We start from the raw sequence: 115,343 nt of genomic DNA, 5'->3' as shown, positions 1-115,343 counted from the left end.
CGAGGGTGAAGCTGTCCGCGGCGGCCACGGAGGCGCCGTCCGCGAGCGAGAGCAGTTTCTTGTGCTCGAGGTAGACGCTGGAGGCGGCCATCACGACGGTCGCGACCAGCAGGGCAATCAGAATGAAGCCGATGCTCAGCACAAGCACTTGGCCCTCTTGCCGGCGGCCTCGGGGCTGGTGTCGGCGCGCGGGCTTCGGGTGGCGGGTGCTTGGGCGCCGGGGTCCTGGGTGGCTGGATGCGCCGGCAAGGATTGTCACCGGAACCTGCCCACCAGCTGGGTTGCCGACGCGCTGAGCTGGCTCGCGTTCAGATGAAGCGCATCGCTGAAGGGCACAAACGGCAAGGGCACGGTGAGGTGGACGGTGACCGTCACCGCGGAGCCGGGAGCCAGGCAGTCCGCCGGCTCGCAGCGGGTGTCGAAACTGGCGTTTTCCGCCGGCTGGCCGTAGTCGGCGAGCGCCAGCAATACCGCTTGCTCAGCCGCGGCCCGGCCGCTTGCCGCGTCCGGTTGGGCTACGTAGACCTTGGCGGCCTGGTCGGCGGCGCCGACCACCGCGAACGAGCCGCCCTGGATCTGGCCCACGGTGATGATGAAATAGACCAGCGGCACCATCAGCAGCGCGGACAGGAAGACGAACTCGACCACGGCACTCCCCTGTTCCGGCGAACTTCCGGCGCCGTCGGCAACGGCGAGAGCAGGGTCGGGCCAGAACCGTGCCCCTGACCGTGACCGTTCAGCGCTGGATGGCAGCATGGCCCTTGACTTCCAAGAGCGCCCGGGGACCGATGAAGCCGATGACCGGCAAGGGTGCCCGGACTGTCACCTCCAGCGTGCGGATGCCCTGGTACGTCGATTCACTGGTGGCCACGTCCCGCGCGAACTCGGAGTTAAGCGCCGCCGTGATCAGCTGGACCGTCCGGGCCCTGGCATCCCCGCCGTTGCGGTCGGCCAACGTGCCGTATCGGGCGCCCGAGGCAGCGGCGTCGATCAGGGTGTTCCGGATGTGAAGGACCAGGGTGAGCTGGACGATCGCGAGGAAGAGCAAGGTGAGCAACGCGCCGATCAACACGAAGTCCACGACGGCGGCGCCGCGCTCCGCGACGTGGCCGTCCTGCGGGTTCTTGCCGTTGCGCCCGTTTCCCTCGCCCTGGGCTGCCACCGGCTACTGTCCGACCTTATCCATGGCCTGGTTGAAGAGTCCCTCAAGTGCAGGCCCGGCGATGGCCAGCAGGGCGGCCACGAGAACTGCCGACATGAGGGTGATCATCACCCAGCCGGGGACGTCCCCTCGCTGGGGATGGTGGGCTCCCACGTCAGGGTGGTCCCCCAACCGCGGTCGCGGCGCAGCAGACCACGGCGCAGCAGGCCCCCAAGTCAACATGCTGAGCGCGCAGGCCACCAACGCCACCCGTGTTCTGAAGTTCTTCACGTGTCCTCTTTCCTGATTTTCCTGGTTTTTTGGTTCATGGTTTCTGTTTCCGGGTCCGGATTGTTCGGCTCTGATAGTTCGCAACGCTTCACTGGCGGTTCTTAGAGCCCGAGACTGACTGCGGCCAGGCCGGGGAAGACCGCGAAGATGACCGTAAGCGGGAGGACCCCGAAGACGAGCGGCACCATCATGCCGATTTCCTTCTTGCCCGCGGACTCCATGAGCTCCCTCTTGGCCGTGTCCCTCACATCCTGAGCCTGCGCCCGGAGGACGTCGGCAAGCGGCGTTCCGCGCTCGACAGCCACGATCATTCCGTCAACGAAACGGACCAGCGGCCCCTGATCGGTCCTCGCCGAGAACTCGTGGAGGGCTTCCACGAGGGGTTTGCCGGACCTGGTTTCGGCGAGAACACGGGCAAATTCCTGTGACAGCTCACCCTGGGCGCTGCGGCAGACCCTGTCCAGGGCACCGGTGGCGCTCTCTCCGGCGCTGACCGCCAGGGCCATGAGTTCGGCGATGCTGGGAAACTCTGCCATCATTCGCGCCTCCCGTTTCTTGATGTGCACGCCCAACAGGTAGTCCCGGAGCAAGAAACCGCCGACGGCGCTTCCCACGACGGCCACGACTGCGACGAACGGGTTGAAGCGGCCGATCGAGCCGGCGAGCGCCACAACGCCCACGGCGAGGACGAAGCCGCCGGCCGCCCAGAGGAGCTGCTCAGCCCGGAAGTCCACCGCTGTCTTGGCGCTGCCGGCACGCGCCAGCCTGCGATTCAACGCCGTGGTGCCCAGGTTGATCCGACCCAGGGACCTGACACCGTCCTGGATCGCGGGGCGGAGGATTCGTTCCAGCGGCCCAAACGGCGTGAGATTCCTCGGGGCCGCGCGCAGGAGCCGGGATTCCAGGTTGTGTGTCCTCAGCTGCGGGCCGATACGCTCGACGAACGTCGTCGGGCGCATGAAGGGAAGCCGGACGAGGAACAGCCAGAGACCCGCCCCGAGCACGGCCCCGCACAGCGTGGCGCCCGCCATCAGCCCTGTCATCGGAGGACCCGCTGCTCTTCCGGCAGAGCACCGATTCGCAGCATGACGGCGTAGGACACCAGGGAGATGGCGAGGCCGCCCAGGAGAACCGCGGCGCCAACCGGGGTGTTGTACGCCATCACAGCCTCAGGACGGCTGGCCAGCAACACCAGGACAATCCAGGGCGCAGCGACGGCCAAGCGGGCGGCGTTGACGGTCCAGGATTGCCTGGCCTCCAGTTCGCTCCGGGTCCGGGCACTCTCCCGCAGGAACTCCGCGAGGGTGCCCAACAGCCGCCCGAGGTCCGAGCCGCCCACCTCGCGGGTGAGCCGGAGGGCCTCGACAATCCGATCCGCTACGGGATCCGCCAACCGGTCTTTGAGCCGGGTGAGCGAGGGATCGAATTGGCCTCCCGACCGATAGTCAGAGCCGAAGTCCACAAAAACGTGGCGAAGCTCCACCGGGCCCTTGTCGCCAAGCTGGATGAGAGCCTTCGGCAGTGACAGGCCGGCCCTCATGGCTGAGCGCAGATGATCAACGACGTCGGGCCAGAGCTGGCGGAGGACGGCCGTGCGCTTTCTGGCACGCCACCGGACCATCGCCATCGGCAGCCAGCCGCCAAACAGGCCAAAACATCCCGCGATCGGCCACGAGCCGGTCACTGCGAAGAATGCCAGGGTTGTGAATGTCCCGACTCCGAGGCACGAGGCCAGCAGCCCCGCTGCGCTGACCTTTTCGATGCCCGCCGACCGCAGGAGATCCTCAAGCCGACTGGTCCGGGACTTGCGCCGCACGCCCGGTGGCTTCTCCCACGCGGACCACCAGATCAGCAGGAGGCCGACTCCACCCAGCATCCCCAGGAGCGGCGCCATCAGCGCTGCTCCAGCAGCGCCGCGACGTCATACCCGGAGCGGGCAAACTTTTCCGCGGCGGGCATGGAGTTGGCCTTGGGCAGAAGCTGCCCGTCCGACATCGTGAACACCATGGAGGATTCGATGATCCCGTTTTCCACCCGGCGGCCCAGTGACAGGATCTCGGTGACCTGCCGGCGCCCGTTAGCGTGCCTGCTGCAATGGACCACCAGATCGATGCAGGAGGCGACGGTGGGAACGACGAACGCACTGGAGATGTTGTCGCCGGCGAGCAATGGCAGCGTGCAGATCTTTGTCACTGCATCGTGTGCGGAGTTGGCATGCACAGTGCACATTCCGGGAAGGCCGGAGTTCAATGCGATGAGCATGTCCAGGCTCTCGGCCTCCCGAACCTCCCCGACCACCAGCCGGTCCGGGCGCATCCGCAAGGCCTCCTTGACCAGCCGGCGCAGCGGAATCTGTCCCTGCCCCTCCAGGTTCGGCTGCCGGCACTGTAGACCGACGACGTCGCGGAGCGGCAACTGCAGCTCGAAGATTTCCTCCACGGTGATGACCCGCTCCCGGGTGCCGATGCTCGCGGCGAGGCAGTTGAGCATGGTGGTTTTGCCGGCCTGCGTGGCACCAGAGACCAGGATGTTGAGCCCGCTCGCTACGGCCGCACCGAGGAACCGGGCCGCCTGGGGAGTCAGCGTTCCCAGCTCCACCAGGTGTTCCAACCGGCTGGCCTTCACCACGAACTTGCGGATATTGATGGCCCAGTGACGCCGGGTGACATCCGGGATCACCACATGGAGGCGGGAGCCGTCCGGGAGCGCCGCGTCCACGAACGGGGAGGACATGTCCAGCCGCCTGCCGGAGCTCTTGAGCATCCGCTCCACGAGGTCACGGACCTGCCGATCCGTCAGCGACACGGACGTCAGTTCCGATTCACCATTGCGCGCTACGTAGATCTCATTCGGTGCGTTGAGCCAGATTTCCTCTATGCCCGGATCATCCAGAAGCGGCTGGAGTGCGCCAAACCCCGCCACAGCGTCGAAGACGAATCTCCGGGCCTGCTCTAGCGGGCCGATGGGCGGAAGCGGTCCGAGCAGCGCCCGCTCGTCATAGTCGCTGATCGCCTCCTCCACGAGGCGGCGCACTTCGCCGCTCTGCCGCAGCGGATCCAGGCCGCGGCGACGGATCAACTCACGGACTTCGTCCTCGACGATGCGCACAGCTTCCACGGTGCCCCCACATGACCGCTACCCCTCCCCCTGGGGCAGTGCAACTGGGGTTAAAGCTAGAGGAGCCGGGCCGTTCCGACAAGGGCGTCAGACGCCCTTGTGGATAAGTTGGCGGCAGCAGGCCCGCAGAACCCGCCTCAGCCCGCTCGACTAGACTCGGACATTAGCTAACAGAAAGGTCGCAAGTGCCACAGCTGAGCGTGCTGATCCCCGTCAAGGACGGGATGCCCTACCTGAAGTCAACCGTTGCCAGCACCCTGCGCGCGATGCCGCGGGACTCCGAACTGCTTGTTCTGGACGACGGCAGCACCGACGGCACCGAGGCGTTCCTCGCCAGCTTGAGTGACAAGCGGCTCAAGGTCTTCCGAAATGAGCAGTCAGCCGGTGTGGCTGCTGCTTCGACCGCCCTGCTCTCGCACGCAAGCGGCGAACACGTCGCCCGCATCGACGGCGACGATATCTGCCTGCCATGGAGGTTCGCCGTCCAGCGCCGAGCCCTCGAAGGCGTGGACATGGTCTTCTCGCAGGCTCTCATGATTAACGCCAAGAATGTCCCGTTCCGGCCTCGCTTCGAGCCGGGCATCTCCGCTGAGGCCATGCCGCTGCATCTGCTGCTGACGAACGTGCTGATGAACCCGACAATGTACGCCTCCCGTGCCGCCCTGGAATCGCTCGGCGGATACCAGGCAACCCCGGCCGAGGACTACGACCTGTGGCTTCGTGCCGCGACGGCGGGGCTGCGCATGCGTCGCATCCCGCGGCTGCCAACCATTGCCTACCGCCGTCACCAGACCCAGCTGAGCCAGACCCGGGCCTGGTCCGACGAGAACGGCGACAAGATCCTCGCCGAATCGTTCAGCAAGCTGGCCGCGGACCGGCTCGGGTTCCAGGGATCGGCCGCCACCGTCCTGTACAACCGGCCGGCGGCGGGAAAGCCGTACCCGGAGGACCCCGACATTGCCGAATTCGTCCGTTGCATGATGCAGGCGGCCGGCCGCCTTGGCGAGAGCGACCGGCGCGGCGTCGAGGCGCGGCTGACGGCCAGCTACCGCGTCTGACCAGGTCGGCGGGAGGCTAACGCCTCTGACCAAGTTGGAGGGAGCTAGTCGCCCTTGACTCCGGCGGTCTCGGCAACCGCGGCGTAGCCCTGGGGGTTCCTGCTTTGCCAGCGCCAGTGGTCCTCGCACATTTGTGCCAGGCTGCGGTGCGCGGACCAGCCCAGATCCGCCAAGGCAGCCGAAGGGTCGGCGTAGCTGACGGCGGCGTCGCCGGGGCGGCGGGGCGCGAACTCGTAAGGCACCGGGTGCCCGGCCGCCGTGCCGAACGCCTCGATGACCTCGAGCACGGAGGAGCCCCGGCCGGTGCCAAGGTTCCAGCGGAACACCCCTGCTTTGTTGCTGAGGTAGCCCAAGGCGGCCAGGTGGCCGGCCGCAAGGTCCATCACGTGGATGTAGTCCCGCACTCCGGTGCCATCCGGCGTCGGGTAGTCGTTGCCGAACACCATCACTTTTTCGCGGCGTCCCACGGCCACCTGTGCCACAAACGGGAGCAGATTGTTGGGGATGCCGGTGGGGTCCTCGCCGATCAGGCCGGACTCGTGGGCGCCCACCGGGTTGAAGTAACGCAGCAGTGCGATGCTCCAGCGGGGATCGGCGGCCGCCAGGTCGGAGAGAATGTCCTCGATCTGTTCCTTGGTGCGGCCGTAGGGGTTGGTGGCATCCAGCGGGGCCTTCTCGATGAGAGGGACTTCATCCGAGGCGCCGTAGACGGTGGCGGACGAGCTGAAGACGAGGCGGCGTACGCCGGCGGCGTCCATGCTGTGCAACAGGTTGAGGGTGCCCACGACATTGTTCTGGTAGTACATCAGGGGCTTCTCGACGGACTCCCCCACTGCCTTGAGCCCGGCGAAGTGAATCACTGCCTCGAAGCCGCCCTCGGCAAAAACGGCGTCCACCCCGGGACCGTCGAGAAGGTCGACCTTCCGGAAGTCCACGATCTTGCCCGTGAGCTGCTCCACGCGGCGCAGGGACTCCGGGTTTGAATTCATCAGGTTGTCGAGGACCACAACCTCGTGCCCCGCTTCAAGGAGGGAGAGCGTTGTGTGGGACCCGATGTAGCCGGCGCCGCCGGTGACCAATACCTTCATGCATGACAGCTTAGAAGGATCGGGCGGCCACTGCGAACTCGACCCGGGCTTGCCGAGTCAGAGTCCCGATAGCCGAACGGCTCCCGGAGAGCCTACTAATTTCAGGCCACGAGTGGTACCTTCGATCCCACTCGCCACATGGGCAACATCAGGACGGTGCTAGGGTGAGCGCGATAAGTCAGACATTCTCATCGTTCGGTGGTTCCCTCTCGGATCCGAACATACCCGAGACAAATATGCAGCGCTCGCGAAGCGCACCATCGTTCCGGAGCAGACCATGAAGCGAATCCACCTTCCCCACAGCATTGATTTCGGCAGACGCGCCGGGAGCGCATTGTTGCTCGTTTCGCTGTTGGCTGGTCCCGGACTGGCAGCGCCCTCCACAGCCGCCGAGCCACCGAGCCCAACTGTTGCGACGCCGACGTCGGCCGCTACTTCAACGCCAACGCCGACACCCGCGGCAACAGCCGCAGCGACGCCAACGCCGAAGGTAACGGCGAAGGCGACAGCGAAGACGACGCCGACGCCGGCCGCCCCGGCAACGACGCAGACGGCTCCCGCACCGACCACCGCTGCCCCGACTCCGGATTCGTCACCACGCACAGGTACACCCGATAACGCCGCGATGGCCGCGGCCATCGGCCCAGGCGGCGCCGAGATGGGGCAACGATCGGCCCGCGTGACGGGGACGGCTGCCGCAGGTCCCGGCACTGCCAGCAAGTCCCTGACCACCGAGGCTGCGGCAACGGAAGGCACCTGGAAGCCGACGTTCGGCATCCAGGGCCTTGATGTCAGCGGCCATCAGGCCTCGGTCGACTGGCAGCAGCAGTGGGACATGGGGGCCCGTTTCGCCTATGTCAAGGCAACAGAGGGCAACTACTACTCAAGCGAGACCTTCGCCTCCCAGTATCAAGGTTCCCGCAGCGTTGGGATGGTCCGCGGCGCCTACCACTTCGCGATTCCCAATTGGTCCTCAGGGGCAGACCAAGCACGCTACTTCGTCAACAATGGTGGCGGATGGAGTGCCGACGGTGACACACTGCCGCCGGTACTCGATTTTGAATTCAACCCCTATGCCGGCCGCACCATCAACGGCTTCTTCTTTGGAAACAGTTGCTATGACATGGCTCCTTCCCAGCTAACGTCCTGGGTGCGGGACTTTGGGAACACCATGCGTGCGCTAACGGGCCGCCTGCCGGTGATCTACACCAACACATCGTGGTGGAAGCAGTGCACGGCGGATGCACCGGGGTTCGGGGACTACCCGCTATGGGTGGCCGCCTACCCGTTAGCCGCCTCGAACAACGTCGGACCCATACCCTCAAGCTGGAGCAACTTCAGCATCTGGCAGTACAGCAGCACGGGTCCCTTCACAGGTGACTCGAATGTTTGGAACGGAGACTATGCCGGCCTGAAACGTTACGCGGCTGGATACGACGTCACCGGAGGAATCGGGTCCACGTGGGCTGCACTTGGGGGTGGTGGCGGAAAACTTGGGTACCCAACGAGCAACGAGATCTGCGGCCTGACCGGCGGCGGTTGCTACCAGCGCTTCCAGGGCGGCACCGTCCACTGGTCGCCGGCCACCGGCGCGGTTGCCACTTGGGGCGCCATCGGCGCGACCTGGGGCTCCCTGGGCTACGAAAACGGCAAACTCGGCTACCCCGTCACCAACGAGATCTGCGGCCTGACCGGCGGCGGCTGCTACCAGCGCTTCCAGGGCGGCACCATCCACTACTCCCCCGGCACCGGCGCACGCGCCACCGGTGGCGCCATCCGCGCGAGCTGGGGCATTCTGGGCTACGAAAACGGCAAACTCGGCTACCCCGTCACCAACGAGATCTGCGGCCTGAGCGGCGGCGGCTGCTACCAGCGCTTCCAGGGCGGCACCATCCACTGGTCGCCTGCCACCGGCGCCTCGGCCACCTGGGGCGCCATCCGTGCCACCTGGGCAGGCCTGGGCTCCGAGAAAAGCAAACTCGGCTACCCGACGGGCAAGGAAACGTGCGGCCTGATCAACGGCGGCTGCTACCAGCGCTTCCAAGGCGGCACCATCCACTGGTCGCCCGCGTCCGGCGCCTTCGCTGCTTGGGGCGGCATCCGTGCCACCTGGGCAGGCCTGGGCTCCGAGAAAAGCAAACTCGGCTACCCGACGGGTAGGGAAATCTGCGGCCTGACCGGCGGCGGGTGCTACCAGACGTTCCAGGGCGGCACCATCCACTGGTCGCCCGCCACCCGCGCCTTCGCCACCTGGGGCGGCATCCGTGCCACCTGGGGTGCCCTGGGCTACGAAAACGGCAAGCTAGGCTACCCCGTCACCAACGAAATCTGCGGCCTGACCGGCGGCGGCTGCTACCAAGGCTTCCAGGGCGGCACCATCCACTGGTCGCCCGCCACCGGCGCCCGCGCCACCTGGGGCGGCATCCGTGCCACCTGGGGTGCCCTGGGCTACGAAAAAAGCAAGCTAGGCTACCCCGTCACCAACGAGATCTGCGGCCTGACCGGCGGCGGCTGCTACCAAGGCTTCCAGGGCGGTACCATCCACTGGTCGCCCACCACCGGCGCCCACGCCACCTGGGGCGCCATCCGTGCCGCTTGGGGCGCCTTGGGCTACGAAAAAAGCAAACTCGGCTACCCCGTCACCAACGAGATCTGCGGACTCGCTAACGGCGGCTGCGTGCAAAATTTCCATGGCGGCACCATTAGCCGTACAGATGCGGCGGGCATCAAAGTTTCCTACAAGTGAATCTGTTCCAGGAGCCAGGTGCGCCGCTCCCGGCGAACCTGCGGGGCGGCCACCGTTGGCGGATTCCCACACGTCACTTTCAGATCAGAGACACCACCGGTCACTCTGGTATCAGAGCCGATCCGGTGCTATCGTTTCGGCGTCAGGACCCAGCGAATTGACTTATCGGCTTCCGACTCGCGGATGTCCGGTCATGGTGAACTAGGCAGCGTGTTTTCCGGAGCACGTTAGCGCTCCGGAGAGACACATGAAGCCGAACACGACCCTGTCAATACGACGCACCTCGCGGCTCAAGACCGTGGCAGTCGTGGTGGTCACCGCGGTTGCGGCGCTCGGCCTTCCGGCGCAGGCCTGGGCCCTCGAGCCGACGCCGTCGGCTTCACCGACTGCGACGGCCTCCGTGTCCGCCAGTCAGAAACCCGCCGCCAGCAGTGTCGCGACGGCTGAATCCACGCCGGCACCCAGCCCGGTCCCGACGCCGACAGCGGCGCAGGCGCCGGCAGTAACGGGTACTGCGCCGGGAACCATTGACATGAAGGCGCTCAACGCCGCCATCGGAGCAAACGGCGCCTACATGGGCCAGGGTTTGAAAACCCAGCTGGCCGGGTCGCCCCGGTCCGCCGCTCCTTCAGCTGTCGCGGAGTCCCTGCAGATCGAAAGCACCTGGCAGGCCCCCGGCATTCAAGGCCTGGACGTGAGCGGCTACCAGCCAACGGTGAATTGGCCGGCCCAGTACTCCATGGGCGCCCGTTTCGCGTACGTGAAGGCCTCCGAAGGCCTCACCTACCGCAGCCCCGCGTTCGCTTCCCAGTACGCCGGTGCCCTGAACGCCGGCCTCATCCGCGGCGCCTACCACTTCGCGCTTCCCAGCATCTCCACCGGCGCGGCGCAGGCAGACTACTTCGTCAACAGCGGCGGCGGCTGGAGCCCCGACGGGAAAACCCTGCCGCCGCTGCTGGATATCGAATACAACCCGTACAGCACTCTCGGCAACACCTGCTACAACATGAGCGCCGCCGCCATGGTCGGCTGGCTCAAGGACTTCTCCAACCGCGTACTGTTACGAACCGGCCGCCTGCCCATGATCTACACCACCGCGGGCTGGTGGTCCCAGTGCACCGGCAACTCCGGCGCCTTCGGGAGCCAACCGCTTCACCTGGCGCGCTACTCGACGTACATCGGCAATGTGCCGAACGGGTGGGGAACCTACAGCGTCTGGCAGTACAGCAGCACGGGCCCTTTCGCCGGCGACTCCAACGCCTGGAACGGCACCTACGCCAACTTGCAAAAATTCGCCTCCACCGCTGACGGGGCCGTCCTGAAGCCCTCGGTCATGTCAACCGGCGACGTCGTAGCCGCTGACGCCAGCGGCGCCCTGTGGGACTACCCGGCCACCGGCACAGGCAGTTTTGGTGCCCGGAAGAAGATCGGCCAAGGGTGGACGGGACTACGGTCGATCAACGTGATCGACTGGAACGCCGACGGGGTCCTCGACGTGGTCGCTCAATGGACATCTGGCCGGGTCAACGTCTACCTCGGCGTCGCTGCCGGCGGCTTCTCGGCAGGGCCCGTGCTGGCGGCCTCCGGCTGGGGCGGCTACCAGCTGACCATCGGCTACTGGCTGAGCAGCAGTTACTTCCCTCAGGTCCTCACCCGGGACAACGCCGGCAACCTCGCCATCTGGCGCAACAGCTCGGGTGGAGGCGTCGGCGCGGGCAGCAAGATCAGCGGCGGCTGGACCAACCTGAATCTGACCATGGTCGACTTTGACGGCGACGGCAACCAGGACATCCTCGCCCAAGACTCCGCCGGGACCATGCGCCAGTATCGTTCCAATGGAGCGGGTTCCTTTATCGCGGAAGCGCGCCGGACCGTCGGGACGTCTTGGAACCAGATGACCAGCGTGACGGTTACTTTCTCCTTCAAGGGCTACGCGGCCACCGGCATCATGGCCCGCACCCGTGACGGCTATCTTCGGTACTACCCCGTCCCGGGGAACTCCAGCTGGGGCGCCCCAACAGTCATTGGATCATCGTGGGGCAGTTACCTGATCGCCGGGGGCGAAAACATCAACAGCCAAGTCCCGGCCACCCCGCCAAGCCAGACACCGGCGGGTACGCCTTCCATTAAATCCGCGTCCGACATCGTCCGGGTGGACGCTGCGGGCAAGCTGTGGGCGCACCCGGCCAACGGAACCGGCGGCTTGAGCGCGCCGTACCAGATCGGCACCGGCTGGTCCACGGCTAAGGCCCTCCACGTCCTCGACTGGAACAAGGATGGTGTTCCCGACGTGCTGGCACAGTGGTCCTCGGGTGCCTTGAGCGTGTACTTCGGCGCCAAAACCGGCGGATTCACCGGTCCGGTCATCCTCGCCAGCACTGGGTTCGCCCAGACAACTCTCGTCACCGGCCGATGGGTGAAAGCGAGCAGCTATCCGGGACTCGTCGGCTACGGATCGGACGGCGCACTGTACTACTGGGCCAATGTTTCCGGCCGAGCCCTCAGCGCGCCAGAGAAAATCGGGGTGAGCTGGGGTGGCCTGAAGATCGCCATGACCGACTTCGACGCCGACGGTAACCAGGATCTGCTTGCCGTCAATTCTCTCGGCGCCATGCGGCTCTACCGCTCCAATGGCCAGAGCGGCTTCATCTCCGAGACACGAAAGACCGTTGGCTCGTCATGGCAGTACTTCAGGCAGTTTTCCAGTACGGCGAACTTTGCGGGCGCCGGATCCAAGGGTGTCATGGCTCTCCTGACGAACGGCCAGCTGGCCTACTACCCCATCGCCGCGGCAAGCACGTGGGGCACCCGCACCACAGCCGGCACGCTGCCGACGTCGACCGCGGTCTCTATGGCGACATCCGCCTACTAGGGAAGCCGTAGCCGCCGGCTGCTTGCTTGGTTTTGTATAGCGGGGGAAACAGGAAGCGGTCCACGTTGTATCCCAACGTGGACCGCTTCCTCTTTTGGAGCAACGACTCAGGACACCGCGGAATCGGAAGCTGGCAGCAAGGCGCGGATCGCTGCTTCCCATATCCCCAGCTGGGATTCCGCTGCGAGCGGCTTGGCGGCGCTGTCTGCCGCCCGCTTCCACTCCATGATCTGCTCCGGGTTCAGCGACCGGATCGTTGCGGCCAGCGCCGTCGGCGAGAAGTCCGGGGTGACCGTGCCAAAGCCGTACTGGTTGACGATTTCCACCATCGACGGTGAGGGTCCCACAATCACTCCCAGGCGGGCCTGAACGGCTTCGAAGAACTTGTTGGGCAAGGCGTTCTCCATATTGAAATTCGTCGGGGGAAGGAATACCAGCGAGACGTCATATTCGCTCAACGTCTGAACCAGTTCGGCGTAAGGCACTGGGTCGCGGAACTTCACTGCGGGCACGTCAGCCGCTGCTTGCTTCAGCTCGGCGACGTAATCCGGTTCGTTGGGCATCACGATCATGTCCAGCTCGACCCCGGGCGGCGCGCTGCGCATCGCCTCCACGAGGTTCTCCAGCTTCCGGTAGCGCTGTCCCGCAGCACTGTGGATCAGCCGTATTGTCTCGCCGACAGGCCGGGGCGCCCCCTCCGCGAAGGGCGCCGCGTTGGTGACCACGTCCGCAGCAACCCCAAAGTCCCGGGTGTACTGCGCCGCGATGCCGGGTGCCACCGTGGTGAGAGACCTTGCCCTGGGCAGGTACGTCCGGCAGAGCCACCGCATGTAGGGTGCGACGAACAGGCGCCATTTGAGGTCGTCATCCTTTTCCTTCGGCGCGAACTCATGGAGATCGGAGTGGACCCCGTACTTCGGTTCCAGTTCCAGCGCCAACGGCAGCGTGTTCAGATCATTGGCAAGAATGACATCAACGCTAACGCCTGCCAGCAGCTTCCGCGCTTCTTGGACCGCCGACATCTGGTCGTAGGCGCGCTGGTAGCGACGGCCCAGCAGTCCGATCCTGTCCGAGGGCCAGCCGATCGCATCTGACGACAAAGCAAAATGCTCATCCACGCCCTCCGGCGCGGCCCCGTAACCGCACGTGATGAGGTGGTATTTGCCGCTGAAGAGACCCACCTGCTTGAGCACGCGCGGGTCAGACCGGATCGGCGAGAAGGAAACGATGAGAAGTCGGGGCAAGGCAGTCATGCCTCCATCATTCCAGACCGGGAGGCCACGCCTTCACGGCTGGCCGGGCCCAGCCAGCGTAGCGGGCGTGAATGTCTGCCGCTAAAAAATGTTCCGCAGAAGGGGAATCCGCGCCGCAAGGACGGAGACGGCAAAGCTTATGGCGAGGGTAGCCGCGAAGCTTGCGAAGGCCGCCGCGATCGACCTGCCGTCGAAGACCGCCGGAACGTTGAGCCTGATGACCTCGAAGACCAGCAGGTGCACGAGGAACACGCCGAACGAAGCTCCGGAAAGGGTAACCAGCATCCGCCCGGTCCGGGGTGAAGGCGTGATGCGGCTGAAAATGGACTTGGCCGAGAGGAATACCGCCACGGCCAACATCATGACGGGCAGCGAGAGGTAGCTGACCGGAGCCACCACATTCAGCAACCCTGACTGCCCCTGGTGTCCGTACTGCCACAGACAGAGCCCTGCCAAACCAAGTGCCACCACGACGGCGGCGAAAAGGGACCGGCCGCTGAGCTTGGCGTCCCTCAGCGCACGGCCGGCCACGAAATAGCCAACGTATGGCAGCCAGTGGGTGAAGATGTTCAGGTTGATCGGCCGGGCGAAGCCCAGCGACGCTGCGATTCCGGGAGCCATGAAAGCCAGCGCGGTGGCGGCCAAGAGGACGGCCGCAAGGACCTGCGCCCGCCGCAGGCCCCCGCCCTGCAGGAACGCTGTGATCAGCGGAGCAACCAAGTAAAGGCCGAGAATCAGCCAAAGGAAATACAGCTGGGTAAAGACGGAGCCGTCAAAGAGCAGCTGGACCACCCTGGCCGGCGGCAGGTCTTCCCCGCGCATCAGCCAGCGGACTCCAACCAGATAGATCAGGTGCCACACGATAAGTGCAGGCAAGAGCCGCACCGCCCGCTTGCGGTAAAACGACCGTGGCGCCAGGACCCGGTTTTCGGGCGCCAGCAGGAGTGCGCCGGAGATCATCACGAAAACCGGCACGACCCAGATGAAGGGGATGTCCAGGGCCGCCCCCAGCCACCAGTTGCGGGACCCCCGTTCGGAGTGCCCCACAACGTACCCGAAGAGGTGGATCGCTACGACGCCACAAATACTGAGAATCCTCAGGATGTCCAGAGAGTAGTCGCGGGTCGAAGCGACCGCCGCGCTATCTTCCGGGCGTGACCTGAGAACCGTCATTCGGTCTCCCGCATCCGTTCCGAGAACAAGGTGGACGTGGACTGCGGCACATCTTTGAGCCATGGGCGGGGGGTTTCGTCAATGGCGATCCGCCGGGAAAGTTGGGTGAGCGTTGTCTCCATATGCCGGAAGCGCTGGTAGGTCGTGGCCATGAAAACCATGAAGCTGACGATCAGCCCGTAGAGGACCAGATCTGTGCCCCGGCCAATACCCAGGGAACGGGCGAGCATGGTCAGCAGTTCCGGGAAGAAAATCGACAACGCGGCCACAACCGCGAAAATCACCAGCATGATACGGCGGATGGCCAGGTGCCGGGCATTTGATCCACCCCGCATGAGCGCGAGGGAGACGACAATGACGGCCAGTACGAGAACTATTTGGACTATGATCTGCAATTTCTCACCTAAACAGAAGGTCAGCGATGATGTTGACGGAGTTCAGCAAGGACTGGCCTTTTGCTTTTGAGTAATCGGTGTAGATGATTTCGACAGGGTGCTCCACCCAGCGCGGTTTGATCTCGGACACCTGGTGGATTAACTCCGAGGCGTGCGCCATCCTGTTCTGGGTGAGGTGGATCTTGCGGGCGACGTCCGGCCCAATGGCGCGCAGCCCGTTGTGCGCGTCGGTCAGGGCCATTCCGGTCGCCAGCCGGGACTGGACCGCGGCGGTCCGCAACACCAGGCGCTTTGCCGGGGAAAGTTTCGTCCGGCCATCCAGGAACCGTGAGCCGAGGACCAGGTCGGCTTCGCCTGTCCGCACGCGGTCAACCATTGCTTTGGCGTCCTCAACCCGGTGCTGGCCGTCGGCGTCGAACGTTACGATGCAGTCAAGTTCAGGATCCTGCAGCGCATATTCGAAGCCTGTCTGCAGTGCGGCACCCTGGCCCAAGTTGACCGGGTGCTGGACCACCACCGCGCCGGCCTGCCTGGCCACATCCTGCGAGCCATCGCTGCTTCCGTCATCGACGCATACGACATTCGGAAATTCTTGGCGGATTCCGTCGATAACCCCGCCAACGACGGAGGCCTCGTTGTACATAGGTATGACTATCCAAGTGCGACTCACGCATCAAGTATTCCACAGTCGCCACCGCCGAATTGGGCCTCTCGGCGTTCCGGCTACCGGCGCCGGTAAAAGGAGCCGAGGCAGCACCCCGCGTAGTATGGAAAGGATTCTTCCCCGCCGCTTTGGAGTACTCCTTGAAACAACTGCGCCGCACGATGCGCGAGCTGCTGCCGCTTCTGCCCGATAACGCCAGGCGGTTCCTTACCCTCTTTGGCGTGCTCTCGGCGGTGCTTTCGCTCCTCGATTCGGCGGCGTTGGGCGTCTTTGCTTTGGTCCTGAACCAAATCCTCAAGGGCGGGACGATGACCCTGCCGGTTATTGGAACCGTCACCCAGGAGTTCAGTCTCTTGATCCTCGTCTCCTCGGCGTTGGTCATGATCCTGAAGTCCGTTCTCAGCATCTGGCTTCAGTGGGTGTCCACCCGCAGGTTTGCCGACTATGAACTTGAGATTGGCTCTATTCTCTTCCAGAGCTACATCCGTGCTCCGTGGACGGAGCGGATGAAGCGGTCCACCACCGAGCTCGTCCGGATGATCGACGTCGGAATCGCCAACACCGTATCGGGTGTGCTGTTCCCGGCCGTCACGCTGCCGGCCCAGGCGCTGACGTTCGCATCGGTCCTCGTGGTGCTGGTGGCTGCATCTTGGCAGACCGCTTTGTCCACTGTCCTCTACCTCGGGATCATCGCGGCGTTCCTTTACTTGTGGCTCTCAAAGAAGTCGTATGAGGCAGGAAAGGTGAACCGCGACGCCGCACAGCGCATGTCCACGCTGGTGTCTGAAATGCTCGGGGCGCTCAAGGAAATCACCCTCCGCGACAAGGCGGAAGAAGTGGGCGGCATCGTCCTGCACAGCCGGGAACGTGCCGCCCGTTCACGGTCAAATATTAGGTTCATCAGTTCGGTCCCCAAGTTTGTGATCGACATGGCCCTGATCGGCGGCTTCCTGCTGATTGGTGCGGTGGGCTACATGATCGGCGGCATGGAAACTGCGATGTCATCGGTCGCGATCTTCGGCCTGGCTGGCTTCAAGCTGGTGCCGGCACTGACCACGGTCCAAGGCCAGATAACCCTGATCCAGTCGACTCTTCCCTACACCGAGATCGTGATGCGGGACATCAAGGAAGCGGCCGTCTTCCGGGAAAACGCCGAGAAGCTGGGCAAGACCCCCATCACCAGCGAGCCGAAAATGCTCGAACTGAAGAACGTTGAATTCACCTATCCGGGGGCAGAGGGTCCGGCGGTCACCAATATCAGCCTCAGGCTGCCCATCGGCTCGTCTGTGGGAATCGTGGGTCAATCAGGGGCCGGCAAGTCCACCCTCATCGATATCTTCTTGGGGTTGTTGACCCCGTCGAAAGGCACCATGACCCTCGACGGCGTACCGCTCGAGGATGTGCTGGCCGATTGGCGCAAGCGTGTGGGCTACGTGCCCCAGGACGTGGCGATCTTCGACGGCACAGTCGCCCAGAATGTGGCCCTGAGCTGGGGCGGCGACATTGACGAGGACAAGGTCCGAAGCGCGCTGGAACGCGCCCAACTCCTCGACACCGTCAATACCCGCGCTGGCGGAATCAATGGCCGGGTCGGCGAGCGGGGTCTGGCCCTGTCGGGCGGACAACGCCAGCGGCTGGGCATCGCACGTGCCCTGTACATGGACCCCCTGATCCTGGTGCTCGACGAGGCCACCAGTGCGCTGGACACGTCCACGGAGGCTGCAGTCGCGAATGCGATCAGCGAACTGCACGGCGAGATCACCGTAATCTCCGTGGCTCACCGTCTCTCCACGATCCGGCACAATGACCAGATCTGCTTCATGAAGGAGGGCACCATCGTGTCGCAGGGCATTTTCGACGAGGTCATCCGTATCAATCCGGATTTCGCCCAGCAGGCTGCTCTCGCGGGTCTTCACACTCTGGATGGCGGCGCCCCCGCCCCAGGTGAGGCGGCGCGCCCGGAGGCACGCGCGCTGTAGGCAACCCGGGTCCGCATTCCCGGCCGCCCGCATTCCCCGGCGGTTCGTCCGCCACCGGATTGCGGGCGGTTTCCTACCCGGCAGTTCCCTACCCGGCAGTTCCCTACCCGGCAGTTCCCTACCGGGCATTTCCCTACCGGGTGGCGATCCCCCGGTACAGATCCTCCAGACGGTCCACGTACGCCGCCGCGTCGTAGCGGGGCAGCGCCCACGTTGACCCGCCCAGCGTGCGCGCGGCAGCCTCCGGGTCCTTGAGCGCTTCGAGGACCTGCGCCACCACTTCGTCCTCTGTTCCCTCCAGAACCGGGGGCGTCGAGCCGTCGTCCGGCCGCGCCAGGCGCGTCCCGAGGGCGGCCAGCGGCACGCCCATGCACAGGGCTTCGAACTCGCTGGTGGCGAAATTGTTGGTGGCCTGACCGACGCCGACATGGGCGCCGGACATGATGCGATGGTATTCCTCTTGCGACATGCGCTCCAGCAACGTCACGCCGGCCTCAGCCGCCCGTCCGGCCCCGGGCCCCCAGTTCAGTCCGAGAATCCGCACTTCCTGACCGGCTGCGCTCCGGAGCCGGCGAGCCAGGCTCAACTGCCGCTCCACCCCCTTGTCCTCGTCCCAGCGCGAGACAAAGAGAATGGTGGGCCGGGCGTCCGGCCGCCAGGCGGGGAGGCTGGCAGCGTCAACCAGGGCCGGAAGGAATTCGGCGTCGGGCCGTGCCGCCAGGGCGTTTTCGGCGGTGTCATTGTTTGCGTAGAAGACGTGCGCGGCACCGTCGATGGCACGCTGGATCTCATCGTGGAAGGCAGGATCGGTCCATTGTTTGCGAATGTCTGTACCGTGCAGGGTCAGGGCGTAGGGGCGCCGCGGCATGCCGCGTTCCCGGAGCAACCGCGCGCTGGTGGCGTAGTGGACATGGACGACGTCGGCCTTCCATAATCTTGCGGCCCTTCGGGTGACATACGGAACAAAGCGCGCCCGGGCCAGGACCGGGTTTGCCGGCGCAGGTGTCAGGGGGCGGACGAGTTCGGGCGGCAAATAGTCCCACGTCTTGCCTGCCCGGCCGGCGGCCCGGACCATGGTCCGGGCCACGAAAGCGCAGTCGTTGAATTGAAGGACATGGGGATCGGCGCTCATCCCTGCCGCCTTGGTGCTGCGGCTGCGGGGGACGTCCCGTGGAGAAATGAGCCACCGCGGGGGGAATCCCGAGTTTCGTTTTGCACCCAGTAAGGTTATCGCGGGACTCCCCAAATAACCTCGTTCAGGAGTGCTTAGTCCATGCGCCAAAGCATCGAAGTCGTCATCCCGGTCCATGATCCCGCGCGGCCGGTAGCGCGCGGGATCGCGTCCGTCACCGAGCAGCGCTCCGCGCTGGGCACCCGCGGCGTCGACCTGCACGTGACAGTGGTGCTGCACAACCTTCCAGCGGACAGCCTGACCCAGCCAGGGTTCCCTTCCGGCCTCGCCGGTGTCACCTATCTCGCACACACCGACGGCGTGGCGTCACCGGCCGGCCCCCGCAACTACGCTCTGGGCCGCAGCAGTGCGACCTACCTGAGCTTTCTTGACTCGGACGATTATCTGGAACCCGGCTCGCTGCTGTCGTGGTGGCAAGTGGCCGAGAAGCATGCGGCCGCGGCGGTGATCGCACCGCTTCGGACGCCGTCGGGCAGCATTCTTCCGTCCCCACGAATTCGACCGTTAAAGCCCCGGGTCCTCCACCCCCTCCGGGACGGGCTGGCGTACCGCAGTGTGCCCTACGGACTGTTGCGACGGGAGAGCCTGCTCGCCCTTGGGTTTGGCTACACCGAGGGCATCCTGACCGGCGAAGACATCGAGCCGACGCTGCGGCTGTGGTTCCGTTCCGGTGCCATCTGCTATCCGTATGGCGCGCCTGCGTACCGTCAAACGGATGACTCCGGGCCGGCCCGCGTGACGAGCTCCGTCCGGCCGCTACGGCAGGAGTTCGCGTGGCTGGAACACCTGCTTGACACGGACTGGCTGCGGCAGGCGTCGACGCCGGAAAGGCGCGCCATCGCGCACAAGGTTTTGAGAGTGCACGGCATCGGAGCCCTGCTCAGACGCGCTGACGCCCCCGACTCCCCCGGCCAGGCCCCGCTGTGGGATCCCGAGGAGAGCCTGTACTGGCGCGGAGTGGCCGGCAGGGTCCTGGCTCTTGCCGGCGGTTCCATTCCAAGTATCAGCCGCCGTGACGCCGAACTCATCGGGGCCGCGGGAACGGCCGGGGAGCTTCGGCAGCTGCGCGCCCTGGCGGCAAAGTACCGGGGGTCCGGACGCCGGGGGGCATTGCTCACTCCACGGCTGCAGAATTCACTGTCCCGCGACTCGACGCTCCGCCACTACCTCGGCGAGAGACTGCGGGCGGCGGCCGGCGTTTTCACGGCACCGCCCGGAGGACCTTGATAACGGAGCCCGCGCCACCATCGGGGCCGCTGCCGGAGGCCCCCCGGCGCAAGATCATCAGCCTGGCTTGCTAGACTCGAGTCGATAATTCGGACGAGCAGGAGCATTAATGAACTGGTGGCAGGCGTTTCCCGCTATCGCCGTGGCCGCACTCTTGATGTTTCTCCCCGGGTTTGTGCTCGCGAGGGCACTGGGCGCCAAGGGCTTCGCCTCCGCGGCAATGTCCCCCTTAGCTTCCTGCGGACTCATCGGGCTCGCCGGCGTAGTGGGAGGACTGTTCCGGCTGGGCTGGGGACTCTTCAGCTATCTGCTCGTGACAGCCATCTGCACCGGCTTGGCGTTCCTGCTACGGCGGTTCCTTAGCGAACGGGTTTCCCCTGTCGCGCCAGCCTCGGCGGCGCCCGCCGTCCAATGGGCGGCAATCCTGGGCGGTATGGTGGCGGGCTCCGCCCTCATATTCAACCGCCTGCTGCCGGCCATCGGCCAGCCCGGAAACTTCGCCCAGGTGTACGACAACATTTTTCACCTCAATGCAATCCGGTACATCCTCGAAACCGGCAACGCCTCGTCCCTGACGCTGGGCCGGATGCTCAGCCCGGAATCCGGGATTGCCATCTACCCGTCCGTATGGCATTCGCTGGCGGCCCTCGTTGCCCAGCTGACCAACAACGACGTCTTTGTCAGCGAAAATGCGGTGGTGGTAGCCGTCAGCGCGCTCCTGTGGCCCTTCGCCTGCATCATGCTGGTCCGGGGCATCGTCGGACCCCGCATCCTGCCGCTGGTGGTTGCCGGTGCCCTGAGCGGCGGTTTCTGGATGTTCCCCTTCCAGCTGCTGCAGTGGGGCCCGCTCTACCCCAACACCCTTGCCTACAGCTTGCTGCCCCTGGCGCTGCTCGTCCTGGTGGGGCTGTTCAGGGCCGGCCGCGAAAGATTCCTGGACGACGTCAGCCTCTGGTCCTTCCTGCTCATCGCGGTTGCGGCGCTCTTCCTTTCGCAGCCCAACGGTGTCACGGCGCTCTTGGCGTTCTCCGTTCCGCTTATTGCCGCCGCGTGGTTCTCCCAGATGCGCGCCCGCATCCGCGCCAAAGCCGGCAAGAGGTCCATCGCGCTCACAGTTCTTTGGGGTGTGGCCTCGGCGGCTGCCTTCCTTGTCGTCTGGCAGGCGTTGCTCCTGAACTTTGACAGCTGGCAACCGAGCCGGACCCTGGAGCAGGCTGTGGGCGACGTCGCCACGGGCACACTCCTGGGCGGCGGCGACACCATGGTCGCCTCGGTGGCGGCCCTGGTCGGCATCATCACCATCATCTGGCGGCGGAGGGGTGGCTGGATTATTGCCTGCGCACTCATTGCGGCTGCCCTCTACACCGTCGCCGTCGTCATGTACCAGGGCCGCTTCCGGCACTTCACGATCGGCAGCTGGTACCAGGACCCCTACCGGCTCGCGGCCTTGGTGCCGCTGTTCATGATTGTCCTTGCCAGCGTGGGCGCGGACGGCCTCGTGTCCGCGGTCAGGGGATGGCTTCACCGCATCGCCGCGAAACGCTCCGCCCGACGGCAGCCCGGCCTTCCTGAGTTCAGGGGATCTGGGGCCCTGTACGCCGTCGCAGCAGCCGCGATTCTTGCGCTCGCGCTCTCCACCCTGGTGGATCGCGTCCACAGCCCCGGGCTTGACGCAATATCCACCAAGATCAAGAACTCGTATTCCTTTGTCCCGGGCTGGGCGGTCTCCAGTGATGAATTCGCCCTGATGTCCCGGCTCGATTCGACCGTTCCCAAGGACGCCGTTATCGGCGTCAACCCGTTCAACGGCGGACCGCTGGCCTACGCCATTTCCGGCCGTCACGTCACCCAGTACCATATTTCACCGGGGCCCGACGCCGATCTCAGCAAGATTGCGATGGACCTCACGACGTCGCAGCCTGGAGCTGAAACCTGCCGGCTCGCAGAGAAAGAGCATGTCCGCTACATTCTCGACTTCGGCCGCTTCTACATCCTCAACTTCGTGGAGGCCCAGGCCTACCCTGCGTTCGACAACGTGCTGGCAACCCCGGGAGCAAAGGTCGAACTCGTGGACCATCAGGGCGCGGCCAAACTGTACAAGGTCAACGCCTGCTGACCATACTGCGCCCGGTCTTGACCGGTGCGCTCGATCACAGCCCGCCGTGGCCAGGCACCGCCATCGCCTAAGCTGGGAACATGCGTATTCTCAGCGTCGTCGGCGCAAGACCACAGTTTGTAAAGCTCGCACCGATCGCTTCAGCCATCTCCGGCCGGGCCGAGCACCTGATTGCCCACACCGGCCAGCACTATGACGAACTCATGAGCGATGTCTTCTTCCGCGACCTGGGTATCCCCGCGCCCGATTTCAACCTCGGCGTAGGATCCGGCAAGCACGGCGCACAGACCGGGGCCATGCTCGGAGGCCTCGAGGAGATCATGGAAGAGGCCAAACCAGACTGCGTACTGGTGTACGGCGACACGAACTCCACCTTGGCCGCTGCGATAGCCGCGGTCAAGATGCACATACCCCTGGCTCACCTTGAGGCGGGGCTGCGTTCCTTCAACCGGCGCATGCCCGAAGAACATAACCGCGTCCTGACCGACCACGCCGCGGACCTGTTGCTGGCCCCCACCCACGTGGCCGTTGACCACTTGGCCAACGAGGGCCTCGCGGCCAAGACGGTCCTCGTCGGCGACGTCATGACCGACGTCCTGTACCAGGTCCGTACCCTGCTGGAGAGCCGGAAAGAGCCGCTCCCCCTCGACGTGGCCCCGCAGGGATACTACGTCAGCACGATCCACCGGCCGGACAACACTGACTCGCCGTCGCGCCTCGGGTCCATCCTTGCGTCCCTGGCCTCCCTGGACCGTCCTGTCCTGCTGCTCGCCCACCCGCGCCTGGTCAGTTTCGCAGACCGTCACGGACTGACGCTGGAACAGGGAAGCATTCGGGTCTGCCCGCCGCTGGCCTATCCGCAGCTGGTCAACGCCGTCCTCAACAGTGCGGGCGTCATCACCGACTCGGGAGGCCTGCAGAAGGAGGCCTTCCTGCTGCGGGTGCCGTGTACCACGATCCGTCCCGAGACGGAGTGGGTTGAGACCCTCGAATCGCGGTGGAACGTCCTGGTGAGCGAGGACCTCTCCATCCTGGCCGACACAGTGAAGCGGCCAGCACCAGAACCCACGGACGCGGCACCGTACGGCGACGGGCACGCTGCCGAGAAGATCGTGGACGCGCTGCTGAACTTCAACGCGGAGTCCGGCCGACAGTAAGAGGCGCAGGCGCCTATGCGGGGCGGGAATGGGCGACAAATAGCCTGTTGCCGCCCCCTGCTGCTTTAAGACGTTGCCGCCCCTGCTGCTTTCTGGCATCGCTAGAGCAGCAGGGGCTAGAGCAGCGCGGACGCCGTCATGAACCGCAGCGGCGCTTCTGGATGCAGCTGTGCCGCCAGGGTCGACGCGATCAGGGTTTGCGGCCGCCCGAACTTGCGGCGCGCTGCGGCTGCCGCCAGCATCTCAGCCAACGGGCCAGGGGTAAGAATGCTGCGGAGCAGCCGGGCGTCCGCCAGGGACAAGGGCCCATCCGCCCCCGGTGCCGCGGCCAGAAGTGTGCGGGCCACGCCCGCGAGGTCTTCGCGCTCCGCATCCGTCCAGCCGCCCTGGTCCATGCGAGGGAGGACCACGCCAAAGACGTGGACCCGCAAAAGCTTGGTGACCAGGGCCTGACGCTGGGCCAGGGGAAGCGCCACGAACCAGGGGTCCGCGACGAGTTCCAAGGCAAAGGCGAACAGCTCGCCCATCTCGCGCCGCTGACCCGTGACCCGGTCCTCGGCGTCGGCGCCGACGACGTATTTGCCGGCCCCCCGGGCGTAATCGATCCGCCCGCCACCGAACCACAGTTTGGCGGAGAATATCTGGTCCTCCCCCGTCCGCAGATCAGCGCTGAATTGGAGGCCGAGCCGTTGAATTTCGCTGCGTCGCAGCAGGCCCAGGGGCGCCGTGCGATAGCTCAGGCGGTCCTTGACCGGATCCAGGCTGAACCGCCTGCCCACCCGGACCGGCGGAGTCCGGACCGGCGCCCCGCCGGCATGGCGCTGCGGGGCGATGACCATCGCGGAAGAGTGGCTGCGGGCGAGCTCCAGCCACTGGCGGAGGGCGCCGGGCTCAAGATGATCATCGCTGCCAAGGACGCAGACGAACTCGGCCGTAGCCTGCTGCAGCGCATAGTTGAAGGGCCCGGCCGGGCTGGGAATCCCGTCGCGGAGTTCCAGGAACCTGGTGGCTGCAGCCAGCCCGGGTGGAACGTTCCTCGAAATCTCGTCCCTGGAAATGTTGTGGCACACCACCGTGACCCGGACGCCGTCGGGGGCGTTCAGCTCCAGGCCGGCCGACGCAATCGAGGAGAGCGCCCTTGCCACCGGCCGGGTGCTGCTGTGCACTGCGATGACGACGTCAACGGCCGGGACCGCCTCCGTTGCCCTGCTATCCACGTCGGCCCTGCCCTGTTGGTCCAGTGCCGGCGAGCACCGGGCCGTAGACGTCTTCGAAGAGCCGGCCGACAGTGGTTCGGCTGAACCTGGCCCGGATGGGTTCAGCAATGGTGGAGGGGTCGACGCCCGCGAAGGTCCGGCGGGCCGCCACGATCGCCTCGGCCAGGGACTCCGGCGAAGCGTCGTCCACGAGGACGCCGTTCGCTTCGGTCACGTAGTCGGTGAATCCCCCGACCCGCGGAACCACCACGGGCCGTCCGGCGGAGAGCGCCTCGGCCGCGGACGTGAAGAAGTTCTCGTGCGCCGTCGGGAGGAAGAACAGATGGGCCTGTTCGAAAAACGCGAAGACTTCGGCTGGTGGGACGGCGCCGACCAGTGTGACGTTCCCGCCGAGCTTCAACTCGGCGATCAGTTCCTCGGCCTCGCGGCGAAGGGGTCCGTCCCCCACCCAGCTGAGGTGCACGTCGTGGCCTGATTCCCTGAGCGCTGCGATGGTCCGGATGGCCAGCAGCGGCCTCTTTCCTGGCACCAAGCCACCAACAGCGGCCAGCCGCAGCCGTTCACGCGCGGGCAGCGGCTGCAGGGGACGGTCGTTGGCGACGACGCAGGGAACCAGCATCGCAGCCTGTGGCCGTGCGAACGCCTGCAGCTTCTCCACGAGTTCTGTCGTCACTCCCGTCACGGCATGCGGAAGCCGCAGAACCCATCGCAACCAGGCGAAACGCGGCCACAGCCCCGCGACATTCCGCGGGTTAGTGACACCGCTCCAGTGCTCAGAGTGCACCCAGGGGGTCCGACGCAGAACAGCTGGCAGGGCCGCTACGAGAGCCGAGGAAAACGCCATCGTGTGCAGCACATCCGCCGTCGAGCATTCCCGCAGCAGCAGGCGGAGCACCGACAGTGCCGTCCACGGCCGGCAGGGGTTCAGGGAGACCCGGCGCACGGGCAGACCGGCATATGACTCCGTGGCCGCGGGCAGCCCGCTGCCCAGCCTCACATGCAGCACCCGGACGTCGTGCCGGAGCTGGATTGCCTTCGCGTGCTCCAGGTTGAAGGGCGCCTGGGCGGGCGAGCCCTGACTGGGGAACCACGTGGTGACCACCAGAATCTTCATCGGGAGATCCTCGCCACCGTGGCAATGACGGCCGCCGCTGCCTGGCCTGCTGCCGCGAGAGAAGCGTGGTCCGCCACCCACTGGGAGCGGAGTCCGCGGCCGGTGTCGTCGGTTTCGAGCGCGGCGATCATTGCCGCCGCCACGGCCTGGGGGTCGTGGTCCACGGCATCGCCGAGTCCGTTGGCAGCTACGACTGTCGCGCCCTCGCCGGTCCCGGCAAATATCACCGGGGTCCCGCATCCTGCGGCGGCATAGATTTTGGTCGGTTTGGCGAAGTCATAGCCTTGACCTGGTTTGATGCTGACGAGTGCGGCCGCGGCTCCCCGCAGCCAGGCAGCAGCCTGCCGGGGTGGAACCACTCCGCCGAAAACCACGCTCCCGGGGGCGACCTCGGCCGCCAGCGCTCGGAGGGCCGGCTCATCCGTGCCCTGCCCGAAAAAGCGGATCTCCGCGTCCGGATATTTCAGCTGCACGATCGGCAGCGCGCGGACAAAAACATCGGCTCCCTGCCATTCCGAAATGGTTCCGGTGTAGGCGAAATACGGCCGCTCACTGGCCGCAGCCTCGCCCTGGGGGTTGAAGACTGAGGTGTCGACCCCGTTGGCGACCACCCGGAGCCGCTCCGCCGGCACGCCAAACTTCGCGACTTGCTCGGCGACGGCATCAGAAATGGCGATGACGCAGGCGGCACGTCGCAGCACGAAGCCTTCGACGCGCCGCATCATGCTGACGACGACGGCGGGCACGTCGGTTGCGGACAGCGCCTCACTCCACACGTCGGCGGCGTAGTACACGAACGGCCGGCGACGCAGCCAGCTGCTGAGGGCCACCATCAGCCCGGTGGTGGGCGGTGGTTCGGAGACGACGATGTCGGCGCCCTGAACCAGCAGGCGGAAGAAGGCCGGTATGTCGAAGCTCAGGTACTGGATATAGCCGCGGACGTTGCCGCCCGGGTCCCGCAATACGGGCCAGCGGCTGATTCCGAACGGGACGCTGCCGGCGGAGGCTCCACCGGGGGCGCGGGTGGTTACCACCTGCACGTCAGCCCCCGCGGCCACCAGCCCGTCTACGAGGGCCTGGAGACGAAAGGCAGCGGCTCCCACTTCGGGCGTGAAAAGCCGGGTAGCGACAGCGACCCTCAGGCGGGGAGGTGCCGTCACGAGGCCGCGACTTTGACCATCTGCCCGGTACGCGCGGACTCCAGCACGGCCTCGGCGACGGCGAGCGTGTCCAGGCCTTCGCGCATGGTCACGACGTCGTTGCGGAGCCCCAAGACGGCGTCGCGGAAGGCCTCGTGCTCGGTGCGCAGCGGTTCTGGTTTGGCGATTGCAAGCCGGGTCATGTTGCCCTCGGAGACGCCCCGGAAAGCCGCCATGGACTCCCACTCCGTGGCCACGGTGCCGTTTTCGAAGAACGTCAGGTCCGCCGTGACCGTGTCGGCCACGAAGGCGCCCTTTTCACCGGTGACGATTGTCAGGCGCTCTTTCATGGGCGAGAGCCAGTTCACCAGGTGGTTGGTGATGACGCCGTTTTCCAGCTGCCCGGTGGCCGCCACCATGTCTTCATGCGGACGGCCGCTGCGGGTGGTGACGTGGGCAAAGATCGATTCGAAGCGGCTCTGGGCGAGCCAGGCGGTGAGGTCGATATCGTGCGTGCCGAGGTCCTTCACGACCCCGACGTCGGCGATGCGCGACGGGAAGGGACCCTGCCGGCGGGTGGCGATCTGGTAAACCTCGCCGAGTTCGCCCGCCTCAATCCGCTTCCGCAGCGACTGCAGCGCAGGATTGAAGCGCTCGATGTGGCCCACGGCCCCTACGAGGTTCCTGGACTCGAAAGCGTCCACCAGGCGTTGGCCTGCCGCGGCGCTTTCGGCAATCGGCTTCTCCACGAGGGTGTGGACGCCGGCTTCGGCCAGGGCCAGGCCGACTTCCTCATGCATCCCCGTGGGGACGGCGACGACCGCCATGTCCAGGCCCTGGGCAATGAGTTCCTCCACCGAGGACAGCACCGTCAGGCCACCGGCCACGCCGTGCGGATCGCCGTAGGCGTCCGCCACAGCCACCAGATCGACGCCGGGCAGCTCGCGAAGAACCCGGGCATGGTGCCGGCCCATCATGCCCAGCCCGATCAGGCCTACGCGCAGATTCGCCATCTCAGGCACCGGCCTTGGCCACGGCGTTGACAGCAGCGACGATCCGCTCGAGGTCGTCCTGGCTCAGGGACGGGTGCACCGGCAGGGAGAGCACTTCCTTGGCGGCCGTCTCCGTGTTGGGCAGGTCTTCGGTCCGGTTGAAGGACGGAAGCCGGTGGTTCGGGACCGGGTAGTACACGCCGGTTCCGATGTTGTATTCATCGCGCAGCGCCTTGGCCAGCCCGTCGCGGTCCTCGGTCACCCGGATTGTGTACTGGTGGTAGACGTGGCCAGCCCCCGCCTTGACCGCCGGGGTCCCGACGTTCTCGAGGTTGGCGTCGAGGAATGCGGCGTTCTGCTGCCGCTGCGCGGTCCAGCCGAGCACCTTGGTGAGCTGGACGCGGCCGATGGCGGCGTGCAGGTCAGTCATGCGGGCGTTGAAACCGACGATCTCGTTCTCGTACTGCTTCTGCATTCCCTGGTTGCGCAGCAGCCGAAGCTTGTGCTCGACGTCGGCGTCCGACGTCGTGACCATGCCGCCCTCACCGGAGGTCATGTTCTTCGTCGGGTACAGGCTGAACATGGCGAAGGTGCCGAAGCTGCCCACCTTTTTCCCGTTGAAGCTTGCTCCGTGCGCCTGGGCTGCGTCCTCGTAAATGTCGAGGCCCCTCTCCGCGGCGAGCCTGCCGAGGCCCTCGACGTCGAAGGGGTGGCCGTACAGGTGGACCGGCATGATGCCCTTGGTCTTCTCCGTGATCAGCGAAGCGACGTGGTCTGTGTCCAGGGTGTAGTGGTCCAGCTCGATGTCAGCGAAGACCGGCGTGGCGCCGGTCAGTGCCACCGCGTTGCCGGTGGCGGCAAAGGTGAAGGACGGCACGATAACTTCGTCGCCAGGGCCGACGCCGGCGGCGAGGAGACCCAGGTGGAGGCCGGAGGTGCCGGAGTTCACGGCGACGGCCGCGCGGCCGTCGACGAGCACCGAAGAGAACTCGGTTTCGAACTCGGCTACCTGCTTGCCTTGGGCCAACATTCCGGAGGCGAGTACGGCATCTACGGCCGCCCGCTCTTCATCGCCGATGATCGGCTTTGCTGCGGGGATAAAGTCCAGGCTCATGCGTTGTCCTCTGCCTCTTTCAGGAAATTTTCTTCTTCAACATATTTGGCGCCGGTCTCGGGGCACACCCAGAACCCGTCCGCCTCACGCAGCGGGAAGCCGGCTTTTCCGACCCAGCCCAGCCGTTTGGCCGGCACCCCGGCCATCAAGGCGAAGGCGGGTACGTCTTTCGTGACGACAGCGCCTGCGGCGATGGTCGCCCAGCGGCCGATCGTCACCGGCGCCACGCAGACGGCTCGGGCGCCGATGGACGCCCCATCCTCGATGGTGACGCCCACGGGGGTCCAGTCGTGCGCGCTCTTCAACGATCCGTCGGGACTGACGGAGCGGGGGTAGGTGTCGTTCGTGAGGACCACTGCGGGTCCGATGAAGACGCCCTTTCCGAGCTTGGCGGGCTCATAGACCAGAGCGTAGTTCTGGATCTTGGTGTTGTCGCCGATCTGGACACCGGTGCCTACGTAGGCACCACGGCCGACGATGCAGTTTTCTCCCAGGATGGCGTCCTCGCGCACCTGGGCCAGGTGCCAGATCTTGGTGCCGGCTCCCAGCACGGCGCGGTCCGAAACATCAGCGCTCGGGGCAATGTTGTTCATCGTGGATCTCCTGTCAAAGGGAAGAAGCGATCGGCGAATCTACCGGGGTCATGCCTTGCCGATGACACGGTACTGGACGCCGTCCCACGCCTCGGGGCTGCTTACCCTCCGGCCGTCGATGAACACCCGGACGCCCGGGAGGTCCCGCGGCCCCAGCGTGCGGTACTCGGCGTGGTCTGCCTGGACCACGGCCGCGTCCGCCGGCTCACCCAGGTGGTAGGGCTGGAAGCCCAGCTTCTGGAGTTCCTCGTCGGTGTACAGCGGGTCGTGGACCAGCGCGTTGGCGCCGCGCAGTTCGAGTGCCTTGACGGCGTCGAACACACCGGAAAACGCAGTCTCCTTGACGCCGCCGCGGTACGCAGCGCCGAGTACCACCACGCGGGCGTCGGTCAGGTCGCCATAGGCTCCCTCGAGCAGCCCGATGGTGTAGGCCGGCATGTCGGCGTTGGCCGCGCGGGCTGCCCGCACCACGGTGGCCTCCGGATCGTTCCAGAGGTACAGCCGCGGGTACACGGGGATGCAGTGTCCGCCGACGGCGATTCCCGGTGTGTGGATGTGGCTGTAGGGCTGGGAGTTGGCGGCCTCAATGACCTGGTAGATGTCGATCCCGGCCGTGGCGGCATAGCGGGCAAACTGGTTGGCGAGGCCAATGTTGACGTCGCGGTAGGTGGTTTCCGCCAGTTTCGCCATCTCCGATGCCTCGGCGGACCCCAGGTCCCAGACGCCATTCGGACGCACCAGATCCGTGCGCTCATCGAAATCGAGCACGGCCTGATAGAACTCGACGGCTTTGGCTGCCCCTTCTTCGGACAGGCCGCCCACCAGCTTGGGGTACTTGCGCAGGTCCTCAAACACGCGGCCGGTGAGCACGCGCTCCGGGGAGAACACCAGGTGGAAGTCCTGCCCCTCGACCAGGCCCGAGGCCGATTCCAGGGCCGGCTTCCACCGGGTCCGGGTGGTGCCGACCGGCAGGGTGGTTTCGTAGGACACCAAGGTGCCGGGCGTCAGGTGCTTGGCCAGTTCGGCGGTCGCCGCGTCCATCCAGCCGAAGTCGGGATTCGCGTCCGCGTCGACAAAGAGCGGCACGACGAGGACTACAACGTCCGCTTCGGGGACCGCATCCGCGTATTCGGTGGTCGCCCGCAGCTTGCCTGCCGGCACCAGCTCAGACAGTTGTTCCTGCAGCCGGGCTTCGCCAGGGAATGGCTCCGTACCGGCGTTGATGAGGTCGACAACCTGTCGGTTGACGTCGACGCCGACGACCTCATGACCCTTGGATGCAAACTGGACGGCCAAGGGCAGGCCGATCTTACCCAACGCAATTACAGCAATCTTCACGATTCTCGTGCCTTTTCTCTCATGCCTGATGGCAGGGCCGAAGGACCTGCCTCCACACTAGCGGCTGCCGCGCCGCGACGGCGGCAGCGAGGTCTGCCGACTAGCTGCGGAGCCTGCTCACCGCATCGCTGATCGGCCCATCGAACAATACATTTCCGTGCTCCAGCAGGACCCCGCGGGCACAGATCCGGGAGACCAGGTCCAGGTCGTGGCTGACGACGACGAGCGTCTTGCCCTTTTCCGCCAGTTCCTGGATCTTGGCGATGCACTTGCGCTGGAACGGTTCATCTCCGACGGCGAGGATTTCGTCGATCAGGAAGACCTCGGGGTCGGTGTGAACCGCTACGGAGAAAGCCAGGCGCAGGTACATGCCGGATGAATAGAACTTGACCTCCGTGTCGATGAATTCGCCAATCTCGGAGAATTCCACGATCGCGTCGAACCGCTCGTTGATCTGCTTCTCGGTCATCCCCAGGATGGCCCCATTGAGGTACACGTTGTCGCGGCCGGACAGGTCAGGATGAAAGCCCGCTCCGACCTCGATCAGGCCAGCCACCCGGCCGCGCGTGTACACACTGCCGGAATCCGGGAGCATGACGCCGGAGATGTGCTTCAACAGGGTGGATTTGCCGGACCCGTTGAGGCCCAGGAGGGCCACGGTCTCCCCCGTCTCCACCATCAGGGAGACGTCTTTCAGGGCGTGGAACTTCTTGGAAAGGTCGCCTTTGCGGCCCTTGACCAGCCACACCACGGCCTCCTTGATGGAACGGGTGTGGCGGAGCACGAACTCCTTGCTGATATTGGAAACTTCGATCGCGTTTGCCATTTACAGCTCCTGAGCGAAGCGGCCCTCAAGCCGCCGGAAAGTTAGCTGGCCCAGTGCCAGGACCACGAGCGAAATGGCGAGGCCGATTGGCAGCCACAGGCTGAACAGGTTCGGCGGCATCGCGGCAGAGCCGTCCGTTGTGGGGTACCAGAATGCGTAGTGGAACAACTCGACGCCCACCGTGATCGGGTTGGCCTGGTAGAGGGCGAAGAGTCCCGGACCCAGCTTGGATTGCACCATCGTCCACGAGTACATGACCGGCGATGCCCAGGTGGCCACCATCAACAACATGTCAACGAGGTTTTCCGAATCACGGAAATATACGTTGGCGGCGCCGAAAAGGAGCCCGAGCCCGGTGGCGAGGAAGCCCACAATGGCGAATCCGCCGATCGCGGCCAGCAGTTGGAACATGTCCGGATGCCACCCTGCAAAGATGCAACCGATCACGAGGACAACGAGCTGGGGGAAGAAATGGACCGCCGACACCCAGACCGACGCCACCGGAAACAGCTCCCGGGGAAGATAGATCTTCTTGATCAGGTTGCCGTTATTTACGATCGACCGTGCGGCGTTCCCGAGGGCTTCGGAGAAGAAGTTGATCAGCACGATTCCGGAGAAGAGATATACGGCGTAGTTCGAGAGGCCGTCCGGGTTTCGTGCGCTGCGTTCCAGGCCGAGAAAGACGCCCAAGGCCACATAGAACACGATGAACTGCACACCGGGCTTCACATAGGACCAGAGGAGGCCCAGGACGGAGCCGCGGTAGCGGACCTTCAGTTCCTTGCGAACCAAAAGCTTAAGCAAAAAACTGGACTGGCGAAGATCCCGAAATCCACCGCCGAGACCCGGGCGGGTCAATTCCCCGGAAATCGTGGTTGTCACGCTATTTCACTTCACTCTGGGTGTGCTCTTCGAAGATTTTCTTCCAGGAATCCAGGGATGTGAGCTCCGGCATCGCTGCCTTGTATTGCCTGCTGAGCGAGTGCCAGTCCTTGAGCAGGGCGGCGTGCAGGCGAGTGCTCTCGGTGAGCATTTCCCGCACGCGCTTGGGGTCCCGCTTGTACCAGGAGGCGCCGGTTCCCTCGGCGTTGGAGACGATGGCGCTGTCGAACTGCGCGATCCGCCACCAACGGTTGTCCTGGTGCGCAATGCTGGTTTGCGGACGTTCCGCGCTCGTGTGGCCCACGGGGCGGAAAAGCTGCCGTGCGACTGTCTTAGCCGCCCAAGGCAGGAGGGTGATCCTGGACGGCTGGGACACACCGTGTCCACGGCGCGGCGGCTTGTCCATCTTGGGTGTCGGGAACTCGTCCGGATTCGTGCGGAAAATCGAGTCGGAGTAGCCGGCCATCATCTTCCGGATTTCGGGCAGCTTCGACGGCAGCAGCTCCGGCAGGCCTGACGGCCCCTTGAGAACGTCTTCGAGCGCCCAGCCGCGGCCGTGGGCGGTCGCGTACTGCATTGACACGAGGTGCTTGATGTCCGCGTACTGTGATTCGCGCACAACGCGGCCGCCGTATTCGTAGGGGCTGTGGAGCAGTGCCGCCACGATCCGGTTGCGTGCGTGGAAGTAAGCCTGCCAGCCGACGAGGTCATCCTTGTCGATCCAGGACACGTGCCACACTGCCGAACCAGGCAGGGAGACTGTCGGGATGCCGTGCGCCTTAGCGCGCAGTCCGTATTCCGAATCGTCCCACTTGATGAAGAGGGGCAGCGAGAGGCCGATTTCCCGAATCGCCGAAGTGGGGATCAGGCACATCCACCAGCCGTTGTAGTCCACGTCGCAGCGGCGGTGCAGCCAGGAGGTCTGGCGCAGGTTCGAGGACAGGAAATCGTGTCCGAGGACCATTTCGTCACTCGGCAAGGATGGCTGGAAGCGGTAAGGGTTGACTACCTCGCCGAACGTGTGGAGGACCGTCCGGTTGTAGAGGTCGAACATGTGGCCGCCGACGATCGTCGGCGTCTTGCAGCGGTCAGCAAAGGTGAGCAGGCGGATGATGCTTTCAGGCTCAACTACGATGTCGTCGTCCATTAGCAGGACGTAGTCACTGCCGTTTTCGACGGCTTCGAACATGCCGCGGGCAAAGCCGCCGGATCCGCCGAGGTTCGACTGGTTGATGATCCGTAGCTTGCCGCCAAGGGAAGCCTTGACGTCGGCGAAGCCCTCTGCGTCCTCGACCTTTTGTGTGCCCTGGTCGACCAGCAGGATCTCCTGGACATGCTTTAGGGCATCCGGGTTCTCCGCCAGAAGCCGGAGATTGTTGAGGCAGAAGTCGGTCTTGTTCAGTGTCGTGATCTGCAAGGTGACCGAACCGGGCGTCTTGTCAGTCGCGACGCCCTGCCACTCGGCGTCGACCATCACCAGCGGTTCGGAGCCTGCCACGAGATCGAACCAGTACCAGCCGCCGTCGCCGAAGGGCGCCAGGGACAGCTCGAAGGTGTTCTCCGCCGAACCCTCGACACGCCGGGTGTCGACGCGCTGCAGGGACCCGCGGGCGTTCGACTTGTAGACGATGACGGATCCTGCGCCCTCGGTGCGCACCTGAAGCCGGACAGACTCTACAGTCGTCCAGCGGCGCCAGTAGCTGGCCGGGAAGGCGTTGAAATAGCTGCCGAAGGAAACGCGTTCCCCGGACCTGACCTTGGTGGAGCTTCGCGACAGGAAGTCCTCAACGTGGGCTTCCTTGGCGGCGCTGCTGATCGTCTGCGGCTTGGTCTTTTTGCCTCCGCGGTCACCGACCGTGGGGAGCTGAATGCCGGTCGCCGTGCCCATGTCCATGTACAGGGGGACCGTGTCCATCTGGCTGGCGTTGGGCAGGATGACCCGCTGCAGGGTGTCCCACTGCTGGGCGGACTCTACCCGGGTATCGGTTGCGGCGCTCATGCGTCCACTCCCCCGCTTTCAATCTTGGCGCCGCCTTCGAAGTGCGGGCGGATCTTGTTCTCGAACATGGTCAGGGCCGAGCCGATCGCCATGTGCATGTCCAGGTACTTGTACGTACCGAGGCGGCCGCCGAAGAGGACATCCTGCTCGGCTGCGGCCAGGTCGCGGTATTTGAGGAGCCGATCGCGGTCCGTGGGCGTGTTGATCGGGTAGTAGGGCTCGTCGCCCTTCTCCGCGGCGCGGGAGAACTCGCGCATGATGACGGTTTTCTCCGTCTGGTAGTCGCGTTCCGGGTGGAAGTGGCGCGGCTCGATAATGCGGGTGTACGCGACGTCTTCGTCGTTGTAGTTCACCACTGACGTGCCCTGGAAGTCCCCGACGTCGAGCACCTCTTCTTCGAAGTCGATGGTGCGCCAGGACAGATCTCCTTCGGCGTAGTCGAAGTAGCGGTCGACGGGTCCGGTGTACACCACCGGGATGTTGCTGACGACCTTGTCCTTGCTGTACTCATGCGACTCGTCGAAGAAGTCCGTGTTGAGCCGGACCTCGATGTTGGGGTGCTCGGCCATCTTTTCGATCCACGCGGTGTAGCCGTTGGTCGGAAGGCCCTCGTACTTGTCGTTGAAGTACCGGTTGTCGTAGTTGTAGCGCACCGGAAGGCGGGAGATGATGCTCGCGGGCAGGTCCTTCGGATCCGTCTGCCACTGCTTGCCGGTGTAGTGCTTGATGAACGCCTCGTAGAGCGGGCGGCCGATCAGCTGGATGCCCTTGTCGTTCAGGTTCTGCGGATCGGTGCCGGCCAGTTCGCCGGCCTGGTCCTTGATCAGCTCCTGTGCCTGCCCGGGGGTGAGGTTGGCCCGGAAGAACTGGTTGATTGTGGCCAGGTTGATGGGCAGGGAGTAGACCTCGCCCTTGTGGACGCCGTAGACCTTGTGGACGTAGTTCGTGAACGTCGTGAAGCGGTTCACGTACTCCCACACCCGGTCGTTTGACGTGTGGAAGAGGTGGGCACCGTAGCGGTGCACCTCAATGCCGGTCTGCTCTTCCTTTTCGCTGTAGGCGTTGCCGCCAATGTGGTGCCGGCGGTCGATGACGACTACCTTCAAGCCCAGCTCAGTGGCGGCCTGTTCTGCGATTGTCAGGCCGAAAAAGCCCGACCCTACGATGACGAGGTCAGCGGTCACAAACTCTCCTGGTTCGAATGCGGGCAGCGCAATGTTGTGCATTGTCTGCTGGTCTAGCCTACCTGAGACGCGGCTGGTATCGGCGAATCGCGGCCAGTCCCACCGTCCGAAGCCGCCCCCGGCACCGGCCCGGAAGCCTTACGTGGCGGGGGTTTCCACGCCGCTCCGAAGCGTTTTCCACATGGCCCGGTTTCCCGGGGGCAGCCGGGCAGATGCGCCCCTAACGTGGAACCGGGCCGCCACGCAGGAAAGGATGCCCCGGATGATTTTCCACTGCACTTTGGTACCCGGCACTCTCGCAACCAGCACGCTGGTGCAGGGTGCCCCCAGATCAGGACCGACGCCGGCGGGGCAGCTCATTGAGCTCGCCGTCGAGGTCCCCGAACCCTGCCCGGGCGCGGACTTGGAGGCCGCCGTCGCCCGGCGCTACGGGACCGGTGGGCTGTCCGTCCGGGGAGTACCGCTCGCCGCCATGACCGTGGGCGAGCCTCCCCTGGTGCAGGGTGCCGTATTGGTTGAGGGTGCCGTATTGGTTGAGGGTGCCGTATTGGTTGAGAGTGCCGTGACCGGCGGCCCGGAAACTGCCACGCTGCTGCTCGCAGTGGACAGCGGTCCTGGCGCGGGCACGCTTGTCGCGCTGCGGAGGGGGCAGTTCCGGATCGGACGCAGCGGTACCGAGATCGTGATCCCGGATGCCGCACTTTCCCGGGAGCACGCGCGCCTGGACGTTTCGGACTCGGACGTCACCATCGTGGACCTCGGCAGTGCGAACGGAACCAGCGTCGACGGCCGGAATGTGCGAATGCTCCCGGTGACCACGGCGTCCTCGATCCGCTGCGGCGACTCCACCATCTCGCTCCGGCTTGGGCTGCCGGTGGCCAACGGTGCCGCGGACTCGGTGACGGCGCTTGCAGGCTCCAGCGTCGCCGCGCCGCTGGTCGTCCGCGGCACGGCCGCCCCCAGCCACCGGGCCGCCGTGGCACTGGCCGCGGTGCTGCCGCTGCTGGCCGGCGTCGGCCTGGCGCTTCTCACCGGAATGTGGATGTTCCTGGCCTTCACGGCAGTCTCTGGAGTGTCCGTTATCGTCCCGTACTTAACAGGCCGTCGGCAGCGCCGCGAGCTTAAAGCCGCTGTGGCGGAGGCCGCCCGGCAGGACAGGGAACGACGCCGGCGGGCCGCTCCTTCCGCGGCGGACCTGGCCATCGGTTGCGCGGCCAGGGCATGCCCGGCCGCCGGTGCACCCCACGCGGAGCCAACGGAGATCTGCCTGCGGCTCGGGCTGGCGGATCAGAGGGCGAATATCCGGCTGGAACCACCCGACTCCGGCTTCCGGCCACCGCCGCTCGGCCAGGTCCCGCTGACCTTGGACCCGGCGCCGGCGGTGGTGACTATCCACGGCCCGGCGCCGGCCGTGGCCGGACTGGTGCGCTCGTTCATCCTTCAGCTGGCGTCCTATCCCCTTGGCGGCAGCACCCGCCTGCTGCTGCATGGCCCGGCGGACACAGTCCCGTTCTCAGCGCGCTTCCTGCCCGGGGTCACACTGTCCGCCAATAGCGCCACCACCGAGGCCCTGTTGGCTGCCGGTCCCGGCAGCTCCGCTGGTCCGGGTGATTCCAGCGAGCCGGGCGCTCCGGGCGGGTCGACGGGCAGTTCCGGCGGCCCGAGCGGTCAGGGGGAGCGATTCGACCGCGGAGTCCTTATCCTTTGGAGCACTCCCGGGCAGCCAGGGGCCGCGCCCGCGCCGGACACCGCCGGTGCAGGGCCGGCGATCAGGTCCCTGGCCACGGCATGCGGGTGGAGGGTGATCGAGTGCACGCAGGCACAGGGTCCCGCAGACCATCCCCGCATTGTCCTCGGCCGGTGCAGCACCCTCATCACACCCGGGGTCCCGCCGATGGACTTCGTCCCGGATCTGGTCCCGGCGGTGGTCTTTGACCGTTTTTGCCGGGGCTTCAATGCCGCACGGCCCATGGCGGCGAATCCCCCGCCGGCGATCCCCCAGCACTGCAGCCTGGCCGACGTCCTTTCCCTTGCGGCGGCTGACATCTCCCGGCGCTGGTCACGGACCGGCGCGGAGGCCGGACTGGGTACGCCAGTCGGGACGGGGCGCACGGGGACCCTGAGGATCGATTTGAAGGCTGACGGCCCGCACTTCCTGGTCGCAGGGACCACCGGCTCCGGGAAGTCGGAGTTTTTGCGGACTCTTGCCGCCGGCCTCGCGGCCAGCCATCCGCCGGACCGGGTCACCCTGCTGTTCATAGACTTCAAGGGCGGCTCGGGCCTGGGCCCACTGACCGGACTCCCGCACTGCGTCGGCATGCTCACGGATCTTGGCGCCGCCCAGGTGGAGCGCACGCTTGTTTCGTTGCGGGCCGAGGTCCGGCGGAGGGAGGAACTGCTCGCCCGGGTCGATGCGCCTGACCTCGCGGCCTACGAGTCGTCGGCGACGGCCAGACCGCCTGTCCCCTATCTGGTCATCGTCGTTGACGAGTTCAGGATCCTGGTGGACGAAGTGCCCGGCGCACTCTCCGAACTCATGAGGATTGCCGCCATCGGCCGGTCACTGGGGATTCATCTCATCATGGCCACGCAGCGCCCGCAGGGAGCCCTGAACGCCGATATCAGGGCCAACGTCACCACCTGCATCGCCCTCCGCGTCCAGTCCGGTCCGGAATCGTTCGACATCATGGGCTCCGGGCTCGCGGCCGCCATCCCCATCGAACGTCCGGGGCGGGCGTTCCTGATCCGCGGGGCCCAGGCCCCGGAAGAGTTCCAGACGGCCGCCCTAATGCCCCGGACCCCTGCGCAGACAGGTGTTGGAGCGGTCACAGTGCGCACCTTCACGGACTTTCTGACGCGGGGTCCTGCAGTACCCGGTGTCCGGGCTGATGGTTCCCCCAACCGTGGGGCTCACGACGGCGGCGCCGCCCTGACTCCGGCACAGGGGGCAGCCCAGCTCATCGGGGCCACCGTGGGCCTGTGGCAGGACCGCGGCGGCCGGCCGCCACGCCGGCCGGTGGCAGATCCCCTGCCGGCGCTGCTGCCCTATCCGGATTCCGGGCATGCGGACCGGGACACGGTCCGGCTGGGCAGGGTGGATCTGCCCGAACTCCAACGCGTCTCGGAGCTGGGCTGGAGTCCTGCCGGACACGGGCATCTGGGCCTCGTCGGCGCCGAGGCCGGCGCCCGCGAGGCCGCCTTGGTACTGGCTGTCGATCAGCTCCTGACGCTCACGGAGGAGTCGCACCTGTACATACTCGACGCCGCCGGCGTGTTCAGTGCCGCCGCGGCGGCGCCCCGCGTCGGCACGGTGGCGGGCCTGGATGAAGTGCGCCGGGCCGTCAGGGTGCTGCGCCGGATCGCCGAAGAAGCCACATCGCGGCTGAGCGGGCCCGCGGCCGGGCCGAAGCCCCGGCTGGTCCTGGTGCTCAGCGGCTGGGGCGCCTGGGTTTCTGCATTCCGTTCCGGGCCGCTGGCCTGGGCTGAAGACCTGGTCCAGGACATTGTGCGGGACGGTTCCCGGGCAGGGATTACGGTCATCGTCTCTGGCGAACGCGAGCTCGTGACCGCGAGGTTTTTCGCCGCCCTGCCCAACCGGATCTTCTTTCCAGCAGGGTCCACCGACGAGGGCCGGCTGGCGTGGCCGCGGCTTCCGGCGTTGGAGCCGGTGGCCGGGCGCGTGGCCGTGTTCGGCGCCTTTGTCCCCGCTCCGTTGGTGGCCACCGGGCACGCGGCCCAGCTGTTCGAGCCGCCGGCCGCGGGCGGGCGGGATCCCGCAGGCGAAGCCGTCTCGGTGAGGCCCTTCCGGGTGGAAGCGCTGCCTGCGTTCGTGACCGTGGACCAGGTGCTGGCCCAATGCGGCAACCCCGGGACGGGGCAAAGGATTCCGCCGCCCGCTCCCCTGCCCGCGCCCGTGCCCGCAGCCATGCCGACCGCCGAGTACCTCCCGGTCCCGGCGGCCGCCCTGCTTCTCGGCGTCGGCGGAGACGAACTCCGGCCGCACGGGATCCGGCTTCCGGCCGGCGGCGTCCTCGCGGTCCTCGGCGGCACCGGTTCCGGTAAGAGCACGCTTTTGGCTGCGCTCCCGGAACTGAACCCAACCGTTGCCTGGCTCTCGCCGCGGCCGGGAACCGATCCCGGCGAGTACTGGTCCGGGCTGCACGCCAGCGCGCTCGCGGGCACGCTGGACCGGACAGCGATAGCGCTCGCAGACGACGCTGACCTGCTCGCCCCCGAAGCCAACAGCGCCCTGGCGGCCCTGCACAGTCGTGGCTGGAGGGTGATCCTCACCGCGGGATTTGGCCCGGCCTTTGGGCTACGGGTGGATCTGGCTGCCATCGCGCGCAGCCAGGGGCGTGCGGTCCTGATTTGCCCGCGGGGACTCATGGACGGCGAGCCGTTCGGTGTCCGGTTCGAAGCGGAGCACAGTCCTCCGCCGGGGCGCGCCGTCGTCATTTCCGAAGGCCGTGCGACGCCGGTCCAGCTGGCGGCGCCCTGCTCTCTTGTTCAAGTGGGCCCTGCCGCCCCGACCCCTCCGGTCCGGGCTGCCGGCGGTCGGGTCCGGAACTTGCCCGCGCAGCATGCCGCCCGGGACGGCCCTTTACAGGGCGGGCGGGGCTCCGGCTGCCCGTGAGGCGAACGCTATGACCCGCTTGTCGAACAAGAGCACGATCGCCGTTACGGCGGGGATCAGCATGGCCAAGCCGGCCAGCGGATAGCCACCGGTCAGGGTCGGGAAGCCAATGGTCAGCACGAAGAGCTGGGCCACCAGGGCACCGGCCCGCGGCCAGCGGAACCCCCGGAGCAGGAAGCGGGCCACGGCAAAGAGCCATGCGGAGAACGCCAGCAACAGGCAAAGCGTGAAGACGGCGCCCCAGAAGGAGAGCACCGGCGCTCCGGTCAGGAGCTGCGTCCCGTACCAGCCGGCAGCCACGAGCAGCGCTGCGGCCTCCAGCGCGACAACGACTGCGATGACAATAATCCCCTTTGGCCTCACAGGGCTTCCGGCCGCGGCTCCGTCCGCATTCCGGAGCGAGTTTTCGCCGGGACGCCCGCCGTCATTCGCGCGGGGATTTTCAGCGGGGTTTTCACTGGAGTTTTCACTGGGGTTTTCATTGGGTTCTTCAGGGTTCACAGGGGGCCTTGACACACTGGCACACTACCGGACATAGTCGTCTAGATGTGAGGACGCCGCCACTGAATGTGATGCATCGCTCACGGTCTCTGGGCATCTCGCCCTCTATTACCCCTTGTTTACACAGCGTTAACATGACACGCTTAATCCAGATGACCGAGGGGGCCCCAATGGGCCCTTTTCTTATGAAGCCTCTAGTGAATAAATTCACAAAGGCATTTAACGAGTTCCCAGGAATGGAGTGACTGATCAGCATGGATTGGCGTAACCGCGCAGCCTGCCTTGACAAGGACCCGGAGCTGTTCTTCCCCGTTGGAAACACGGGCCCTGCCCTCCTGCAGATCGAGGAAGCGAAAAGTGTTTGCCGCCGCTGTCCCGTTGTGGACACCTGCCTGCAATGGGCTTTGGAGTCCGGCCAGGACGCCGGGGTGTGGGGCGGCATGAGCGAGGACGAGCGCCGCGCCTTGAAGCGCCGCGCTGCACGGGCACGGCGCGCTTCCTGATTCTGCTGCCCAGGCACCGGCAGCTACAGTGCCGGCAGCCACCTCACGACCCTGCAGCAATGGCCGCGGACCCTCAGGTTCGCGGCCATTGCCCTTTTAAGCCTCCCGGCGCATCGTCAGCGGGTCGAGAGGCTTAGGACAATCTGGACGGCGGTTCCCCCGCCGTCCCTGGCCTGCCAGCGAATGGTGCCGCCCAGTTCACTGGTGACCAGTGTGCGGACAATCTGCAGGCCAAGACCCTCGACATAGGGCGTGTCCGGCAACCCGACGCCGTCGTCCTCCACCGTCACGGTGAGAAGTTCATCCCCGTCCTCGGTCTCCGAGCGGTCGGCGAGCAGCCAGACAGTACCGGTCCGCCCCTCCAGCCCGTGCTCGACGGCGTTGGTGACCAGTTCGTTGATGACGAGGGCCAGCGGGGTGGCGAAATCGCTCGGCAGGTCCCCGAAGAGGCCCGACCGCTGGGTCTTGACCTGCTGTGAGGGTGAGGCGACCTCGGCCGAAAGGCGGAACTGGCGGCCGATGAGTTCGTCAAAGTCAACGCTCTGGGTCAGGCCCTGCGAGAGCGTCTCGTGCACCAGCGCAATGGTCGCCACCCGCCGCATGGCCTGCTCGAGCCCCTGCTTGGCCTCGTCGCTGACCATGCGCCGAGACTGCATCCGCAAAAGGGCCGCGACGGTCTGCAGGTTGTTCTTCACGCGGTGATGGATCTCGCGGATGGTGGCGTCTTTGCTGACCAGCTCCATCTCCCGGCGACGCAGCTCCGAGACGTCCCGGCACAGGACCAAGGCACCGAACCGCTGTTGCTCGTCGCGCAGCGGGATCGCTCGCAGCGACAGACTGACGCCGCGTGACTCGATTTCACTGCGCCACGGCATGCGGCCCGTGACGACGAGCGGCAATGTTTCATCGACCATGCGCCGGTCCCGCAGAAGTCCCGCCGTCACCTCGGCGAGGGACCGTCCCTCGAGGGACTCGCCGTCGCCGAGGCGGCGGAACGCGGAGACCCCGTTGGGGCTGGCGTACTGAACGATCCCCTCGGCGTCGAGCCTGATCAGGCCGTCACCCACACGCGGAGCGCCGCGGCGTGAGCCTGTGGGCGACGCGAAGTCCGGCCACAGGCCCAGTGTTCCCATGCGCAGCAGATCGTAGGCGCATTGCCGGTAAGTGAGCTCGAGCCGGGAGGGCATCCGTGAACTGGAAAGGTCCATGTGGGACGTCACGATCGCCAGGGTGCGGCCGTTGCGGACCATCGGGACCGCCTCAACCCGCAGCGCCATATCGCTGCTCCAGTTGGTCTCGTTGGAGCGCTCGATCGCGCGGCTCTCCCACGCCTTATCGACCAGCGGCTGCAGGTCCGACCTGATCCCCTCCCCCACGAAGTCGGCATGGAACACCGTATGGGTGGTGGAGGGGCGGACGTGGGCGAGTGCCACGTAGCCGAACTCAGGATGCGGAAACCACAGGGCGAGGTCGGCGAACGCGAGGTCGGCGACCATCTGCCAGTCGCCGACCAAGAGGTGCAGCCATTCGGCGTCCCCCGGGCCAAAATCAGCATGTTCCCTGATTGGGTCCGTAAAGATTGCCACAGCACCTCCATTTGCGACACCGGGGACGGCAGCCCCTTAGCGTCGGACGATTGACCTCAAGAGCCTCAATGCTACCGACAGTGAAGCCATGTCATCGGCCTCGAGCGCATTGACCTCGTCAAACATGGACTTCGCCCGGCCCAACTGCTCCGCGTTCTGGTCCTCCCAGGCCGCCAGCCGCTCTTCAGCCGGAGTCCCGGCCGGAGTGGTCTCCAGCACCGCCGTCGTCATATCCGAGACGGTGGAGTAGAGGTCATCGCGCAGTGCTGCGCGGGCCAGCGCCTGCCAGCGGTCCGCCCTCGGCAGCTTGGTGATGCGTTCGAGGAGGGAATCTGCATGGAAGCGGTTGAAGACCGTGTAGTAGACGTGGGCGATATCGGCCACGGACTCCTTGCTGCCGTGGACGATCTTGGCGATATCCAGGAGCACGAAGCTCTCGAACAGTTCCGCCCAGCGGTGTGCCAGGTCTTCCGGAAGGTCCCAGCTGCGCGCCTTCTCCAGCCATTCGGCCACCCGGGCGCGGTCGTCGCCCCGGAGGTAGTCCAGCAGCCGGGCCCGCATGGGATCCATGAGCGGCTTGAATTCGGCCACGACCTCGGCGATGGGACGGGACGCGGAGCCCTGGCCCAGGAGCCACCGGACGGCGCGGTCCAGCAGCCGCCGGATGTCCAGGTGGACGGTGCTCCAGTGTTCGGTCGGGAACGACGCCGGCAGTTCGTTGAGTTCCTTGACCATGATGTCCAGCTCGTAGACCTCCCGGAGCGCCACGAACGCCTTGGCGAGGGCCGCTTCCGTGGCCGAAGTTTCCTCAATGGCGCGGAACGCGAAGGTGATGCCGCCGAGGTTGATCATGTCGTTGGCAACCACGGTCGCGATGATCTCGCGGCGCAGCGGGTGGGTGTCCAGTTCGGCGTCGAACCTCTCCCGCAGCTGCTCCGGGAAGTACTTCCGCAGCGTCGTGCGGAACCACGGGTCATCGGCGAGGTCGCTGTCGCGCAGCGCGCTGGCAAGTTCGATCTTGGCGTAGGCGGCCAGGACCGAAAGCTCCGGGGAGGTCAGCCCCTGGCCCTGTTCCAGCCGCTCCTGCAGCGTGGCCGTGGTGGGCAGCGCCTCGAGGTCCCGCTTGAGGTCCGCCGACTTTTCCAGCCAGTCCATGAGCCGTTCGTAGCTGGGGCTCCATTCGGAGACCCGCATCCGGTCGTTGAGGAGCAGGATGTTCTGGTCGATGTTGTCCTCGAGCACCAGCCGGCCGACCTCGTCAGTCATCGAGGCCAGGAAGTCCGCCCGCTCGGCGGGCTCAAGCTTGCCGGCCGCGACCATCCGGTCCACGAAGATCTTGATGTTGACCTCGTGGTCCGAGCAGTCCACACCGGCCGAGTTGTCGATCGCATCCGTGTTGAGGATGACGCCCTGCAGCGCGGCCTCGATGCGTCCGCGCTGGGTCATCCCCAGGTTTCCGCCTTCGCCGACCACCTTGACCCGCAGTTCGCGGCCGTCCACGCGGATGGCGTCGTTGGCCTTGTCGCCAACCTCGGCATTCGTTTCGGTGCTGGCCTTGACGTAGGTCCCGATGCCGCCGTTGTAGAGCAGGTCCGCCGGGGCGAGGAGGATGGCGCGCAGGAGGTCCGGCGGGCTCAGTTCCGTGGTGCCCTCGGGGATGCCGAGCGCTGCGCGGACCTGTGCGGACACGGGGATCGACTTGGCCTGCCGGGCAAAGACGCCGCCGCCTTCGCTAATGAGCGACTTGTTGTAGTCGTCCCAGGAGGACCGGGGCAGTTCGAAGAGCCGCTGGCGCTCGGCGTAGGACGTTGCCTCGTCCGGGGTGGGGTCGAGGAAGATGTGCCGGTGATCGAAGGCCGCCAGCAGGCGGATGTGCTTGGAGAGCAGCATGCCGTTGCCGAACACGTCACCGGACATGTCACCGACGCCCACCACGGTGAAGGGCTCGGCCTGGGTGTCGAGGTCCAGCTCGCTGAAGTGGCGCTTGACCGATTCCCAGGCACCGCGGGCGGTGATGCCCATGGCCTTGTGGTCATAGCCGACGGAGCCGCCGGAGGCGAAGGCGTCGCCGAGCCAGAAGCCGTATTCGCCCGCCAGCCCGTTGGCGATGTCGGAGAAGGACGCCGTGCCCTTGTCGGCCGCGACCACCAGGTAGGAGTCGTCGTCGTCGTGGCGCACGACGTCGGCCGGCGGCCGGACGGTTTCGCCATCGGCCGTCACGATCAGGTTGTCCGTGATGTCCAGGAGTCCGCGGATGAACGTCTTGTAGCTCTCGACGCCCTCGGCCATCCAGGCGCTGCGGTCTGCTGCGGGGTCCGGGAGCTGCTTGGCGTAGAAGCCGCCCTTGGCGCCCGTTGGGACGATGACGGCGTTCTTGACGGTCTGGGCCTTGACGAGGCCCAGGATTTCGGTGCGGAAGTCCTCGCGCCGGTCCGACCAGCGCAGGCCGCCGCGGGCCACCTTGCCGAAGCGGAGGTGCACGCCCTCGACCCGGGGCGAGTAGACCCAGATTTCGAACATGGGCCGCGGGAACGGCAGGCCCGCGATGCGGGACGGATCCAGCTTGAAGCTCAGGTGGGGCTTGTTCTGGTAGAAGTTTGTCCGGAGCGTGGCCTCGATCAGGTTCTTGAACGTGCGCAGCAGCCGGTCGGCGTCGAGGGTCGCGACCTGCTCGATCGCTGCATCCAGTCCGGCGAGGACCTCGACTTCCCTGAGCGCGCGCTCCGCGTCGCTGAGTGTCGGGTCAAAGCGTGCCGTGAACAGGGCGCTGAGTCCCCGCGTGACCTCTGGGTTCGCCAGCAGGGTGTCCGCCAGGAATCCGAAGGAGTTGGTGTTGCCCATTTGCCGCATGTACTTGGCGTAAGCGCGCAGCACGACCACCTGGCGCCAGTGCATGCCCTCCCGCAGCACCAGCCGGTCGAAGCTGTCGGACTCGACGGCGCCGGTCACGGCAGCGCCGAAGGACTCGCCGAGCAGCTGGCCGGTGGCCTGGGGATCCACGCCGGCGGGGTACTTGAGGCCGAGGTCGTAGAGGAAGAAGTCCCGCTGATCCGCGGTCTCAATCTCGAACGGGCGCTCGTCCAGGACCTCGAGGCCGAGGTTATGGAAGTACGGCAGGATCTGGCTTAGGCTCTTCGGCTCCAGCATGTAGAGCTTGACGCGGGCGTCCTCTTCCAGCGTGGCGCCGGCGCCTTCGGGGAGGTAGACGTGAACGCCTGGCTGCTCCTTGACCCCTTCGCCGGCCCGTTCGGCCGCGGCTCCGTACTTTTCGAAGCGGTCGATGTCCTGCAGCGCGTCTTCGATCTCATAGTCCACGCGGTAGCTGGCGGGGAACGCTTCCGCCCAGACGGCTGCCAGTTCCTTGGCGCCGTTCTCCCTGAGGCCCGCGCCCCCGCCGTTGCCGCGGGCGCGCAGAACTTCAGAAATGCCTTCGCCCCACGAGCGGGCGGCCCGGACCAGGCGCTTCTCCAGCTCGTCGCTGTTGACGTTACTGACGTCGGCGTCCTTGGGCAGCCGGATCCGGAAGAAGAGGCGGGCCAGGGCGGACTCCGTCATGCGCGCCTCGTAGTCGATGGACACGGCGTCGAAGGTCTCCCGCAGTTCCTGCTCAATGCGGAGGCGGACGTTGGTGGTGTAGCGGTCGCGCGGCAAGTAGACGACGGCGGACATGAACCGGCCGTAAATGTCGGGACGGAGGAAGAGCCTCGTCCGGCGGCGTTCCTGCAGCCGCTGGATGCCGGTGGCGATGGCGGCGAGGTCCGGGATTTCGATCTGGAACATCTCATCGCGGGGGTAGGTCTCGAGGATGCCCAACAGGTCCTTGCCCGAGTGCGAGTCCGGCGGGAAACCGGCGTCGTGGAGGACAGCGGCCACTTTTTCCCGGACCACGGGGATATCACGGACGGAGCCGGCGTAGGCGGTCGTGGCGAAAAGGCCGATGAAGCGGCGCTCCCCGTTGACGTTGCCGGCCGCGTCGAAGCTCTTGACGCCGATGTAGTCCAGGTACGCCGGGCGGTGCACGGTGGAGCGCGAGTTCGCCTTGGTGATCACCAGGGCGCGCTTCTCGCGTGCCTTCTTCCTGCCGGCCTCGGTGAGGTGCTGGACCTGGCGGCTGTCCGCGCCGGCGCGGAGAAGGCCGAGGCCACTTTCCTCGCGCAGTTCCAGCACATCCTCACCGGATACGTTCACGAGGTCGTATTCGCGGTAGCCGAGGAAAGTGAAGTTGCCGTCATCGAGCCAGCGGAGCAGGTCCTGGGCCTGGCGCAGCTCGGCAATCTGCGCCCGGTTGGCCACCCGGTCCAAGTCCGCGGAGATCTCAAGGGCCTTCGTGCGCATCTTCGGCCAGTCTTCGACGGCGGCGCGGACGTCGCCGAGCACGCGGGTGATTCCCTTGACCAGCTCGGCGCGCTTGCTCTCGTCGACGAGGTCGATTTCGACGGCGATCCAGGATTCCATGTGCGAGGCGTTGTCGCCCTCGGCGATCAGGTGGGAGAGGTTCGGCATGGCCGCCGTGTCACCGCTGGAGATGCCCAGGTGGGAGGGTACACGCGCCACCTTGACCAGGTTGCCGGTCTCGCGGTTGCGGGTCACCACGAACAGCGGGTGCAGTACGAGGTGGATGGGTGCATTCTGGCGGACCAGTTCGGCGTTGACGGAGTCCACGAGGAAGGGCATGTCATCGGTGACGATGTACAGGACGCTGCAATCGGCCTCGTCACGGAGGGCGACGTTCGCGGTGCCAGGCTGCCGCATCGCCGCGATCTGGCGGTGCGTATCCGCCCTGGCCGTCAGGACTTCCTGGGGGTAGGCCCGGAGATCCTCCTCCGCGAGGTGCTCGTAGTAATCCCCGAGGTAGCTTTCGCTACTCCCGATCGAAACGGGCTGATCCTCCACGCTGGACCCAGACGACATCGAAACGCCTCCATAAAAGAAGTTCACAGCCGCCTCATTGCGGCCCTTATGTTGACCCTAGCTCTTTGCCCGGCGCTCTGCTGTGGAAGAAAATACAAAGGATTTCTTGTTTCGCTGGGCAGGTGCACAAACCAATGCGGCGATCGCACGCCGCAGCTCAGAGTCGGGCGCGGATTCGAGCAAAAGCGCCCCAGCCAGCAGGGCGGCGTCGCTGACCGCGGGGTCGGACGGCAGGAACGCCGTCAACGGCACCGAGGGGCCGTACCGCTCCCACGCTGCCCGGAGCTGACGTTCGGGCGACCGCCCCACCGCGGAGGTCCTGACTTTGTTCATGACCACTTGGGGCGCTGCCTGCGGGACGGCCGTCTGGAGCTCCGCCAGGCCGCGGACCAGCCTCGGCACGCCGATGGAGTCGGCCGCCCCGACGGCAAAGACCGTGTCGGCCAGCTCCAGGCTTCTCAGGGTCGCGGCGTTGCGGCGCGGCGCGCCGCTGTCGAAGCCAAGCTCGTCATCGGCTTCGAGGCAGAAGCCGGTGTCCACCACAGTGACATCTGCGATCTCCCGCGCCCGCTCCAGCACCAGCGTGAGCGCCGCGGCGCGCAGTTCCGTCCAGCGGTCCGCCCTCGTGATCCCGGTAAGCACGCGAAACGTCCCTGCCTTGGTCGCCACCGTCGTGGCGATCCTGAGCAGGGCCTCGGCGTCGAGAAGTCCCTGGTCTGCCAGCCGACAGGCCTGGGCCAGCCCGGCAGCCTCGTCGAGCAGACCCAGGAGGGCGGCCACGCTGGCACCGTAACTGTCGGCGTCGACCAGCAGCACCGATTGCCCTTCAGCGGCCAGCTCCCCCGCGATGTTGGCGGCCACCAGGGTCCGGCCCGGCGCGCCAGCCGGGCCCCAGACCGCAATGATCCGTCCTCTCGCGGCATGGCCCGGGGTGACTGGGGCCGCCCCGGAAGGCCGGGGGGCGTCGCCACCGGCCGTGCCGGCCACGGAGGAAGCGTCGTCGGACCCTGCGAGCCGCGGCCGGTGTCCGGCGCCACTGAGCTGCGCCACGGCTGCGGAAATCCGCGCCGCAAGGGCGGCGGCATCGACAGCCCGGGCTTCTGCTGCCACGCCAATGGCCCGCAGACGGGCCGTTTCCTCCGGATTGTCAGTCAGGGCGATGACAACGACGCCGACGGCGGACAGGCGGTCCACCAGCGAGGCCGTCAGCTCCTCGCTACCAGCCGCGATGACAGCGGCGCGGGCCAGCCCGCTCTGGCAGGCGGCCAGCAGTTCCGCCAGCTCGCCGCACCGCCGGACAACGGACACAGGTCCGTGCAACCGCTCCAGGCCGCCCACCAGGTCATCGCGGGCGTCCCCCACCGTCACCACGGGAATGCTCATCGTGCGGCACCCCCCGGGTTCCACACGACCGCGATCTTTGCCTTGTTGGCCTGGGCTCCCAACAGCTTCGGCATCTGGGCATCAGGGGCGAGCACCATGACCACCATTGACCGTGAGGATCCAAGGGCAGTGCTGCCCGGGGTGATCTGGGCAATTTCGGCGCCGGAGAGGAGCAGCGTCGGTTCGCTGAAGCCGTTGCGGGTATCCGGCAAGGCCACCCAAACGTCCACGCGGGAGCCCGCCACGGCTTGAGCGGGAAGGGTTTCCTCGACAGTTACGGCTACGGGCCTGCGGTCCAGCCCATCGAGCTGGCCGACACTCTCGCGCGGCACCAATTGGTCCTTGCCGATTCTCTGCACGGCCACCAGGCCGGCGTCCAGGCCGGCCTCCGGGGTCAGGTAGTGCTGTTCCACCTCGCCGAGACGTACCTTGACCCGGTGCAGCATCTCGACGGTCAGCGTCTCGCCGACGGCGATCGGCTCGCGCGCCGCGTACGCTTCGGTGGTCTGGTCCACGGCACCGACCAGCGAGACCACCCCCACCACGGATGCCAGGACAAGCAGGATTCCGACGAGGAGCCGGGGGTCTTTCCAGGACGGCTTTTTCAAACGGGCCCCTTCGGCTGCCGCGCTTCCACTCATGCGTCCGCTCCCCCTGTCGTCGCCGTCCTTCCCGGTATGCCGGGCACCCCTATTGTTGCGCCCGGGCCGCCCAGGTGGAAGATCCAGGGCCAAACAGGTGCAAACTGTGGATAACCGCGCCAGTCGGCATCAACGGTGGCAAAATGGACTTCATGCCTCGATTCCTGACTCTCGCTGACGTTGCCGAGCAGCTCCAGATCAACTCTCCGGCAGCCTACGCACTGGTTCGCAGCGGGGAGCTCAAGGCGATCCAGGTGGGCGGGCGCGGCCAGTGGCGGGTCGAGGAGAAGATGCTTGAGCAGTACATCCAGGAACGCTACGCCGAGGCCAGCCGCATGATCGAAGAGGCCAAGTCGAAGTCTGCCGAACGTTGATCTGGGCGTTCTGACTAACCTCCCGCGGCACCAACGGATCTGATGCCAGCAAGGGCGCGAAAAGGAATTGACACTACCTGCCGCGCGCTGGCTGGACGCCACTCCTCGCCTTCAGCCGCCATGAGCAGATCCAGGAAATCCCGGCCGACAGTGTCAATGACGCCGTGGAGCGCGGTCTCTGCCCTCCCGTGCGAGATAAGTATCAACACCCGCGCCCGGTTCCTGGCCAGTCCCCGCAGTGCACTGCCCAATCCCAGCCGCCGGCGGACGGTTGACGGTTCGGAGACCGCCACCCGCGAAAGACCCACATACTGAGCGGCCGCGGCATAGGGAATCAGGACCTGGTGTTGGGGTTCATCAAGGACCAGGGCTTCGCTGCCCGCGTGGCTCAGCACCCCCTCGAACGCCGACCCTGAGGCCAGGTGCACGCGGATGCTGAGCCCGAGGGAGCCGCGGAGCCTGTCCGCGAGCTCTATGCCCGCAGAATCCACCAGTGCACGCTCCGCTATTTCTGCCTCAAAATCCAGCCGCTGGCGCGCAGCCAGCTGCGTCTCCATGTCATCAAACAGGGCGTCCCACCGCATGGCGCCAGCGTAAGCGCGCCTCCCGGACGGGTCAATCCGCAGACGGCGGCTCTTTGGGGGGACGCCTATCCACAGGCCCGGATTGCATCTAGACAAACCGGGCCCGTGGACACAGACTTCATTCAACAGGCTTAAACGTCATCAAATGACATCAAACAGCATCAAACAGCATTGTGTGCGAAACGGAGGAATGAGCAATGGACCGGACAGCGGCGCAGCAACCCAGGACCCAGCCCTCGACATTGCCGACGCCCAGGCTGACGGTTCGGACCGATGCAGCCATGGCCACTGCCATCCTGCTGCTGGGGATCTTCCTCGCCACCACGGGTGGTTTCCTCGTCCAGCGCTGGCAGTCAGGCTCGGCGCGCCGGCAGTCACTTTCCTTCGAGGACCAGCTGGGGATCGTGGCAAATACCGCAGGACTGATCGTCATCACCTGGTGGGTGATGTCCCTCGCCATCGCCGTCGCGGCAGCGCTGCTTGACCGTCTTGGCAGGACCCGCGCGGCGGCCTCCACAGGCCGGTTCAGTCCGGCGTTCATGCGCCGGCTGGTTCTCGCCGCCGTGGGCATGCAGCTGCTGACAGCGCCGCTGGCCTCCGCGGCGACTGCGCCCGACGGGCACGGTGCGGGCCGGTCTGGCCAGGCAGCGGTGTCGGCATCGTGGACACCGCCGCCCGGGCAGGCCCCGGCGCCAGGGCCGCAGGATCCGGCCACCGGTTCCGCGGTAGATCCGCGCTGGAAGCCCGTGAGCCCGGTCGTGGATGCCGGACCACTGGCCGCACGCCAGGCACGCGCTCAGGACGCGCCAGGCGCCCGCCAGGAGGTCACGGTCCGGTCCGGTGATTCGCTGTGGAGCATCGCCGCGGCGACGCTGGGGCCGTTCGCGTCCGACGCCGACATCGCCAGAGAGTGGCCCCGGCTGTATGCGGGGAACCGCGACACCATCGGAGCCAACCCGCACTTCCTGCGGCCCGGCCAGGTCCTCATCCTCCCGCCGCCAACCTAGCGGACCCCCGCCACACACGGGTCCAGGCCAGAATCACGGACAGGGCAGAACCACGGCCAGGGCCCGTCGGAAGTTCAGCCAACGGGAAGTCGGCCAGCACCAGCCCCGCCAGCACCCCCGCAAACCAGCCATCAGTCATCAGCCATCAGCAAAGGAACCGTCATGAATGCAGTCACCGGGATCCGCTCAGCCGCGGCAACCCCAGCCCCGCGCTCCCCCGCCCTCCGGGTTGTGTCCGGCACGGCAACACCGGCCACGAAGGCCGCCGCGGTCCCGCCGCCACTGCGCGTTGTTGACGAAGCCCGCGAGATTTGTGCGATTTCCCGCAGCATAGTGCAAGCCGCCATCGAAGTGTTGGCCGGCACGCGGCCCGCACAGCAGCTCTCCCGCCGCCTGGACCCTCGTTGCCTGGCTGCACTGCAGCACCGTGCCGCACTGACCCGCCGGGTTGCGTCCGGCAGCTCGCCAACGGCGGGGCGGCTGCACCGCAACCCGTCGGTCCGGTCTGTCCGGGCCTGCCGCGTTTCGGATGACGTCTACGAGGCCAGCGCGGTCGTGGTGGAGGAATCACGGGTCCGCGCGGTCGCGCTGCGGTTGGAACGCGGCACAGCGGCCTGGCGCGTCACGGTGCTGGAGATCGGCTGAACCGCGGGGCCTCAGGGGGAAACGAGCAGAGACAGGCAGGAAGGGGCAGAAAACCGCGCCCGGCCTGTCAGGGAAAGGAGGCCTGTCAGGGAAAGCCAGCCTGTCATTGAAAGGAGGCGCAAACACGGGAGGACCGGAGCGATTGCTCCGGTCCTCCCGTACGTTGGCGTGGTGCCTAGCGCCGCTTCTTCTTCGCTGTGCGGCGGCCGATGTCCTGCGCCGCTGCCTTGGCCGGGTTTCCCGAACGTCCGGTGCCCTTCGCCTCGATCCTGGTCTGCGCGGCGCCGTCTTCGCCGGGGGCGGTGTACTGCAGCTGCGCGGGCTTCTCGGGGGCCTCGAGTCCGGCGGCATGGATCTGCGGCTCGTGGTGTTCGGTGTGCTGGCCCTCGGCGTCCGCCACCACAACATCTTCGGCAGGCGTCACTTCGACGTCGAGGTTGAACAGGAAGCCGACGCTCTCCTCACGGATCGCCTCCATCATGGCCTGGAACATGATGAAGCCCTCGCGCTGGTACTCCACCAGGGGGTCGCGCTGGGCCATGGCGCGCAGCCCGATGCCCTCCTTGAGGTAGTCCATCTCGTAGAGGTGTTCCTGCCACTTCCGTCCGATGACGGACAGGACCACCCGGCGCTCCAGTTCGCGCATGCTCTCAGAGCCGATCGCCTGCTCCCTGGCCTGGTAGACCAGACGGGCATCGGAGAGGATTTCTTCGCGGAGGAAGTCGACTGTGACCCGGGACTTGCCGCCGGCCTCGTCAATGACGTCGCGGGGGGTGAAGCTCACAGGGTAGAGGGTCTTGAGGTTGGACCACAGGAGGTTGAAGTCCCAGTCATCGCCGGTGCCCTCGGCCGTGGCTTGGTCGATGGAGGCGTTGATGGTGTCTTCCAGGAAGTACTGGACCTTCTCGTGCAGGTCATCGCCTTCGAGGATGCGGCGCCGGTCGCCGTAGATTGCCTCGCGCTGGCGGTTCAGGACGTCGTCGTACTTCAGCACGTTCTTGCGCTGTTCGGCGTTGCGGCCCTCCACCTGGCCCTGCGCCGAGGCGATGGCGCGCGAGACGAGCTTGGACTCGAGGGCGACGTCGTCCGGTACCGAGCTGTTCATCAGCCGTTCGGCCGCGCCGGAGTTGAACAGCCGCATCAGGTCATCGGTCAGCGAGAGGTAGAACCGGGACTCGCCCGGGTCGCCCTGGCGTCCGGAACGGCCCCGGAGCTGGTTGTCGATGCGGCGGGACTCGTGCCGTTCGGTGCCGAGCACGTAGAGTCCGCCCAGGTTCAGGACTTCCTCGTGCTCGTCCTTGACAGCCTGCTTGGCAGACTCAAACGCCTCGGGCCACGCGGCCTCGTACTCCTCGGAGTTTTCCTCCGGGTCGAGGCCCCGCTTGGCCAGTTCGGCGACGGCGGTGAACTCGGCGTTGCCGCCGAGCATGATGTCAGTACCGCGGCCGGCCATGTTGGTTGCGACGGTGACGGCGCCCTTGCGGCCGGCCTGGGCGACGATGGAGGCTTCCCGGGCGTGGTTCTTGGCGTTCAGGACCTCATGCCGGACACCTTCCTTCGCCAGCAGCTGGGAGAGGTATTCGCTCTTCTCAACGCTGGTGGTGCCGACCAGGACGGGCTGGCCCTTCTCGTGGCGTTCGGCGATGTCCTTGACTACGGCGTCGAACTTGACGGCCTCATTCTTGTAGACGAGGTCGGCCTGGTCGATCCGGGTCATGTCGCGGTTGGTGGGGATGGCAACGACGCCGAGCTTGTAAGTGCTCATGAACTCGGCGGCCTCGGTCTCGGCCGTGCCGGTCATGCCCGCGAGCTTGTCGTACATGCGGAAGTAGTTCTGCAGCGTGACGGTGGCGAGCGTCTGGTTCTCGGCCTTGATCTCGACGCCTTCCTTGGCTTCGATGGCCTGGTGCATGCCCTCGTTGTAGCGGCGGCCGGCGAGGATGCGGCCGGTGTGCTCATCGACGATCAGCACCTCGCCGTCGAGGATGACGTAGTCCTTGTCGCGCTTGAAAAGTTCCTTGGCCTTGATGGCGTTGTTCAGGAAGCCGATCAGGGGCGTGTTGGCGGACTCGTAAAGGTTGTGGATGCCGAGGTAGTCCTCGACCTTTTCGATGCCGGCCTCGAGGACACCGACGGTGCGCTTCTTCTCATCGACCTCGTAGTCGGTCTCGGCGTGCAGACGCGTGACCACCTTTGCGAATTCGCTGTACCAACGGTTGGTGTCGCCCTGGGCCGGGCCGGAGATGATGAGTGGGGTGCGGGCCTCGTCGATGAGGATGGAGTCCACTTCGTCGACGACGGCGAAGTGGTGGCCGCGCTGGACGAGTTCGGACTTGTCCCACGCCATGTTGTCGCGCAGGTAGTCGAAGCCGAATTCGTTGTTGGTGCCGTAGGTGATGTCCGCGGCGTACTGCTCGCGGCGCAGCGCAGGATCTTGGTTTGACAGGATGCAACCGCTGCTCAGGCCGAGGAAGCGGTAGACGCGGCCCATGAGGTCGGACTGGTATTCGGCGAGGTAGTCGTTCACGGTAATGACGTGGACGCCCTTGCCGGCAAGGGCGTTGAGGTAGGCCGGAGCGGTGGCCACCAGGGTCTTGCCTTCACCGGTCTTCATTTCGGCGATGTTGCCCAGGTGCAGGGCGGCGCCGCCCATGAGCTGGACATCGAAGTGGCGCATGCCGAGGGTACGGGAGGAGGCTTCGCGGACGGCGGCGAAGGCTTCAGGCAAAAGATCGTCCAGCTTCTCGCCTGCCTGGTGGCGTTCGCGCAGACGGTCAGTTTCTTCACGGAGCTCGGCATCCGTGAAGGTCTGGAAGGAGCTCTCCAGGGCATTAATGGAATCGGCATAGTTCCGCAGTTGCCTCAGGGTTTTTTTGTCACCCGTGCGGAGAAGTTTTTCGATAAGTGTTGCCACGTGAAGTTGCTCCCAGTCTCAAGCTGCCGAATTCTGGCCTGTTTAGTCTACGGGAGAGACGCAGGGCCGGTGGCGCCTGTTCCCTCATAGCGGATAGTGAAATTGCCGGGCAGCCACGGCTTCGGCGAGCGCCGGCGCGAGGTTCCCCGTTGGCGAGACAACTACCCCGTCCAGTCCCAGCCACTCTGCCATGAGCTGGAGTTCCGCGGCGAGTTCAACGGCGGTGTCCCCTGGGGCGCCTTCTTCCGCATGGGCGGCCCTTGCCAGGAGCCGGCCGCCGGCCCGGTCCGCTTTGAGGTCCACGCGGGCAACAATCGCGTCGCGGAGCAGGAACGGCAGGACGTAGTAGCCGTACCTCCGCTTCGGCTCTGGCGTGTAGATCTCGATCCGGTAATGGAACCCGAAGAGTTCCTCGAGCCGCCGGCGTTCGAACACCATGGAGTCGAAAGGGCTCAGGATTGCCCGGCCGCTGGCTGAGCGCGGAAGTTTCGCCTCCGTGTGACGGTACACGGGCCGGTCCCAGCCGGCCACCGTGACCGGTTCCAGCCGGCCGCTGTCCACCAGGTTCTGGACTGACACCGCGGCAGCTTTCTGCGGTGTCCGGAAGTAGTCCGCGAAGCACCGCACGGTCCCAATGCCGTGGGCCTGGGCGGCGGCGTCGATCAGCCGATCCATCGCGGCGGCCGCGTCCGCTTCGGGTGCCGGCGCTTCCGCGGCCGGTCCGGGGAGCACCTTGGAAGTGAGGGTGTAACGCCGTTCGAAGGATTCGGTCCGCGAGGATGCCGTGACAAGTCCCTCCTCGAAGAGATGTTCCAGCACCCTTTTGACGGCGTTCCAGTTCCAGCCCCAGTTCTCCCGCTGCTGATCTTCCACGTGGCCGAGCCGGGCTGTCAGTTCGGCGGCGGTCATCGGTTTCCCGGCGGCCAGGGTTTCCAGCACCTTGGCCGCCACCCCGTTGCGCAGTTCGGGGTCCATGCCGTGCGCGCCCACCCATTTGCGGCTCTGCCACTGCACGAGGTCGTAGAAGTGGTCCGGCCGGATGAAGCAGGCTTCGTGGGCCCAGTACTCCATCATCCGGCGCGGGTGGGTACCCGCCATGCGTTGGAGGATTGCCCGGTCGTAGTTGCCGAGCCGCGAGAAGAACGGCAGGAAGTGGCTGCGGGAGACCACATTGACAGAGTCGATCTGAACCAGGTGCAGCCGGGCAAAGGTACGGCCCACCGCCCGTGCGCTCACGGGTCCGGCGGGCCGTTCCTTGTCCAATCCCTGGGCTGCCAACGCGATCCGCCGTGCCTGTGCCAGGCTCAGCGATGCTTGCACGTTAGTCCCTTCGTCGGAAAAGTCTGCACCAGCTTATGCGCTGGCGGGCTCATCCTCTGAACGGTAGGCCAGGATTTTCTCTTCCAGACTCGAATGTCCGGGCTCGCACGTCTGGTCAAGGGAGATGACCCCGTAGGTCCAGCCTTCACGGCGGTACACGACCGACGGCGCCTTGGTCTCCTTGTCAACGAAAAGGTAGAAGTCGTGACCCACAAGTTCCATGTTGTCGACGGCGTCATCGAGCGTGAGCTGTGCCGCGGGGAAAACCTTCCGGCGGATCAGCACAGGCGAATCGCCGGCCGGAATATCGTTCTCGACATCGTACGGCGACTTGGCTGCCGCCGACACTTGGGTCTCCTGCTGCTGCGCCGCCTCCACGTAAAGAGGTTCGCTGGGGCTGGCCGGCTCCAAGGCTGCCGTCGCCTCGGTCACGGACTTCGGGGTGTGCCGACCGTGATGGACCTTTCTGCGGTCCCTAGCCCTGCGCAGGCGTTCAAGAAGCTTGTTGTAAGCGAGATCGAACGCAGCGAACTTGTCGGCGGCACTCGCTTCTGCGCGGATTACGGGACCGCGCCCCAGGACTGTCAACTCAACCGTGAGCGATTCGGCGGTCTGGCGGGCTTTGGTCTCTTTGGTGACCTTCGCGTCTACCCTCTGGACCTTGTCTCCCAACGACGCGATCTTTGAGATCTTGTCGTCGGCATACTCGCGGAACCGGTCTGAGACCGTCAAGTTGCGTCCGCTGATCATGAACTCCATGGTGCCCTCCAAATGACTTCGGTGACACGACGGCGGTACTTCCCGGGGCCGATCTGACTGACAGTCGAGCCCCTTTCCGAGCCGCTATCGACAGGTACATCTGTTCTTGGTACCCATCTTCGACGTTAGTTCATAGACACCTGTTATTCATCCTTTTACGGTTTATTTTTTTGGGTTCCGGCGTTCCCCCGTGCCACAGCGGGGCTGGCGGCGTCGACGTCGGAGGTGGCCGGCGGGCGTGTCGCGGCCACGACCACGGCGCCACCGACAAGGGCCCCTGCGGCCCGAAGCGCGCGGGCCGCCTCCGCCAGGGTGGCACCGGTGGTCAGCACGTCGTCGATGATGATGCAGGGACGTCCTTCGACTCGAACAGCCCACGGGCCGGACCTGGCCCGCATGGATCCGCGGACACGCCTGGCGCGGGCACCCCGGCCCAGTCCCTTCTGGCCGCCGGACAGGTAGTGGTCCCCTTGCGGACCGGCCCGCAACCGGTCCAACAGGGGCAACGCCGGGGGCATGCGGCGCCGCGCGGACGGCACAGTTTTCCGCAAAGCGTCCGCAATGGTGAACCCTGGGAGCGCATCGCCGCGGGCGAGCCGACGGAGCAGGAGGTGGACGGGACTGAAACCCCGCTTGCGGAACGCGGCGGCGCTCGTCGGAACGGGGACGAGGACTAGTCCCTGCGCCGGGCCGGCCGCGGCGTGGAGGGCTCGCACCAGGGCCCGCGCAAGCTCGGCGCCCAGCCGGGCCTGCCCATGGCTTTTGAAGGATAGCAGGCACTGCGCCAGCTCGGCCCGGTATGCCCCGGCGGCCACTACGGGCAACAGCACGGACCCGTCCATGTCCATCAGGGCAGGCGCCTGGGCCTCCGCACGGAACGGCCTCAGCGTCAGCAGGCGGAGCTTCCGGGCGCAAGCGCCGCAGAGAGCCAAGTCCTCGGCCCCGCAGCAGGCGCAGTCCACCGGAATGGCCAGGGCGAGCACCTCAGCCGCGGACTCGGCCGTCAGCTCGCACAGTCTCGCCAGAGGCCGCGCGTAGCTGCCGCGGTGCCGCGCCGCTGACGCTGAGGCCGGGGCAAGGTCCGGATCCGCGGCCGGCCGCGCCGGGCCGGCGTCCTGATCCGTGTGGCTGTTCATTCTTCGATCCTGGACCGGGGGCGCCCCCGGTGGCAGTCCCATGGGCGGCTATGTGGACAAGCCGCCATGTGGAAAGCTCACCTCCGGCACGCTCACCGGCCGCACCCTCACCGGCCCGGACGGTCCGGCGCTGACGGATAGCGCCCGCCGAAACCGACCCACAGCCGTCGCCCGAAGGCCCGTGGGTCAGCCCGGGAAGGACGGGTCTGTGGGGCCCTTGAGCTGCGGTGACCACCCGTTGCCCAGCCGCTGGAAGATTCCTTCGGCGGACTGGCCGTAGATCTCGGATGTCCCGTTGCCTGCGCTGAGGGCCGTCAGCCCGGGCCACGGGGCCAGCTGCTGCGGCTGCGCCGAGCCCAGGGACAACAACTCGGGTGTAACGGCATCGCTGGCGGAAGCCTTCATGACCGCCACCGTGGTGTCATCCACCCAGACCCCTTGGTCCGGATTCCGCGGAGTCAGGAGGGTCAGGGGCGGGGTCAGGTCCCTCGGGGTGCCGTCCGCGTTCCGGATGATCCCGGTGATCTGGACCTTGCTGTTGCCTTTCTGCTCCGAAATGACAAGGGCACGCGTGCCGTCCCGGGAAATCCGGAACTCCTTGACGGTCCGGCCGGCGAGCCAGGCCGGCGACAGGGTCACGGTGGGTACGCTGGCTTTCTCGGCCACACCGACCGGCCGGTAGGCCAACACCTCGGTGGCGCCGCTGGCACCCGGCCCGGCGGTCCAGACCCAGTCGTAGCGGCCGAACGAGGGCCGGGACAGCGTAGCCCGCGTGGTCAGTGCCCTGGCGGGCTGGCCCGGAACGATCGAGTACATCGTGGTGCGGGCGGCGTTGAGGAACGCGGCGGCCTGCGATTCGGTCGACTCCGCCGGTGCCCGCGGTGACAGGGCCGCCACGGACCGGATGTCCGGCAGGGGCGACAGCCTGTTGTTCTCGTACCGGACCAGGTCATGGTTGCTGACGGCGATCTGGTAGGCGGGGACGCTCTCGTCCCGGACGGGAGGCAGGACCGTGCCGTTGTCCTCGACGCGCACCAGATCCTGATTGGCCCGGAGCTCGACATTGATGACATCCGGCTGGCTGCGGAACGTCAGGGCCAGCTGCGTCTGCATCCTGAGCCGGTCCTCGTTGGAGGCGTCCACCAGGTCCTTGGCGGTGAGATCCACCTGGGCGGCTCCCGAGACCACGGGCACGGACTCGCGGGCCAGCTTGATGCCCGAGGGGAACGCGCTGACGACGGCGCCCTTAAGGTAGGGGGCGGGGCCGCCCAGGAGGGCGCTCGTCATGGCCTTGACGGTCTTCTTCCGGATGAACCACCGGACATCGGGGACGGCGTACGTGAAAGTGGGGTCGTAGAAGTAGATCGGGTACGCGCCGTAGATGACCTTGAACGTCTCTTCCGGAATGGCCGTGCCGTCCGGAAGATCGGAGATTCGCCACTCGCCGTCCACCTGGGTCAGGGTGACGGGGATGTTTTCGGTAGTGCCCTCCGGAAGGGGCGTGGCCACGCCGTCGGCGTCCACCGAGTAGGCGACGTCGAGCTGGTAGTTGAAGACGTTTTCGACGCCGGTGGCCACCACTGCGGCCTTCCGGAAGACGAGCGCCCGCTGGTCCGGCTTCCACGTCACCGATGAGGCCTGGGTGAGGTACTGCCGGGCCACGGCGTAGTCGTCCTCGTAGCCGCTGCCGGCCAGGTAGAAGTCCTCGATCACCGCTTCGGGTCCAGCGCCGGGACGCGGTGCGGCCGGGAAGAAGACCGGGGCGTTGGGGTTTCCCGCGCTCTCGTCGGTGCTCTTGCCCACCGGCCCCGAGCGCGGAATCTGGGCGCAGGAGGTCAGCAGTAGCAGGAGGAGTGCCAGCAGCGCGGCCCCCACCCGGGTGAACTTGCCCGAAACCCCACTCATGCCCTGCCCTCCATCCCGGTTTCCCGGTGGCCCGCCGGGCCGTCCGTCGCGGTTGCCCCGCCGACGGCGCCATTGCCGCCGTCGCCAGTAAAGCCCTCCGTTAAGTCCTCAGTGAAGCCGTCCGTGAAACCGTCGGCCATGGTCCTGCGGGCCCCGGATGCACCCGCCGGCGCTTCCCCGGTCCGCTGCGGGTCCAGCAGCACCACGGTCCGCTGGCTGCCTGCCACGGGGAGCCCGACGTTGACCGGCTCAAGCTGGAGCGGGGACTTGGTGATCGGCTCGTCCCGGCGCAGCGGAAGGGTCAGGAGGAAGTTGGACCCGTGGCCCTTGTTCCCCCAGGCCTGCAGCCAGCCGTCGTGGAGCTTGGTGTCTTCGGCGGCGATGGACAGTCCCAGTCCGCTGCCGCCGGTGGTACGGGCACGGGCTGGATCGGCGCGCCAGAACCGGTCGAAGACGCGCGCCGCCTCAGCCGGTGTCATGCCGATGCCGTGATCCCGCACGGCCACGGCCACCGCGGTGTCGCTGGCGGCCACTGAGACGTTCACCGGCCGGCCCTCGCCGTGTTCGAGGGCGTTCAGGATCAGGTTGCGCAGGATTCGGTCGATCCTGCGGTCGTCCATGTCGACAATGACGCTGCCGGCCGGGGCGTTGAGGGTGACGGCGGACCCGTATTCGGCGGCGACGGGCGCCACTCCATCAATGACGTGTGCGACGAGCTGCACAATGTCCGTGGGTTCGGCGTCGAGGGTGGCTGCGCCGGCGTCAAAGCGGGAGATTTCCAGCAGGTCGGCCAGAAGCGACTGGAAGCGTTCCACCTGGTTGTAGAGCAGCTCCGCGGACCGCTTGTTGATGGGATCGAAGTCCTCGCGGGCGTCATAGAGGACTTCAGCGGCCATGCGCACGGTGGTGAGCGGGGTGCGGAGCTCGTGGGACACATCCGAGACGAACCGCTGCTGCATTTGCGAGAGCGTGGCCAGCTGGGTGATTTGTTCCTGCAGGCTTGCGGCCATGTGGTTGAACGAGGCACCAAGCCGGGCGACCTCGTCCTCGCCTTTGACCACCATGCGCTCCTGCAGCTGGCCGGCCGCGAGCTTCTCCGAGACGACGGCGGCGTGGCTGACCGGGCTGACCACGTTGCGGGTCACATACCAGGCGACGCCGCCGATCATGAGCACCAGCAGGGCGCCGCCGGCCAGCAGGACATTCTGGATCTCGTCCAGGGTCTTCTGCGCCGTGTTGAGGTCATAGATGAGGTAGAGCTCGTAGACGGTGCCGTTGAAGGTCACCTTGTTGCCGACGGCGATGCCGGGCCGGTCCTCGGTCCCCACGGGGAACTGCGTGGACGCCCAGTACTGGTCCTTGCCCGAGTTCTGCACGGCCTTGCGCAGATCCGGGGGGATGACGCCGATGGTGAGTTGGTCCGAGGCCCGGGATTCAACCCAACGGTTGCGCGGCTTGGTCTGCTCCGGCATAGCCTCGAAGACGTAGCGCCGCTGGATCACGGATCCGCGGCCTTCGACCGCGTTCAGGGTGTCGTAGACCAGGGTGATGACGCTGGACTGGTCGGTGACTTGGGCGCCGTCGAATGTGTCCTGGACCTGCTTGACGTTGTAGCGCGTCTCCGATTCGGCCTGGGCAAGCCGTTCCTGGAACAGGTTGTTGGCGATCTGGTTGGACAGGTAAGCGCCGACCACCGCGAACGAACCGATGGCCAGAAGCAGCGTGGTCAGGACGGTCCGGAACTGCAGCGAACGCCGCCACTTCCGGTGCACCGCCCGGAGCAGGTACCGGATGCCGGGCAGGAGACGATGCATGCCGGTGCGGACCAGCCGCGCCACCCGGACGCCGACGATCCTCGCGCGTTTTGCCCACAATCTGGTCCGGAAGGCGTAGCCGCGCCAAAGGCCTGGCGCGCCGCCGGCTGGCGGCTGTCCGGACCCGCGCGGCGCGGCGGGCTCTGCCGTTGACTTTGCGGTTGACGCCGCGGATGACTCTGCCGGCGCCGTGTCCGGCACCGTCTCAGGCGCTGTGTCCGGCACCGTCTCAGGCGCGGTGTCCGTGGCTATGGCCTGCCGGACGCCGCGGTCCGCAGGCTCAGGAACCTGCTTTATAGCCGACACCACGGACCGTCAATACAACTTCGGGGGCTTCGGGGTCACGTTCAATCTTGGACCTCAGCCGCTGGACATGGACATTGACCAGCCGCGTGTCGGCGGCGTGCCGGTAGCCCCAGACCTGCTCCAGGAGCAGTTCGCGCGTGAACACCTGCCACGGCTTGCGGGCCAGTGCGACCAGGAGGTCGAACTCCAGCGGCGTCAAGGAGATCCGGTCGTTGCCCCGGCTGACCAGGTGGCCGGCCACATCGATCGTGACGTCCGCGATCCGCAGGGTCTCCGGGGCTTTCTGGTCACCCGGACGGAGCCGGGCCCGGACCCGGGCGACGAGCTCGGCGGGCTTGAACGGCTTGGGCACATAATCATCGGCCCCGGACTCGAGACCACGGACGACGTCGGAAGTATCCGACTTGGCGGTGAGCATCACGATGGGGACGTCAGACTCGGCACGGACCTGGCGGCAGACTTCAATGCCGTCCATTCCCGGCAGCATGAGGTCGAGCAGGACGAGGTCCGGTTTGGAGGCGCGGAAGACGTCCAGCGCCTGTCCGCCGTCCGCGCAGAAGACGGGTTCGAATCCATCATTGCGCAGCACAATACCGATCATCTCGGCGAGCGCCTCGTCATCGTCCACTACCAGAATGCGTGCCTTCATAGTTATATATTCCCCCATTGAATTGGCTTTGTCGTATCGGGCGGCCCCCGGCATGGCGCGGACGGGCCTGCCACCGCCGTCTGAGCCCCGCCGATGCACAGGACGCTGTGACAATTGCCGCGTTGTGCTGCATGCTGTGGACAGGCCCCGTGAACCGGCCCGGACCGCAGGAGGAACCCGTGAACATCCCCATCTACGAACGTGCCCTGGGCCGCGACTTTGACCGGTTGCAGCCGGAGCTTCAAGAATACTTCGCCTTGGCACCGGGGTCCGGCCACTACGGCGTCGGCGAGGGGGTCTTCGACGTCGTCGGCTGCAGGCAGGCGTGGCTACGTCCCCTGCTCCGGCTCACCACCGGCGAGCAGGCCTTCTTCCCCGAATACGGTGAGGGCATCCGCTTCCGGATCGAGAACCACGCCCACCTGGACCCGTTCGGCAGGTCAAGCCTGACGGCCCGACGGGAAATCTTCTTCCCCGGAACCACCCGGCTGTTCCACGACACCACCAGTTTTGACGACTCCGGGAGCAGGCAGGGGCTGGTGGACTACGTGGGCCGGTTCCGGCGGCTCGCCACCGACCTCAACCTCAGCGTCACGCCGGAGGGCCGGCTCCGCGGGGTGTCCGAGGCGTCCCGGCTGTTTCTGGGACCTCTCCGGATTCCTCTGCCGGCCGCCCTCGACGCAAAGGCCTACGCCGAGCAGTGGTGGGAGCCGCGGGACGGCGGGCGGCACCGGATCCAGGTCAAGATGATCCAGCCCCAGCTCGGCCTGGTGCTGGTGTACGCCGGCCATTTCGACTACCGGCTCGAGCCCTACCCCGGCGCTGTAGCGGCGCCGGGCTACCTTCCCGGGCACGCCCGTCCGGACGGCTGGGAGAGAAGGGTCTAAGTCGGGACGCCGGCAGCCGCGTCAGTCCCAGCGGCTGCGCTAGCCGAGCGCGAGCTGGTTGAGGCCGTCCGCCACCTGGGTCAGCCGGGTCAGGACCGCCGTCGCCGCGGCCGGTGAGTGCCGTGCCAGACCCTCCGACGGCGTGACCCGGAGCGCCCCCAGCGTGGACGCGGGAAGACCCAGCTGCCGCCACGGGCGCCACACGTTTTCCACGACGGCGCCAACCCTTGGCAGCGTCGCGGCGGGATCGGCAACGTCCAGCGCGCCGGCCCAGAGACGTTTGCCTGCCTCCACCGCGCCCGCGAGCTGTTCCCACTGGCGGGAGGTCAGGGCCCGCAGCGGCACGGCGATTCCGTCCGCGCCCGCCGCCAGGATCCGCTCGAAGGGCGCCTCTACCTCGGAGACGGCCACTACGGTCTCGACGGCGCCCGCGGCCCGGAGCGCGTCGATCACCAATTGCCAGGACTCGGTGACTTCCCGGCCCGATACCGAACGCAGGGTCCGGTAGCCGCTGGCGGTGGGAATGGTGCCGGCCAGTACCGAGGCAATTTCAGGTTCGTCGATCTGGACCACGATGCGGGCTCCGGGGGCAGCCTCTGCCACCCGTTTGAGGTAGCCTTCCACGCCCGCTGCCAGCGACGCCGCAATCTCCCGGCGGGCGCCGTAGTCGAGCAGGGCACGCTCCCCGTTGTGCAAATGCAGGCCGGCGGCAAGGCTGAGCGGCCCGCGCAGCTGGATCTTGAAATCCTCCGACGGCACTTCCTCGGCCCCGATCACGTCCGCCAGGATGTTGATGTCGGTGGACAGGGCCGATTTGGCCCGCTGCAGGTCCTTGCCCGGGCGGTCCACGAGCCGCCATCCATGCGGCTGGACATCGACGGCCAGCTCCACGAGCAGGGACGCTGTCCGGCCCAGGGCATCGGAGCCGACGCCGCGGTCGGGAAGTTCGGCAAGGAACAGCAGATGCGGGGTGCCCAGTTCACCGCGGATGATGCGGGCGGCCTCGGCCGGGTCCTCGCCGGGCCACGGGCCCAGGCCCGTCGCGGTCACTTGGCCCGGTGCGGGCGAGTCTGTTCCGGCCATGGCTACGCGTCCGCGGCGCGGGCCGCGTCCGTGGAGCCGGAGGCCTGGGCGGCCTGGTGGTCTTCGGCGATGGCCTCGTGGTGGCGGATGACCTCGCCGATGATGAAGTTCAGGAATTTCTCCGCGAAAGCCGGGTCCAGGTGTGCCTCGGCGGCGAGGTGCCGCAGCCGGGCGATCTGCGCCGTTTCGCGGCCTGGGTCCCCGGCGGGGAGCTGGTGCGCGGCCTTGAGGAAGCCGACCTTCTGGGTTGCCTTGAAGCGTTCGGCGAGGAGGAAGACGAGGGTGGCATCGATGTTGTCGATGCTGGAGCGGATCGACAACAGCTCCGCCATTACCGCGGGATCCACGGAACCGGCCAGGGAGCTTGCCGCCGGGTCGTAGGAATCGGTTTCAGGAAGATTGAGGTTCTGCTCGGTCATTGACCCAGTCTATGGGCAGGGCGGCTAATGCCTCCCGCTGTTAAGCACCGTTGCAGGCGCCCGCCGGGTACTTGGAGCCAGCCCACCAAAGGGGCATGCCCACCGTTCGTGGAGAACGGTGGGCATGCCCAGCTGGCAGTGGCTCGGCACCAGCTCGGCCCGGCGCTGAATCGGCCCGGCCCGGCTGGCGCGCCAGCCGTTAGCTGTGAAGCACGGCCTTGAACGCCTCGCGGCGCCTGGCCTGTTCGTCGGGATCCGGGACGGGCAAGGATGCGATGAGTTTCTTTGTGTAGTCGTGCTGCGGGTTGCCCATCACCTGGTTGCCGAGCCCCTGCTCCACCATCTTGCCCTTGTAGAGCACGCCCACCCAGTGGGAGAGCATGTCCACCACGGCGAGGTCGTGGCTGATGAACAGGGCCGCGAAGCCGAATTCCTGCTGGATCTCCTTGAACAGTTCCAGCACCACGGCCTGCACGGACACATCCAGCGCCGAGGTCGGCTCATCGGCGATGAGCAGCTTGGGGTTCAGGATGAGCGCCCGTGCCAGGGAGGCACGCTGGCGCTGTCCGCCGGAGAGTTCGTGCGGGAACCGGTCAGCGTACGACGCCGGCAGCTGCACTGACTCGAGCAGCTCACCAACCCGCTTGCGGGCCTCGGCCGCGGTCGGGTTTGAGTGGATGATCAGCGGTTCCGCCACGCAGTCGCCGATGGTCAGCTGCGGGTTGAACGAGGCCGCCGGGTCCTGGAAGACGAAGCCGATCTCCTTGCGGAGCGGCTTGAAGGTGCGCTCCTTGTAGTTCAGCATCTCGTAACCCAGCACCTTGAGGCTGCCGCCCGTGGTCCGGTTAAGCCCGGCGATGGCCCTGCCAATGGTGGTCTTGCCGGACCCCGACTCCCCCACGAGGCCGAAGACTTCGCCCTCGGACACGGTGAAGCTGACGCCGTCGACGGCCTTGAAGGCCGGGGTGCCCAGCCGTCCCGGGTACTCGATGGTCAGGTTTTTGGCTTCGACCAGCACTTTGCCGCCCTGGTGGGCACGTTCCACCATGCCTTCGGACGCGGAGTTGCGGCCAAGGTGCGGGACCGCGGCAAGGAGCTTCTTGGTGTAGTCCTCCTTGGGCTCAGCGAACAGTACACGCGAGGATGCCTCCTCCACGACGTCGCCCTGGTACATGACCACCACGCGGTCGGCGAGGTCGGCGACAACACCCATGTTGTGAGTGATCAGCACGATGGATGTCCCGTATTTATCGCGGAGGTCCCGCAGCAGTTCCAGGACTTCCGCCTGGACCGTGACGTCCAGGGCGGTGGTCGGTTCGTCTGCCACGATGAGCCCAGGGTTCAGGGCCAACGCGGCGGCAATGACGACGCGTTGCTTCTGGCCTCCCGAGAACTGGTGCGGGTAGTAGTTGACCCGCGTGTCCGGTTCCGGGATGCCCACTTTGCGGAGGGCTTCGACGGCCCGCGCTTTGGCGTCCTTGGCAGAGATCTTCTTGCCGGTGCTGGTGTCGGCGTGCGCCCGGATGCCTTCGGCAATCTGCCAGCCCACGGTGAACACCGGGTTAAGGGCTGTGGAGGGTTCCTGGAACACCATGGCGACGTCGCGGCCCCGGATCTCCCGCAGCTTGGCCTCGCTGACGCTGATGACGTTGTTGCCGTTGATCAGGACCGCGCCCTGGCTGATGGCAGTCTCCGGAAGGAGCCCCAGGATGGTCTTGGCCGTCACGGTCTTGCCGGATCCCGATTCGCCAACGATGGCCACGACCTCGCCGGGGTTGACCTTGAGGCTGACGTCCTTGACTGCGTACACATCGCCGGCATCAGTGGCGAACGTGACCTTGAGGCTGTCGATGTCCAGGACCGGACCTGAGACCGGGCCGGGCTTGTCGATGTTGATGGTCATAGAACTCTCGATTCTGCTTCGAGTGCGGCCTGGGCACCGGCGGTCGAGTCGGGTCCGCCCTTGCCTGCGGCAACCTTCTTGCGGCCCCGGAGGCGGGGATCGTTGAGGTCGTTGATGCTCTCACCGACCAGGGTCAGCCCAAGCACGGTCAGGACGATCGCCGTACCAGGGTAGACACCCGTCCACCAGATGCCCGAGGAGGCGTCGGCGATTGCCTTGTTCAGGTCGTAGCCCCACTCGGCTGCGGATGACGGCTCGATGCCGAAGCCCAAGAAGCCAAGCCCGGCCAAGGTCAGGATCGCCTCGGACGCATTCAGCGTGAAAATCAGCGGCAGCGTTCGGGTTGCGTTCTTGAAGATGTGCCGGCCCATGATGCGGACGCTGGAGGCGCCCACCACCTTGGCTGATTCGACGTACGGCTCGGCCTTCAGCCGGATGGTCTCGGCACGGATCACGCGGAAGTACTGCGGGACGAAAACCACCGAGATGGAGATGGAGCAGGCAACGATGCCTCCCCAGAAACTGGACTGGCCGTGGCTGATGACGATGGACATCACGATGGCCAGCAGCAGCGACGGGAAGGCGTAAATCGCATCGGCGATCACCACCAGCATCCGGTCCAGCCAGCCGCCGAAGTAGCCGCTGAGGAGGCCGAGTGCTACGCCGAGGAAGATCGACATGACCACGGCGACGATGATGACCACCGCAGCCGTCTGGGCGCCCCAGAGCACGCGGGAATAGACGTCGTAGCCACTCACCGTGGTGCCCCAGATGTGGGCCGGGCTGGGAGGCTGCTGTGCCGGGAAGGTACCCGCGGCGTCGCTGAGCTGGGCAAAGCCGTAGGGGGCGATCCAGGGCGCAAACACTGCCGTGAGCAGGAACACGACGGACAGCACCAGACCCGTGACGAGCATGCCGCGCTGCAGCCCGACGCTCGTCCGGAAATGCGAGATCACCGGCAGCCGGTAGATGAGGGGCTGCTTGCGCCCGCTTACTCTGGTTGCATTCATGGCTAGTACCTCACTCGCGGGTCGATCAGGGCTGCGACGACGTCAACGATGAAGTTCGTGACGGCAACGATGACCGCCAGCAGCACAACGATGCCCTGGACAGCGACGAAGTCGCGGGCGTTCAGGTATTGCACCAGCTGGTAGCCGAGGCCCTTCCACTCGAACGTGGACTCCGTGAGGACGGCCCCGCCGAGCAGGAGGGCAATCTGGAGCCCCATGACCGTGATGATCGGGATGAGGGCAGGCTTGTAGGCATGCTTGGTCACGAGCCGGAAATTGCTGACCCCGCGGGACCTGCCGGCCTCGACGTAGTCCTTGCCCAGTGTGCCGATGACGTTGGTGCGGACGAGCCGCAGGAAGACCCCTGCCGTCAGCAGTCCCAGCGTGAGTGCGGGGAGGATTGAATGGGCCGCGACGTCGCCATACGCAGCCATGTTGCCGCTGCGCAGCGCGTCCAGCCAGTAGATCCCGGTCGGTGCGGCCAGGCTTCCCATGGCCAGTTCGGTCCTGGTGGAGGCCCGTCCTGCGACGGGCAGCCAGCCGAGCCAGACGGAGAAGGTCAGCTTCATCAGCAGGCCGGCGAAGAACACCGGGGTGGCGTAGCAGAGGATGGCGAAGAACCGCAGGACTGCGTCCGGTGCCTTGTCGCGCTTGTAGGCGGAGATGAGCCCGAGCGGGATGCCGACCAACAGCGCCACGATGAGGGCGTTGATGGCCAGTTCCAGGGTTGCCACGCCAAAGGTCAAAACCATTTCGACGACAGGGCGGCGGTCGGTGATGGTGGTGCCGAAGTTGCCGGTCGCCAACTGGCCGATGTATTCAAAGTACTGCACGAAGATCGGCCGGTCGTAGCCGGCTTCGTGGATGCGCTGCGCCAGCGCCTCCGGGGGAAGCCGGCCGCCCTGGGCGGCGGTGATGGGGTCGCCAATGACCCGCATCAGGAAGAAGACCAAGGTGACCAGAATGAAAATGGTCGGAATGATCAGGAAGGCCCTGACCAGGATGTAGGTCCCCAAGCCCCCACCCGAGGATTTTTTCTTGGACGGAAGGAGTCCGTCGGCGTCGCTCGGCGGCGCCTCAATCAATGTTGTCATTGGTACCTAAAATTGTGCTTCCGCGGCCATGGGCCGGCCGGCGTGAACTGCAAGGTGCGGCACTGACCAGCAAAGGCGGGGCGCCTCGAGGGCGCCCCGCCTCGCAGGCTGGTCAGAACCGCACAGATGCAGCCTTACTTGGAAAGAGTTCCCAAACGGAACTTGAAGGAGGCATCGAGGGTGGAATCGACACCCTTGACGCCGCTGCCGGAAATGGCAACCTGCGCGCCCTGGAGCAGCGGAAGCGTGGAGATGTCCTTGGCGAGGGCATTCTGGGCATCCTTGATCGTGGACTCGCGTGCACTCTTGTCAACGGTGGTGAGCTGCTTGTTGATCAGATCCGTGACAGTGGGGTTGTTGTAGTGGTTCTTCAGGAAGCCGCCATCCGGGAAGAACGGGGTCAGGTAGTTGTCAGCGTCGCTGAAGTCCGGGAACCAGCCGAACTGGAACAGCGGGTATTCATCGGCGCGGCTGGCCTTGCTGTAGGTGACCCATTCCGTGGACTGCAGGTTGACCTTGAACAAGCCGGACTTCTCCAGCTGGTCCTTGATCATGGCGTATTCGTCGCCGGAGGACTTGCCGTAGTGGTCCGGGTTGTACTGCAGGTTCAACGACACGGGAGTCGTCACACCGGCGTCGGTCAGGACCTTCTTGGCCTTGTCCAGGCTGGGCTTGCCGGCGTCGCCGTAAGCGTCCTTGAACGATTCGTTGGCGCCGAGGAAGCCGCTGGGAACGTTGGAGTACAGGGGCAGGTAGGTGCCCTTGTAGACCTGGTCCGCGATGGCCTGGCGGTCAACGAGGTTGGCGATGGCCTGGCGGACGGCGGTCGCCTTGGCCGGATCGGCGTCGGCAGCCTTGGCGCCGAACGGCATGGTGTTGAAGTTGAACGTGATGTAGCGGATTTCGCCGCCGGGGCCCACGTTGACCTTGACCTTGGAGTCCTTCTTCAGGTCATCGATGTCCGTGGCGCTCAGGCTGCGGTTTGCGACGTCGATGTTGCCCTGCTGGATGTCCAGCTTCATGTTGGTGGGGTCGGCGTAGTACTTGATCGTGGCGGCGTCGTTGGCCGGCTTGCCGAGGACTCCTTGGTAGTCCGGGTTCGCCTTGAAGCTGATCAGCTCGTTCTTCTTATACGTGTCGATCGTGTACTGGCCGTAGAAGGCCTTGGCCTTGACGATTGAGTCGTCGTCAAGCAGCTTGTCGGCCGGGAAGACTTCATCGTCCACGATCGGCGCGGCAGGGCTGCTGAGGATCTGCGCAAAGGTCTGGTCGTTGGCCAGCTTCAGCTTGAAGACGACGGTGTTGGCATCGGGGGCCGTGACGCTGGCCACGTTGGCCAGCAGGCTGGCGGGGCCCGCAGGATCGTTGATCTTGGTCTGCCGGTCGAAGGAGAACTTGACGTCCTTGGAGTCGAGCGTGTGGCCGTTGGCCCACTTGAGTCCCGGCTTGAGCTTGACCGTGTATTCGGTCGGCGACGTGAAGGATGCGGACTCGGCCAGGTCCGGAACCGGATCGGCGCTGCCCGGCTTGGAGTTGAGCAGGAAGGAGTAGATCTGGTTCATCACCATGAACGAACCGTTGTCGTACGAGCCTGCCGGGTCCAAGGCAGTGACCTTGTCCGTGGTGCCATAGGCGATTGGACCGCCTGCGGCGGCTGATGACCCGCCAGCGCCGCCGGTCGGCCCGGTGCAGGCCGTCAGTGCAAAGGCGGAAACCCCGGCGAGCGCGATAACGCCCTGCCAGGCCTTTTTGTTCATTGCCATCTGTGAACTTTCTGTTCGATGCGTTCTAGCGCAGCCCGAAGTGAAACGAGTGACTCGTCGGGCGGCACGCTTTGCTGATCCCTAGATTCAACCAGACAATCATTCGGTGAAACGTTGCATTTTGTGAGTTGAGACACAAAATTTACACGATTCGAAGGTTTCTCTCATTTTCTTCAGGATTCCGCCAGGATCTTCGGCAGGGTCCAGCGCCTCCGGGCGTTTCCCGCCGGTCGGACACGCGGACGACGGCGGGCAATTGGACGTCGGGCCCGCGGACGACGGCGGAGCGCAGAGACGACGAAGGGCCCCGCCGCATGGCGGGACCCTTCGCTGGATTCGGTGTGGCTGGCGCCTAGAGCGCGGCCCGCTGCAGCGAGCGCGCGGCATCGATTGTGGCCTGGCCCAACACGCGGCTGCCCTGGTAGAGCACCACCGTCTGGCCGGGGGCCACGCCGCGCAGCGGATCGGTGAGCGTGACCACCAGCTCGTCCCCCGCCGTGTGCGCTCGGGCGGGTACGGGGTCGCCGTGGGCACGGACCTGGGCGTAGCAGTCGAACTCCCCGCCGGTCGCCACCTCGGCGATGGGCAGGCCCGCCCAGGAGACCTTGATGCCGCGGATTTCGTCGACGGCGAGCAGCGCCTCCGGGCCCACCACCACCTTGTTTTCCTTGGGCCGGATCTCCAGCACGAACCGCGGTTTGCCGTCGGCGGCCGGGGTGCCCAGCTTCAGACCCCGGCGCTGGCCGACGGTGAAGGCGTTGGCGCCCGGGTGCTCGCCGACCTTCGCGCCGGACTCGTCCACGATGTCACCGGTGGTCATATCGATCTTCTCGGCGAGCCAGCCGGCGGTGTCGCCGTCGGGGATGAAGCAGATGTCGTGGCTGTCGGGCTTGTTCGCCACCGAGAGGCCACGGCGCTCCGCCTCCGCCCGGACCTCGGCCTTGGACGGCGTCTCCGCGAGCGGGAACATCGAGTGCTTGAGCTGTTCGTGGGTCAGCACGCCCAGCACGTAGCTCTGGTCCTTGGCCCAGTCCGCGGCACGGTGCAGCTCGGGGTTGCCGTCGGCGTCGGTGATGACTTTGGCGTAGTGGCCCGTGCATACGGCATCGAAGCCCAAGGCGATGGCCTTCTCCAGCAGGGCGGCGAACTTGATGCGCTCGTTGCAGCGCATGCACGGATTGGGGGTGCGGCCGGCGGCGTATTCATCGATGAAATCCTGGACCACATCTTCCTTGAACCGCTCGGAAAAGTCCCAGACGTAGTACGGGATCCCGAGAATGTCGCAGGCACGCCAGGCGTCACGGGAGTCTTCGATCGTGCAACAGCCGCGGCTGCCGGTTCGCAGGGTGCCCGGCATCCGGGACAGCGCGAGGTGGACGCCGACGACGTCGTGCCCCGCCTCGACGGCGCGGGCGGCGGCAACGGCGGAATCAACGCCGCCGCTCATGGCTGCAAGAACTCGCATACTGGCTTTCTTTAGGGTTCGGGGTGTCGCAGGCACCGGGGCCGGCCGCAGTGCGCGGAAATAGCACAATGCCTGCCACGCCATTCTATCGCCACGCCGAATCCTCCCCAAAAAGCCTTGACGGGGCCGCTTACCACTTCTAACGTCAAGACAAACGGTTTTAGAATCGGAAGCGCACAGACGCGGGAGTACGCGCGGGAATCGGGCGGACATGGCTGTTAAAGAAATCGTGATCGTGGGCGGCGGACTGGCCGGTGCCACGGCGGCCAAAACCTTGCGGGCGGAGGGATTCGGCGGCCCCGTGGTGCTGCTGGCGTCCGAGTCCCACCAGCCGTACCTGCGCCCGCCGCTGTCCAAGGAGTACCTGCTGGGCAAGGCCGGCGACGACGCCCTGCCCGTGGTGCCCGAGGACTGGTACGGCGCGAACGACGTCGACCTCCGCCCCGGCGTCCGGGTCACGGAGCTGGACCCGGCCGCCCGGGCCGTGGTTCTGGACGGCGGCGAACGGCTGGAGTACGCCTCCCTGCTGCTCGCCACCGGAGCGCGGCCCAGGCCCATCCCCCTGCCGGGCACCGGGCTCGACGGCGTCAGCACGTTCCGGACGGTGGAGGACAGCCGGCGCCTGCACGCCCGCCTCGCCGACGGCGGGCTGAACGTGGTCATGATCGGCTCCGGCTGGATCGGGATGGAACTGGCCGCCGCCGCCAGCACCTTCGGAAACACCGTCACCCTGCTGGGCCGGGCGGAGGTGCCGCTGGGCGCGGCGATCGGCCCCGAACTGGGCGGCTTCTTCCGTGAACTGCACGAGGCCCACGGCGTGCGGTTCCGGCTTCCGGCAACCGCCGCCGGGATCCAGGGGCGGTCCGGGCAGGTGACGGGGGTGGTCACCGACGCCGGCGTTGTCCTGCCCGCCGATCTCGTGATCATCGCCGTGGGCGTGGTGCCGGAGCTCAGCCTGGCCGAGGCGGCGGGCATCGGGATCCGCAACGGCATCCTCACCGACGCGTCGCTGCGGACCTCGGTGCCCGGGATCTTCGCCGCCGGCGACGTCGCCAATGCCCTGCATCCGTTCACCGGGGAGCACCACCGCAGCGAACACTGGTCCAACGCCCTCAATGGCGGGAAGGTGGCAGCCAAGGCGATGCTCGGCCTCGACGCCGCACTGGACACCATCCCGTACTTCTACACCGACCAGTACGACGTCAGCATGGAGTATTCGGGCTTCCCGACGCTGGTTGCCGGGCCACCGGTGATCCGCGGCTCGCTCGCCGACAAGGAGTTCATGGCCTTCTGGCAGCGGGACGGCCAAGTGATTGCCGGGATGAACGTCAACTGGCCCCGCGCCGCCAAGCCGCAGAAGGCGATCAAGGCGCTCATCGGCGCACGCACCGCCGTGAGCCCGGACCTGCTTGCCGATTCCGCAACACCGCTGGATCAGCTCTTTCCAGGGGAATGACCGGAAGCCTGACGGGCGGATTCACGGGCGACCGTACCGGCGGTCTGGATGCTGGATTCATGGCCGGCCATGCCGGCCTGGCGGGCCCGCGCATAGGCGCCCGGCAGCGCGGCGAGCAGGGCATCGACGTCGGCGTCGGTGGAGGAATGTCCGAGCGTAAAACGCTGCGCACCCCTTGCCGTGTCCTCGTCCAGGCCCATGGCCAGCAGCACATGCGAGGGCCGCGGAACCCCTGCAGTGCAGGCGGAGCCCGTGGAGGATTCGACGCCGGCGAGGTCCAACAGGAACAGCAGCGAGTCGCCCTCGCAGCCCGGGAAGGTGAAGTGCGCGTTGCCCGGCAACCGGCCGGGGCCCGGGGCGCCCCGGAGCACGGCCTCGGGGACGGCCTCATGGACGCCCTCGATCAACCGGTCCCGAAGGGCCGCGATCCTGGCGGCCTCCTCGGGGAGTTTCCCCGCGACGGCCTCGGCGGCCGCGGCAAAAGCGGCAATCGAGGCAGTATCAAGGGTCCCGGAGCGGACGTCGCGTTCCTGCCCGCCGCCATGCTGGACCGGGGTCAGCTTCACCGCCCTGCCCAGGATGAGCGCGCCGACGCCGACCGGTCCGCCGATCTTGTGCCCGGAGACGGACATGGCGTCCAGACCCGTTCCGCGGAAGTCAACGGGGATGGAGCCGAAGGCCTGGACAGCGTCGGAGTGGACGGGTACGCCGGCGGCGTGTGCCAGCTCCACCACCCGGGCGACGGGCTGGATGGTGCCCACCTCGTTGTTGGCCCACATGACTGTCACCAGGGCGATCGACGCCGGGTCCCTGGACAGTTCGGCCTCAAGCACGGCCAGGTCCACGAGGCCAGCGGCGTCTACCGGGAGCCAGCAGACTTGGGCGCCTTCATGCCGTTCCAGCCATTCGACGGTGTCCAGCACTGCGTGGTGTTCGACGGCGGAACACAGGATGCGCGTACGGGAAGGGTCCTCCGCATGGCGGGCCCAGTACAGGCCCTTGACCGCAAGGTTGTCCGCCTCGGTCCCGCCGGAGGTAAAGATCACCTCCGAGGGATGGGCACCGGCGGCCGCCGCCAGCACTTCCCTCGCGTCCTCCACCGAGCGCCGGGCACGACGGCCCGCTCCATGCAGCGAGGAGGGGTTGCCCGTCCGGGCCAGCTCGCGCGTCAGCGCGGCCAGCGCCTCCGGGGCGAGGGTGGTTGTGGCGGCATGATCGAGGTAGACGGGCACAGCCCAATTCTACCTGCGGCCGCGGCTGCCAAGCTGCGGCGGGCGACGGGCGCAGGCACCCGGGAGGATACTCGACTGGTGTAGATTCGGGCGGTGAAAGCCTCCCTCTACCTTGTGCTGGCCACCTTGTTCTGGTCCGGCAATTACGTCGTCGGGCAGGCCGCCGTCGCCTCAATGTCCCCGCTGGAGCTGACCTTCTGGCGCTGGACCCTGGCCGCCGTGCCGCTGCTGCTCCTGGCCCACTTCGTTGAGAAGCCGGACTGGCGCGCTGTGCTGCGCCGCTGGCCCGCCCTCCTCCTGCTGAGCGTCCTGGGCATGAGCGGCTACACACTGATGCTCTACAGCGCGCTCGGCTACACATCCGCGATGAACGCCTCCCTCATTACAGCCGCCAACCCGGCCCTGATTGTGGTCATGGCGATTGTCCTGCTCGGCGAGAGGACCACCCGGCTGGGCTGGCTCGGCATCTGCCTCGGCCTGCTGGGGGTGCTGCTCGTCCTGACCCAGGGTGAGCTGGCCCGTGTATTCAGCTTCGCCATCAACACCGGCGAGCTCTTGATGATCGGTGCGATCATCGTCTGGGGCTTCTACACAATCATTGCCCGCCGGCTGAAGATGCCGGCCATCTCGGCCACGGCAGTACAGGTGGTGTTTGCGACCGTGACGCTGGCGCCCTTGGCCCTGGCCATGAACGTGCAGTTTCCGGACACCGCGGCCGAAGGCTGGTCACTGGCGTACATCGCCGTCTTCCCCTCCCTTTGTTCCTACCTCCTGTGGAATCTGGCGCTGAAGACCACTCCGCCGGGGACTGCGGGCAACTACCTCAACCTGATGGTGGTCTTTACGGCGACCATTACTGTGCTGTTGGGGACGCCGCTGACTCCCGTTCAGATCGTGGGCGGCCTCATGGTGGTCGCCGGCGTCCTGCTGACCGGTCTCAAGGGCCAGCCCAGGCCCGCAGCGCCTGCCACCTCTTCGGAGGGGTCGCGGGGCCGGTAGCCGCGACGCCAGATTGGGCTGTCATGCAGGCAGGGCTGTTATGCAGGCAGGATGCGGGCACAGCACTGCCCGGGCTGCGCGCCCCCCTGCTCCCTGAGATCTTCGATGGCTAGCGCTTCGATCCGTCCCGGGGCTATCCCAAGGGCCGCGGAGGCCCCGCCCAGGAAGGCCCCGTTCATGGCACAGACCACGTCTGTGTGCCCGGCAGCGAGGCGATGGAACGGGCAGTTCATCAGCACCAGTCCCCCGGCGCCGTCGCCCGCGGGGCAGTAGCCTTGCCCCGTCAAGAAGTCCGCGAACGGGCCGGCGCCATCGGGACCGCCGGCGGTCTCCGCATCCCCGGCCCCGATGGCCCCCGCCGGCCCGGTTGCACGGGCTGCCGACTCAACCGCTGACTGACCCTTGGCGCGGGCGGCCCGGAGCAGGGCCTCCCGGGGCGATCCGCCGTCGCTGGTGGCATCCTCGATCGCGGAGACCAGCAACTCGGCGGCAAGATCGTAGTGGCGGTCCGGGACGGAGGCCGCCACCTCGTCCACGGCGGCCCGGTACAGCTTGGCGGGCCGGCCGGAACCGGGGCCCTCCCGCCCTCCAAGCTTGCGGAACTCCACCGCCAGCAGCCCGTCTTTCACGAGCCGGTCCAGATGGAATGAGACTGTGCTCCGCGCCAGGCCCAGAGCCTGGGCGGCATCGTCCCGGCCGACGGCGTCTGCCGCTGAGGCGACATAGTCAAACAGCATCCGGCGGTTCTCGTCGCCCAGGGACGCGACCGCCGCAAGCCGGCGATTCCACGGAAGTTTGGTCATGAAACAAGAATATCTCTAAAAACAAGAATCATTGCTTAATCCTCAGGTGCATTCTAAAATCAAGTTATCCATTTTTAGAAGGAGCATGCCATGAAAGTTTCCCCATCCCTCGCCACTCCCGCTCAGCAGCTCGCGGCGGACCCGCACCGCCAGGCGTTCCTCTTGTTGCGGACCGTCTTTACGGTGGCGCCGATCCTGTTCGGCCTCGACAAGTTCACGAATCTGCTGACCGACTGGACCATGTACCTGGCCCCCGTGGTCACTTCGGTTATCCCGCTGCCGGCCCAGACCATCATGTACATCGTTGGCGTGGTGGAAATCATCGCCGGCGTCATGGTGGCGTTGCGCCCGCGCTTCGGATCGGCGCTCGTGGCCGCCTGGCTGCTGGGCATCATCATCAACCTGATCGTCCTCGGCGGCTTCTACGACGTCGCGCTGCGTGACTTCGGCCTGCTCGTGGGTGCCCTGGCACTGAACAGGCTGTCCCCGCGCAAGGCCGCGCCGGCCGCCACGCCAAGCCGCTAAGGCGCCAAGCCCGGCCGCTATGCCGGGCCGCTACGCCAGAACACAGGCGGCGTGCGGAACGACCTCGATGGTCATCGGGAGCGCCCCGATCCGCTCGCCGTCGGCGTAGGCCACGATGTTGCTGGCCGCCAGTTCCACGGTGCTGACCCGGCGAAGCTGCACGGCGGGGTGGCCCACGTCCTTGCCGGCCCGGAACGAGGCCAGTTCCCGAAGCATGACTAGCTGGTACCGGATCTTGCCGCGCGGCCAGCGCCAGCCATTGGCCCGCTCATTGACGGCGGCATCGAACCCGGCGGAGACGACGCCCGCGAACCAGCGGGAGGTTCCTCCCGCGGTGATCTTGCCGGTATTGAACCCGAGGTGGATCGTGCCGTCCCCGCCCACCACCACCAGTGCATCCACGCCCGATTCCAGCGCGTTTCCAACCGCCTGCGCGAGCCCGGCATAACTGTCCGCACACAGCAGCAGGACCTCCGCACCGGCCGTGCGGAAGCGTCCCGCCACTTCCTTCCCGGTGTGCCGCGCACGGCCAAAGGACGCGCGCGGGTTGACGGCGACGGCGATCAGCATGCGCGCAGTTATGCCAGTGGCCGGGAACCATCCCGGTACGCGCGGTCGTTGTTCTCTCAGCCGGTTAAACTGGGCCTGCCGGGCGCCCACGAACGGCCCGGCATTCTCAACGCCGGCACCTTCGATGAAAAGGATCTCTGTTTGACGAAGGGCAGCAGCTCGCATTACCAGGTCCTAGGGATCCCCGTGACGGCGACGGAGAAGGACATTAAAATGGCGTACCGCAAGGCCGCCCGGCTCGCCCACCCGGATCACGGCGGCGATCCTGCAGCGTTCCGACGTGTCACCCTCGCGTACGAGACTCTCATCGACGCTAAGCGACGCGCGGACTATGACCGCTCCTACGGCAGCGCCTATTCCTCTCCCGCCGGCGACGAAGGCGCCCACTTCGCCGCCCCGGCCGCGGGCAGCCGGGCCTCAGCCAACGTGCGCCGCCCGAACACGCCGCGGAATACGGCTGCCGACCCGCCCGTCTACGTTCCCCCGTTCGAGCAATTTGGCGACGGGACAGCGGTACCGCTGATCCCTGTCGGCGTGGCCCGGCAACAGGTCCACGGCATGCCCCGCAAGCGCGGGATCTTCGGCGCCGAGGCGCGGATCCAACGCGAGATGCGAACAGTGCAGCTCATCAGCAGGCAGATCCTGACCACCATTCCGGCCGCGCGCCTCGTCAACGGGCTGCAGTCCCCCGCGGACAACAGCCACATCGACCACGCGGTCCTTGCCGGGTACCGGCTCGCAATCATCGGGTCCATGCTGCTGCCGCCGGGCGCCTATGCCTGGAACGGCAGCACGTTGACCCACGGCAACCGTTCCGTCGCCCCGCCCCAACTAGGCCACGTCGTGCGCCGGATGCAGGACATTTTTCCCGAGCTCAATGTCACCGGCTGGATTGTTATCCACAGCACGGACGGCAACCTGCACCAACCGGTCATCGACCGGCACCGCCGCGCACCCGGCGGCCAGGGCAGCGGGTACGGGGAAAATTCGGGGCTTGTCGAGGTAGTCAACGCCGCGGGCCTGGCCCGCGGCCTCAAGCAGTTCCTCGGCTCGGGACCGGCCCCCAACACCGTCAACGTGCCCGTGCTGGCCCGGCTGCTGCGCGGAATGCACTAGGTTCCGCCCCGGTTCCTCCCCGCCCGTCTCCAAGGCGGACGGCCACGGCGCGCCCGACGCCGGCGGCTCGCTAGGATGGAATGGTGTTCCGCATCCTCTTCCACACCCCCGAAATCCCCGGCAATACGGGAAACGCCATCAGGCTGGCAGCCATCACGGGCGCCGAGCTTCACCTGGTGGAGCCCTTGGGCTTTGATTTTTCCGACGCCAAGCTCCGGCGGGCCGGCCTGGACTACCACGACCTCGCCGTCGTGACCGTCCACCCGGACATCGACGCAGCCTGGGCGGCGCTGGAGCCGGAACGGGTATTTGCCTTCACCTCCGACGGCGAAACCACGTACACAGACATCCAGTACCGCGCCGGCGACGTCCTGCTGTTTGGTCCTGAATCCGTGGGTTTGCCCGAGGAACTCAAGCACAGTCCCCGGGTGACGTCCCGCGTCCGCCTGCCGATGCTGCCCTCCCTCCGGTCGCTTAACCTGGCCAACGCGGCGTCCATCGCCGTCTATGAGGCCTGGCGCCAGAACGGGTTCGCGGGGGCCAAGCTGTAGTCGTTCCGGCGCCTACCGCCGGCAGGACCTCCGGATGCCCACCAGGGAGCCCGCGGCAAAGAATCCCGCAAGTCGCGCCCATCCGGGTTCCGGGCTGCGCCGAATCACTTCTGAAGGCGGCCACACGAAACCGTCGACTCAGCGTTATGGGAGACACGGAAGGGAGCGGGAATAAGCGGGTGAGGACAATGCATCTGGATAGACATCCTGCCCATGAGGCAGGGGCTGGCCCTTGGCCGCATGCCGCAGCTCCTGGCCCACGTCCGCCGGCAGGCGGCTTATGCTTGGGAGTGATGGATACTCCGAATGCCCCGAACCCCGAGGCCGCCGCTCCCACGCGTACCTCAGCCGACATCAACGTCCGGCTCGGCAGCCTGCTGGAACTTATTGCCCACGGCGACCAGGCGGCGTTCGCGGAGTTTTACAGCCTCACCTCGAGGCGCGTCTTCGGCATGGCACGCCGGGTCCTAATCGATACCGAACTCAGCGAGGACACCACCCAGGAAGTCTTCCTGCAGGTCTGGCAGAACGCGGCCAAGTTCAATCCCGCGGCCGGCAGCCCGCTCGCCTGGCTCATGACTATCTCGCACCGCCGCGCCGTCGACAAAGTCCGGTCCTCACAGTCCGCCACTGACCGCGAAGCCAGATACGGGGCCAGCAGCCAGGAAATCGACCACGACTCCGTCTCGGACGAGGTGGGCAGCCGGCTTGAAGCCGAGGCAGTTGTCCGGTGCCTGGAGACGCTGACCGATACGCAACAGGAGTCCGTGCGGCTGGCATACTACGGCGGCCTCACCTACCGGGAAGTGGCCGAGCGGCTCAATGCCGCGGTTCCTACCATCAAGTCCCGCATCCGCGACGGACTCATCCGATTGAAGACCTGCTTGGGGGTGAGCTGAATTGACCGACATGAACCCACATGAGAACGACAACCGCCTCCCCGGCGGCTTCACAGCCGAGATCGCCACCGACCTGGCTTCCGGCCGCGTGGTGGACCTTGCCGAGGTCTATGCCCTCAATGCCGTGGACGACGCCGAACACGCCGCGATCGAGCAGTTCCTCGCCACCGCACCAGCAGCAGACCGGGATGCCTTCAACGAACGCGTCCGGCAGGCCAGGGAGACCCTGGCCACCAGCTTCACCGCCGAGGAAGAGCCACCGCCCGGGCTGCTGGACCGGATCATGTCATCACTGCCGGCGCAGACGGCACAGCCGGCCCCCGCCGCAGCGCCCCTCCCCGGCACGGGTCCGCAAACGACGCCTGCGATGCCGCATCCGGTGCGCGACAACTCCGGAATGGCTGCCACCGACGAGCTCGGTGCGGCCCGCAAGCGCAGGGAAGAACGCCGCCGCCCGCAGGGCATGCGGAACTGGCTTGTCGGCGTCGCCGCAGCAGCCGTGATCGCCCTGGGCGGCGTCGGCGTGGGCGCCTACGTGGCAAACCAGAACGATCCCCTGAACCAGGTACTGCAGGCCAGCGACGTCCACCAGGCCACCGTGGACGTCAACGGCGGCGGCACGGCCACGGTGTCGATTTCCCAGTCCAGGAACGCCGCCGTCGTCAGGATGAACGGCGTACCTGCTCCGCCCGCGGGCAAGGTCTACCAGATGTGGCTGATCCCGAAGGACGGCTCGGCCCCGGTGTCCCAGGGCCTCATGGACGCTGAAGCCCTGTCCAAGCCCGCGGTGGTCAAGGGCATCGGCTCCGCCGCCGCCCTTGGCATCACCGTGGAACCCGTAGGGGGATCCGCGAAACCAACCCTGCCCACCGTCGCCGCTGCGCCGCTGGACGCCTGACCGACCATCGGTACCAGCCCCAGGGCACAGGCGTCGTCCAGACAAAAAGCCGCCCGGGCCGTCGTTTCTTCCGGAGAAGGAGCAACGGCCCGGGCGGCTTGCTGCGTTTACGGCAGCTTGTCTACCGCAACTCGATTACGGCAGCTTGTATGGTGCAGCTAAATGAAGAGCGAGAGCAGCATGAGCAGGCCGAAGCTCACCACGGAAATCAGCGTCTCCATAACGGACCAGGTCTTGAACGTCTGGCCCACGGTCAATCCGAACAGCTCCTTGACGAGCCAGAAGCCGGCGTCGTTTACATGTGAGAAGAACAGCGAGCCGGCGCCGATGACCAAGGCCAGCAAGGCGGCGTGCGTCGGCGTCAGCGAGCTGGCCAGCGGAGCCACGATGCCGGCGGCCGTCACGGTGGCGACGGTGGCCGAGCCTGTTGCCAGGCGCAGGGCAACGGCCACAATGAAGCCGAGCACGAGGACGGACATGTTCGTCCCCTCGGCCCAAGCCTTCACGGAGTCCCCCACGCCGGCGCCAATGAGCGTCTGCTTGAAGCCGCCGCCCGCGCCGACGATCAGCAGGATCCCGGCAATCGGGCCGAGGCTGGCGCTGATTTTTTTCGTGATCAAGGCTCCGTTGAGCCCCACGGCGTAGCCAAAGGTCACCATAGCCAGCAGCACGGCGAGCGTCATGGCCACGAGCGGCTGGCCGACGAAGTCGAAGAACATCCGAATGGCCGGGGCCGTCTTGAGGTCGGGCCAGATGATGTCCACGACCGCCCTGAGGAGCATGAGCACCACCGGGAAGAGAATGGTCAGCAGTGTGACGAGGAAGCTCGGGGGCCGCTTAACACCCTCCAGATCCGCGCCGTGCACGGTGTCGACGCCGCCGGCAACGGCGGGGGCGCCCACCGGCACCCAACGGGCCGCGAGGCGCGAGAACAGCGGGCCACAGATGATCACCGTGGGGATGGCAACCAGGATGCCGAGGGCCAGAGTGGTGCCCAAGTCAGCTTTGAGTGCGCTGATCGCGATCAGCGGTCCGGGGTGCGGGGGCACCAGGCCATGCAGCACGGACAGGCCGGCCAGTGCCGGGATGGCGATGCGCATGAGCGGCATCTTCGAGCGCTGGGTGACCAGGACGATCACCGGCAGCAGCAGGACGAGCCCGATCTCGAAGAACATCGGCAGGCCGATGATCACGGCAACGAGGGTGATGGACCAGACCAGCTTGTTTCCGGTGGCCTTGGCCAGGAGGGTGTCGACCACCCGGTTGGCGCCGCCGGAGTCGGCGAGCAGCTTGCCCAGCATCGCGCCGAGCGCGACCAGCAGGCCGACTTCCTTCAGGACGCCGCCCACACCGTCTTCGAAGTTGGCGATCACCTTCGCCGGTTCCACGCCAGCGGCGAGGCCGACGAAACCGGACCCCAGAATCAGGGCAAGGAAGGGGTGGAACTTGAACTTGGCGATCAGTACTACGAGCAGGGCGATGCCCAGGCCGGCGATGATCAGTAGTTGGGTGTTGACGCCGGATCCGCCATCAACGGCAGCAGGAAGCGGCATTGCTATCAGAGATTTCACAAAATTCCTTGGTCCGCGCCAGAACGCGGGTAGGCTCAGGGCCTGGGGTTGGCGGCGTCGAGGCTAAGTCGGGTGATGATTTCCTGTGCTTCTTCCGCCGGTGTGGCGGAGACGGACAGGGAAATGAAGTTTTCGCCCGCCGTGGGCGCTTCGAGTGCGTCGAACTGTGACTCCAGCAGCGACTGGGGCATGTAGTGCCCGTGCCGGGAGGCCAGCCGGTCGGAGATCTTGTCCCGTGATCCCTCGAGGAACACGAACACCACCCCTTCGCCGCGCAGGATGTCCCGGTACCGCTTCTTCAGCGCCGAACAGGTCACGACGCCGGGGGTCCCGGCCTCCGTGTGGGCCCGGATCCAGTCCGCAATGGTTTCCAGCCAAGGCCACCGGTCCTCATCGGTCAGCGGCTCTCCTGCGTGCATCTTCGCCACGTTTGCTTCCGGGTGGAGGTCGTCGCCTTCGGCAAGATCCCAGCCCAGCCGGCCGGCCAGCAGTCCGGCCACGGTTGATTTGCCGGAGCCGGAGACGCCCATGATTACAAGTACGGGGTGTTGCGCAGTCTTCGCCATCAAAGTCTGCCTTCCATCAAATAAATATGATTTAAACAGATGCCAGCATAAGGCAGAGACTGTGGTGCGGGCAACACTAGAAGCCGGCAATGGTTCCCGGGCCGTTGACTGCAACGACATGGAAGGCCTCGGCGCTGCGCCCGGCCGGTAGTCCGGCGCGTGCTCCCGTGCTGAGCATGAGCCCGCGGACTGTGCGCTCCATGGCCTCAACGTCGGGATGCTGGCTGACGTGGATATGGACGGCGGCCAGCTTGCTCTCGACGTGGTCCGTGACGTCCGTAAAGTGGTTCTCGCGCTCCTCCGGTCCGGCGAACAGCCACAGCCAAGGCAGCTTGTACGCCTCAAGCCCGGACTCGGCCAGCTCCGGGTAGGCGAACGGGTTTTCCAGCGCGGGATACACGGCACGGGTGACGGCCTCCCCCACAGCCAGGTGGTCCGGATGGCTCTTCTGGATCCGGTTCCAGTTGCGTTCCGGGTGCATGGACAGCACGACGTCGGGCCGGAGCTGCCGGATCAGGCGCACCACCTCGCGCATCACCTCGTGCGAGGGTTCGAGGTAGCCGTCACGCTGGTGCAGGTAATGGATGTCCGTGACGCCGACCAGGGCGGCGGCGCGCTGCTGCTCCGCAACACGCAGCCGTACGATTTCGTCGCGCTGGGCGGGATCAAAGCCGCCGGCGTCGCCGTCGGTCATGATGCAGTAGCTGACCTGGACTCCTGCGGCGGTCCAGGCTGCCACGGTGCCGGCGGCGCCGAAGTCGATGTCGTCGGGGTGGGCCGTGAAACAAAGCACCCGTTCGATCCGGGAGCTCCCAGGGTCGAACGGGCTTTGCGCCGGAACGGCGTTGGTGCTCATTCAGTCAGCCTTTGCGCTTCTTGATTTCCGCGGTTGCCTGCGGCAGGACCTGGAAGAGGTCGCCCACAACGCCGAAGTCCGCGATCTCGAAAACCGGCGATTCGGCGTCCTTGTTTACGGCCACGATCACCCTGGCGGTCTGCATGCCGGCCTTCTGCTGGATGGCTCCGGAAATCCCCGCAGAGATATAGAGCTGCGGCGAGACGGTCTTGCCGGTCTGGCCGATCTGCGCGTCGTGGCCGATCCAGCCGGCGTCCGTGGCGGCCCGCGAGGCGCCGATGGCCGCACCCAGGGCGTCGGCGAGTTCCTCCAGCGGACCAAAGTTGCCGTCCACGCCGCGGCCGCCGGCGACGACGATCCGCGCCTCGGTCAGATCGGGGCGCCCACTTTCGGGCTTTTCTCTGCGTGCCGTGACCCGGGCGGAGGCGGCGGTGGCCGTCTCCGGGACCGCGATTGTCACGGCCTCTGGTGCCGTGCCGGTGACGGCAGGCTCGGGCGTGATGCTGTTGGGCTTGACGGTGAGAACGGCCACGGGCGTCGTGGCCTTCGCCGTGGTGGTGTAGGAGCCGGCCAGCACGGACTTGTGCGCCGTACCGTCGGGGTCCACGGCCACGACGTCGGTGATGACACCGGCGCCGAGCTTGATGCTGAGCCGGGCGGCGATTTCTTTGCTCTCGGCCGAGTTCTCGGTCAGGACCACGGTGGCACCGGAAGTCTGGACCGCGGCGGCCAGGTAGGACGCCTTGGGGCCCACAAGATAGTCGTCGAGGTCGGCCGCAGACGGCCGGTAGAGTGCCTGGACGCCGTACGCGGCAAGGTCCGCAGCGGCGTCGTCGTGCAGTTCGCCATTGAAGGCGACGGCCGGTTCGCCGAGGGAGCGGGCGATGGTGAGCAGTTCCAGGCTCGGCTTTTTCAGCGCTTGGCCGGGGTTGTCGATGAAAACGAGTACTTTTGCCATGTTCGGATAATCCCCTTTAGAGCAGCTTCTGGGCAGCCAGGAACTCAACCAGCTGGATGCCGGCGTCGCCTTCGTCGGTGATGATGGTGCCGGCCGTGCGCGGCGGCCGGACCTCTGCGGTCTCGACGGCGGTCCAGGAACCTGTCTTGCCCACTTGGGCCGGGTCGACGCCGATGTCGGCAAGGCTCAAGGTGGTGATGGTTTTCTTCTTCGCCGCCATGATGCCCTTGAAGTTCGGGTACCGCGGATCATTGATCTGGTCGGTGACGGAAACGACGGCCGGCAGTTCGGCCTCAATGGTGTCCGCGTGGGTGTCGCCGTCGCGGCGGGCGGTGAGCTTGCCGGCGTCGAGCTCCAGCGACGCGGCAAAAGTTACCTGTGGGAGCCCCAGACGTTCGGCGAGCTGTGCCGGGACCAGCGAGGTCTCACCGTCTGTGGAGGCCATACCGGTGAGGATGAGGTCCGCCGGGGCGTCCGCGCCCAGGTGGCGGATCGCGGCGGCCAGTGCCAGCGAGGTGGCTGCGGCATCGGATCCGGCCAGGGCCTCGTCGCTGAGGTGCACGCCTTCAGAAGCTCCGATCTGGAGGGATTTCTTCACTGCGTTGACGGCCCCGGCCGGCCCCATGCTCAGGGCAATGACCTTGTTGCCGGCCGCTTCCCCACCGCGGGCCTCGCTCAGCTGCAGGGCAGCTTCCAGGGCATACTCATCCAGTTCGGACAGGATGCTCTCGGAGCGGTCCACGGTGTTGGCCTCACCAGTGAGGTGCCGGTCGAACTGCGCATCCGGGACGTGCTTGACCAGCACAATGATTTTTAGAGTTTCTTCCACTGTGTCTACAGCAGCCTTCCATGCGGGTGGACAGCCGCCCCTGGCGGGGTCTTGGCCACGGAACACCCGGTAGCCGGGCTGTTCCTAGCTAACCATATAGCCGGCGGGCAGCGCGGCCTCGGTTAACGCCTGTGTCAGCGCCCCGCCCGGTCCCGGGAATCTTCGGCAGGAGCCGGACACGGAAAGGCCGGGCCGCACCGATTGGTGCCGCCCGGCCATCCTAACTACTGCACTGCTTATTACTGCTCGGCTTCTACTGCTCGGCCGCAGCGCCGAGGGTCACGTCGAAGTCCTTCAGCTGGCCGCCGCGCAGGACCGTCACCTTGACCGTGCCCCCGGCGGGCTGTTCGCGCACTGCCGCGGTCAGCTGGTTGGGATCGCTGATGGTCAGGTTCTGGAACTTCGTCACCACGTCGCCGACCTTGATGCCGGCCTTGTCAGCGGCCGATCCGGACTCGACAGTTGCGACCTCGGCGCCCACCGAGAACCCGGAGGAGGACGAACCGGCGGCCTTGGGCTTCACGCTGACGCCGAACTGCCCGTGGGTGGCTTTGCCGCCGCTGATGATCTCCTGGGCCACGCGCTTGGCGTTGTTGATGGGGATGCTGAAGCCCACGCCAATGTTGCCGCTGCTGCTTCCGGTGGCTGAGTCGCCGCCTGCGGAGGCGATCGCGACGTTCACGCCGATGACTTCACCCTTGGTGTCCACCAGCGCGCCACCGGAGTTGCCCGGGTTGATGGCCGCATCTGTCTGGATGACGTTGATCGAAATGGACCCCTGGTCCGCGGTGTTCGGGGTCGCGCCACCGCCCGGAGGCGCGAACTGGAAGCCCTGGTCCCCGCCCTGGGAGTTATCCGCGCCGTTCTTCGGCGCAGCCGAGGACGCCACGCTGATGGTCCGGTTCAGGGTCGAGACGATACCGTCCGTGACTGTGCCGGTGAGTCCCAGCGGCGATCCGATGGCGACGGCGGTATCGCCGACGTTCAGCTTGCCCGAGTCTCCCAGCGTTGCCGGGACCAGTCCCGAGGGGTTGTCGATCTTGATCACGGCGAGATCGGACAGCGGGTCGGTACCGACGATCTTCGCGGAGTAGACCTTGCCGTCACTCGTCCGGACCTCCATGGTGGCGTTCGCGGTTTTGCCGTCGAGAGTGACCACGTGGGTGTTGGTCAGCACGTGGCCCTCGGCGTCGAGGATGATCCCGCTGCCGGTACCGCCGTCGCTGCCGCTGGTTGCCTTGATGGTCACCACGCTGGGGGAAGCTTTGAGGGCGGCGGCGGTGATGGCGTTGACGGCGTCCCTGTTGTTGACGATCACCGGACCGGCCTGGGTGGTGTCGCTCGTGGCGGCAGCGGAGGAGCGGTCCAACAACAGCGCGTTGCTGCCAGCGACCACGCCGCCGCCGATCAGGCCGGCCGCCACGATGCTGGCCACGAGGGTTGGGACACCAAACGCCGCCTTGCGCTTAGGGGCGTGCGCCGGGTTGTTCGCGAAGCCCGGGCCCGGTCCATAGGACGGACCCGCCGCCGGCTGGCCGCCGGGGTTGGCGCCGTAAGGGCCGCCGTAGTGAGACTGGCCGTACTGCGCCTGGCCTGGCTGGGACTGACCTGGCTGGGACTGACCATAGGGCGGGTGGGAGGGCTGGGCGGGTTGGCCCTGGCCGGCCTGGGAGAACGCACCGTACTGACTGGTGTGCTGGGCGGGCGCGCCGAGCTGCTGGGTGTCCGCGGCGGAGGGCTGCTGCTGGTACACCGGACGCGGTGCTCCGTCCTCGGCGCGGTCCAGCCGGAGGGTCGGGTTCTCGGGTGCAGGGCTTCCAGGTGCTGGGCTTCCCACTGCTGGCTGTGAGGGTGCCGGGTTGCCGGACGCCGCCTCGGGCGCGTTTACGGCATGCGTCTGTTCCGGCGAGCCCGCCTGCTGCCCCGCCGGTTCCCGGTTCTGTTGCGTCGGCTCCGGTGACGCACCCGGCACTGGGTTCTCAGTCATGAGACTTCCTTTCATCCTCGTCTGCCTATAACTATGGACGCTCAGGCTGACACTAGAGCGGACATTTGCTGGGAGGTTCCTGAACGGATAGTTTGCGGCCTCCGGGCCTGTATTTCCCAGTTTAGGCGCGTTTCGCTGGTGGCATATTCCCCTAGGTGGACTGCCATTTGGGTGCACCATAGAATCAAATGGAAATGCCACAGCGACCTGCGGCGCTTTACATCTGCGTGGGGGCGCTGCTGCATTCTGTGACGGCTGGTTCGACCGAACCGGTCCCAGAAGTGCTGAAGGGTTGCACATGCGGTCTAAGTTGAATCGTTTCCTCGCCGTTCTTGGCGTCGCTGGATTGCTGGCGCTCCCCGCCGCTCCAGCCCTGGCCGAAGATCCGGTGACCATTCCGTCCGGGCAGAACATCGTGGACAGCGCGAACGTGCTCGGCGGCCGCAAGGCCGAAGTCCAGGACGCCATCCAGAAGCTCCTGAAGGACCACAAGTACAACCTCTACGTCGTCACGGCAAAGACGTTCGAGAATCCGGCCGACCCCGCGCAATGGGCAAAGACCGTCGCGGAGAACAAGGGCATGGGCAAGGCCGACGTCATCCTGACCATGTCCGACGACGGGCACTACTACTTCTCCCCCAGCACGGCCAGCCCGATCTACTCCAAGACGTCCAACATCACCCAGAACGCGATAGTTCCGAACCTGGCCGGCGGAAAGCGCGACTTCGCGCAGGCGGCCATTGATACCGCAGCTGCGGTGGGCGACGCCGCGTCCGGCGGCAGCGGCACCGTGCCGTCCGACGCCGGTGCGGGCAGCGCCGTGCTGGTGGGAGTCGGCGTCGTCGCCGTGGCAGGTGGCGGAGCCTACCTGTACTTCCGCAACCGCAGGAAGAAGGCCGGCCAGGGTGCCGGGGCCTCCTCCGGGCCGCAGGGTGCGGAGGCCGATCCACTGGCGGGCCTCAGCGTGGTGGAGTTGCGCCGAAAGAGCGATTCGCTGCTGATCGAGGCCGACGACGCCATCAAGTCCAGCGAGCAGGAACTCGGATTCGCCCAGGCCCAATATGGTGACTCCGCGGTGGGTAACTTCACCAAGGCGCTGCAGGAGGCCAAGGGCCACATGACGGAGTCGTTCAAGCTGCAGCAGCAGCTCGACGACCACATCCCCGACACCGAGGAGCAGCAGCGGAGCTGGCTCGGCGAAATCATCCGCCGCTCCGAGGCCGCACTGGCCTCGCTGCAGGAGCAGAAGGCGGACTTCGATTCCCTCCGCGAGCTGGAAAAGAACGCCCCGCAGGCCCTCGCGGCCGTCGGCGCCGGAGCAGCGGATGCCGAGGCAAAGATTGCCAGCGCCGAACAGTCCCTGACGGAGCTGCGCGCCAAATACGCCGAGAGCGCCCTGGTCCAGGTTGCGGACAACATCAACCAGGCCAAGGAACGCCTCGAATTCGTGCAGAACGCCTCGACCGCGGCGCAGGAAAAGCTCGCCGCTGGCGAGAACAGCCTTGCCGCCGTGGCCGTGCGGGCAGCCGAGGAAAGCCTGCACCAGACGAACGTGCTGATTGGTGCCATCACCAAGGTGGCTGGCAGCCTCGACGAGGCACGCAGTGGCCTGGAAGCCGCCGTCGTCGACACCGCCCAGGACCTGGCGCAGGCGAAAGCGATGCTCCAGTCCGGCGCCCATCCTGAACTGTCCGGCCCGGTGGCCGCCGTGGAAGCGGCGCTCGCGCAGGTCAAGGCGGAAATTCAGGGCGGCAAGATCGATCCCATCGCCACCCTGGAACGGGTCGAAACGGCGCACCAGACCCTGGACCAGTCCCTGGGCGGAATCCGCGACCAGCAGGAACAGGCGCGCCGCGCCCAGGCCTCGCTGCAGCAGAGCATCATGTCGGCCCAGGCCCAGATCAGCGCGACGTCGGACTACATCACCGCCCGCCGCGGAGGCGTGGGCACCGATGCCCGCACACGCCTGGCGGAAGCCCAGCGGAACCTGGACTATGCGCTCTCCATCTCCCGCACGGACCCGGTCACCGCGCTGCAGTACGCGCAGCAGGCCCACGCACTGGCGTCGCAGGCCGCGCAGCTGGCCCAGTCAGATGTTGACCAATTCGGCGGCTACGCCAACCAGGGCTACGGCCGTGGCGGGGTGTTCGGCGGCAGCGGCGGAGGCGGCCTTGGCGGCGCGATCCTCGGCGGAATCCTTATCAACTCGATCCTCCACGGCGGAGGCGGCGGAGGCTGGGGCGGCGGCGGAGGCAGCTGGGGCGGCGACGACTCCGGCGGCGGTTGGGGTGGCGGCGGCGACTTTGGCGGCGGAGGAGACTTCGGCGGCGGCGATTCCGGCAGTTTCTAGCCTGTAGCCACCCCCGCACGGGACACAGCTTCGGGAAACAGGGACGGGAACGGTACAGACCACGCTCCGGCCGCAACGGACCGGACAGCGGATACATGCGACACACATCGATCACTGGAATCAGTGAGACAACGGAGCAGGACGAAAGGTAACACCATGGTTAAGCAGTCCATTTTCGGCCGCATGGCGCAGCTGGCGAAGGCAAACATCAACTCGTTGCTGGACCAGGCCGAGGATCCGCAGAAAATGCTGGACCAGATGGTCCGCGACTACACGAACAACATCGCGGAGGCCGAGTCCGCCGTGGCCCAGACCATCGGCAACCTGCGCATGCTCCAGGACGACTACAACGAGGACGTCCGCAACGCCCAGGACTGGGGCAAGAAGGCCCTCGCCGCGTCGCGCAAAGCCGACGAATACCGCGCCAAGGGCGACGTCGGCGACGCGGAGAAGTTCGACAACCTGGCCAAGGTTGCCCTGCAGCGGCAGATGGGCTCTGAGAACGAGGCCAGGGCCGCCGAACCGAGCATCGCGTCCCAGACCGAGGTGGTGGACAAGCTCAAGCACGGTCTTGACCAGATGAAGGGCAAGCTCAACGAACTGACCAGCAAGCGCAATGAGCTGGTGGCCCGGTCCAAGACCGTGGCGGCCCAGACCCAGGTCCACGACGCCCTCAAGAGCATCAACATCATGGACCCCACCTCCGAGGTGGGCCGCTTCGAACAGAAGATCCGCCGCGAAGAAGCCAAGGTCCGCGGCCAGCAGGAACTCGCTGAATCGAGCCTGGACGCCCAGTTCAACTCGCTGGAGGATCTGGGCGAGCAGACCGAGATCGAAGCCCGGCTGGCAGCGCTGAAGTCCGGCGGCTCCCCCGCCGCCATCGGCGCCGGCGACAAGAGCGCCGAGTCTGAATCCACGGTAGACGAGGCCGACTTCGACAAGCTCTGACCCACGCACGTTACGGACCCAGGGGCCGGACGCCGGCGGGTGAGCCTGACACCACAGGTTCGCCCGCCGGAGCCCGGCCCTTGTTGTGTCCTTCGTTGCACCCTACTGGCGGCGGTGCCGGCCGCCGCGCGTGTACCGTGGATCCATGTCTGCGACCCTTGTTTGGCTTCGTGACGACCTCCGGCTGGATGACAATCCGGCGCTGGCGGAGGCCGCCGCCCTGCACACACCCCTGACCGTCGTCTATGTCCTGGATGAGGAGTCGCCCGGCATCCGGCCACTGGGCGGAGCGGTGAAGTGGTGGCTCCACCACTCCTTGGCCGAGCTGGCCGGCGCGCTGGAGGCCGCGGGCTCGCGGCTGCTGCTCCGCCGCGGGCCGGCCGCCCGGATCATCCAGGACCTGGCGGTGGAAACATCGGCCGACACGCTGCTGTGGAACCGCCGTTACGGCGGGCCCGAACGCACGGTCGACGCCGGCCTGAAGAGCTGGGCCACCGAGCACGGCATCAGCGCCACGAGCTTCCAGGCAAACCTCATGTTCGAGCCATGGACCGTGCGGACCGGCAGCGATGGTCCCTACAAGGTCTTCACGCCGTTCTGGAAGGCCTGCCTGACCGGCACCGAGCCCCGGCAGCCCTTGGAGGCCCCGGACCAGCTCCCGGCCCCGGCACGCACGCGCAGCGGCAGCCTGCCGGAGAGCGAAACGCTCGAGGCCTGGGGTCTGCTCCCCCGGCATCCCGACTGGAGCTCCGGACTGGCCGGCACCTGGACACCGGGTGAAGCCGGCGCCTACAGCCGGCTCATGGATTTCGTGGACGGGCCGGCAGCAGAATATGGCACCGGCCGCGACGTCCCCGGCGTCGAAGGTACCAGCCGGCTTTCCCCGCATCTGCGTTTTGGCGAAATCAGTCCCTTCCGGATCTGGCACACGCTGCGGGACAGCTTTGCGCCGGGGGCGCCGGCCGACGTCGGGATCTTCCGTTCCGAACTTGGCTGGCGGGAATTCTGCTGGCAGCTGCTCTACGAGAATCCGGACCTGGCGACGCGGAATTACCGGCCGGAGTTCGACCGCTTCGAGTGGCAGCCGGCATCGGGCGCCGAACTGGAAGCCTGGCAGCAGGGCCGCACCGGCTACCCGATGGTGGACGCGGGCATGCGCCAGCTCTGGCAGACGGGGTGGATGCACAACCGGGTGCGGATGGCCGCGGCGTCCTTCCTGGTGAAGAACCTGCTGGCCGACTGGCGGCTCGGCGAGGCTTGGTTCTGGGACACCCTGGTGGACGCCGATGCCGCGAGCAACCCGGCCAATTGGCAGTGGGTCGCGGGCTCGGGGGCCGACGCCTCGCCGTATTTCCGGATCTTCAACCCTGTCACGCAGAGCAAGAAGTTCGACACCGCAGGACGATACCTGCGCGGCTACATACCCGAGCTCGCCGCACTGGACGACAAAGCCGTCCACGAGCCATGGAAGACCCACGGCCCCGCCACCGGCTACCCCGCACCCATCGTGGACCTTGCCGAGTCCCGGGCGCGTGCACTGGCGACCTACCAACGGCTCAAGGACGGCTGACAGGTGGCCGGGGCCGGCAGGCCCCGGTTGCGCCGCTCCCAGCGGTGGCCGCCCTCAGCCGCAGCCGTAGCGGTCCGGGGCGGTAGCAGTCCGCCGTCCACAGCGGTAGCAGTCCGCGGCGGTAGGCGTCCGCGGAAAAACAGAAAAGGCCCGGATCATCAGATCCGGGCCTTTCTGTGTACTGCTGGTGATTCCTGGTTGCGGGGACAGGATTTGAACCTGTGACCTCTGGGTTATGAGCCCAGCGAGCTACCGAACTGCTCCACCCCGCGTCGCTTGATCAACTCTACCCTAGTTTCCGGGCGGCCCTGACCACGTCCCCAAACGGGGTCCAGTCCGGGCCAGCCCAGTCCAGTCCGGCCCAACCAGGTCGCTTGCGGTCGCGTCCGGTATCCGAGTCCAGTTCAATTTACCGGTCCCGCAGGACGCAACTGGGACGCCCGGCATTAACACAGGTTTTGTCCTACAACGCGTTCCCGGCTCCCCGGGCCACCGCGGCGCTTAAAGCGAAAGGTCCGGAACACTGTTTCCAGTGTTCCGGACCTTTTCTCCAGTTGCGGGGACAGGATTTGAACCTGTGACCTCTGGGTTATGAGCCCAGCGAGCTACCGAACTGCTCCACCCCGCGTCGCAAGATCAACTCTACCTGCCGGTGAACTTGAGGCCAAATCGGGGTGACGTGATGTGCATCTCGCCGGCCGCGGGTGCGGCCGGGTGCACGGGACACCCGCGGCCCAAGACGCGCAGACCGGGGCGGGCCCGTCTGCGCCACAGGCCGGGCTTGCCTCTCCGTGGAGGGGCAAACCCGGCCCGAGGACCGCGCACAGCCTGTGCTTTGCTGTAGCGCAGCGCTAGTTGCTAGCGCCGCGTCAGCCGCCGGCCGTGGCTGACGGCGAGGCCGACGGTGATGCCGATGGAGAAGCGGTGCCCGCCGGCGCAGCCGGGGCTTCCAGCTTCGCTTCGGCCTCGAGCGCCTTCTGCAAGGCGGCATTTAGCTTTTTCTGCTGTTCACCATAGGTCGCGAAGTCGCCCTTCGCGAGGGCCTCCTGGCCGGCCTTGATCGCGGCGTTTGCCTCGTCCAGGGCGGCCTTCAGTTCAGCCTTCGCGTCGGTGCTGCCTGGCGCTGCCGGTGCGCCCCCTGGGGTGGGTGTGGCCGGCGTTTGGCCCTTGTTCGGCTTGTCCCCTGCCGCGGCCCCCGAATTCCCGCCGAACAGCTGGTTCAGTGCCTCGTCCAGCGTGGGCGCGAACCCGATCTTGTCGCCGAACGCCACCAGGACGCGCTGCAGCGTCGGGTAGGAGGTTTCACCCGTGGATCGCAGATAGACGGGCTGGACGTACGCCATGCCGCCGCCGACCGGCAGCGTCAGGAGGTTGCCGTTGAGCACCGCCGACGCACCCTGGCGCAGCAGGTTGAGGGCCTGCGAGACGGTGGGGTCGGAGTTGAACTTGTTCTGCGCCTGGCCGGGGCCCGGGACCTGGGTCTCCGGCGGGATCTGCAGGAGCCTGAGCTGGCCGTAGCTGTCCGCCTTGACGCCCTTCTGGTTGCCGGCGTCGGAGTCCGCGGCCAGGTAACCGTAGAGCACGTTGCGGGCGTTGCCGTTGACCACCTGCGGGATGAACGACGACGTCAGCTGGAACGCCGGCTTGTCCTGGTCGGGCATCTTCAGTGACATGTAGTACGGCGGCTGCTTGACCTCGTCCTTGACGGTGGGGTCGTTGGGGACGGACCAGGCGTCAATGTTGGTGTAGAAGCTGTCTGGGTTGGTCACGTGGTATCGGCCGAGGAGCTCGCGCTGAACCTTGAACAGGTCCTCCGGGTACCGCACATGGCTCATGAGCGCACCGGACATCTCGGTATAGGGCTTCACCGACGTGGGGAAGACTTTCTGCCAGGCCTTCAGGACCGGGTCCTGGTCATCCCAGGCGTAGAGGGTCACGGAGCCGTCGTAGGCGTCCACGGTGGCCTTGACCGAGTTGCGGATGTAGTTCACCGAGCTGTTCGGCAGGGCTACCGTCCGATTCGCGGCGGTCTGTGAGTCGGCCGTCGCCGCGGAGAGTTGCTCCTGCTGCGAGTACGGGAAGTACGGGCTCGTGGTGTACCCGTCCACGATCCACTTCACCCTGCCGTCGACGACGGCGGGATAAGGATTGCCGTCCACGGTCAGGTAGGGCGCTACCTTTTCGACGCGGTCGCGCGGGTTGCGGTCGTAGAGGATCTGGGACTCGGCGTTCACGCCGTCGGAAAGCAGCAGGTCCGAGGACTGGAACTTGACCGCGTAGAGGATCTTGTTGAAGAAGCTGCCGACGTTCGGGCCGCCGTTGCCGGTGAAGGTGTACTGCGTTTCGCCGTCGCCTTCCTTGGCCGCGGGCCGGTCCTGCTCGCGGTGCGGGGCACCGGCCGGGGCGCCCACGATCGAGTAGTCGGGCGAGTCCTGGCCGAAGTAGACGCGGGGCTGATAGGTCGAATCGTTGCCGAGCGCGCCGGTGGACGGGATGCCCGACTGCAGGAAGTCCGGTTTGCCGTCCACGGTGAACTTGTTGCCCTTGGCCGCGACGACGCCGTAGCCGTGCGTGTAGACCACGTGCCGGTTCAGCCAGGACTGCTGGTTGGTGGCCAGCCCGTCCGGGTTGAGTTCGCGGACGGCGATGACCGTGTCCTGGACCTTGCCGTCGATCACGTAGCGGTCCACATTCAGGGCGCTGGGGAACTGGTAATAGGGCCGGTACTGCTCAAGCTGCGAGAACGCATCTGAGATCAGGTTCGGATCGAGCAGACGGATGTTGGCGGTGGTCTGCGCATCGGGGGCCAGCGCACCGGTGGTGGCGGCGGTGGTGGCGTTGTACCGCTTTTCCTGGACCTTATCCAGTCCGTAGGCGGCACGGGTCATGACGATGTTCCGCTTGATGAATTCGTTCTCCAGCGTCTGCTCCGAGGGCCGGACCTGGAACTGCTGGATGACCCACGGGTAGACGCCGCCGGCCAGGATGGCCGTGATGATAAGCATGGCGGTGCCGATCACGGGCAGGCGCCACTTGCCGATCACCGCGGCGACGATGAACAGCACGGCGACGATCGCCGCGGCCACGGCCAGGATGGCCTTGGTCGGAATGACGGCGTTCACATCCGTGTACAGCGCACCGGCCCAGCGTCCGCCGTTGTTCTGCACGGTGGAATAGCGGTCCAGCCAGAAGTTGATGCCCATCAGCAGCAGGAAGGCGGCGCCCGTGACAGCCAGGTGGATCTGGGCGGCGCGGCTGGTGAAGATCCCACGTTCCATGATCCGGATGCTGCCGTAGAGGTAGTGCGTGAGGATGCCGGCGAGGCCAGCGACCACGGTGACGCTGATGAGGAACCCGGTGACGAAGCCGAGGAACGGAAGGGTCATGAGGTAGAAGCTGATGTCCAGGCCGAACTGAGGATCATTCTGGCCGAAGGGCTCCTGGTTCAGGAACAGGAGCACTTTCTGCCACTGGCTGGCGGCGGCGCTGCCGGCAAACAGGCCAAAGAGGATAGGAATCCCCACCATCACGACGCGTCGGACGGGTTCGAGCTGGGCCTGGTAGCGGTTCAGGTTGTCCCGGATTTCCGAGTCGGGGGCGTACACCGGCCGGGCGTGGTAGGCAATCCGGATGGCGAAGAAGACGGCAGTAAACATGACCGCGAAACCGGTCATGAAGATCCCGATCCTGGCCAGGTTCTCGGTCAGGAACACTTCGAAGAAGCCCAGCTGCTGGTACCAGAGGACATCCGTCCAGACATTGGCGAAGAAGATGAATCCGACCACGATCAGGGCCACGATGATCAGCGTCGGCGTCAGGGCGCCGCGTCGTGTCTGGGGTCTTCCGGGCGGGACAGTGCTGGCGGGACGGGACAAACTCGGTACCTCATAGCTGGTCGTCTACTGCTGGTTTTTAGTTACTAGTCGCTGCTGTGACTCAGTCGGGCGACTAAGTGCCTGTATTGCAGGTTTGATGCATTCTAACGGCCGCCGCTGCCGTTCCGTCAGGGCCCTGCGAAAGGGTGCCCGAGGGACGGCGGCGGCCGTCACTAATGCCACGAGTGGGGCCGGCGCTTAGTTCCGCGGTCAGTCTAGTTGCTAGTGCATACCGGAAGGCCCGATGTGTCGCCGCCTGACGCGGCCACTTCCACAGCTTTGCGAGCCTCGGTGAGGTTCTCGACCCGGACTACTTGCAGTCCGTCCGGGATGTGGCCCAGGACGTCGTCGCAGTTGGCTGCCGGGGCCAGGAACAACGTGGCCCCGCCGGACCGCGCCCCCTGCATTTTCTGGGCGATCCCCCCGATGGGTCCCACGGCACCGTCCGGGGTGATGGTTCCGGTCCCGGCGATGTGCTTGCCGCCGGTCAGGTCGCCCGGGGTGACGGTGTCGATGATGCCAAGCGCGAACATCATGCCCGCGCTGGGGCCGCCGACTTTGTCGAGTGAGATGGTGACGTTGAAGGGGAAGGTGAACTTGTACTGCAGCAAGACGCCGAGGATGTAGCGGCCCGCGCTGTTTTTGGCCGGAGTGATGGTGACAGGCACCCGGGCGCCGGCGCGTTCCACGATGACCTTGACGGGTTTGCCGTTGCCGGCGGCCAGTTCCGCCTGGACGACGCCGAGGGCTGTGATGGGCTTGTCATTGATGGAGACCAGAATGTCCCCTGCCTGCAGCAGTCCCTTCGAGGCGGAGTCGTCCGGGAGGCCGGCCACCTGCATTTTCTGCCCGAACGGAATATTCAGATCCTTCAGTGCAGCGGCTACGGCGTTCTCTTGGGAGGTGGTCATCGCCGTCGCGCTCTCCTGCTGGGACTGCTCCTTGGTGACGCCGCTCGGGAACAGCAGCTCCTGGGGGTAGACAGCTTTGGTTCCGTTGAGCCAGGCCGAAAACGCCTCGACGACGCTGACGGGACCGTTGGGGCCGCCGTCGACGTAGACAGTGGTGAGGTCCAGGCTGCCCTTGGCGGGAAACGCCTCGTGGCCGCTGACGCTGATGACAGGCTTGCCGTTGTCCTGGCCGATTGTGTTGAACGTGGGTCCGGGAGACTCGATCACGTAGGGCACCGGCAGGCTCACCGCAGCGATGCCCAAGGCCGCGGCCAGCAGCCCCGAGACCAGCATGGCTGATGACCGGTTGTTGCGCTTGCGCCGCACGCCCAGGCCTGCCAGGCGCGCCCTTCTGCCCCGGACAGGGCCGGCCGCTGGGTCGCTGGCGGGCTGCTCACCTTGGGTGACTGTCATTGAACGACCTCTCCGTGCCGGCACAAGGGGGCGGGCGCCCCGACAGGACAAGCCTGCGAGGACACCGCCACCACGCACCAGGGCCGCAGCCTCACCCGAGGCCGTGGCGTGCAAATATTCCAACTTCCAAGCCTACGCGCTCGGCACCCCGGAGCGCTCTTTGCCGACAGCGAACGTGGCGCGGTTTCGGCAGACAGCCGCTCTTGCCGAGGGGTACCGTGAAGTTGAGAAGCAGCCACACCGACGATCGGCGGGATCATGACCTCCAACCCACTCAATCCGTCCAATGGCGACGAGGAACCCAAGGATCCCTTGGCCGAAATGCTCAAGAACCTGATGGGCGGCCAGGGCATGGGCAATATCGACCCCGCCGAACTCGCCAAGGCCGCCGGCCTCCCGGACGACCCAAACCTCCTGGCCCAGATGTTCTCCCAGGTGCAAGCGATGATGAGCGCCCCCTCGGAAGGGCCCGTGAACTGGCAGCTGGCGCATGAGAACGCCCGGCGGGTGGCCGCCAGCGGATCTGACCCGTCGGTCACCGCCCACCAGTCTCGTGAGGTCGATGAGGCCCTCCGGCTGGCGGAACTCTGGCTCGACCAGGTCACCGGGCTTCCGGCCACGGGACTGATCGGCCGGGCGTGGTCCCGGGCCGAGTGGGTCGAGGAAACCCTCGGGACGTGGAAGCGCCTGACCGAGCCGGTGGCCAACAGCATTGCCAATGCGCTCTCCGCCGCCATGACCGAGCAGATGCCCGAGGAAATGAAGTCCATGATGGGCGGCGCCTCCTCGATGATCCAGAACATGGGTGGGGCGATCTTCGGCATGCAGCTTGGCCAGGCGATTGGCGCGCTCTCAGCCGAGGTGGTCAGCTCGACGGACATCGGCGTGCCCCTGGCAGACCTCGAAATGGCGCTCCTGCCGGCCAACGTGGCGAAGTTCGGCGAGGGCCTCAGCCTGCCGGAGAACGACATCCGCCTGTTCCTGGCCGTGCGCGAGGCGGCGCACGCCCGCCTCTTCGTCCAGGTCCCCTGGCTGCGCGGACACCTGCTCGGCGCGATCGAGGCCTACGCCCGCGGTATCCACATCGACACGTCCAAGATCGAAGAACTCGCCCGGGAGATCGATCCCAGCAACCCAGAGGGCATTCAGGAGGCGCTGTCGCAGGGAGTCTTCATGCCGCAGCGCACTCCCGCCCAGGAGCAAGCCCTCGAAAAGCTGGAGACGGCCCTTGCGCTGGTGGAGGGCTGGGTGGACGAACTCACCTGGGGAGCGACCGAGAAGCTGCTGCCCTCCGCCGCTGCGTTGCGTGAAACCGTCCGGCGGCGCCGGGCCACCGGCGGTCCCGCGGAGCACGCGTTCTCCTCCCTCGTAGGCCTCGAACTGCGGCCCCGCCGGCTCCGTGAGGCCGCCACGCTCTGGGCTTTGCTCAAGGCCGAGCGTGGCATGGAAGGCCGCGACGCCGTCTGGCACCACCCCGACCTGCTGCCCACGGCAGAGGACTTGGAGGATCCGCAGGGCTTCAGCGAACGCCGGAAACTCGCGGAAGCCAGCGACAGCGAAGTGGATGACGCACTGCAGAAGCTGCTCAACGGCGGTTTCGACGAGTCCGCCGGCACGGACGGCACGGACACCGAGGGCGACGCAAAGTCACAGGGCACCGCGGATTCTGCAAAGCCTGACGACGCTGCGGAGCCCGGCGCGTCCGGCCAGGAATCAGCCGACGATGATGACCGTCAGGACGGCGGACCGGACGAGCACGGACCGGAAGATGGCGGCAAGCCGAAGGCCTAGTCGCTCGCTAAGGGGCCCCGGCCGGGATTTCGGTTCCGTCCGGGGCTTCGTCGTATCCGCCGCCGGGCGCCAGACCGCGTGAGGTCGCGAACGAGACCCCGTCCAGGAACGCCTTGGCGCGCTCCGTCTCCGGGTACGCCGCCAGCAGCCGCCAGAATGCGGCATCGTGGCCAGCCACCAGGAGGTGGGCGAGTTCGTGCAGCAGCACGTAGTCGATGACCCACTGCGGCATGGGCTGGAGCTTCGCCGAGAGCCGGATGGTTCCTTCGGACGGTGTGGCCGAACCCCAGCGGGAATTCTGGTTGGTGACCCAGCGGACTGAGGAGGGCACCGCCCTGCCGCCAAGGTACTTCGCCGACAGTTCGGCGGCGTGGGCGGCAAGGTCGGCATCGCTGCGGGGGCGCCGCCGGCCGGAACCCTTCGCACCCCTGGCCCCCTGGAGCCGGAGTTTTTCGAGCATGCGGTGAACCCATTCCCGTTCCTGGGCCCTGCTGAAGGAGGCAGGGATGGCGACGACGGCGGTGCCGTCTTCCCAGAACGCGGCTACGGTGCGGCGTCGGCGGGCGGACCGGCGGACCAGCACGGGTGCGCCGTCGGCGGTGGTTAGCGGTATGCTCGCCGGAACGGCGCCGGAGCCCCCCGAGCTGACGCGTCCGGGCTTGCCAGCGCGGCCGCTGCCGGCGCCGGGCGTCATTGCGCCGGACATTACAGCGCCGTGCTTTCGGCCAGGACCGCCAGGACGGCCTCGCCGTACTTCTCCAGTTTGGACGGCCCGATGCCGGCGAGTTGGGCCAGCTGTTCCAGCGTTTCGGGCCGAGCCTCGGCGATGGCGGTCAGGGTGGCATCGGTGAACACGACAAAAGCCGGGACATCCGCCTCGAGGGCCACGTCCTTCCGCCATTGCCTCAGCGCGTCGAAGGTCTGTTCCTCGTAGCTGGGCGGGCACTGGTTGCAGCGTCCCACCTTGCGCTCGGCGCCGCTGGAGAGCATGCTGCCGCAGACCCGGCACGACGCCGGGACGGCCGCCTTCCGGCGCGGCGCAGGCCCCTTACCCCGGAGCTGGGAGCTGGCCACCGAGTCGGGGCGCAGGCCGTCCAGGAAGCGTGAGGGCTTGCGGTTGGCGCGCCCGCCCGGTGTCCGGGCAGTGGACCAGGAGAGGAACAGGTGTTCGCGGGCGCGGGTGATGCCCACGTAGAGGAGCCGGCGTTCCTCGTCCACCGCTTCCGGGGTGTCGGCGAACGAGATCGGCACGAGTCCCTCGCTCAGCCCGACCAGGAACACGGCGTCCCATTCGAGGCCCTTGGCGGCGTGCAGGGATGCCAGGGTGACGCCCTGGACGGTCGGTGCATGCTGGGCCAGGGACCGTTCCTGGAGCTCGTTGACGAAGTCCGGGAGTGCGAACTGCGGGCCCCTGCTGATCACGAGTTCGTCGGCCAGTGCCACGAGGGCGGCCAGGGATTCCCAGCGCTCCCTGGTCGCGCCGCCGCTGTGCGGCGCCGCATCCGTGTAGCCCAGGGAGGCGACGATGTCACGGACGAGCTGGCCGAGCGGCTCGGGCGTGGCGGTCTCGGCCACGGCCCGTGTGGCGGCCCGGAGTTGCAGGATGGCGTCCCGGACCTCCTTGCGCGCGAAGAACCGCTCACCGCCGCGCAGCTGGTACCCGATCCCGGCCGAGGCCAGCGCTTGTTCGTAGGCTTCAGACTGTCCGTTGGTGCGGAAGAGTACGGCGACCTGGCTCGCCGGGGTTCCGGCGTCGAGGAGTTCGCGGACCCGCGCGGCGACCGTGGCGGCCTCGGCCTCGTCATCCGAACATTCTGTGAACCGCGGTGCGGGGCCTGCCGGCCGCTGCGCCACGAGCTGCAGCGGCGTGGCCCAGGCGGCGTCCGCCACGGGACCACCGCTACGCCGGCCGCCGAGGAGATCGTTGGCGAGCCTGACAACCTGGGGCGTGGACCGGTAGTCCCGGATCAGCTTGACGACGTGGGCCTCGGGATACATGGTCTGGAAGCCGAGCAGGTGCTTCGGGGAGGCGCCGGTGAAGGAGTAGATGGTCTGGCTGGCGTCACCCACCACGCAGAGCTCGTCGCGTCCGCCGAGCCACAGCTCAAGGAGCCGCTGCTGCAGCGGCGAGACGTCCTGGTACTCGTCGACGACGAAGTGCCGGTACTGTTCCCGGACGGTCGCCGCCACCTTCGGGTCTTCCTGCAGGATGCCTACCGTGATCAGCAGCACGTCCTCGAAGTCAATGACGTTGCGGTCCGTCTTGACGTCCTCATAGGACTGGAAGACCCGCGCCACGGCCGTCAGGTCGAAGCCGCCCGGAGTGCCGCGGCCCTGGGCATTTTCCAGATAGTTTGCCGGGGTCAGCATGGAAACCTTGGCCCACTCGATTTCGGAGGCGAGATCGCGGATGGAGGCGCGGTCCGTGCTGAGCCGGAGCCGCCGCGCGGCCTCGGCAATCATCTGTGCCTTGTGGTCCAGCAGGTTGGGCAAGGTGCCGCCGACCGCCTGCGGCCAGAAGAACTGCAGCTGGCGCAGCGCAGCGGCGTGAAAGGTGCGGGCCTGGACGTTGCCGACTCCGAGGTCACGGAGCCGGCTGCGCATCTCGGCGGCGGCCCGGGCCGTGAAGGTGACGGCCAGGAGGCGCTGCGGGCTGTACACCCCTGAGTGGACCCCGTAGGCGATCCGGTGTGTGATGGCGCGGGTTTTGCCGGTGCCGGCGCCGGCCAGCACGCACATGGGTCCCTGGAGGGTGCTGGCGACCTCGCGCTGCTCGGCGTCCAGGCCGCCGAGGATCCGTTCCTCGAGCGAGCGGGTGTCCGGTTCGGCGGCCTCGCCGGGTGTGGCGCCACCGGATGGCTCCCCGCCGGGGATTGCGCCGAAATTCAATTGCTCTGTATTCAATCGCTCTGTATTCAATGACTCTGTGGTCAATGTCTGTGGGGTCAATTTGTTGTCTGGGGTCACTTGCTGCTCAGTCAGTAGTCGGTGTCCTGCGGATGGGGGCGGCCGGGTCAGGCGCTGTCCGCGGCGTCCTGAATGACGCCGCCGTACCAGTGTTCAATGAGGGACCGGGCGATGGAGAGCCTGCTGGAAATGACGATCTCGCCGCTGAGGACCGCCTCCTGCAGTTCGCTCCGGCTGAACCAGCGCGCCCTGGTGACCTCGACGCCGTCGGGCCGGGCTTCGGTATCCGGTGTGGTGGCCGTGAAACCCAGCATCAGGGAGGCGGGGAACGGCCAGGACTGAGACCCGAGGTACTGGGAAGCGGTGACGCGGACCCCGACTTCCTCGCCGATCTCGCGCTGCACTGCCTGTTCCAGCGACTCCCCCGGTTCGACGAAGCCGGCGAGGGTCGAATAGTTTCGGGCGTCGACCGGACCGCCTCCGCCCAGCAGCAGTCTTCCGTCGGGACCCACCACGGTCACGATGATGGCCGGGTCCGTCCGGGGAAAGTGCTCGGAGTTATCCGCCGGGCAGCGCCGGACCCAGCCGCCGGCCTCCGGCTGCGTGGGGGTTCCGCAGCGCGGGCAATGGGTGTGGGTGGCGTGCCAGTTGGCGATGGCGCTGGCCTCGATGAACAGCGCCGTGTCCGTGGCGTTCAAGCGTGCAGCGACATCGCGGAAACCCGCCCACTGCGCATCGCTGGGGATGCCGGCCACGTGGGCCTCGAACTCCTCGGCCCGGACTTCGAACTGGAGCGGCAGAACGAAGAGGACCAGCTCGGTGCCGGCGTCGAGGTCCGAACCTGGCAGGGCTGAACCGAGGTAGATCACGTGTTCCGGAGCATACGGGGTGTTGGCCAGGTGCCCGGCGAGCTCGGCCGCGTTCAGGAGAACAAGGCTGCTGTCGCTGACGAGGGCCTGCCGGCCGGAGAGCACCATGGCCTGCGCCGAGCCTGAACTGAGAAGGTCCGCCAGCATTCCGGGATTCACCCGGGCCGCGGATCCGCGGTCTATCAGTGCCGGGCGCACGGGAAGAACCGTCTCCATCAGGTGGTTTGCCGGCAGATGCACCTGCGGTGCCGAACCTTCTGGTGCCGAGGATTCGGAGGGGGTTTTTCCTGATGCCGGTGACGATGCTTGTGATGATGCCGGTGACTCCGCAAGACTCATATACCCACCGTACTGACTCGGGCAGACAATTGACATTTGCCACCCACGCCGCCCCGTGCTCCACGGCGTGTGCGGGACAGGCCGTTTGCTGCGCATTTAGCCCTAGTTTTGCCCTCATTTACGCCCGATCTCAAGACTCGCCGGAGTGCATCGCCGTCTTGGGCGCCGCTCGACCTACCGTGGAAGGGTGAGAAGGAAACCTATCGAACTGGCAGCTGTAGCAACAGCGGCGGTCCCCGGCCTGACCCCGACCGCCGTCAGCTCAGCGCCCGACGATCCGGCGGACTTCGACGCAGCCCTCCTGCTGGACTCCGAGGGCAAGCGTTGGCGGGTCCGCTCCCCCCGGCACGCCGAAGCCAGCGCCCGGCTGGAAACCGAATTCCTGGTTCTGCGGGCCTTCGCTCCCGGCATCCGGGCCGAATTGCCGTTCCTTATGCCCACAGTGGCGGGGACTGTCCGGCAGGGCCAGCTCAGCACGTTCGTCTACTCGCACTTGGCCGGCGCCACCCGATCCTTGGACGACCTCAGCAGCGGCTCCCCCGCCGTTGCCCGCGAAATCGGGGCAGCGTTGGCTGCGATTCATGACCTCCCGCGGTCACTTGTGAGCAATGCCGATCTGCCCAGCTACACCCCCAACGAATTCCGCCAGCGGCGCCTCAACGAACTGGACCAGGCCGCCACGACCGGAAAAATCCCGCCGCTGCTGCTGCGGCGCTGGGAACACGCCATGGAAGACGTCTCCCTCTGGCGCTTCAATCCCTGCGTCGTTCACGGCGACCTCCACGAGGACAACCTGCTGGTCGACGGCGACCGGGTGACCGCTGTGACGGGCTGGACCGACCTGCGCATCGGCGACCCGGCCGATGACATGGCCTGGCTGGTCGCCTCGAATGAACAGGACTTTGTGAACGCGGTCCTGGATCACTACACCTCCAACCGGCGCGATGTTCCCGATGCCCATCTGCTGCGGCGCGCCGCGCTGTCCGCCGAATTCGCCCTGGCGCAGTATCTGGTCAAGGGTATGGCCGCCGGCAACCAGGACATGATCGACGAGGCTGAGTCCATGCTCGCCACCCTGGCCGACGACGTGGCGGAACACGGCGGCCAGCCCATCAGCGTGGAACCCCTGCCGCAGCCGGTCGCGGCACCCGGAGACAGCGCAGAACAAACAGCTACCACCGGCGCCTATGCCGATGGGCCGACGACGGCGCCCGCGGCTCCGGCCGCTCCGTCACTTCCGGCCAACGGGACGGCACCGGCCGTCAGTAAGGTCACGCTGCTGCCTATGGAGCCGGTACCCGGTGCCGCTCCGGCTGAGGATGCCTCTGCGGAATTCAGCGCCGTGCCCGCTGTCCATGTCACGCCGATCCCGCGGGAGACGGAGGCCGATGCACCGGCGGCTCTCGCGCAGCCTGTCGCAGGCACGGACACCGCTGAGGTCACAGTTGCCGACGCCGAGCCGGGCGCCGGATCCACCGGCGACGTCACCGGTGCCTCTCCTACCTCCGACGCCACCGCCGAGGCTGACGTCACTAAAAACGATGCCCTGCAGGCAGTGCGTCCGGACGCCGACGCCGGTGATGCCGGGGAACGCGCTGAGGCTGAAGCTCCCCCGGTCGACGACACGTCGACACAATCGATCGCCGGCATTCAGCCGGACTCCACGGCGAAGCCGGGCTCCACGGCGAAGCCGGGCTCGGACGACAACACGTCGACCGCCGCCATCACGGTGGTCGACACCACCTCCCGCTAGACCCGGCGCCGCCTGCCAGTTCAGTCAGGGCGCCTGCCCCCCGACTCGCGCCGGCCGGCGCACGCCTGGCAGGAATCCGACTAGGCGCCCCGCGCCGTCGATGTCCTTCCCAGCGCCGCTGCCACGATTCCCTCAAGCTGTTCCGCTGAGCCGAGATCGTGGGGACGGACCACCTGGTTGTCGGCCACGTAATAGAACGCGGCCCGGACGTCCTCCAGCGGGAGCCCTTTGAGCCGGGCCCAGGCCAGGCGGTAGACGGCGAGCTGGACTGCCTTCACCTTCAGCTGGGCCGCCGAGGGGCGGCGACCGGTCTTCCAGTCCACAAGGTCCCAGCCGCCGTCGGCGTCGCGGAACACGGCGTCGATCCTGCCCCGGACCACCACATCGCCAATCCGCGTCTCAACCGGGACCTCGACATGGGCGGGGGCGCGGTGCGCCCACTCGGACTGGCGGAATGTTTCCACCATGGAATCCAGGCCGTAGGCCTCGTCGATGTGGTCGTCAGCGCCGGCAGCCTCGCCCAGGTCCAGCATCCCGGCGGCGCCGAAGTATTCCTCCACCCAGGCGTGGAAGGCCGTGCCCTTGCGGGCCGACATCCCCGGCTCGCGCGGGACCGGCCTGCGCAGGCGGGCCACGACGGAGCCTGCATCATCCTCCAGGTCCACCAGGGTGGATGCCGAGATATGGCCCGGCAGATGCACTTCCTGGACCACCGAGCGCCGGGAACGGCGTTCCAGCAAAGTGGCAGCCTCCTTTGCCCATCCGGCCGAAGGACCGCGCAGGATCGGACGCCGTCCGCCGTCGACGCCGGGGTGCGACGGAGCCGCGACGGTGTCCACATCACCGGCCACGTGGCTGTCCGGGCCGGCCTCCATGGCCTGAAGGACACGGGCCGCGGCGGATTCCATGGCCGCGCGCCGGCCCGGGACAAGACGCAGCCGTTTCCCCGTCCGCGGATCATGCGGCCCCTCCAGAGGATCGTAGGGCCAGGCGGCGACTTCGAGTTCAGAGGTCAAGGGGCTTTCGGCCGGCAGCGCGTCCTCGCTGACGGAGAGCGGGTGGATCTCGGCTGCGCCTTCCGCGGTGAGGCCCTCCAGCCCCGAAAGAAAGGGAGACATCTCAGCCAAACCGGCCCGGGATCCCACCCACGCGGCACTTGAAATCCAGAGCACGTGTTTTGCACGGGTATATGCCACGTAGGCCAGGCGCCGTTCCTCGGCCTCGCCGTGCGTCTGGACGGCTGACTTGAACTCCTTCTCGGCGTCGAGCCAGCCTTTCTGGTCCGGCTGCTCGAGGTCCCATTGGGGCAGGTCGGCGCGATCGCCTCGCAACGGCCACGGCAATGCCGCACTGCCGCTGCTCCACCGCGAGTCCCTGCTGCTGGGAAACGCCCCGGCGTTGAGCCCGGGAACGAACACGACATCCCATTCCAACCCCTTGGAAGCGTGCACGGTCAGGAGCTGGACGGCCTCGTGGTTCACCTCCGGCGCCGCGGCATCGAGGCCGTTTTCCTCGGCCGCCGCGGCTTCCAGCCACGCAAGGAACGCCAGGACGTCCACCCGCTGTGAGGTGTGCAGGAACCCGGCCGCTGCGTCCTGGAAGGCATCCAGGTTGCGGCGGGCCTGGTGGATGCTGATCCCGGGGCGCGCGGCAACTTCGATGTCCAGGAGCATCGCCCGTTCAACCTCGCCCAGCAAGGTGGTGAGATCGTCCCCCATGTAGCTGCGCAGCTGCCGGAGCTCGTCAGAGAGCCGCTGCAGCCGGCCGCGGGCCTCCGGGCTCAGCCTGCGGCCGTGCGCCGAGGTCCAGCCGTCGCGCGGCAGCCAGTCCAGGGCCTCGACCAGGCTGGCGGAATCCGTGATGTCGCCTTCGACCACTGCGTCATCGCCCGTGTCCAGCCCGGCGTCGTCGGCGTCCAGGCCGCCGGGGCGGCCCCGACGGCGCGCCAGGAAACTGGACCAGTCCCGCAGGGCCATCAGGTCTGCCGGGCCGATCCGCCACCGCGCGCCGGCCAGCAGACGCATGAGGGAGTCCGAGCGGCCGGGGTCGGCCAGGACCCGGAGGGTGGCGACAAGATCGATGATTTCCGGTGTGTCCAACAGCCCGCCGAGACCGACGATTTCATAGGGAATGCCCCGGACTTCGAATTCGCGGCGAATGCATTCCATCTGTGCCCGTCGCCGGCAGAGGACGGCCATGGCCGGCGGAACCGGGTCGGCGGACTGCGGGGCGTCGAAGTCCGTAACCCGGAATTTCAGCACATCTCCGGCGATTGCCGCGGCCTCGGCTTCGTCCGTGGCGAAGCGCCCCATCACGACCCTGCCCTCGACGGCGGCAGGGCTGGGCTGCAAGGGAGGTACCTCGACGGCATCGGCAGTTTCCCGGGCCCCGGCGGCCCCGAGATTCGCCGCCGCCTTGCTCAGCGGTGCCGAAATGAGGTTGGCCGTGGCCAGGATGTTGCGCCCGTTGCGCCACGCGGTGGTCAAATACGACGTCGGCGCCACGGCGAAGCGCCGGGCGGGGCCGCTTCGCTGGTCTCCGCCGGTTCCCTGGTCCCCGCCGGTTCCTTGGTCTGTGTCGGCGCTGTGGGCGGTGGCTTCGCCGCTGACGAGGATCGGGAATTCGCGCACGAAGTGGAAAAGTTGCCCGGCCGACGCTCCCCGGAAGCCGTAGATGGACTGATTCGGGTCCCCCACCGCGGTGACCGCGTGGCCGTCGCCGAAGAGCCGGGAGAACAGCACCAGCTGGGCGTGCGACGTGTCCTGGAACTCATCGAGGAGCACTACCTTGTAGCGTTGGCGCTCCGTTTGGGCGGCTATTGGAATCTCGCTGGCCACCCGCGCCGCGAGGGCCACGAGGTCGCCGAAGTCCAGGGCGCCGCGGGCGCGCTTCGCCGCGGAATAGCGGCCCACCATGTCCGCGACGCTGGCCCGGGTGCGCAGCATCGCGCTGAGCTCGCCAGCCGCCTGGGTGGGGTTCTTCTTGGCCTCCGCGACATACGGCAGCGACTCGAAGGCTGCGATCCGTTCCAGCAGCCAGCCACGGACCTGGGCCGGGTCCTGCAGGTGCTCCGCGCACTCTCCTGCCAGTTGGATCACGGCTTTGACCAGCGTCGACTTGGCGGACCGGAAGTGTTCGTAGTCCCCGTCAAAGGCTTCCACCACCTCGCTGGCGAGCTGGAACGACTGGGCCCCGCCGAGCAGCACGACATCGCGTTCCACGCCGAGGCGGAGGCCGTAGTCGGACACGATGCCGCTCGCGTAAGAGTGGTAGGTGGAGACCTTGGGTTCCAGCGCATCCGTGCTCAGCAGCCCGTCCGGGAAGAGAGTGTTCCCGGTGTCGGCCGCCGCGATGCGCGCCAGCGCGGCCAGCTTGGCCCTGATCCGCGAGGCGAGCTCACCGGCGGCCTTACGGGTGAACGTGACTCCCAGGACTTCCTCCGGCCGGACCCAGCCGTTGGCAACGAGCCAGACCACCCGGTCGGCCATGGTGGCTGTCTTCCCCGAGCCTGCCCCGGCGATCACGAGCCGCGGCGTGAGGGGCGAGGAAATGATCAGGGACTGTTCGGCAGTGGGGCTGTTCTTCTCCCCCAGCAGTCCGGACAGCTCCTCCGGGCTGAAGCGCGGCTCGGGAAGGGGAATCGGTGCCAGCTCCAGATCGGCCAAGCCGGTCTCCGGCGCCTCGGGGGTCATTCAGTAACCTGCTTTCCCCGCACGCACAGCGGGCACACTTCGGGGAGCCGGCAGCCGTGGCCGCCGTGGCCCCCCTTGGACGGATCGTGCCGGGCCTGGAAAACACTGCCGGACATGACGCGGGCGGCGTCGCCGACCATCTCCAGCGCCCAGTTGTCCTGCGGGTCCAGTGGGGCCTGGGCTTGGATTCCCGGGCTCTTGGTTGTGGTGCCCAGCTGGGTCAGGACGGCTCCGCCGGGCAGCGGGGGCGGCCCGTCGTCGGGGCCCGCAAAGCCGCCGGCCAGCACGGCGGCCTGATAGGCGCCAAGCTGCGGGTGGCGGTCCAGATCCGCCTTGCCGGGCTGGCGTTTGCCGGTCTTGAGGTCGATGATCACCAGCCGGCCCTCGGCGTCGATCTCGAGCCTGTCCACCTGGCCGCGGAGCACGGCGGGCCGCGCCGGCCCGATGCTCCCGCCCTCGCCGGATTCGGATCCGGGTCCGCGGGTGGTCTCCGCCGGAACGTCCGGCAGCTTCACCTCAAAGTCCTGTTCGACGCCGATCAGGCTCCGGTCCTCGCTGCGCATCACGAGGACATACTGGGCGAGCTTACGGACCATGGACTCGGCACGCTGGAAGTCCAGCTTGCCTTCCCAGTTGTCCTTCATCCCCAGTGTGGGCCAGCGCCGGACGAGTTCGGCGACATATTCGCTGCCCGAGGCGTCCGGCAAGTCCTGCGCAATGGCGTGCACCAGCGTTCCCAGGCTGCGGGCAAAATCCGTCGCGGCTTCCCCGCCGGCGGCCTGGACGAACCAGTCCAACGGCGATTTCTGCACGGTTTCGACCTTCGACGGCGACACGAACACGGTGCCGCCCGGGGGAACAACAGGCTCCTCCGAGGACAACCCGGCCAGTCCCCACCAGCTCGCGGGGTGGGCGCCGGGAACCGGCGGCTGAGCCGTGGCGAGGACTCCCAGCACGGCCGCGGCTTCGGCCGATTCGGCTGCCTTCGGGTCGAGTTGGGCGTACTGGCGCAGTTCCGCGACCAGCGCCCTGAGGGTCAGCGGACGCTCAACCGGGGTGAAGCCCCGACGGTCCTGCCCCGGCTGCAGCGGCGCCACATAGTCCAGGAACGAGGACGGCTGCTCATCCTCCGAGGACACGGCCGCGCAGATCAGCACTTCCCGGGCGCGGGACACCGCGGTGGAAAAGCTTCGGAGCTCGTCATACCGGATTTCCCGCAGGCGGCTCTGCGGGTCAAGTCGCAGGGCATAGTCCACACCGTGTTCGACGGCGTCGGCGAACAAAGTGCTGCCGAGCAGCTCGCCGCGCAGCCGGGTGTTGGGCCACACACCTTCCTGCAGTCCCGGCACGATCACCACGGGCCATTCCCGGCCGGCGGCGCTTGCAGGGGTCATGAGCTCCACCGCGTCTTCCAGCTGCGCCCTGGCGGCCAGGGTATCCATGGGCAGTTCCTGGCTCAGCAGGTATTCAAGGAATTGCTCCGGGCCCGAGCCCGGCAGCTGGTCCACAAAGCGTTCCGCGGTGTGGAACAGCGCCATCATGGCATCGAGGTCACGGTCGGCCCGGGCACCGGCCGATCCTCCACCGAGGGCGGCCTCGGTCCAGCGGGAGGCCAGGCCGGTGGAATGCCAGAGCGCCCAGAGCACCGTCTCGGCGTTACCTCCGGGGGCCTCGGCGGCGTCCTGCCCCGCCCGGATCATCCGGGCGATCCGGCGGGCCGAGTGCCCCTCGATGCCCAGCGTTGCCAGCGCCCCCGGCTCCAGCAGAGCTTCGACCAGGAGGGCGTCGCTGGTGCGTCCGCCGCCGCCCAGGAGTTCCTCCCGGCGCAACGACTGCCGCAGCCTCCGCAATTCAATCGAGGTGGCGCCGCCTATCCGCGATGTCAGCAAGGACACGGCCGATTCGGGCGTGAGCGCCGCGGGGTCCAGGGCCACCGCATAGGCATCCAGCAAGGGACGGACCGCAACCTCATCCCGGACGGCGGATTCGGCGACGGGAATCCGGACCGGAATCCCCTGGCCAGCCAGGTACCGCTGCAGCTGGCTGAGCTGGCCGCCGTTGCGCACGATCACGGCAATGTCCCCGAGTTCCCGGCCGTCGTTCAGCTGGGCTTCGAGGATCCGCTGCGCCACGTACCGCAGTTCGTGGACGGGGGACGGCAGCAGGTGGGCCTCGACCGTTCCCGTGCGGCTGTCGGCGCGGGGCGGCCCGTCCGGCGTCGGGACAGCAGATCCCGGCGTCGGGACCGGCGCCCTGTCCGGCGTCGGGACCGGTTCAGGCTGTTCGAGCCGGCGTGCGGACTGCCCGCCCGACCTGCGGGAGATGCGCCCCGCCACCGACAGCCATGCCTCTGCCACGGCCGGTGCGTGCCGATGCGCGTTCCACAGCGGCCGTTCCAGGATCGCCCCGTCAGTGGCCAGGAGGCGGGGAAGCTCCGCCACGAGGTCGGGGCGCGCCCCGCGGAAACCCTGAACCACGGTGTCCGGCGAGGCAGTGATGATGGCGTCCTTGCCTGCGGCGATGTCTGCCAGCAGTTCGAAGACCGCAGGGTTCGCTTCCTGGATGTCGTCCACGAGAATCAGTTGCAGGCGGTCGCGCTCGGCGGCGAGGAAATCCGGTGAGTCCTGGAAGATCTGGCGTGCGGCAGTGATGATGCCGGCGGGGTCGAAGGCCTCGGGCATGCGCAAATCCAGGACGTCGCGGTACTCGGAGTACAGTGCGGCCGCCGGAATCCAGTCGGGCCGGTTGCACTGCCGGGCCAGCGCCACCAGGTCCTCGGCCGTCCGCCCGGACTCGATGATGCGGTCAAAGAGCTGGCGCACTTCCTGCCGGAATCCGCGGGTCTGCAGGGCCGCGTCCAGGTCCTCCGGCCACGCCAGCTCGAGGCCGGGCAACGCATGGCCCTCCAGCAATTCCTTGATGATCAGGTCCTGTTCGGGACCGGAGAGCAGCTTCGGCTGGCGTGGAAGCGGGAGGAGGCCTTCGGCCTTGGCGCGGCGGATCAGATCGAAGGCATAGGACGCCCAGGTCCGCGCAGGCGTCGTGCTCAGGCTGCGGTTCAAGCGGGCCGTGAAGCGGTCGCGCAGCGTGTCCGCGGCGAGCCTTCCGGGCGCCAGGATGAGCATCCGCTCCGGATCAAGGCCGTCCCGCAGGGCGCGGCGGACGGCTGCCTCGACAAGGACCGTCGACTTTCCGGTGCCGGGCGCCCCGGGCACCAGGACGGGGCCGGAACCGGGCGGGACCTCGACGGCGCTGAGCTGGTCCGGCGACAGCACCGGGACCGCGCTGTGGTGGGTCCGTGGCGGCAACAGGCGCAGCCCTGCAGACGGAAACTTTGTCACTTTAGACGGTGCCTGCTTGAACCGTGCCCGTTCAAACTCTGCCTGCTCAAACTGTGGCTGTTCAAAATTCTGGCTGTGGCTGGGGGTACTCACACAGTCATTTCATCATCGGGTACCGACAATTTATGTGACTCCCGCTCGAGCCGCTCAGCGATGGCATCGATCCGGTCGAAGTCGGCGTCGGTGGGCGCCCACCGGCCGGACGCCAGGTCAACGCGCCAGCGGCCCTCGCCGGTCCGGAGGAAGTCCTCATAATGGCCCAGCAGCGGCGTCCCCTCCTGGAGATAGAGCGCCAAGGCCTCGTGCTCGAGGCCGGGAGGCGCGTCCCCGCTGGACTTCAGGACGCGCCACCAGGGCACGCTGCTGCCATGGTGGCTCATGACCGAACCGACCTGGCGCGGGCCGCCGGCGCCGAGGAGTTCTGCAACATCGCCATAGGCCACTGCGGCGCCGGCCGGGATCAACGCCACGAGCTCCAGCACAGCCTCCACATACTCCGTTCGCATCGATCCAGCCTAGCCGTTCCAGACTCCGGAACCGTGCCCAGGCGGCACGCGGGCACGGCGGTCAAAAACTGTCGGAGGCAGCAGGTAGCGTTGACGCATGAGCACTTGGAACAGCCTTCCCCGCGCAGCCTTCGATCTCGAAACGACCGGCCGCAACTCCCGTTCGGCGCGGATCGTCACGGCGTCGGTCACGGTGGTGGACTCCGCCGGCGGAGTGATCAAGGAACACGAGTGGCTTGCCGATCCCGGCGTGGAGATCCCCACCGAGGCCAGCGACATCCACGGCGTCACCACCGAGCAGGCCCGCCGCGAAGGCCGCCCCGCCACGGAAGTGACGCGCGAACTCGCCGCCGTTCTGCAGGAGCTCTTCGACGACGGTGTGCCCGTTATCGCCTTTAACGCCAGCTACGACTTCACCGTGCTCGCTGCCGAATCGGCCCGCTACGGGGTCCCGCAGTTGAGCCGCTTCCCCGTTCTGGACCCCTACGTCATGAACAAGCAGGTGGACCGCTACCGCAAGGGCAAGCGCACGTTGACCGCCCTGTGCGAGGAATACGGCGTCAATCTGGACAACGCCCACACCTCGGCCGCCGACGCCCTGGCCACCCTGCGCATGCTCGATGCCATGGCTGGAAAATTTCCCAAGCTCAGGATGCCGGCGAGCAACCTGCACCAGCTCCAGGTCGAATGGGCCTCCGCCCAGGCCGCCGATTTCCAGAGCTACCTGCGCAAGACAAAGCCGGCCGCGGTGATCGAAGGTGACTGGCCCGTCCTGCCTCCTGAGGACGCCAGCCGCGGCGACTTTTAGGATTTCTGGACGACGGGGTTTCTGGACGCCGGGCTATCTAAACGCCAAAACACCTGGACCCCTGGAGGTCCGGAACCAGGCCGGGAGCACTTCTTAAAACGAAACTTTCGTCGGCGTAAAGGCTCACCTAGACCGCCGAGTCCTGTAATTCCAGTGATTGCGACAGAGCTCACACTGGCCGGGGCTTCGAACTGCCGCTTGCCCCGGCGCCGATGATTCCGCCACTCTTCGTCGGGGCTTCCCGGATCACCGCCGATCAGCCCGGAAGCTGAAGATACTTCGCAGAATGAAGACGATAGCCCTGATTCGTTCGGATTGAATGGGCGTCCCCGCGGGGTGACACAATTATCTT

At 66.8% G+C, this 115,343-nt stretch carries 86 protein-coding genes, 2 tRNA genes and 1 pseudogene (1 of these 89 only partly in view); 26 read left to right on the top strand and 63 right to left on the bottom strand.

The window, feature by feature from the left end; genetic code table 11:
* The 7 genes from AC1DEM_RS02075 to AC1DEM_RS02045 form a co-directional block, all read right to left on the bottom strand.
* Positions 1 to 148: the start of a pilus assembly protein TadG-related protein gene (locus AC1DEM_RS02075; protein ID WP_476882865.1), read on the bottom strand. It extends 266 nt beyond the left edge of the window; the window shows 148 of its 414 coding nt (coding positions 1-148); it begins with the start codon at positions 146 to 148; its stop codon lies off the left edge, out of view.
* 107 nt (positions 149 to 255) lie between these two features.
* A complete protein-coding gene (locus AC1DEM_RS02070) occupies positions 256 to 648 on the bottom strand; it encodes a hypothetical protein (RefSeq protein WP_476882864.1) in 393 nt (130 codons plus the stop codon).
* 88 nt (positions 649 to 736) lie between these two features.
* A complete protein-coding gene (locus AC1DEM_RS02065; RefSeq protein ID WP_476882921.1) occupies positions 737 to 1,081 on the bottom strand; it encodes a TadE family protein in 345 nt (114 codons plus the stop codon).
* Between the two features lie 84 nt (positions 1,082 to 1,165).
* Positions 1,166 to 1,384 (bottom strand): hypothetical protein, encoded by a 219-nt coding sequence (locus AC1DEM_RS02060; protein ID WP_476882920.1) that lies wholly within the window; start codon positions 1,382 to 1,384, stop codon positions 1,166 to 1,168.
* A 149-nt stretch (positions 1,385 to 1,533) separates the two neighbouring features.
* A complete protein-coding gene (locus AC1DEM_RS02055) occupies positions 1,534 to 2,475 on the bottom strand; it encodes a type II secretion system F family protein (RefSeq protein ID WP_476882863.1) in 942 nt (313 codons plus the stop codon).
* Positions 2,472 to 3,326: a type II secretion system F family protein gene (locus AC1DEM_RS02050; RefSeq protein ID WP_476882862.1), complete on the bottom strand. Its 855-nt coding sequence runs from the start codon at positions 3,324 to 3,326 to the stop codon at positions 2,472 to 2,474. Before AC1DEM_RS02050 ends, AC1DEM_RS02055 begins: the two co-directional genes overlap by 4 nt.
* Positions 3,326 to 4,549 (bottom strand): CpaF family protein, encoded by a 1,224-nt coding sequence (locus AC1DEM_RS02045; protein WP_476882861.1) that lies wholly within the window; start codon positions 4,547 to 4,549, stop codon positions 3,326 to 3,328. Before AC1DEM_RS02045 ends, AC1DEM_RS02050 begins: the two co-directional genes overlap by 1 nt.
* Positions 4,550 to 4,734: 185 nt before the next feature.
* Here AC1DEM_RS02045 and AC1DEM_RS02040 point away from each other — a divergent pair, with 185 nt between their 5' ends.
* On the top strand, positions 4,735 to 5,607 hold the full coding sequence (locus AC1DEM_RS02040) for a glycosyltransferase family 2 protein (RefSeq protein ID WP_476882860.1): 873 nt from the start codon (positions 4,735 to 4,737) through the stop codon (positions 5,605 to 5,607).
* Between the two features lie 44 nt (positions 5,608 to 5,651).
* Here AC1DEM_RS02040 and galE read toward each other — a convergent pair whose 3' ends face one another.
* Positions 5,652 to 6,695: a UDP-glucose 4-epimerase GalE gene (galE, locus tag AC1DEM_RS02035; RefSeq protein WP_476882859.1), complete on the bottom strand. Its 1,044-nt coding sequence runs from the start codon at positions 6,693 to 6,695 to the stop codon at positions 5,652 to 5,654.
* A gap of 277 nt (positions 6,696 to 6,972) precedes the next feature.
* Between galE and AC1DEM_RS02030 the strand changes: the two genes are divergently transcribed.
* Together AC1DEM_RS02030 and AC1DEM_RS02025 are read left to right on the top strand one after the other, a co-directional pair.
* Complete coding sequence (locus tag AC1DEM_RS02030; RefSeq protein WP_476882858.1) at positions 6,973 to 9,441, top strand: GH25 family lysozyme; 2,469 nt, start codon at positions 6,973 to 6,975, stop codon at positions 9,439 to 9,441.
* A gap of 247 nt (positions 9,442 to 9,688) precedes the next feature.
* Positions 9,689 to 12,313, top strand: coding sequence for a GH25 family lysozyme (locus tag AC1DEM_RS02025; protein WP_476882857.1), 2,625 nt, complete (start codon positions 9,689 to 9,691; stop codon positions 12,311 to 12,313).
* 107 nt (positions 12,314 to 12,420) lie between these two features.
* Here the strand turns inward: AC1DEM_RS02025 and AC1DEM_RS02020 are convergent, their stop codons facing one another.
* The 4 genes from AC1DEM_RS02020 to AC1DEM_RS02005 form a co-directional block, all read right to left on the bottom strand.
* Positions 12,421 to 13,566 carry a glycosyltransferase family protein gene (locus tag AC1DEM_RS02020; RefSeq protein ID WP_476882856.1) on the bottom strand — a complete coding sequence of 382 codons (1,146 nt, stop codon included), beginning with the start codon at positions 13,564 to 13,566 and terminating at the stop codon, positions 12,421 to 12,423.
* 81 nt (positions 13,567 to 13,647) lie between these two features.
* A complete protein-coding gene (locus tag AC1DEM_RS02015) occupies positions 13,648 to 14,739 on the bottom strand; it encodes an acyltransferase (RefSeq protein ID WP_476882855.1) in 1,092 nt (363 codons plus the stop codon).
* On the bottom strand, positions 14,736 to 15,134 hold the full coding sequence (locus tag AC1DEM_RS02010) for a DUF2304 family protein (RefSeq protein ID WP_476882854.1): 399 nt from the start codon (positions 15,132 to 15,134) through the stop codon (positions 14,736 to 14,738). The genes AC1DEM_RS02015 and AC1DEM_RS02010 overlap by 4 nt, the downstream gene beginning before the upstream one ends.
* Positions 15,135 to 15,138: 4 nt before the next feature.
* Positions 15,139 to 15,804, bottom strand: coding sequence for a glycosyltransferase family 2 protein (locus AC1DEM_RS02005; protein WP_476882853.1), 666 nt, complete (start codon positions 15,802 to 15,804; stop codon positions 15,139 to 15,141).
* Positions 15,805 to 15,938: 134 nt separating this feature from the next.
* Between AC1DEM_RS02005 and AC1DEM_RS02000 the strand changes: the two genes are divergently transcribed.
* Positions 15,939 to 17,777 carry an ABC transporter ATP-binding protein gene (locus AC1DEM_RS02000; RefSeq protein ID WP_476882852.1) on the top strand — a complete coding sequence of 613 codons (1,839 nt, stop codon included), beginning with the start codon at positions 15,939 to 15,941 and terminating at the stop codon, positions 17,775 to 17,777.
* A gap of 133 nt (positions 17,778 to 17,910) precedes the next feature.
* On the opposite strand, the gene AC1DEM_RS01995 is transcribed toward AC1DEM_RS02000, so the two are convergent.
* Positions 17,911 to 18,909: a glycosyltransferase gene (locus tag AC1DEM_RS01995; RefSeq protein WP_476882851.1), complete on the bottom strand. Its 999-nt coding sequence runs from the start codon at positions 18,907 to 18,909 to the stop codon at positions 17,911 to 17,913.
* A gap of 141 nt (positions 18,910 to 19,050) precedes the next feature.
* On the opposite strand from AC1DEM_RS01995, the gene AC1DEM_RS01990 reads away from it, so the two are divergent.
* The 3 genes from AC1DEM_RS01990 to wecB all read left to right on the top strand — a co-directional run bounded on the left by AC1DEM_RS01990 (position 19,051) and on the right by wecB (position 23,469).
* Entirely contained in the window at positions 19,051 to 20,196 is a 1,146-nt protein-coding gene (locus AC1DEM_RS01990; RefSeq protein WP_476882850.1) for a glycosyltransferase, read from the top strand.
* Positions 20,197 to 20,305: 109 nt separating this feature from the next.
* Complete coding sequence (locus tag AC1DEM_RS01985; RefSeq protein WP_476882849.1) at positions 20,306 to 22,312, top strand: DUF6541 family protein; 2,007 nt, start codon at positions 20,306 to 20,308, stop codon at positions 22,310 to 22,312.
* A gap of 80 nt (positions 22,313 to 22,392) precedes the next feature.
* Positions 22,393 to 23,469, top strand: coding sequence for a non-hydrolyzing UDP-N-acetylglucosamine 2-epimerase (gene wecB / locus AC1DEM_RS01980; protein WP_476882848.1), 1,077 nt, complete (start codon positions 22,393 to 22,395; stop codon positions 23,467 to 23,469).
* A 116-nt stretch (positions 23,470 to 23,585) separates the two neighbouring features.
* Here the strand turns inward: wecB and AC1DEM_RS01975 are convergent, their stop codons facing one another.
* From AC1DEM_RS01975 to glf, 11 genes are all read right to left on the bottom strand, one after another.
* Positions 23,586 to 24,686: a glycosyltransferase family 2 protein gene (locus tag AC1DEM_RS01975; RefSeq protein WP_476882847.1), complete on the bottom strand. Its 1,101-nt coding sequence runs from the start codon at positions 24,684 to 24,686 to the stop codon at positions 23,586 to 23,588.
* Positions 24,679 to 25,800 carry a glycosyltransferase family 4 protein gene (locus tag AC1DEM_RS01970; RefSeq protein WP_476882846.1) on the bottom strand — a complete coding sequence of 374 codons (1,122 nt, stop codon included), beginning with the start codon at positions 25,798 to 25,800 and terminating at the stop codon, positions 24,679 to 24,681. The genes AC1DEM_RS01975 and AC1DEM_RS01970 overlap by 8 nt, the downstream gene beginning before the upstream one ends.
* Entirely contained in the window at positions 25,797 to 26,960 is a 1,164-nt protein-coding gene (locus AC1DEM_RS01965) for a glycosyltransferase family 4 protein (protein ID WP_476882845.1), read from the bottom strand. Before AC1DEM_RS01965 ends, AC1DEM_RS01970 begins: the two co-directional genes overlap by 4 nt.
* Positions 26,957 to 27,952, bottom strand: a complete 996-nt coding sequence (locus AC1DEM_RS01960; protein ID WP_476882844.1) for a Gfo/Idh/MocA family oxidoreductase — start codon at positions 27,950 to 27,952, stop codon at positions 26,957 to 26,959. The genes AC1DEM_RS01965 and AC1DEM_RS01960 overlap by 4 nt, the downstream gene beginning before the upstream one ends.
* Before the next feature lies 1 nt (position 27,953).
* Positions 27,954 to 29,045: a DegT/DnrJ/EryC1/StrS family aminotransferase gene (locus tag AC1DEM_RS01955; protein WP_476882843.1), complete on the bottom strand. Its 1,092-nt coding sequence runs from the start codon at positions 29,043 to 29,045 to the stop codon at positions 27,954 to 27,956.
* Positions 29,042 to 29,638, bottom strand: a complete 597-nt coding sequence (locus AC1DEM_RS01950; protein WP_377985485.1) for an acyltransferase — start codon at positions 29,636 to 29,638, stop codon at positions 29,042 to 29,044. The genes AC1DEM_RS01955 and AC1DEM_RS01950 overlap by 4 nt, the downstream gene beginning before the upstream one ends.
* A 48-nt stretch (positions 29,639 to 29,686) precedes the next feature.
* Positions 29,687 to 30,976, bottom strand: coding sequence for a nucleotide sugar dehydrogenase (locus tag AC1DEM_RS01945; RefSeq protein WP_476882842.1), 1,290 nt, complete (start codon positions 30,974 to 30,976; stop codon positions 29,687 to 29,689).
* 100 nt (positions 30,977 to 31,076) lie between these two features.
* On the bottom strand, positions 31,077 to 31,802 hold the full coding sequence (locus AC1DEM_RS01940) for an ABC transporter ATP-binding protein (RefSeq protein ID WP_277522924.1): 726 nt from the start codon (positions 31,800 to 31,802) through the stop codon (positions 31,077 to 31,079).
* On the bottom strand, positions 31,803 to 32,684 hold the full coding sequence (locus AC1DEM_RS01935) for an ABC transporter permease (protein ID WP_476882841.1): 882 nt from the start codon (positions 32,682 to 32,684) through the stop codon (positions 31,803 to 31,805).
* A gap of 1 nt (position 32,685) precedes the next feature.
* Positions 32,686 to 34,683 (bottom strand): glycosyltransferase, encoded by a 1,998-nt coding sequence (locus tag AC1DEM_RS01930; protein WP_476882840.1) that lies wholly within the window; start codon positions 34,681 to 34,683, stop codon positions 32,686 to 32,688.
* Entirely contained in the window at positions 34,680 to 35,867 is a 1,188-nt protein-coding gene (gene glf / locus AC1DEM_RS01925) for a UDP-galactopyranose mutase (protein WP_476882839.1), read from the bottom strand. The genes AC1DEM_RS01930 and glf overlap by 4 nt, the downstream gene beginning before the upstream one ends.
* Before the next feature lie 262 nt (positions 35,868 to 36,129).
* Here glf and AC1DEM_RS01920 point away from each other — a divergent pair, with 262 nt between their 5' ends.
* Positions 36,130 to 40,500: an FtsK/SpoIIIE domain-containing protein gene (locus AC1DEM_RS01920; protein WP_476882838.1), complete on the top strand. Its 4,371-nt coding sequence runs from the start codon at positions 36,130 to 36,132 to the stop codon at positions 40,498 to 40,500.
* Here the strand turns inward: AC1DEM_RS01920 and AC1DEM_RS01915 are convergent.
* Positions 40,468 to 40,863: a hypothetical protein gene (locus AC1DEM_RS01915; RefSeq protein WP_476882837.1), complete on the bottom strand. Its 396-nt coding sequence runs from the start codon at positions 40,861 to 40,863 to the stop codon at positions 40,468 to 40,470. The genes AC1DEM_RS01920 and AC1DEM_RS01915 overlap by 33 nt on opposite strands.
* A gap of 392 nt (positions 40,864 to 41,255) precedes the next feature.
* On the opposite strand from AC1DEM_RS01915, the gene AC1DEM_RS01910 reads away from it, so the two are divergent.
* A complete protein-coding gene (locus AC1DEM_RS01910; RefSeq protein ID WP_003804966.1) occupies positions 41,256 to 41,504 on the top strand; it encodes a WhiB family transcriptional regulator in 249 nt (82 codons plus the stop codon).
* 116 nt (positions 41,505 to 41,620) lie between these two features.
* Here AC1DEM_RS01910 and AC1DEM_RS01905 read toward each other — a convergent pair whose 3' ends face one another.
* The 4 genes from AC1DEM_RS01905 to AC1DEM_RS01890 are packed head-to-tail and all read right to left on the bottom strand — an operon-like array spanning position 41,621 to position 50,025.
* Complete coding sequence (locus AC1DEM_RS01905; protein WP_476882836.1) at positions 41,621 to 43,090, bottom strand: sensor histidine kinase; 1,470 nt, start codon at positions 43,088 to 43,090, stop codon at positions 41,621 to 41,623.
* A 36-nt stretch (positions 43,091 to 43,126) separates the two neighbouring features.
* On the bottom strand, positions 43,127 to 48,001 hold the full coding sequence (locus AC1DEM_RS01900) for an NAD-glutamate dehydrogenase (protein ID WP_476882835.1): 4,875 nt from the start codon (positions 47,999 to 48,001) through the stop codon (positions 43,127 to 43,129).
* Between the two features lie 57 nt (positions 48,002 to 48,058).
* Positions 48,059 to 49,384 (bottom strand): CpaE/TadZ family protein, encoded by a 1,326-nt coding sequence (locus AC1DEM_RS01895; protein WP_476882834.1) that lies wholly within the window; start codon positions 49,382 to 49,384, stop codon positions 48,059 to 48,061.
* A complete protein-coding gene (locus AC1DEM_RS01890; protein ID WP_476882833.1) occupies positions 49,381 to 50,025 on the bottom strand; it encodes a CpaB family protein in 645 nt (214 codons plus the stop codon). Before AC1DEM_RS01890 ends, AC1DEM_RS01895 begins: the two co-directional genes overlap by 4 nt.
* A gap of 152 nt (positions 50,026 to 50,177) precedes the next feature.
* On the opposite strand from AC1DEM_RS01890, the gene AC1DEM_RS01885 reads away from it, so the two are divergent.
* Positions 50,178 to 50,399, top strand: coding sequence for a helix-turn-helix domain-containing protein (locus AC1DEM_RS01885; RefSeq protein WP_277522814.1), 222 nt, complete (start codon positions 50,178 to 50,180; stop codon positions 50,397 to 50,399).
* 14 nt (positions 50,400 to 50,413) lie between these two features.
* Here AC1DEM_RS01885 and AC1DEM_RS01880 read toward each other — a convergent pair whose 3' ends face one another.
* A complete protein-coding gene (locus AC1DEM_RS01880) occupies positions 50,414 to 50,983 on the bottom strand; it encodes a hypothetical protein (protein WP_476882832.1) in 570 nt (189 codons plus the stop codon).
* Between the two features lie 281 nt (positions 50,984 to 51,264).
* Between AC1DEM_RS01880 and AC1DEM_RS01875 the strand changes: the two genes are divergently transcribed.
* A complete protein-coding gene (locus AC1DEM_RS01875; protein WP_476882831.1) occupies positions 51,265 to 51,990 on the top strand; it encodes a LysM peptidoglycan-binding domain-containing protein in 726 nt (241 codons plus the stop codon).
* A 162-nt stretch (positions 51,991 to 52,152) separates the two neighbouring features.
* Positions 52,153 to 52,635: an Rv3235 family protein gene (locus AC1DEM_RS01870; protein ID WP_476882830.1), complete on the top strand. Its 483-nt coding sequence runs from the start codon at positions 52,153 to 52,155 to the stop codon at positions 52,633 to 52,635.
* A 175-nt stretch (positions 52,636 to 52,810) separates the two neighbouring features.
* Here the strand turns inward: AC1DEM_RS01870 and secA are convergent, their stop codons facing one another.
* The 7 genes from secA to mtrA all read right to left on the bottom strand — a co-directional run bounded on the left by secA (position 52,811) and on the right by mtrA (position 63,438).
* The gene (gene secA / locus AC1DEM_RS01865; protein ID WP_476882829.1) at positions 52,811 to 55,549 is read right to left on the bottom strand and encodes a preprotein translocase subunit SecA; all 2,739 of its coding nucleotides are present in this window, start codon (positions 55,547 to 55,549) and stop codon (positions 52,811 to 52,813) included.
* 84 nt (positions 55,550 to 55,633) lie between these two features.
* Positions 55,634 to 56,869 carry a winged helix-turn-helix domain-containing protein gene (locus AC1DEM_RS01860; protein ID WP_476882828.1) on the bottom strand — a complete coding sequence of 412 codons (1,236 nt, stop codon included), beginning with the start codon at positions 56,867 to 56,869 and terminating at the stop codon, positions 55,634 to 55,636.
* Positions 56,870 to 56,902: 33 nt separating this feature from the next.
* On the bottom strand, positions 56,903 to 57,628 hold the full coding sequence (gene hpf, locus AC1DEM_RS01855) for a ribosome hibernation-promoting factor, HPF/YfiA family (protein WP_476882827.1): 726 nt from the start codon (positions 57,626 to 57,628) through the stop codon (positions 56,903 to 56,905).
* A gap of 155 nt (positions 57,629 to 57,783) precedes the next feature.
* A complete protein-coding gene (locus AC1DEM_RS01850; RefSeq protein WP_476882826.1) occupies positions 57,784 to 58,764 on the bottom strand; it encodes a ComF family protein in 981 nt (326 codons plus the stop codon).
* Between the two features lie 186 nt (positions 58,765 to 58,950).
* Positions 58,951 to 60,669, bottom strand: coding sequence for an LpqB family beta-propeller domain-containing protein (locus AC1DEM_RS01845; RefSeq protein ID WP_476882825.1), 1,719 nt, complete (start codon positions 60,667 to 60,669; stop codon positions 58,951 to 58,953).
* Positions 60,666 to 62,483 carry an MtrAB system histidine kinase MtrB gene (gene mtrB, locus AC1DEM_RS01840; RefSeq protein WP_476882919.1) on the bottom strand — a complete coding sequence of 606 codons (1,818 nt, stop codon included), beginning with the start codon at positions 62,481 to 62,483 and terminating at the stop codon, positions 60,666 to 60,668. Before mtrB ends, AC1DEM_RS01845 begins: the two co-directional genes overlap by 4 nt.
* A 280-nt stretch (positions 62,484 to 62,763) precedes the next feature.
* A complete protein-coding gene (gene mtrA / locus AC1DEM_RS01835; protein WP_277522792.1) occupies positions 62,764 to 63,438 on the bottom strand; it encodes an MtrAB system response regulator MtrA in 675 nt (224 codons plus the stop codon).
* 179 nt (positions 63,439 to 63,617) lie between these two features.
* Here mtrA and AC1DEM_RS01830 point away from each other — a divergent pair, with 179 nt between their 5' ends.
* Positions 63,618 to 64,325, top strand: coding sequence for a DUF4166 domain-containing protein (locus tag AC1DEM_RS01830; protein WP_476882824.1), 708 nt, complete (start codon positions 63,618 to 63,620; stop codon positions 64,323 to 64,325).
* Between the two features lie 39 nt (positions 64,326 to 64,364).
* Here AC1DEM_RS01830 and AC1DEM_RS01825 read toward each other — a convergent pair whose 3' ends face one another.
* The 7 genes from AC1DEM_RS01825 to mnmA form a co-directional block, all read right to left on the bottom strand.
* A complete protein-coding gene (locus AC1DEM_RS01825) occupies positions 64,365 to 65,408 on the bottom strand; it encodes a uroporphyrinogen decarboxylase/cobalamine-independent methonine synthase family protein (protein WP_476882823.1) in 1,044 nt (347 codons plus the stop codon).
* A 2-nt stretch (positions 65,409 to 65,410) separates the two neighbouring features.
* Positions 65,411 to 65,827, bottom strand: a complete 417-nt coding sequence (locus AC1DEM_RS01820) for a chorismate mutase (RefSeq protein ID WP_476882822.1) — start codon at positions 65,825 to 65,827, stop codon at positions 65,411 to 65,413.
* A gap of 199 nt (positions 65,828 to 66,026) precedes the next feature.
* Complete coding sequence (locus AC1DEM_RS01815; RefSeq protein ID WP_476882821.1) at positions 66,027 to 67,730, bottom strand: ABC transporter ATP-binding protein; 1,704 nt, start codon at positions 67,728 to 67,730, stop codon at positions 66,027 to 66,029.
* A complete protein-coding gene (locus AC1DEM_RS01810; RefSeq protein ID WP_476882820.1) occupies positions 67,727 to 68,740 on the bottom strand; it encodes an ABC transporter permease in 1,014 nt (337 codons plus the stop codon). Before AC1DEM_RS01810 ends, AC1DEM_RS01815 begins: the two co-directional genes overlap by 4 nt.
* Before the next feature lie 2 nt (positions 68,741 to 68,742).
* A complete protein-coding gene (locus AC1DEM_RS01805; RefSeq protein WP_476882819.1) occupies positions 68,743 to 69,834 on the bottom strand; it encodes an ABC transporter permease in 1,092 nt (363 codons plus the stop codon).
* 134 nt (positions 69,835 to 69,968) lie between these two features.
* On the bottom strand, positions 69,969 to 71,597 hold the full coding sequence (locus AC1DEM_RS01800; RefSeq protein ID WP_476882818.1) for an ABC transporter substrate-binding protein: 1,629 nt from the start codon (positions 71,595 to 71,597) through the stop codon (positions 69,969 to 69,971).
* Positions 71,598 to 71,949: 352 nt separating this feature from the next.
* On the bottom strand, positions 71,950 to 73,062 hold the full coding sequence (mnmA, locus tag AC1DEM_RS01795; protein WP_476882817.1) for a tRNA 2-thiouridine(34) synthase MnmA: 1,113 nt from the start codon (positions 73,060 to 73,062) through the stop codon (positions 71,950 to 71,952).
* A 211-nt stretch (positions 73,063 to 73,273) separates the two neighbouring features.
* On the opposite strand from mnmA, the gene AC1DEM_RS01790 reads away from it, so the two are divergent.
* On the top strand, positions 73,274 to 74,518 hold the full coding sequence (locus AC1DEM_RS01790) for an NAD(P)/FAD-dependent oxidoreductase (protein WP_476882816.1): 1,245 nt from the start codon (positions 73,274 to 73,276) through the stop codon (positions 74,516 to 74,518).
* Here the strand turns inward: AC1DEM_RS01790 and AC1DEM_RS01785 are convergent.
* Positions 74,497 to 75,750, bottom strand: coding sequence for a cysteine desulfurase family protein (locus AC1DEM_RS01785; protein ID WP_476882815.1), 1,254 nt, complete (start codon positions 75,748 to 75,750; stop codon positions 74,497 to 74,499). The two genes, AC1DEM_RS01790 and AC1DEM_RS01785, sit on opposite strands and share 22 nt — an antisense overlap.
* A gap of 93 nt (positions 75,751 to 75,843) precedes the next feature.
* On the opposite strand from AC1DEM_RS01785, the gene AC1DEM_RS01780 reads away from it, so the two are divergent.
* Complete coding sequence (locus AC1DEM_RS01780) at positions 75,844 to 76,749, top strand: DMT family transporter (RefSeq protein ID WP_476882814.1); 906 nt, start codon at positions 75,844 to 75,846, stop codon at positions 76,747 to 76,749.
* A gap of 38 nt (positions 76,750 to 76,787) precedes the next feature.
* On the opposite strand, the gene AC1DEM_RS01775 is transcribed toward AC1DEM_RS01780, so the two are convergent.
* Entirely contained in the window at positions 76,788 to 77,552 is a 765-nt protein-coding gene (locus AC1DEM_RS01775; protein ID WP_476882813.1) for a helix-turn-helix transcriptional regulator, read from the bottom strand.
* Between the two features lie 90 nt (positions 77,553 to 77,642).
* Here AC1DEM_RS01775 and AC1DEM_RS01770 point away from each other — a divergent pair, with 90 nt between their 5' ends.
* Positions 77,643 to 78,077, top strand: a complete 435-nt coding sequence (locus AC1DEM_RS01770) for a hypothetical protein (RefSeq protein ID WP_277522770.1) — start codon at positions 77,643 to 77,645, stop codon at positions 78,075 to 78,077.
* A gap of 30 nt (positions 78,078 to 78,107) precedes the next feature.
* Here the strand turns inward: AC1DEM_RS01770 and AC1DEM_RS01765 are convergent, their stop codons facing one another.
* Positions 78,108 to 78,647, bottom strand: coding sequence for a diacylglycerol kinase family protein (locus tag AC1DEM_RS01765; RefSeq protein ID WP_476882812.1), 540 nt, complete (start codon positions 78,645 to 78,647; stop codon positions 78,108 to 78,110).
* A gap of 141 nt (positions 78,648 to 78,788) precedes the next feature.
* On the opposite strand from AC1DEM_RS01765, the gene AC1DEM_RS01760 reads away from it, so the two are divergent.
* From AC1DEM_RS01760 to AC1DEM_RS01745, 4 genes are all read left to right on the top strand, one after another.
* Positions 78,789 to 79,763 (top strand): J domain-containing protein, encoded by a 975-nt coding sequence (locus AC1DEM_RS01760; RefSeq protein ID WP_476882811.1) that lies wholly within the window; start codon positions 78,789 to 78,791, stop codon positions 79,761 to 79,763.
* An 83-nt stretch (positions 79,764 to 79,846) separates the two neighbouring features.
* Positions 79,847 to 80,314 (top strand): tRNA (cytidine(34)-2'-O)-methyltransferase, encoded by a 468-nt coding sequence (locus AC1DEM_RS01755; protein WP_377985450.1) that lies wholly within the window; start codon positions 79,847 to 79,849, stop codon positions 80,312 to 80,314.
* Positions 80,315 to 80,607: 293 nt separating this feature from the next.
* Positions 80,608 to 81,213 (top strand): ECF RNA polymerase sigma factor SigK, encoded by a 606-nt coding sequence (gene sigK, locus AC1DEM_RS01750; protein ID WP_476882810.1) that lies wholly within the window; start codon positions 80,608 to 80,610, stop codon positions 81,211 to 81,213.
* 10 nt (positions 81,214 to 81,223) lie between these two features.
* Positions 81,224 to 82,111: an anti-sigma factor gene (locus AC1DEM_RS01745; protein ID WP_476882809.1), complete on the top strand. Its 888-nt coding sequence runs from the start codon at positions 81,224 to 81,226 to the stop codon at positions 82,109 to 82,111.
* A 158-nt stretch (positions 82,112 to 82,269) separates the two neighbouring features.
* Here AC1DEM_RS01745 and AC1DEM_RS01740 read toward each other — a convergent pair whose 3' ends face one another.
* The 6 genes from AC1DEM_RS01740 to AC1DEM_RS01715 form a co-directional block, all read right to left on the bottom strand.
* Positions 82,270 to 83,664: a GntT/GntP/DsdX family permease gene (locus tag AC1DEM_RS01740; RefSeq protein ID WP_476882918.1), complete on the bottom strand. Its 1,395-nt coding sequence runs from the start codon at positions 83,662 to 83,664 to the stop codon at positions 82,270 to 82,272.
* A gap of 53 nt (positions 83,665 to 83,717) precedes the next feature.
* The gene (locus tag AC1DEM_RS01735) at positions 83,718 to 84,248 is read right to left on the bottom strand and encodes a gluconokinase (protein WP_476882808.1); all 531 of its coding nucleotides are present in this window, start codon (positions 84,246 to 84,248) and stop codon (positions 83,718 to 83,720) included.
* A gap of 76 nt (positions 84,249 to 84,324) precedes the next feature.
* On the bottom strand, positions 84,325 to 85,104 hold the full coding sequence (locus AC1DEM_RS01730; RefSeq protein WP_476882807.1) for a PIG-L deacetylase family protein: 780 nt from the start codon (positions 85,102 to 85,104) through the stop codon (positions 84,325 to 84,327).
* 4 nt (positions 85,105 to 85,108) lie between these two features.
* Positions 85,109 to 86,062 carry an electron transfer flavoprotein subunit alpha/FixB family protein gene (locus AC1DEM_RS01725; protein ID WP_476882806.1) on the bottom strand — a complete coding sequence of 318 codons (954 nt, stop codon included), beginning with the start codon at positions 86,060 to 86,062 and terminating at the stop codon, positions 85,109 to 85,111.
* A gap of 16 nt (positions 86,063 to 86,078) precedes the next feature.
* On the bottom strand, positions 86,079 to 86,891 hold the full coding sequence (locus AC1DEM_RS01720) for an electron transfer flavoprotein subunit beta/FixA family protein (RefSeq protein ID WP_476882805.1): 813 nt from the start codon (positions 86,889 to 86,891) through the stop codon (positions 86,079 to 86,081).
* A 253-nt stretch (positions 86,892 to 87,144) separates the two neighbouring features.
* Positions 87,145 to 88,878 (bottom strand): S1C family serine protease, encoded by a 1,734-nt coding sequence (locus AC1DEM_RS01715; RefSeq protein ID WP_476882804.1) that lies wholly within the window; start codon positions 88,876 to 88,878, stop codon positions 87,145 to 87,147.
* 298 nt (positions 88,879 to 89,176) lie between these two features.
* Between AC1DEM_RS01715 and AC1DEM_RS01710 the strand changes: the two genes are divergently transcribed.
* From AC1DEM_RS01710 to AC1DEM_RS01700, 3 genes are all read left to right on the top strand, one after another.
* Positions 89,177 to 91,228: a TPM domain-containing protein gene (locus AC1DEM_RS01710; protein WP_476882803.1), complete on the top strand. Its 2,052-nt coding sequence runs from the start codon at positions 89,177 to 89,179 to the stop codon at positions 91,226 to 91,228.
* A 156-nt stretch (positions 91,229 to 91,384) separates the two neighbouring features.
* Positions 91,385 to 92,176, top strand: coding sequence for a PspA/IM30 family protein (locus AC1DEM_RS01705; protein WP_476882802.1), 792 nt, complete (start codon positions 91,385 to 91,387; stop codon positions 92,174 to 92,176).
* Between the two features lie 145 nt (positions 92,177 to 92,321).
* Positions 92,322 to 93,746 (top strand): cryptochrome/photolyase family protein, encoded by a 1,425-nt coding sequence (locus AC1DEM_RS01700; RefSeq protein ID WP_476882801.1) that lies wholly within the window; start codon positions 92,322 to 92,324, stop codon positions 93,744 to 93,746.
* Positions 93,747 to 93,941: 195 nt separating this feature from the next.
* On the opposite strand, the gene AC1DEM_RS01695 is transcribed toward AC1DEM_RS01700, so the two are convergent.
* From AC1DEM_RS01695 to AC1DEM_RS01680, 4 genes are all read right to left on the bottom strand, one after another.
* Positions 93,942 to 94,018 (bottom strand) — tRNA-Met (locus AC1DEM_RS01695).
* Positions 94,019 to 94,300: 282 nt separating this feature from the next.
* A tRNA-Met gene (locus AC1DEM_RS01690) sits at positions 94,301 to 94,374 on the bottom strand.
* A 241-nt stretch (positions 94,375 to 94,615) separates the two neighbouring features.
* Positions 94,616 to 97,621: a UPF0182 family membrane protein gene (locus AC1DEM_RS01685; protein WP_476882800.1), complete on the bottom strand. Its 3,006-nt coding sequence runs from the start codon at positions 97,619 to 97,621 to the stop codon at positions 94,616 to 94,618.
* A 215-nt stretch (positions 97,622 to 97,836) separates the two neighbouring features.
* Positions 97,837 to 98,985, bottom strand: a complete 1,149-nt coding sequence (locus AC1DEM_RS01680; RefSeq protein WP_476882799.1) for a YlbL family protein — start codon at positions 98,983 to 98,985, stop codon at positions 97,837 to 97,839.
* Between the two features lie 258 nt (positions 98,986 to 99,243).
* Between AC1DEM_RS01680 and AC1DEM_RS01675 the strand changes: the two genes are divergently transcribed.
* On the top strand, positions 99,244 to 100,776 hold the full coding sequence (locus tag AC1DEM_RS01675) for a zinc-dependent metalloprotease (protein ID WP_476882798.1): 1,533 nt from the start codon (positions 99,244 to 99,246) through the stop codon (positions 100,774 to 100,776).
* A gap of 7 nt (positions 100,777 to 100,783) precedes the next feature.
* On the opposite strand, the gene AC1DEM_RS01670 is transcribed toward AC1DEM_RS01675, so the two are convergent.
* From AC1DEM_RS01670 to nudC, 3 genes are all read right to left on the bottom strand, one after another.
* Entirely contained in the window at positions 100,784 to 101,482 is a 699-nt protein-coding gene (locus AC1DEM_RS01670; RefSeq protein ID WP_476882797.1) for a YgjP-like metallopeptidase domain-containing protein, read from the bottom strand.
* The gene (locus AC1DEM_RS01665; RefSeq protein WP_476882917.1) at positions 101,482 to 103,572 is read right to left on the bottom strand and encodes an ATP-dependent DNA helicase UvrD2; all 2,091 of its coding nucleotides are present in this window, start codon (positions 103,570 to 103,572) and stop codon (positions 101,482 to 101,484) included. Before AC1DEM_RS01665 ends, AC1DEM_RS01670 begins: the two co-directional genes overlap by 1 nt.
* Positions 103,573 to 103,790: 218 nt before the next feature.
* Entirely contained in the window at positions 103,791 to 104,768 is a 978-nt protein-coding gene (gene nudC, locus AC1DEM_RS01660) for an NAD(+) diphosphatase (protein ID WP_476882916.1), read from the bottom strand.
* A gap of 310 nt (positions 104,769 to 105,078) precedes the next feature.
* On the opposite strand from nudC, the pseudogene AC1DEM_RS01655 reads away from it, so the two are divergent.
* Positions 105,079 to 106,356: pseudogene (locus tag AC1DEM_RS01655) on the top strand (macrolide 2'-phosphotransferase); the annotation flags it as partial.
* 368 nt (positions 106,357 to 106,724) lie between these two features.
* Here the strand turns inward: AC1DEM_RS01655 and AC1DEM_RS01650 are convergent.
* The 3 genes from AC1DEM_RS01650 to AC1DEM_RS01640 form a co-directional block, all read right to left on the bottom strand.
* Positions 106,725 to 110,336 (bottom strand): ATP-dependent helicase, encoded by a 3,612-nt coding sequence (locus AC1DEM_RS01650; RefSeq protein ID WP_476882796.1) that lies wholly within the window; start codon positions 110,334 to 110,336, stop codon positions 106,725 to 106,727.
* A complete protein-coding gene (locus AC1DEM_RS01645; protein WP_476882915.1) occupies positions 110,333 to 113,677 on the bottom strand; it encodes an ATP-dependent helicase in 3,345 nt (1,114 codons plus the stop codon). The genes AC1DEM_RS01650 and AC1DEM_RS01645 overlap by 4 nt, the downstream gene beginning before the upstream one ends.
* Before the next feature lie 89 nt (positions 113,678 to 113,766).
* Positions 113,767 to 114,183, bottom strand: coding sequence for an MGMT family protein (locus AC1DEM_RS01640; RefSeq protein WP_476882795.1), 417 nt, complete (start codon positions 114,181 to 114,183; stop codon positions 113,767 to 113,769).
* 97 nt (positions 114,184 to 114,280) lie between these two features.
* Here AC1DEM_RS01640 and AC1DEM_RS01635 point away from each other — a divergent pair, with 97 nt between their 5' ends.
* On the top strand, positions 114,281 to 114,991 hold the full coding sequence (locus AC1DEM_RS01635; protein ID WP_476882794.1) for an exonuclease domain-containing protein: 711 nt from the start codon (positions 114,281 to 114,283) through the stop codon (positions 114,989 to 114,991).
* The last annotated feature ends 352 nt before the right edge of the window (positions 114,992 to 115,343 follow it).

This window comes from Arthrobacter sp. 05T420 (assembly GCF_056396305.1).
Note: the sequence above shows the minus strand (reverse complement) of the source record. Positions and strands in the feature narration are given on the sequence as shown.

Excerpts from the sequence above, each read along its gene's own strand:
- AC1DEM_RS02060 (WP_476882920.1), bottom strand. The coding sequence starts at position 1,384 with ATGTTGACTTGGGGGCCTGCTGCGCCGTGGTCTGCTGCGCCGCGACCG.
- AC1DEM_RS02055 (WP_476882863.1), bottom strand. The coding sequence starts at position 2,475 with ATGACAGGGCTGATGGCGGGCGCCACGCTGTGCGGGGCCGTGCTCGGG.
- AC1DEM_RS02050 (WP_476882862.1), bottom strand. The coding sequence starts at position 3,326 with ATGGCGCCGCTCCTGGGGATGCTGGGTGGAGTCGGCCTCCTGCTGATC.
- galE (WP_476882859.1), bottom strand. The coding sequence starts at position 6,695 with ATGAAGGTATTGGTCACCGGCGGCGCCGGCTACATCGGGTCCCACACA.
- AC1DEM_RS02030 (WP_476882858.1), top strand. The coding sequence starts at position 6,973 with ATGAAGCGAATCCACCTTCCCCACAGCATTGATTTCGGCAGACGCGCC.
- AC1DEM_RS02025 (WP_476882857.1), top strand. The coding sequence starts at position 9,689 with ATGAAGCCGAACACGACCCTGTCAATACGACGCACCTCGCGGCTCAAG.
- AC1DEM_RS02020 (WP_476882856.1), bottom strand. The coding sequence starts at position 13,566 with ATGACTGCCTTGCCCCGACTTCTCATCGTTTCCTTCTCGCCGATCCGG.
- AC1DEM_RS02015 (WP_476882855.1), bottom strand. The coding sequence starts at position 14,739 with ATGACGGTTCTCAGGTCACGCCCGGAAGATAGCGCGGCGGTCGCTTCG.
- AC1DEM_RS01995 (WP_476882851.1), bottom strand. The coding sequence starts at position 18,909 with ATGAGCGCCGATCCCCATGTCCTTCAATTCAACGACTGCGCTTTCGTG.
- AC1DEM_RS01990 (WP_476882850.1), top strand. The coding sequence starts at position 19,051 with ATGCGCCAAAGCATCGAAGTCGTCATCCCGGTCCATGATCCCGCGCGG.
- AC1DEM_RS01985 (WP_476882849.1), top strand. The coding sequence starts at position 20,306 with ATGAACTGGTGGCAGGCGTTTCCCGCTATCGCCGTGGCCGCACTCTTG.
- wecB (WP_476882848.1), top strand. The coding sequence starts at position 22,393 with ATGCGTATTCTCAGCGTCGTCGGCGCAAGACCACAGTTTGTAAAGCTC.
- AC1DEM_RS01970 (WP_476882846.1), bottom strand. The coding sequence starts at position 25,800 with ATGAAGATTCTGGTGGTCACCACGTGGTTCCCCAGTCAGGGCTCGCCC.
- AC1DEM_RS01960 (WP_476882844.1), bottom strand. The coding sequence starts at position 27,952 with ATGGCGAATCTGCGCGTAGGCCTGATCGGGCTGGGCATGATGGGCCGG.
- AC1DEM_RS01955 (WP_476882843.1), bottom strand. The coding sequence starts at position 29,045 with ATGAGCCTGGACTTTATCCCCGCAGCAAAGCCGATCATCGGCGATGAA.
- AC1DEM_RS01950 (WP_377985485.1), bottom strand. The coding sequence starts at position 29,638 with ATGAACAACATTGCCCCGAGCGCTGATGTTTCGGACCGCGCCGTGCTG.
- AC1DEM_RS01940 (WP_277522924.1), bottom strand. The coding sequence starts at position 31,802 with ATGGCAAACGCGATCGAAGTTTCCAATATCAGCAAGGAGTTCGTGCTC.
- AC1DEM_RS01930 (WP_476882840.1), bottom strand. The coding sequence starts at position 34,683 with ATGAGCGCCGCAACCGATACCCGGGTAGAGTCCGCCCAGCAGTGGGAC.
- AC1DEM_RS01920 (WP_476882838.1), top strand. The coding sequence starts at position 36,130 with ATGATTTTCCACTGCACTTTGGTACCCGGCACTCTCGCAACCAGCACG.
- AC1DEM_RS01910 (WP_003804966.1), top strand. The coding sequence starts at position 41,256 with ATGGATTGGCGTAACCGCGCAGCCTGCCTTGACAAGGACCCGGAGCTG.
- AC1DEM_RS01900 (WP_476882835.1), bottom strand. The coding sequence starts at position 48,001 with ATGTCGTCTGGGTCCAGCGTGGAGGATCAGCCCGTTTCGATCGGGAGT.
- AC1DEM_RS01895 (WP_476882834.1), bottom strand. The coding sequence starts at position 49,384 with ATGAGCATTCCCGTGGTGACGGTGGGGGACGCCCGCGATGACCTGGTG.
- AC1DEM_RS01890 (WP_476882833.1), bottom strand. The coding sequence starts at position 50,025 with ATGAGTGGAAGCGCGGCAGCCGAAGGGGCCCGTTTGAAAAAGCCGTCC.
- AC1DEM_RS01885 (WP_277522814.1), top strand. The coding sequence starts at position 50,178 with ATGCCTCGATTCCTGACTCTCGCTGACGTTGCCGAGCAGCTCCAGATC.
- AC1DEM_RS01880 (WP_476882832.1), bottom strand. The coding sequence starts at position 50,983 with ATGCGGTGGGACGCCCTGTTTGATGACATGGAGACGCAGCTGGCTGCG.
- AC1DEM_RS01875 (WP_476882831.1), top strand. The coding sequence starts at position 51,265 with ATGGCCACTGCCATCCTGCTGCTGGGGATCTTCCTCGCCACCACGGGT.
- AC1DEM_RS01870 (WP_476882830.1), top strand. The coding sequence starts at position 52,153 with ATGAATGCAGTCACCGGGATCCGCTCAGCCGCGGCAACCCCAGCCCCG.
- hpf (WP_476882827.1), bottom strand. The coding sequence starts at position 57,628 with ATGGAGTTCATGATCAGCGGACGCAACTTGACGGTCTCAGACCGGTTC.
- AC1DEM_RS01850 (WP_476882826.1), bottom strand. The coding sequence starts at position 58,764 with ATGAACAGCCACACGGATCAGGACGCCGGCCCGGCGCGGCCGGCCGCG.
- AC1DEM_RS01845 (WP_476882825.1), bottom strand. The coding sequence starts at position 60,669 with ATGAGTGGGGTTTCGGGCAAGTTCACCCGGGTGGGGGCCGCGCTGCTG.
- mtrB (WP_476882919.1), bottom strand. The coding sequence starts at position 62,483 with ATGCATCGTCTCCTGCCCGGCATCCGGTACCTGCTCCGGGCGGTGCAC.
- mtrA (WP_277522792.1), bottom strand. The coding sequence starts at position 63,438 with ATGAAGGCACGCATTCTGGTAGTGGACGATGACGAGGCGCTCGCCGAG.
- AC1DEM_RS01825 (WP_476882823.1), bottom strand. The coding sequence starts at position 65,408 with ATGGCCGGAACAGACTCGCCCGCACCGGGCCAAGTGACCGCGACGGGC.
- AC1DEM_RS01820 (WP_476882822.1), bottom strand. The coding sequence starts at position 65,827 with ATGACCGAGCAGAACCTCAATCTTCCTGAAACCGATTCCTACGACCCG.
- AC1DEM_RS01815 (WP_476882821.1), bottom strand. The coding sequence starts at position 67,730 with ATGACCATCAACATCGACAAGCCCGGCCCGGTCTCAGGTCCGGTCCTG.
- AC1DEM_RS01810 (WP_476882820.1), bottom strand. The coding sequence starts at position 68,740 with ATGAATGCAACCAGAGTAAGCGGGCGCAAGCAGCCCCTCATCTACCGG.
- AC1DEM_RS01805 (WP_476882819.1), bottom strand. The coding sequence starts at position 69,834 with ATGACAACATTGATTGAGGCGCCGCCGAGCGACGCCGACGGACTCCTT.
- AC1DEM_RS01800 (WP_476882818.1), bottom strand. The coding sequence starts at position 71,597 with ATGGCAATGAACAAAAAGGCCTGGCAGGGCGTTATCGCGCTCGCCGGG.
- mnmA (WP_476882817.1), bottom strand. The coding sequence starts at position 73,062 with ATGCGAGTTCTTGCAGCCATGAGCGGCGGCGTTGATTCCGCCGTTGCC.
- AC1DEM_RS01790 (WP_476882816.1), top strand. The coding sequence starts at position 73,274 with ATGGCTGTTAAAGAAATCGTGATCGTGGGCGGCGGACTGGCCGGTGCC.
- AC1DEM_RS01775 (WP_476882813.1), bottom strand. The coding sequence starts at position 77,552 with ATGACCAAACTTCCGTGGAATCGCCGGCTTGCGGCGGTCGCGTCCCTG.
- AC1DEM_RS01770 (WP_277522770.1), top strand. The coding sequence starts at position 77,643 with ATGAAAGTTTCCCCATCCCTCGCCACTCCCGCTCAGCAGCTCGCGGCG.
- AC1DEM_RS01765 (WP_476882812.1), bottom strand. The coding sequence starts at position 78,647 with ATGCTGATCGCCGTCGCCGTCAACCCGCGCGCGTCCTTTGGCCGTGCG.
- sigK (WP_476882810.1), top strand. The coding sequence starts at position 80,608 with ATGGATACTCCGAATGCCCCGAACCCCGAGGCCGCCGCTCCCACGCGT.
- AC1DEM_RS01745 (WP_476882809.1), top strand. The coding sequence starts at position 81,224 with ATGAACCCACATGAGAACGACAACCGCCTCCCCGGCGGCTTCACAGCC.
- AC1DEM_RS01740 (WP_476882918.1), bottom strand. The coding sequence starts at position 83,664 with ATGCCGCTTCCTGCTGCCGTTGATGGCGGATCCGGCGTCAACACCCAA.
- AC1DEM_RS01735 (WP_476882808.1), bottom strand. The coding sequence starts at position 84,248 with ATGGCGAAGACTGCGCAACACCCCGTACTTGTAATCATGGGCGTCTCC.
- AC1DEM_RS01730 (WP_476882807.1), bottom strand. The coding sequence starts at position 85,104 with ATGAGCACCAACGCCGTTCCGGCGCAAAGCCCGTTCGACCCTGGGAGC.
- AC1DEM_RS01725 (WP_476882806.1), bottom strand. The coding sequence starts at position 86,062 with ATGGCAAAAGTACTCGTTTTCATCGACAACCCCGGCCAAGCGCTGAAA.
- AC1DEM_RS01715 (WP_476882804.1), bottom strand. The coding sequence starts at position 88,878 with ATGACTGAGAACCCAGTGCCGGGTGCGTCACCGGAGCCGACGCAACAG.
- AC1DEM_RS01710 (WP_476882803.1), top strand. The coding sequence starts at position 89,177 with ATGCGGTCTAAGTTGAATCGTTTCCTCGCCGTTCTTGGCGTCGCTGGA.
- AC1DEM_RS01705 (WP_476882802.1), top strand. The coding sequence starts at position 91,385 with ATGGTTAAGCAGTCCATTTTCGGCCGCATGGCGCAGCTGGCGAAGGCA.
- AC1DEM_RS01700 (WP_476882801.1), top strand. The coding sequence starts at position 92,322 with ATGTCTGCGACCCTTGTTTGGCTTCGTGACGACCTCCGGCTGGATGAC.
- AC1DEM_RS01680 (WP_476882799.1), bottom strand. The coding sequence starts at position 98,985 with ATGACAGTCACCCAAGGTGAGCAGCCCGCCAGCGACCCAGCGGCCGGC.
- AC1DEM_RS01675 (WP_476882798.1), top strand. The coding sequence starts at position 99,244 with ATGACCTCCAACCCACTCAATCCGTCCAATGGCGACGAGGAACCCAAG.
- AC1DEM_RS01670 (WP_476882797.1), bottom strand. The coding sequence starts at position 101,482 with ATGTCCGGCGCAATGACGCCCGGCGCCGGCAGCGGCCGCGCTGGCAAG.
- nudC (WP_476882916.1), bottom strand. The coding sequence starts at position 104,768 with ATGGAGACGGTTCTTCCCGTGCGCCCGGCACTGATAGACCGCGGATCC.
- AC1DEM_RS01650 (WP_476882796.1), bottom strand. The coding sequence starts at position 110,336 with ATGACCCCCGAGGCGCCGGAGACCGGCTTGGCCGATCTGGAGCTGGCA.
- AC1DEM_RS01640 (WP_476882795.1), bottom strand. The coding sequence starts at position 114,183 with ATGCGAACGGAGTATGTGGAGGCTGTGCTGGAGCTCGTGGCGTTGATC.
- AC1DEM_RS01635 (WP_476882794.1), top strand. The coding sequence starts at position 114,281 with ATGAGCACTTGGAACAGCCTTCCCCGCGCAGCCTTCGATCTCGAAACG.